Genomic DNA, 115,343 nt, shown 5'->3' with positions numbered 1-115,343 from the left:
GCCAAGGGCTCGATCACCTTGTGGATGCGCGACGACGACCTGCTCAAGGTATTCCGCACGGTCGTGCCGGCGTTCAACAAGGTGTATCCCGACGTCTCGGTGAAGATGGTCGGTCTGGACATCGACACCAAGCTGCCGCCGACCTTGATCAGTGGCACTGCGGTGCCGGACGGTTCCTTCTACGAGGACGTCAACATCGGCGCGCAGGCCGATCACCTCTATGACCTGACGTCCCTGATGAAACCGCATCGTGCTGACACGGTGCAGTTCAAGCTGGACGTCAACACCTTCGACAACAAGTTGGTCGGGATCCCCTGGGACACCGATCCGGGACTGCTGTACTACCGCACCGACATCCTGGACAAGGCCGGTGTCGACCCGGCGACGCTGATCAGCTACGACGCGCTGCTGGACGCCGCGGACAAGATCAAGTCCAAGAACGCCAAGGCCAAGCCCATCCCGCTGGAGCAGGACGCCAACCTCGGCCTGCAGTGGCTGATGATGTTGATCAACCAGCAGCAGGGCAGCGGGCTGATCGACAAGCAGGACAACCTCACCATCGACACACCTGCGTTCCGCAACGCCCTCACCTGGATCCGGCAGGTCGCCGAACAGGGGCTCGGTGCCCGGACGAAGTTCGCCAGCACGAGCAACATCGCGATGCTCGACAACGGCACGATCTCCCTGGTGCCGTGGGCGATCTGGTTCATCTTCCTGCCACAGTCCGGGCTCAAGACCTCCGTCGGCAAGTGGCGGGTCGCCGAGTTGCCGGCCTGGACCGAGGGCGGCGCGCGGTCCGGGGTGATGGGCGGTAGCTCGTTCGTGATCCCGCTGAAGGCGAAGAACCCGGAGCTGGCCTGGTTGTTCTACGAGTTCGCCCTCTACAACAAGAAGGGCTACAGCACCGTGTACGGGCCGAACAAGACCTACCCGAACGGGTTGAACACCTCGCTGCCTTCGGTCAAGGCAGCACTGAACGGACCCGCACTCTTCAAGCCCGTCGAGCAACTGGGCAATCAGGACCTGTGGTCGGTGGACACCAAGGCTGCGCTGGCGATTCCTGCCGGTTACCGCATCCCGCCGTGGTTCAACCAGGCAGCGAACTACCTCGGCGTCAACATGCAGAAGATGATCGACGGATCGATGAGCGTGGACGACGTGATCTCCAAGTCTTCGGACCAGATCCAGAAGAACCTCGTCGATCGGCAACGATGAGCACGATCGAGCAGACCAGGACAGGGTTGCCGGACGGTGATCACGCAAGTGAGCCGCCGCGACGTCGACGATTGCCGCGACAGTGGTGGGTCGGCTATCTGTTGGTGCTTCCCTTCTTCCTCCTGTTCGCCGCCTTCGGCGGCTATCCGTTGATCTTCGCGCTCCAGCTGAGCTTCACCGATTGGCACGGCTCGGGCACGCTGCACTGGATCGGGCTGGACAACTACCGCTACCTGCTCGGCAACGTCGACTTCTGGGGGTCGCTGCTCAACTCAGGCGTGATGTGGTTGCTGGTGGTCCCGGTCCAGACGGTCGTCGCGATCGCGGTCGCCGCAGCGCTGACCCGATCCGGTCGGTGGTATGCGAAGGTGCTGCGGACGGTGACGATCCTGCCGTACGTGACTCCGGTGGCGGCGATGGCGCAGGCCTTCATCCTGCTCTTCGACACCAACTTCGGTGTCACCAACTTCATCCTGTCGGCGATCGGCCTGCCGAAGATCGGCTGGCTGACGACGATCTTCTGGTCCAAACCGACGATCGCTCTGTTCGTGCTCTGGAAGAGCAGCGGCTTCGCGCTGATCGTGATGCTGGCTGCGGTACAACAGATCCCGCGAGAAGTGTACGAGGCGTCGGCGATCGACGGCGCCGGGCCGTTCCGGACCTTCTTCTCCATCACGGTGCCGCTGGTGCGTCGGGCGACGGCGTTCTTCGTCGTGGTATCGACGCTTGGTATCTCGCAGATGTTCGTCGAGCCGTACGTGCTCACCAAGGGTGGCCCGTACACGAGTTCGCAGACCTCAGGTCTCTATCTGTACAACCACATCGGTGCCTCCGATCTCGGCACCGGCGCCGCCAACTCCTTCCTGTTGGTGATCTTGGTGCTGCTGCTGTCGCTGATCTCGGTCCGACTACTCAGAGCGGAGGACTGATCATGGTCGCAACTGTCTCGTCCTTCGCCGGACCGCGCCGACACCCGCTGGGCATCGCGCTCCGCCGGACGGCCGCCGCGCTGGTGATCGTGGCGGTCTGTCTGGCCTTCTGCTTCCCGCTCTGGTGGATGATCGTCAACTCGCTGCGCCCCGGCGCGAGCATTCTGAACGATCCGCTCGGCTTCGACCCGCGCGACTTCACCCTGCGCAACTGGGAGGGGATGCTGTCCAACGTCCCGATCATCAGAGCGCTCGGCAACACCACAGTCGTGGTGGCCATCAAGGGGGCGATCACGATGATCTTCTGCCCGCTCGCCGGGTACGGATTCGCCAAGTTCGACTTCCCGTTCAAGCGACAGCTGTTCGCCTTCGTGATGATGACCCTGATGTTGCCGACTCTGGTGTTGATCATCCCGTTGTTGGTGCAGATGGGGGAGCTCGGCTGGGTGAATTCGTTCAAGGCGCTGATCCTGCCCGGAGCGATCGACGCGTTCAGCGTGTTCTGGATGCGGCAGGTGATCAGCGACGTCCCCGACGAGCTGATCGATGCGGCGAAGATCGACGGTGCCGGTGTACTGCGCACCTTCTACGCGGTGATCGTGCCCGTCATCCGGCCCGGGTTGGCGGCCTTGGCGGTGCTCAGCCTGTTCAACATCTACAACGATCTGGTGTGGCCGATCGTCGCCATCAACTCCGAGCAGAAACAGACGCTCGCCGTGCTGCTCGCCGGCTTGGCCACCAACGTCAGCGGCTCGCAGATGTCGGTCAGCAGCGCCGACCTCTGGGGCCAGCTGATGGCCGCGAGCGCCTTCGCCACCATCCCGACCGTGATCATCTTCATCCTGCTGCAGCGGCACTTCATTGCCGGCCTGCTGGCCGGAAGTGCCCGTTGACCATCCGACCGACGAGGAGTCCTGACGTGCCACCACCCCCTGCTGCCCGGATCCGCTTGTGCACCGAGTTCGACCGCGGCACGATCGACCGGCGACTGTTCGGATCGTTCGTCGAGCACATGGGTCGCTGTGTGTACGGCGGGATCTACCAGCCCGATCATCCGCGGGCCGATCAGTCAGGGTTCCGCGAGGACGTCGCAGAGCTGATCGGCGAACTCGGGATCGGTCTGGTCCGCTACCCGGGCGGCAACTTCGTCTCCGGGTATCGCTGGGAGGACGGCGTCGGGCCGCGCGAGCTCCGCCCGACGACCCTCGACCTGGCGTGGCGGTCGGTGGAGACCAACCAGGTCGGCACCGACGAGTTCCTGCAGTGGGCCGAGGGCCGGCGGCTGACGCCGATGATGGCGGTCAATCTCGGTACCCGTGGGGCGGCCGAGGCGGCCGCCCTGGTGGAGTACTGCAACGCCACGTCGCCGACCCGGTATGCCGACCTGCGCCGCAAACACGGCCGGGCGGACCCGTACGACGTCGGGTTGTGGTGCCTGGGCAACGAGATGGACGGGCCGTGGCAGATCGGACACACCACCGCCGAGGAGTACGGCCGCCGAGCGGCCGCGGCCGGCCGGGCGATGCGAATGGTGGATCCGTCGATCGAGCTGACCGTCTGCGGAAGTTCGAACCGGGAGATGGCGAGCTACGGACAGTGGGAGCAGACGGTCCTGGAACACACCCATGATCTGGTGGACTATCTGTCGATCCACGCCTACTACGACGGTCGCCAGTCCGACGCCGACTACCTGGCTTCGGGAGAGGTGATGAGCCGCTACATCGAGGAACTCACCGCGACCGCCGATGCGGTGGTCGCGCGGCACCGATCGAGCAAGAGGTTGGCGATCGCCTTCGACGAGTGGAACGTCTGGACGACGACGCCGGACGACACGGCGACCCGACGCGACGACGAGATCGCGGTCCGACCGCCGCTCGGCGAGGATCGCTACCAGACGCTGGACGCGGTCGTGGTCGGCGATCTGTTGATCAGCCTGCTGAACCATTCCGACCGGGTACGGGTGGCCTGTCTGTCGCTGCTGGTCAACGTCAGCGCGCCGATCCTGACCCGAGCCGACGGATCGGTGCTCCGGCAGACGATCTTCCATCCGCTGGCGCAGACCGCCCGGCTGGCACGGGGATGTTCTCTGGTGAGTAGCGTCGACGGGCCGACGCTCAGCAGTCCCCAGCATGGTGACGTTCCGGGGTTGGCGGTGGCCGCATGCCGGGAAGGCGATCAGAACGCGATCTTCCTGGTGAACCGGACCGGCGAGCCGCTGCCGGTCGAGATCGGCGTCGTCGACCGACCCGACCAATTGATCATGGAAGCCCGAACGGTCATCGCCACACCTCAGCGGCTCGCCGCCGGCGACCCGGAGACGGCCGGGCCAGGCAGCCTCGACGCCGTCGCTGCCGACGGCGCAGTGATGGCAACTCTGCCCGCCCGCAGCTGGTCGGTGATCGCCACCCGTGATGATCGTGGCTGGGAGGATCGATCGTGACTGACGACTATCCGCGCCCGGACTTCCGTCGCGACACCGAGTGGGGACTGCTCGACGGCAGCTGGGAGTTCGCCCGCAGCGCCGAGACGACGCCGCCGACGTGCTGGCCGGAGATGATCATGGTCCCGTACGGCTGGGACACCGAGGCATCCGGAGTCGCAGCCCGCTGGCTCGAGGTCGGCTGGTACCGGTTGCGCTGGACGGCTCCGACGCCGGCGGACGGGCACCGGCTGATCGTGCACTTCGGTGCCGTCCAGCACGAGACCACGATCTTCGTCGACGGCCTCCGACAGCACCGGCACACCGGCGGCCAGGTCCCGTTCGAAGTCGATCTCACCGAGTTCGCCGGTGACCGGATCGAGCTGTGTGTCCGGGTCCGCAACCCGCGGGACAAGGGCGCCATCCCGCACGGCAAGCAGCGATCGATCCCGCTGGATCCCTACGACAGTTGCTCATTCAGCCCGTGCAGCGGGATCTGGCAGAGCGTCTGGTGGGAGCTCCGTCCGGAACGTCATCTGGCTGCCGTCGAACTGCGTCCGCGCAGCACATTGGACGGTTGGGACGCGACCATCCGGGTGGCGGGACCCGAACCGGATCCCGCGTCGACCATCGCCGTGGACGTGCTCGACGACCCGAGCCCTGAGCTGGTCGAAGGGCTGGAAACCCGCGGCCCACGTAAGGCCGGATCCTCGAAGGAGTTCCGGTCCTTCGACAAGCTCACGACCCTGGCTGTTGCGGTCGATGAGCCGCGCCCGTGGTCGCCGGCCGACCCCCATCTCTACGAGATCGCCGTCGAGGTCCGCGACGGTGACCAGGTGATCGACCGGGTGATCGTGACGACCGGCATCCGGACCATCGAGACCCGCGGGCGACATCTCTTCCTCAACGGAGAAAGGATCTTCCTCCGCGGCGTGCTGGACCAGGGGTATTGGCCCAGGTACGGTTGGACGGCGCCGGACGGTGCCGCGTTGACCGCCGATCTTGATCATGCCAGACGGCTCGGCTTCAACCTGGTCCGCAAACACCTCAAGCTGGAGGACCCGCGCTGGCTGCATCATGCCGACCGGATCGGGATGCTGGTGTGGGAGGAGCCGGCCAGCACGAGCCGCTACAGCTCCCCAGCTACTGTCGCCTTCGCCGATCAGATCGCGCCGATGGTCGCGCGGGACGGTAACCATCCGTGCATTGTGATCTGGGGGCTGTACAACGAGGAGTGGGGTCTGGACTGGGATGTGGTCGACAACCCGGTCAAGCAGCGAGTGCTCGCCGACGGATACCGGTTGATCAAGGAACTGGACGACTCCCGTCCGGTGGTGGATTGCTCCGGCTGGTCACACGTCGCCACCGATCTGGCCGACTGGCACGTCTACTCCGACTCCCCGACGGACTGGCGGAACGCGATCTCTGACCTGTACACCGGAGCCGCGCCTGGCTTCGATGTCGATCTCGGCAGTCACGTGGAACGCAAGTACCTGATGGCCGACCGGGGGGATGCCCGCGGACTGCCCGTGATCAACAGCGAGTACGGCACTGGTCGGACCGCGGTCGATCGCGCCTGGGCGATGCGGTGGCAGACCCAGGAGCTACGCCGGCAGGCCGACAACAACGGCTACGTCTACACCGAGTTGTACGACGTCGAGCACGAGTTCGCCGGGGTGCTGACCTTCGACCGGTCGGTCAAGGACGATCTCGGTCTGACCTCCTCCGACGTCCATGCCGAGACCGTGATCATCACCGATCTCGACCCGATCGCGCCGGGCATCGACGTGATCAGCACCAACGGTGAGGTCACCGTTCCGGTCCGGCTGTCGCACCACGGACGATCGAGGATCCGCGGGACGCTGGCGGCGGCCTGGTCGCAGCCTGGGAACGGAGCTGACACCGCGGCCGAGCAGAAGGTCGACGTCGTCGTCGATCCCTACCGGGTGTCCGATCCGACGATGGTGCGGTCGACGATGCCCACCGGTTCGAGCACCGCACGGCTGCGGCTGTGGCTCGTCGACGAGTCGGATCAGGTCCGCGCGCACACCGTCGTCGACGTCGTCCGGGCCGTCGGCCGAGTCGACCATTAGGCTGCGCTCGGGAGATGACTGACCTGTGACCGACCGTATCCGCAAACCCCGACCGAGATCACCCCAGTCGGTGAGCCTCGACGATGTCGCGCGGCTGGCCGGTGTCTCCACGATGACCGTGTCCCGAGTGCTCAACAGCAGCGGCGCGGTCAGCAAGGAGACCCGGGCGCGGGTGGTGACGGCCGCCACGACGCTGAACTACCGCCCCAACCTGGCGGCCAAGACCCTGAGCAGCGGCCGGGCGCGCAGTATCGGTGTGATCACCATGGAAGGAGCCGTCGACGGGCCGACCTCTGCGCTGGCCGGCATCGAGCAAGACGCGCGCGCCCTCGGGTACGCGGTGACGATGTCGATCCTGCCCGAACTCACACCGGAGTCGATCGCGGATGCCGTGGACTATCTGCAGAGTCAGGCAGTCGCCGGCATCGTGGTCAACGCTCCGCACAGCGGGCTCGACGACTCGATGGTAACGGCCATGGACACGCCGATGGTCGCGATGGAAGGGATCCGTGGTCGGACCCCGGTAGTGGCCGTCGACCAGGTCCGCGGTGCGGAGCTGGCCACCCAGCATCTGATCGACCTCGGACACACCGCGATGCATCACATCGGGGGACCCGAAGACCGGCTGGAGGCCCTGGAACGCCGGCAGGGCTGGGAAGCCACTCTGGCGGCGGCCGGTCTCGAGCCGCTGGGCGTCTCGGTCGGCGACTGGTCGCCGGAGTCGGGTTACGAGCTGGCCCGGGCTGCAGCCGCCGGCGGCGAGGCGACCGCGCTGTTCGTGGCGAACGACCTGATGGCGATCGGTGCGCTGCGGGCGCTGAGCGAGCTCGGGATCGCCGTGCCCGACCAGGTGAGCGTGGTCGGCTTCGACGACATCGCCGAATCGGCGTTCCTGACACCGTCGTTGACCACCGTGCACTACGACTTCTACGAACTCGGCCGCAGAACGCTCACCGAATTGTTGTCCGAGGTGGCCGCCGGTGAGATCGCGGCGTCCGGGACCAAGATCATGTTGGAACCGTCCCTGATCGTTCGGGAGAGTTCGGGTCCCGCGCTCTGAGGCACCCGCCCCCACACATCCGCTGACCCGTCAGTTTCTCCCCGACACGCCGCGCGTGTCGGGGAGAAACTGACGGGTCAGCGGATTGGGGAGGGAGGACTCGGCGGGGCGACCCGCTCCGAGGCACGGCGGAGCCCGGCGCGCATCGTCTCCAGGGTGAGGGTGAAGTGGGCCTGCGCCGCGCGGCCGGCGGCGTCGGCCTCGCCGCGGATGACATGACCGACGAGGTCGGTGTGTTGTTCGAGGGCGGCGGTGAGGAACTCCGGATCGTACGGTTCTGCCCCGAAACCCAGCGTTGCCTCAGCGGTCAGCCTGGCACTCAGTGAGGTCAGATGAGGGTTGCGGGCCGCAGCACAGATCAGTCCGTGCAATCGGCGGTCCGCCGATCGGGCGTCGATCATGCCGGCGGCGTGCCGGAACTCCTCCAACGCACTCCTGATCTTGGTGATGTCGTCGGCGGTACGGCGTTCGGCCGCGGCTCGCGCGATCATGCCCTCCACCAGGCAGCGATAGTCGAACAGGTCGAGCAACCGAGGGATCTCCACCTCCAGGGTGCGGCGAGCAACCTCGGGGGCGACGTCCTCCCAGGCGGTGGTCGCGACGAAGGTGCCGCCACCCCGTCCGCGCCGGCTCTCGATCAGGCCGAGGTCGGCCACCTGCCGCAGCGCCTCGCGCAAGGTCACCCGACTGACGCCCAACGACAGGGCCAGTTCCCGCTCGGGCGGGAGCCGTTCACCGGGGGAGTAGGTCGCGATAGCGATCGCCGTCACGAGCCGGTCGGCTAGCGAGGTCGACTTCGTCCGTGAGACCGTTGCGTGGTGGCCGACGGCAGTTCGGTCGTCGGTCGCGATCTGATCATCAGGGCCGGCGGGCATGGCGGGAGTCTATGAGCCGTAGCAGCGCCGTAACGATCATTCCTGGCGCCCGAAGACGAAAAGGTATTAGAGTGAGACCAATTCGGCTCGGGGTGACCTCCGATCCCTGCGTGCCGGTCGATGGGAGTGGTGTTGCATGGTCCAGACGCGTGACTCGCGGTTCCCGGATGCGACCGAGACCGGGACCGTCGCCTTCCGCGGCGGGCAGACCTGGTACCGCGTCACCGGAGATCGCCGGTCGGCATCGGGCCGAGCGCCGTTGGTGATCCTGCACGGAGGTCCCGGTGCGGCGCACAACTACACGCTGGCGATGGCCAATCTGGCGCGTGCTGGGCGCGTCGTCGTGCACTATGACCAGCTCGGCTGCGGTGAGAGCACCCACCGTCCGGACGCGCCGGCCGACTTCTGGACCGTTGAGCTGTTCGTCGAGGAGTTGCGCACCGTTGTTGATCAGCTGGGTATCGGTGATCGATTCCATCTGCTCGGTCAGTCCTGGGGCGGCATGCTGGCGCCCGAGGTGGTGCTCGACGACGCCTCCGGGATCCAAAGCCTGACGATCTGCGATTCGCCGGCTTCGATGCCGCTGTGGTTGCAGGCGGCCAACGAGCTGCGTGATCAACTTCCCGCTGAGGTGCAGCAGACCCTGCAGCGGCACGAGGCGGCCGGCAGCACCGACGATCCGGACTATGCCGCGGCGATGAAGGTGTTCTACGACCGGCACGTCTGCCGGGTGGTACCCAACCCGCCCGAGGTCACCGACTCCTTCGACCAGATCGAGGCCGAACCGACGGTCTATCACACGATGAACGGTCCGTCGGAGTTCCACGTGATCGGTTCATTGCGGGACTGGGACATCGTCGATCGGGTCGGCGAGATCACGGTGCCGACCCTGGTCGTCGCCGGCGCGCACGATGAGGCGTTGCCGTACGTCTGGCAGCCGTTCCTGGACAACATCCCCGGGTCACGCTCGCATGTCTTCGCCGACTCCAGCCACATGCCCCACGTGGAGCAACCGGAGGAGTTCCTCGACGTGGTCGGTGGCTTCCTGGCCGAACATGACTGACTCGGTTGATCAGGACTGACTCGGCCGAACGACTGACTCCGCCGAACAACTGACTCCGCCGAACAACTGACGGGCGCTCTCACTGCTGCAGAAGGGATCTTCATGGCAGACCAGCAATCCGCGGGCTCGGGTGATCTTGCCGAGTTCGGGTACAAACAGGAGCTCAACCGGAGATTGTCCACCGTCGATCTGCTGATCTACGGCCTGGTCTTCATGGTGCCGATCGCGCCCTGGGCGATCTACGGCACGGTGTTCAACGAGGCCAAGGGCATGGTCCCGTTGGTCTACATCATCGGTCTGGTCGCGATGATCTTCACCGCGCTGTCGTACGCTCAGATGTCGCGGGCGTTCCCGATCGCGGGTTCGGTCTACTCCTACGTCGGCCGCGGTATCCATCCCAAGCTCGGTTTCATTGCCGGTTGGACGATCCTGCTGGACTACCTGTTGGTCCCGACACTGCTCTACGTTTTCGCCGCGGAGTCGATGTCGGGCATTTTCCCGGTGCTGCCGAAGTTCGTCTGGATCGTGGTCTTCCTGGTGATCAACACGCTGATCAACTACATCGGGATCTCGTTCACCGCCGTCGTCAACCGGCTCTTCCTGGCGGCGGAGCTGATCTTCATCGTGATCTTCGTGATCATGGCCGTGGTCGCGATCGCCCACGGGCTGGACGGCGCGACGTTCACCACGAAGCCGGTGTTCAATCCGGACCAGTTCAGCTTGCCGCTGGTCGGCACGGCGCTGTCGATCGCTGTGTTGTCCTTCCTCGGTTTCGACGGCATCGCCACCCTGTCGGAGGAGAGCAAGGGCGGGCACCGCTCCGCCGGCATCGCCATGATCCTCGGACTGTTCCTGGTGGCGACCTTCTTCATCTCCCAGACCTGGCTGGCCGGGATGCTGATCCCTGACACCACCTCGTTTCCCGAGGACAAGGCAGGCAACGCGTTCTTCGACATCGTCGCGAGAGTCTCCAGTCACGGTTGGCAGGTGGCGTTCCTGGCCATGAACGCGCTGGCCGTCGGTATCGCCAACGCCGTCGCCGCGCAGAGCGCGACCTCGCGGCTGCTGTTCTCGATGAGCCGGGACGGACAGTTGCCGCGATTCCTCGCCCACATCAACGCCAAGAACAAGGTGCCGGAGCGGGCGATCCTGCTGGTCGGGGCGATCACCCTGGTGCTGGGGTTGTTCTTCGTCGGTCAGATCGGTCTGATCAGCAGCTTGGTCAACTTCGGCGCGCTCACCTCGTTCCTGCTGTTGCATCTGTCGGTGATCATCTACTTCGGCGTCCGGAGACGGTCGGCGAATGTCGTGCTGCATTGGGTGGTGCCGATCATCGGGTTCTGCATCATCGGCTTCGTGTTGTGGAATGCTGAACCGGCGGCGAAGATCGGCGGAATCGTCTGGTTGATCATCGGGCTCCTGGTGCTGGTCTACTACAGCCGTCGCGGTATCGGCATCCTCCCCGAACACAGCGCAAATGTTGCAGCACAGGATCCAGATGGTGCAGCACAGGACAAGGAGTGACGGACGATGACCCAGTTGATCACCAAGGAGCGGTCCCGAGCCGGCTACGCGCCCGATGCCGAACCGGTCCTGCGGATGCAACCCGGTACGGGTGAGTTGATCACCTTCGAGACCGACGACGCCGCCTACGCCCAGATGGAGGAGTTGCGCGATCTGTCGAAACTCACCGCCACCATCAATCCGGTGACCGGCCCGGTGTACGTGCAGGGTGCCGAGCCGGGTGACGCCTTGGCGGTGACGATCCACGACATCGAGATGGTCGACCAAGGATGGTCGGTCTACATCCCTGGCGCCGGCGCGCTGGCCGACGTCATGGGTGAGGACTGGTACGTCCGGCGGGTACCGGTCCGCGACGGCGTCGTCGAGCTCGCCGAAGGCATCAGTTGCCCGGCCGCTCCGATGATCGGATGCATCGGTGTCGCACCGGCGAGCGGTGAGATGTCGACGGTGATGCCGAGCTATCCGACCGGCGGCAACATGGACCTCACCGACGCCCGGCCGGGATCGACCGTGTATCTGCCGGTCGAGGTGCCCGGGGCGCTGCTGGCGATCGGTGACCTGCATGCGGTGATGAGTCGGGGGGAGTCCTCGTTCGTCGCGATCGAGATCGCCGGCCGCGCAACGGTCAGTGTTGATCTTGTCCCCGGGCTCGGCCTGCGCGCCCCACGGGTCGACACCGGCGATGAACTCGTCTGTGTCGGCCTCGGGGACCCGGTGCAGGACTCGATCATCAACGCCTATGCCGACCTCTTCGCGATCATGACCGAGGAGTACGGGTTCTCCCAGCAGGACGCGTACACGATCATGAGCGCGTTGGCTCATACCGAACTCGGGGGACCGACCGGATCGGTCGCCCCGGATCCGCTGCACCCTTTCCGGGCGAAGGGGCAGGTGACGCTGGCCAGGATCGCCAAGTCGGTGCTCGACGCGCGCGGACCCCACCGTGGCTGAGGTTGTGCCGAGCGGCACGGCGACCGACCGATTATCCGGGTGACAGGCCCCGGTGCTGCCGTCATCATGAGCAGGTGATGAGGACACCGGTCACATCCGAGGTGGCTCTCGTGCTGCCGCGAGAGGGGCGGAGATGACCGAGGACGTTGCCGATCTTGGTCCGGTTCCGACCCGGATCCCGGTCCGCTCCGATCTGGTCCGGCGTTTGATCGACGACCAGTTCCCCCAGTGGCGCGACCTGCCGGTCAGACCGGTGGCCAACGGTGGCTGGGACAACTGGACCTTTCATCTCGGTGACCGGTTGTCGGTGCGGCTGCCGAGCGCCGCTGCCTACGCGCTCGCCGTGGCCAAGGAACATCGGTGGCTCCCGGTGCTCGCCGCGCAGCTGCCGTTGCCGATCTCGACGCCGATCGCGTTGGGGCGTCCCGGGCATGACTATCCGTTCGACTGGTCGGTCTATCGCTGGATCCCGGGCGTGACGGCCGGGAGTGACACGATCGGCGACATGGGCGAGTTCGGGGCTTCGCTGGCCGAATTCCTCCGCGGTCTGCAGCGGATCGACCCGACTGACGGACCGGGACCCGGTGTCCACAACTGGTTCCGTGGTGGCACCCTGGAGACCTATGCGCCGCAGGTCGCCGACGGGCTCGACGTGCTCGGTGATCCGGCAACGGTGGAGATGGTCCGCCGGGTCTGGCAGCGTGCCCTGACGGCCGGCTGGGATCGACGAGAGGTCTGGTTCCACGGCGATGTCGCCGCCGGGAATCTCCTGGTGGACAACGGATCCCTGAGCGCCGTGATCGACTTCGGGACCTGCGGCGTCGGTGACCCGGCCTGCGATCTGGCAATCGCCTGGACGCTGCTGTCGGCAGCGGGTCGGGAACGCTTCCGCGGAGGGCTCGGGGTCGACGACGACACCTGGGCGCGGGGCCGAGGCTGGGCTCTGTGGAAGACGCTGGCGAGCTTGGCAGCGGCGGTCGAGGATGACGAACCGGTGGCACCGTTCGAACGGGTGCTGACCGAGATCATCACCGAGTTCCAGCAGGACGACAACGGCGGCGGACGACGTGTGAAGGACCATGATCAATGAACCGACGCCTGATCGTGCTCTGTGGACGCTCGTTCTCCGGAAAGAGCAGGACGGCGGCATGGCTGGCCGACGCATTGCCGGGAGTGGTCGTGTCCCTGGATGAGATCAATGCCGAGCGCGGGCTGTGGGGCGGCGATGGGATCCCGCTCGAGGAATGGGCACACACCAACGAGATCGCTCGACACAGAGTCGGGGATGCGCTCGACTCCGGCCACACCGTGATCGTCGATGACACCAGTTCGCCGCGGTTCCTGCGCGACGGCTGGCGAGAACTGGCAACGTCGTCACGGTCCAGCCTCGCCCTCGTGTACGTCGACACGCCAATACCGGTGATCATGGAACGGCTGGCGGCCAATCGCGCCACTCCCACCCGCGGCGACCTCACCGATGAGGTGCTGGCCGATCACCTGGGATCCTTCGAGCCGCCGGCTGCCGACGAGGATGCGATCCGGGTCCAGCCGAACACGCCCCGGGCGACCGTTCTGGAGAAGATCAATCGGCGGCTCGTTCGCGACATCGGCCCCGACGACTGATCGGTCCGCTGCCTTCTCGGCTGACAGCTCAGCCTGGATCCACCGATTTGCGGTGTAGCGAGCGGCACCAGGCGGGTGCATCGGCAAGGCGCCGCCGAGAGGGCGGTCTGGTTGACCGTTGAGGCGGCGGCAACGCCGCCGATGTGCCCGGATGGGGTCGCGCAGTAGCCGGAAATCGGCGGATCCAGGCTCAGCCCAGGTAGTTGGCGTCACTGCCGTAGAGCGGTTGGGTGAAGGTCGACAGATAGTCATGGACGTCGGTGTCGGGCAGGTTGTAGGTCAGATAGACGCCGTACCCTTCGTTCAGCGTGCGGCGGGCGAGCGCGGCTGCCGTCGTGGTGTCCGTGTCGGCGATGGCGACCGCTGCCGGGCCGAGTTCGGCCGGCGAGAGCCCGGGCACGTCCGGCACCAGCCAACTGCCGTAGTACGGATTCCAGCTGTAGTCGATCAGGTCACCGACGTTCACGCCGTCGAAGGACAAGCGGGTCGACGACGGCCCGATGTAGTACAAGGTGATGATCTTGTCCGGCAACCTCTCGCGCAGCGCCGAGACCAGGTAGACGAAGGAGAAGTCGTTCGGCTGACCCGTGCCGCCGACGCCGTACTCGGCGTACTCGTCGTCGAAATCGATCCCGTCCAGACCGTACTGCTCGACGATCGCGGCCAACTGGTCGGCGAACGCGGCGGCCGATGCCCGGTCGGGGAAATTGGCGAAGCCGGCGCCCTGATGATTGCCGAGCACCGAGAGCAGCACCTTGATCCCCTTGTCCTGCAGGGGCTTGATCTCGGTTGTTGCGTTGTCCAGCGTCGCCTGCACCTGCGGATTGCAGAACAGGTAGGCCCGCTCGCCGTCGTAGTTGATGTTGGCGGCGAAGATGATTCCCAGGTCGAACACCGGTGCGCCCGTCGTCGCCAACGCATAGTCGGCGACCTGGCGCAGATGATGGTTGTTCACCTCGACATAGGCCACCGAGATCGGCGACGTCGCCCTCGGCTGCCCGTACGCGACGGCGACCGGCAACGTGGAGACTGCGCCGGTGCCGAGGACCGCTCCTCCCGCTGCAGCGAAGCCGGTGTTGATCAACAACCTGCGTCGGTTCAGCAGCTGTTCGGTCATCGATCATCCTCGTCTCGTTCGGCGGCAGGTAGTCCGCACGGGGTCGCTGGTTCGGCGCGGCGGTCGGACCTCGGCGCACGGATCGCGGTCGAGCATCTTCAGCTCCAGGCATCGGGCGATCGGCGGTCTCTCGGTCGACGGCGGGCCGAGACGGACGATAACGGCTCCGACGGTGGGGTGATCGCGTTCGTTATCGGGTCGTTACGAGTCGTCCCGGCGTCCGAGTCGTCTGCTCAGCTCGATCGCCGCCGTCCTGACGGCCGTGATCATCGCGTCCTGTTCACCGACGGTCAGCGCCCCGTACGGATAGGTGACCGCGATCCCGGCAACCGGATGATCGGTGTGGTCCAGCACGGCCGCACCGATCGACGACAACCCGGGAGTCACCCTGCCCTGCTCGGTCGCATGACCGCGGCGGCGGACCTCGGACAGCTCCGAACGCAACGCCGACAGGCTCTGCGGACCCCCACCACGCCGGACGACGAAGTCGTCGGGCGAGCTGTACAGCGCGCGGACCTGTCGGGCGGGCAGTGCTGCCAGCACGGCCAGCCCCGAAGCTGTCAGCTGGGCCGGCAGCCGGACCCCGACGTCGGTCACCAACGACGCCCGGCCGGGTGCCCGTTCCTCGATCACGTAGAGCACGTCGTTGCCGTGCAGGATCACCAGATGGGCGGTGTGCGCGGTGCTGTCGACCAGGCCACGAACGACCGGTCGGGCGATCCGCTGCAGTGGCGCCTGCCGCGAGTAGGCCGAACCCAACTCGTACGCACCGATCCCGAGTCCCCACCGCCTGTCGTCACCGAGATGGCTGACGAAGCCGGCATCGCGCAGCACCCGCAGCAGGTGATAGGTCGACGAGCGGGGCAGTTCGAGCTCGCGGGCGATCATCGCCGCCGGCAGCGGCTCGGCGTGTTGGGCCAACAGGCGCAGCACCGCCAAGGCATGGGCTGCGGCCGCGGCGTTCGTCATCTCGGCATCGTCTCCCGACCCAGGGTTGTCTCGTATTTGAGACAACTATGCCGTGACGCCCCTCCCGCCGGTCGCTCGGGTCGGGCTGTAATACCGCCATGGGACTTCAGCCACGTGACAGCGCCGAGGATCGCAGCGGCGTCGAGGTCGGCGTCGGTCCGGTGACCTTCGCCGAGGTCGTCGCCGTCGCACGGCACGGTGCGGCGATCAGCATCGGCGCCGACGCCCGGCGGGCAATGGAAGAGAGCCGCGCGGTCGTCGAGAACCTCGCCGTCGACACGATCCCGCACTACGGCGTCTCGACCGGATTCGGCGCCCTGGCAACCCGGCACATCCCGACCGAACGGCGGGCGCAACTGCAGCGCAGCCTGATCCGCTCCCATGCAGCCGGCTCGGGTCCCGAGGTGGAACGCGAGGTCGTCCGGGCGATGATGTTGCTCCGGCTGTCCACCCTCACCACCGGGCGCACCGGGGTCCGCCCCGTCGTCGCCGAGACCTATGCAGCGGTGCTCAACGCAGGCATCACCCCCGTCGTCCATGAGTACGGCTCGCTCGGTTGTTCCGGCGATCTGGCGCCGCTGGCGCATTGTGCGCTGGTGATCACCGGGGAGGGGCGGGCCCGTGACGCCGACGGCGAGCTCGTCGACGGGGCGACGGCCCTGCGGCGGCACGGCATCGAGCCGGTCGCGCTGGCCGAGAAGGAAGGGCTGGCGCTGATCAACGGTACCGACGGCATGCTGGGCATGTTGATCTTGGCGATCACCGACCTGCGCCGGCTGTTGACCACGGCCGACATCACCGCGGCGATGAGCGTCGAAGCACTGCTCGGCACCGATGACGTATTTGCCGATGATCTTGCCGCACTGCGACCGCATCCGGGTCAGGCGCTGAGCGCGGCCAACCTGCGTACGGTGATGGCCGGCAGCCCGATCCGTGAGTCGCATCGCGATCCCGAGGCGTGCACCCGGGTCCAGGACGCCTACTCGCTGCGCTGCACCCCGCAGGTCAACGGGGCCGCCCGGGACACTGTCGACCATGCGGCGACCGTCGCGGATCGAGAGTTGGCTTCCGCGATCGACAACCCGGTCGTCACCCTCGACGGCCGAGTCGAGTCCAACGGCAACTTCCACGGCGCGCCGGTCGCTTACGTGTTGGACTTCTTGGCGATCGTGGCCGCCGACGTCGCCAGCATCAGCGAGCGGCGCACCGACCGGTTCCTGGACAAGGCCCGCAACAACGGGCTGCCACCATTCCTGGCCGATGATCCGGGCGTCGATTCCGGCCAGATGATCGCGCAGTACACCCAGGCCGGCATCGTCTCGGAGCTGAAGCGATTGGCGCAACCGGCATCGGTCGACTCGATCCCGAGCAGCGCGATGCAGGAGGACCACGTCTCGATGGGGTGGTCCGGTGCCCGGAAGCTGCGCCGAGCCGTCGACGGGTTGGGCAGGGTGCTGGCGATCGAATTGGTGACGGCCGCCCGAGCACTGGACCTGCGGGCGCCCTTGGACCCCGCGCCGGCCACCGCTGCCGTGGTCGCCGAGTTGCGCCGGACGATCTCCGGTCCCGGACCGGATCGGTTCCTGGCGCCGGAGATCGAGGACGCGGTCGGCCTGGTCGACTCAGGTGCCGTGGTTGCCGCGGCGGAGTCGATCACCGGGCAGCTGAAGTGACGGTCCTTCGGCAGGCTCAGGATCTGGTGAGTCCAGGATCGGTCGGACACGTTGGAATGACGGACGAGAGGAAATGATCATGGAGGGCGCACGGACGGTCCGCGCACCACGCGGGACCCGGCTGACGGCGAAGTCCTGGAGCACCGAGGCTCCGCTGCGAATGCTGCAGAACAACCTCGACCCCGAGGTCGCCGAGCGACCCGAGGACCTGGTGGTCTACGGCGGCACCGGTCGCGCGGCCCGGGACTGGCGATCCTTTGACGCGATGGTCCGGACCCTGACGACCCTGGAACCGGACGAGACCATGCTCGTGCAGTCCGGGCGTCCGGTCGGTGTGATGCGTACCCACGAGTGGGCACCGCGAGTGCTGATCGCCAACTCCAACCTGGTCGGGGACTGGGCCAACTGGCCCGAGTTCCGGCGGCTGGAGAAGCTCGGCCTGACCATGTACGGGCAGATGACGGCCGGATCGTGGATCTACATCGGCACTCAGGGGATCGTGCAGGGCACCTACGAGACCTTCGCCGCCGTTGCAGAGAAGCGATTCGGCGGCACCTTGGCCGGTACTCTGACCTTGACCGGTGGCTGCGGAGGGATGGGCGGCGCGCAGCCGCTGGCGGTCACCCTGAACGATGGTGCCTGCTTGATCATCGACGTCGACGAATCCCGGCTGCGTCGCCGGGTCGAGCACCGCTACCTCGACGAGGTCGCCGATGATCTTGATGACGGCATCGCCAAGGCACTGAAAGCCAAACAGGAGAAGCGCGGCTGGTCGGTCGGCGTCGTCGGGAACGCAGCGACGATCTTCCCCGAGCTGCTGCGCCGTGGCGTTGCGATCGACATCGTCACCGATCAGACCAGCGCGCACGATCCGCTGTCCTACCTGCCCGAGGATGTCGATCTCGACGACTGGCGGGACTACGCCGAGGCCAAGCCGGAGGAGTTCACCGATCGGGCCCGGGCCTCGATGGCCAAGCAGGTGCAGGCAATGGTCGAATTCGGTGACGCGGGTGCTGAAGTGTTCGACTATGGCAACTCGATCCGGGACGAGGCCCGCAAGGGCGGCTACGAACGGGCCTTCGCCTTCCCCGGCTTCGTCCCTGCCTACATCCGGCCACTGTTCTGTGCGGGCAAGGGACCGTTCCGCTGGGCCGCCCTGTCGGGAGATCCGCAGGACATCGCCGCCACCGATCGCGCGGTGCTCGACCTGTTCCCGGACAACAAGCGACTGCACACCTGGATCAAGGGAGCACAGGAACGCATCGCGTTCCAGGGCTTGCCGGCCCGGATCTGCTGGCTCGGACAGGGCGAGCGAGACAAGGCCGGGCTGGCGTTCAACGACCTGGTCCGGTCCGGCGAGATCAGTGCACCGATCGTGATCGGTCGCGATCACCTGGACACCGGTTCGGTCGCCTCACCCTACCGGGAGACCGAAGGCATGATCGACGGCTCGGACGCGATCGCCGACTGGCCACTGCTGAACGCCATGATCAACACCGCCTCCGGTGCCGACTGGGTGTCGATCCATCACGGCGGCGGGGTCGGCATCGGACGCTCGATCCACGCCGGTCAGGTCAGCCTCGCCGACGGCACCGATCTGGCCGCACAGAAGCTGGAACGTGTGTTGACCAACGATCCCGGGATGGGGATCATCCGGCACGTCGACGCCGGCTACGAGATCGCCGAGCGGACCGCCGTCGAGCAGCAGATCCGCATTCCCCTTCAGGAGGGCTGAAACCGATGGGCACCGTCAGCGCCGACAGCGACCCCGGACGAACAGGCCTACCGACCCGGCCGGGGCCGGGTGGCGTCGAACGCCGCAGCATCGACCCGGTCCCCGCCGACGAACGACACGGCCGGCCGTTCAACCAGTTCACGCTCTGGTTCGGCGCCAACATGCAGGTGACGGCCGTGGTGGACGGCGCACTCGCCGTCGTCTTCGGAGCGCACGCCCTGTGGGCGATCATCGGATTGCTGATCGGCAACCTGCTGGGTGGCGCGGTGATGGCGTTGCACTCGGCGCAGGGGCCGCGGCTGGGGCTGCCGCAGATGATCAGCAGCCGCGCCCAGTTCGGCGTGCTCGGCGCCGGCGTCCCGTTGGTGCTGGTGATCATCATGTATCTGGGCTTCGCCGCGACCGGGACGGTGCTGTCCGGGCAGGCGATCAACGCCCTGCTGCATGTCGACGCACCCGCGATCGGGATCGTCATCTTCGGACTGTTGACCTTTGTGGTCGCGGCCTTCGGCTACCGCTGGATCCACGCACTCGGCCGGGTCGCCACAGTGCTCGGCATCGCCGGCTTTGCCTACCTGACGATCAAGGTCCTCCTTGACAACGGGCCGTCGACCCTGCTGGGCAACCCGCACTTCGACGCCGTCAGCTTCCTGCTGGCGATCTCGCTCGGCGCCGGCTGGCAGCTCACCTACGGCCCGTACGTCGCCGACTACTCCCGCTACCTGCCGGCCGACACCCCGGAGCGCACAACCTTCGGTGCCACCTACGCCGGCAGTGTGATCGGCTCGATGTGGTCGATGACACTGGGTGCGCTGATCGCCTCGGTGCCCAAGAGCACCTTCCTGGACAGCCAGGTCGGCTTCATCGGCACCCTGGCCGGACCGGCAGCGATCGCCATGATCATCTATCTGGTGATCCTGGTCGGCAAGCTGACGGTGAACACTCTGAACGCCTACGGTGGCTCGATGACCATCCTGACCACGGTGACCGCCTTCACCGGCCGGGAGCGGGTCCGGCCGGTGATCAGGATGGCCTGTGTCTTCGGGTTCCTGACGGTGTCGGTGATCATCGCGCTGGTGGCCAGCGCCGACTTCCTGGACAACTTCAAGAACTTCGTGCTGTTGCTGTTGATGGTGTTCACACCATGGAGCGCGATCAACCTGGTCGACTACTACCTGGTCAGCAAAGAACGGGTGGACCTCCCGGCGCTCTTCGACCGCTCCGGCCGCTACGGTTCCTGGAACCCGACCGCATTGATCAGCTACGCCATCGGGGTGCTGGCTCAGATCCCGTTCCTGGCACAGACCCTCTACACCGGTCCGATCACCAAGGCGATGGGTGGCGCGGACATCTCCTGGATCGTCGGCCTGCTGCTCACTGCGGTCATCTACTATCCGTGGGCCAGGCGCACCAGCAACCCGCCGTCGGATCAACAGTTCGCTCGGTGATCATGGAGGGATGATCATGAACAACACCTTCGACCCGATGTGGGCCGCGTTGCAGCCGATCGGGAGGGACCGGCACAGCGGTGGCTACCGCCGCTACGCCTGGACCGGTGAGGACGCGACCCTGCGGGAATGGTTCGCCGGCGAGTGCCGGCTCCGAGGTCTGGAGCTGGTCGAGGACCGGATCGGCAACCAGTGGGCCTGGTGGGGTGACCCGGACACGCAGCCGGGCATCGTCACCGGCTCGCATCTGGACTCGGTGCCGGACGGTGGCGCGTACGACGGTCCGCTCGGGGTGATCAGTGCACTGGCCGCGATCGATCAACTCCGGACAGCCGGGTTCGAGCCGGCCCGGCCGATCGGGGTGGTCAACCTCGTCGACGAGGAGGGCGCACGGTTCGGTGTCGCCTGCGCCGGGTCCCGGGTGATCACCGGTGCGATGACCGCTGATCGTGCGCTGGCGCTGACCGACAACGACGGGATCAGCATGGCCGAGGCCCTCCGATCGGCCGGCCGTACACCCGGTGACGTCGGTCGCGACGACGAGACCCTGCGCCGGGTCGCCGGCTTCGTCGAGCTGCACGTCGAGCAGGGCCGCGGGCTGATCGACCTCGACTCTTCCGTTGCGGTCGGCACCGACATCTGGCCGCACGGTCGCTGGCGACTCGACCTGCCGGGGGAGGCCAATCACGCCGGCACCACCCGCCTCGACGACCGGCACGATGCGATGCTCGCGTTGGCAACCGCGGTGCAGTCGGCCCGACAGGTCGCCGAACGACACGGCTGCGTCTCCACCGTCGGCAAGGTCGACGTCGAACCCAACGGCGTCAACGCGATCCCGAGCCGGGTCACCGCCTGGCTGGACGCCCGCGGGCCGGTGGAGGCCGATGTCCGCGCCGCGATCGCCGACCTGACCGGGACCGTCGAAGATCTCGGGGGCACGGTCGGAGAGGAGTCCTGGACCGCGACGACGGTGTTCGACGAGCCGCTGGCGCAGCGGCTCCGTACGACGTTGGGGGAGCAGACTCCGATGCTCGGCACCGGCGCCGGTCACGACGCGGGGATCCTTTCCACTGCAGGGATTCCGGCGGCCATGCTGTTTGTCCGCAATCCCACGGGGATCTCCCACTCGCCGGCCGAGTTCGCTGAGCTGGACGACTGCCACGCCGGCGTCGCGGCGTTGACGACAGTGCTACGGGAGTTGGTCGGATGACGACCTACTGGGCCGAACACGCGATCCTGCCCGACGGTCCGGCCGATTCGGTCCGGCTGGAGGAGCAGGACGGTCGCTGGGCTGCGATCAGTGCGGGGGTGCCGGCCGCAGAGGCTCGGCGGTTGCCCGGGGTAGTGCTGCCCGGCTTCGCCAACTGCCACAGTCACGCCTTCCATCGGGCGCTGCGGGGCCGGACCCATCACCATGATCAACACGGCGGCAGCTTCTGGACCTGGCGGACCGCCATGTATCGGGTCGCCGGACGGCTGGACCCGGACAGCTACCTCGCCCTGGCCCGGGCCACCTACGCGGAGATGGCGCTGTCGGGTATCACCGCCGTGGGGGAGTTCCATTACCTGCATCACGGCCCGGACGGGACACCGTACGACGACCCGAACGCGATGGCCGCGGCGCTGCGGCAGGCCGCAGCCGACGCCGGAGTCCGACTGACCCTGCTGGACACCTGTTATCTCAGCGGTGGGCTGAACGCCGACGGCCATCAGCCCGTGGACGCTGTCCAGCGCCGCTTCAGTGACGGTGACGCCGATCGGTGGGCAGGCCGGGTCGCCGATCTGACCGAGGACGACAACACCCGGATCGGTGCCGCGATCCATTCGGTCCGTGCGGTGCCGGCCGATCAGTTCGGGATCGTCGATGCGGCGGCCGGCCCGGGTCCGCTGCACGTCCATCTGTCCGAGCAGCCTGCCGAGAACGAAGCCAGTCAGGGCCACTACCGTCGGACACCGACCCAGCTGCTCGCCGACGCCGGCATCCTGTCGCCGCGGACGAGCGCGGTGCACGCCACCCATCTGACCGGGGCCGACATCCGCGCGCTGGGGGCGAGCCGCAGCATCGCCTGCATCTGCCCGACCACCGAACGGGACCTGGCCGACGGGATCGGCCCCACCCGGGGACTGGCGGACGCCGGTACGTCCCTGAGCCTCGGCACCGATCAGCACGCCATGATCGACTTCTTCGAGGAACTGCGCGGGCTGGAACTCGACGAACGGTTGCAGACCGGCCGCCGCGGCAACTTCACCCCGACCGAGCTGCTCGACGCGGGCACCGCACACGCCAGCATCGGCTGGTCGGACGCCGGCCAGCTCGCCGTCGGGATGCGGGCCGACCTGGTGGCGGTCGACGACACGTCGCCGCGCACGGCGGGATGCGACCCGGAGCAACTGCTCTTTGCCGCCGGCGGCACCGATGTGCACACCGTGATCAACTCCGGCAGCGTGATCGTCGAAGATCATCGGCATCGGCTCGGTGACATCGGCCGATTGCTGACGGCCGCGATCGAACCGATCTGGAGGAAGCCATGACCAGCGACAACCAGCATCCGGGTAGCACCGTGATCACCGGGATCGGCGAGCTCGTCAGCTGCGAGTCGGAGACACCGGGTGCGACCGGACCGTTGTCGGTGATCACGGACGCCGCGGTGGTCTACGAGTCCGGTTCGGGTCGAGCAGATTCGGGTCAGGCAGATTCGGGTCAGGCAGATTCGGGTCAGGCAGATTCGGGTCAGGCAGGCTCGGAGAGAGCCGACGCGGGACCCAGGATCAGCTGGATCGGCCCGGCGGCCGCCGCACCGGCCGCCGACCGGCAGATCGATCTGGCCGGCCGCTGTCTGCTGCCCGGCTTCGTCGACAGCCATACCCACCTGGTCTACGCCGGCGATCGATCGGCCGAGTTCGCCGCCCGGATGACCGGGGCCGGCTATGACGGCGGAGGCATCGCCAGCACGGTAGCAGCGACCCGCGCGGCCAGCGATGATCAACTCCGGTCCCTGCTCCGGCAGCGGATCGAGGAGTGCCGGCGGCAGGGCACGACCACCGTGGAGATCAAGAGCGGCTACGGGCTGTCGGTCGACGATGAGCGGCGGATGCTCCGGCTGGCGCGCGAGGTCAGCACCGAGACCACCTTCCTCGGCGGGCACGTGGTGCCGCCCGAGGCTCGCGACAACCGCGCCGGCTATGTCGAGCTGGTCCGGGGACCGATGCTGGAGGCCTGTGCGCCGTACGCCCGCTGGATCGACGTCTTCTGCGAACCGCACAGCCCGCATGCGTTCACCGAGGAGGAGAGCCGCGCGATCCTCGGCGCGGGCATCGCCGCCGGGCTGTTGCCCCGGGTGCACGGCAATCAGCTCGGCCCCGGACCGGGAGCCGCCCTGGCGGTCGAGGTGGACGCGGCCAGTGTTGATCACTGCACCTACCTGACCGCCGTCGATATCGACGCGCTGGCCGGGTCGTCCACGGTGGCGACCTTGTTGCCGGGTGTGGAGTTCAGCACCCGGTCGCCGTATCCGGATGCCCGTCGGCTGCTCGATGCCGGCGTCACCGTCGCCCTGGCCACCGACTGCAACCCCGGCACCTGCAATTCCAGCTCGGTACCGCTGATGATCGCGCTGGCGGTACGCGAGATGGGCATGACGGCGGAGGAGGCGGTGTGGGCCGCGACCCGGGGCTCGGCGGCATCGCTGCGCCGGCAGGACATCGGCCGGATCGCGGTCGGCGCCAGGGCGGACTTCGCCGTCCTGGACGCTCCGAGCTATCTGCACCTGCCGTACCGCCCCGGTGTCCCGATCGCACACCACCTGGCGCTCTGATCGCGACCGTGGCGCCGATCGGTGCGGCAGGCGCCGGATCGGGGTGCACGGGGTGCACGCCCGAGCGGTCGAGCGGTGGCGCGACGTGGACGTACCGGATCGAGCGCTGAGAGCGGTAACAATGACTGGTGGGAATCGCCGCGGTCTACCGTGAGACTTCCCAGCTATTAAGCAATTCCAGAGCTTCTGTGCGGCAGAGGGGCCTTGACGACGAGCGATGTGACCGGTCACACTGACTGGACCCGCAACTCGAGGAGGACTTGCAATGGTCGACCCGTTTGTCGTGGTGGCGCTGTCGCCCCGAACGATCACGGTCAACGAGCGCGCAGATGCTCTGCAGAACGTCAAGCGCATCAACGAATTCATGGACACCGGCGCGATGGTCGGGGCCTGGGAGGGTGCCCCGGTCCGGCTCGTGGTGATACCCGAGATGGCGATCCAGGGGATGATCGCCAACACTCCCGGTAATCGCGCCCGGGAGGCGCAGTTCGCTGTGGAGATTCCCGGACCGGAGACCGACGAGTTGGCCAAGAAGGCCCGCGAGCTCAACACCTACATCGCCGCCGAGCTGTACATGGTGCGCGATGACGACTTCCCCGATCGCTACTTCAACGTCGCCTTCATCATCGACCCGCGCGGCGAGATCGTCTACAAGCGGTACAAGGCGACCAGTGACGCCTACGAGGGCGGGATGCTCGGCAATATGAATCCGCACGACGTGTGGGACGACTTCGTCGAGAAGAAGGGGAACGGCGACGTGATGGAGGCGATCTTTCCCGTCGCCCGCACCGAGATCGGCAATATCGGGATCGCGATCTGTCACGAAGGGGTCTACCCGGAGATCGCCCGCGGTCTGGCGATGAACGGCGCGGAGATCATCATCCGGCCGACGCTGATCGAACCGGCTGTGATGTCGGGCATGTGGGAGCTGCAGAACCGGGCTCACGCCCTGTTCAATTCCGCCTACGTGGTGGCCCCGAATCTCGGCCCCGAGGTCCGCGCCGACGGCAGCATGCAGGATCTGTTCGGTGGCCGTTCCATGATCGTCGACAATCGTGGGCAGATCGTCGCCCAGCAGACCGGCTGGACCAGCGGGGACTCCTTCGTCTGTACGACGATCGACATCGAAGCGCTGCGCCGGGCGCGGATCGCCAACGGTCTGTACAACCAGTTCAAGGATCTGCGGACCGAGCAGTATCGAGCGATCTACGACCGTCCGATCTACCCGAAGAACCAGTACCGTGATCAACCGCCCACCGAGGGTTGGCTGGAACGTGAGGCGAACACCCGGGCAACCAACATCGCCACGCTGGTCGACCGCGGGGTCCTGGTGCCGCCGACCGGGTACCCGACCGACGGCAGCGGCGGCGCGGCTGCCGATGCCCGAGCAACCGACGGCGCAGCCGACTGACCGGATGTCCTCAGCAACCACGAGGGGGTGGTCGCGGTGAAGATTCGCAAGATCAGAATGCACGACACCGGAAGCGGTCGGAAGCGGACAGTGTCGACGGTCTCGCTGGTGTTGATCATGATCGTGATCCTCGCCGGCTGCGGCCGCGGGGCCACGGCCGCCATCGATCCGGCCGACAAGGTCACCGGTAAAGGGCTGGTGATCGGCTGGTCGCAGCGCAGCTTGGCCGGCAGCGACTGGTACAAGACGCTGGTGTCCGGCGGTCAGCAGGAGTCGTCGCGGCTGGGGGCTCAGCTGGATGTGCTGGACGCCAACCAGAGCACGATCCAGCAGATCCAGGATGTTCGGACCTTGATCAGCAAGAACGTCGACGTCGTCGTCCTGAACGCCAACGATCCGCTCGGAGTCGCGAGCGCCATCAAGGACCTGAACGCGGCGGGCATTCCCGTCGTCGCGGTCAATTCCAATCTCGACCCGAAACTGATCTCGGGGCTGCACTGCTACGTCGCCGAGGACCAGGTGGCGACCGGCGCTCTCGCCGGGCGGGAGATCGCCAAGAAGGCCATCGCCAAGTACGGGGAGTCCGGGACGATCAAGCTGGTCGGGCTCGGCGGCTTCCCCGGTGATGTTCTCAGCGAGTTGCGCTATCGGGGCTTCCTGAAGGGGTACCGCGCGGTGATGGCCGACTACCCGAAGGTGCACACCGTCGAGCTGCCGTTCCGCTACGGCCATTGGCTGCCCGACCAAGCTTTGGCTCCGATCCGGGACGTGGCAACCGCCAATCCCGATCTGAAGATCGTTTACAACGAGAGCGACGTGATGCAGGCCGGGGTTCGGCGTGGCCTGCAGGAGGCGGGCCTGTGGGGCGACAAGCTCCTCGAGGGCTCCTATGACGGTGGAATGAACGCCGTCGGCGAGATGCGGAGCCAGCCCGACGGCCCGCTGCAGGCAACGGCGTCGAATCAGCCGTACGACCAGGGTGTGGCCGCGATCCGGATGGCGGTTGCCGCGTACAACGGCGATCGGTCAGCCTGCCCGGGCCGGACCAAGTACATCCCCACCACCGTCGTCACGCCGGACAACGCCGACCAGTACTACGACCCCCGTGAAACGCATGTGCGTGCCAAGGAGCAGAGATGATCACTGATCCGACACCGTCGGCCGAGGACGACCACGTCGTAGCTGCCGACGATCTTGACGGTTTGACCTACTTCAGCGACGACCAGGCGTGCACGGTCGAGGCGCTGACCGGCCGCCTGATCCCGGGGAGCCCGGACGATCCGGGCGCCATCGAAGCCGGCGTCGTGTACTACATCGACCGCACCGTCGCAGGCTTCAGTTCCGACCTTCAATTGCTGTACAGGCAGGGGATCGCGGCATTGAACACGTTCTGCGCCCGTGAGTTCGGTTCCCCGTTCGCCGGTCTCGGCGAGCAGCCACAGGACGAGGTGATCGGCCGATTCCTCGATCATCCTCACGAGGCCGCCGCCGGCGTCGACGGCCGTGAAGCCACGGCGATCGTCCGGCTGCTTGCGGTGGTCCGGGAGCACACGATCGAGGGCTTCTTCTGCGACCCCGTCTACGGCGGGAATCGCGGCGCGGTCGGGTGGCGGCTGGTCGGCTTCCCGGGAGCGTACTGGGGCTACAGCGAGGACCAGATGGGTCGCGGATTCGACGGCCATTCCTTGCCGATCAAGACCCTGGCTGATCTGCGTTCTCAACTACGGCAGGAAAAATCGTCGGTCGGTGGCGACCGGCCGGGCAAGGAACGGTGATCACTGTGACTCCCAAGAAGTACGACGTGATTGTCGTCGGCGCCGGCGCATCGGGCGCCATCGTTGCCTCCGAGCTGGCCCAGGACGGGCTTTCGGTGCTCTGCTTGGACAAGGGTGCGCAACACGAGACCCGGGACTTCCGGCTGAAGCAGGACGAGATCCGGTATTACGCTCGTGGTGCGCTGGTCCCGTCGATGAAGACCGACCCGCTCACCTGGCGCCAGGACAGTGCCGGGACCGAGTCCTTGGCACCGTGGGCTGACAGCCCCCTGGGTACGGCGAACCCGCTCCATCTGCCGCCCTCGTTGGGAACCGGCGGCGGATCGGTGCATTGGGGTGGCGCCTGCTGGCGTTTCCGGGAAAGCGAGTTCCGGATGCGCAGCACCATCGAGGAACGGCTCGGCGCCGGTGCGTTGCCGACGAACCATACGCTGGTGGACTGGCCGATCAGCTATGCCGACCTGGAGCCGTACTACGACAAGGCCGAGTGGGAGCTCGGAATCTCCGGCCGGGGCAGCAACGTCGTCGATCGGCCGGAGTTGAACGAGAATCCCTGGGAGCCGCCACGCGCCCGCGACTATCCGATGCCGCCGCTGCGTCGTGGGGCAGCGGACCAGGACTTCGAGGACGCCTGCCGCCGGCTCGGCTTCCATCCGTTCCGGACGGCCGCCGCCATCGCGTCCGAACCCTTCAAGGGACGTCCGGCCTGCACCTACTGCGGTTTCTGCCATGGTTACCCGTGTCACATCGACGCCAAGACCTCAACCCATGTGGCCGCGCTTCCGGCCGGGATCGCCTCCGGAAACCTGGAGATCCGCGACTTCTGCCGGGTCTATCGGGTCAACCGCACATCGGTCGGCGACCGGGTGACCGGGGTGTCCTACTTCGACGACAGTGGGGAGTCGATCGAGGTCGAGGCCGATCGCGTCGTGCTGGCCTGCTATGCGTTGGAGAACGCCCGTCTGCTGCTCGCCTCGGACATCAACCGCAACGGTCAGGTCGGCAAGCACCTGATGACCCATGCCTTCGGGTTCTTCATGGGATTGACCAAGGAGCCGTCCAATCCCTACATGGGAACGCTGGTCGCTTCGACCTCGATCGAGGACTTCAGCGGCGAGTTGGTGCACGACCAGGACCCGTCGGTGTTGTGGGGTGCGCCGATCATCTCCTGGCCCGGTGACTATCAGCCGATCGAGATCGCGCACGCCATTCCCGCCACCGCTCCTCGGTGGGGGCGCGGCTTCAAGGACTGGATGCGGGACAACTACAACCACATCTGGTCGATGTATTCGCAGACGGCGAACATCCCCACCACGGAGACGTATGTCGATCTTGATCCACGACGTACCGATCCTTGGGGGCAACCCGCTCTGCGGATGACGCACGGCTGGGGTGATCATGATGCCCGGGCCGTCGAGTTCCTGCTGACCAAGAAGCGAGCGATCGCCCGCGAGATGGGCCTGACGACCTGGTGGGAGGAGACCACCCGTCCCGATTACCATCTGTCCACGCACGAGGTCGGCACCCATCGGATGGGGGACGATCCGGCGACCTCGGTTGTGGACCGGTTCGGCAGATCACACGAGTGCTCCAACCTGTATGTGATCGGCGGCGGCCAGTTCCCGAGCTACCACGGGTACAACCCGACCGAGACGATCTGGGCGCTGGCCTATCTGACCGTCGATCAGATGCTGGATCGGCCGATGCGAACCAGCACGATCCCTTCCGAACGGTTCGGCATCCGACCCACGGCCGGTGGTCAGCATGTCAATTGATCAACCGCCGCTGGTCAGCCGCGGGGCGGATCCGGGCGAGCAGCGCTCGGATCCGCCCGGGCTGCGGGCAGAACGGATCTCCAAGGCCTATCTCGGCATCCCGGCACTCGAGGATGTCGATCTTGAAGCCGGCCGCGGGACCATCCATGCACTGGCCGGGCAGAACGGTGCCGGCAAGTCGACCCTGGTCAAGATCCTGTCCGGCGCCGAGACTCCGGACAGCGGGAGTATCGCGGTCAACGGTCGGACCGTCTCCCCGGGCAGTCCGCTCGACGCACAGCGGGCCGGCATCCAGACCATCTACCAGGAACTCAGCCTGGTCCCGTCCTTGTCGGTCGCGGAGAACATCCTGATCGACGGCCTGCCTCGGCGGCGCGTCGGCATCGACTGGCGGGAGACCCGCCGGCGGGCGGTCGACGCGCTCGATCGCGTCGGGCTCGATCTTGATGTGCGTGCTCCGGTGGGCACTCTCAGCGTTGCCGAACAGCAGGGTGTGGAGCTGGCCAAGGCGTTGCATCGCAAGGCCGACGTCGTTCTGCTCGACGAGCCGACCTCGGCCTTGCCACCGCCGGATGTCGATCGGTTGTTCTCACTGCTGCGGCGGCTGGCCGCTGACGGCGTGACGATGATCTACATCTCGCACCGGATGGACGAGCTGCTCGGGCTCTGCGATGACGTCACGGTGCTGCGTGACGGGCGGCGGGTCCGATCGTTCCCGATCGCGGGTAGCCGGCCCGAGCAGATCGTCGCAGCGATGGTCGGCGGGGCGGACTCCGGCGGTGACGAAGCAGCGGTCGGGCCGGCTGACCGGCAGCGATCGTCGAGCGCCGCCGCGTCGACGGCCACTCGCTCCTCGACGACCCCCGATCGGCCGCTGCTGGCGGCAGCCGCCGGCGGACGTCCCGCCCGGCTGAGCACCGGTGCGACCGACCGCGTGATCATGACAGCGGACGGCCTGAGCGAAGGCCTCAAGTTCGATGACGTCAGCGTGGAGCTGCGGGCCGGTGAGGTGCTGGGCATCGTCGGCCTGGTCGGCAGCGGACAGTCGGAGGTCGCCGGCTGCCTCGCCGGAGCGCGGCGACGGGACGCCGGCAGCGTACGGATCGACGGCAGGCCGACGAAGCTGCTCACTCCGCGGCATGCCATCGCCGAGGGGATCGGATTCCTGCCGCAGGATCGCAAATCGCAGGGGTTCATTCCTGAGCTGAGCGTCGCGGCCAACATCACTTTGGCGAGCCTGCCCATGTTCAGCCGGGCGGGAGCCCGGGATGATCGCCGGGAACGCCGGGTGGCCGCGCAGTTCGCCGACCGCCTGGGGATGCGGATCTCGGGTGTCGGACAGCCGATGAAGACGTTGTCCGGAGGCACGCAACAGAAGGCGATTCTCGCACGGTGGATGGTCCGCTCGAGCCGGATCCTGATCTGCGACGAACCGACCCGCGGGGTCGATGTCGCTGCCAAGGAAGACATTTACGAACTACTCCGCGAGTTCGCCAAGGACGGTGGCGCGATCGTGCTGGCCACGTCCGAAGTATCCGAAGCACTGATGTGCGACCGGGTGCTCGTCATGGTGCGCGGCCATGTTGTGGCCGATCTCTCCGGTGACGAGATCGACCCGGACGGCCGAGCCATCATTCAGCACTTCGGGTGATCAACGAAGACATCACGAATGCGAGGCAGACATGGCAATCAAGATCAACAAGATGGACCAACCGAACAATGCAGGGAGCTCCGGTGAGCGGCGAGATGCCGAAGCTGCCGGTGGGGTGCGGCCGACCGTACGGCGCCTTCTCCCGCGCAGCTATCTGGTGTTGGTGCTGCTGGCGATGATCATCGTCGGCTTCATCGCCTCTCCGGACTTCCTCACGGCACGCAACGTCGGCAACGTCGTGTCCACCTCGGCCATCGTCGCGGTCCTGGCGGTAGGGCAGTTCTTCGTGATCGTGACCGGCGGCATCGACCTGTCGGTCGGATCGGTGATGGCGCTGTCGACCGTCGTCACAGCGCTGCTGCTGCGAGCCGGCGTTCCGGCGGGCGTCGCGGTGCTGATCACGTTGGGTGGCTGCGCGCTGGTGGGGTTGTGTAACGGGTTGTCCGTCGTCTGGCTCCGGATAGCGCCCTTCATCGCGACCTTGGCGACCATGATCGCCATCGAAGGGCTGAGCTACGTCATCCAGTCGACCAACCTCATCTCGATCGACAATCAGGCGTTTGTCACGGTCTTCCATGACGGTCACCTGCTCGGCGTGCCCAACCCTGTCACGATCTTCGTCCTGGTGACCCTGGTGGCAGCCTATGTCGCGCGGTTCAGCACCTTCGGGCGACGGCTGTACGCGATCGGCGGCAACCGTGAAGCCGCTCGACTGTCCGGTCTGCCGGTCTCCCGCGACCTCTTGATCACCTACACCCTGTCCGGCGCGCTGGCCGGTCTGGCAGGGCTGTTGGCGGCGGCACAGCTGCTGCAGGGAAGTTCACTGATCGGGCAGGGGGAGGAGCTGAGCGCGATCGCCGCCGTGGTCGTCGGGGGCGCGTCCCTGGCCGGCGGCCGAGGCGACCCGATCAGTGCGGTGCTCGGCACCTTCGTGATCACCATCATCACCAACATCATGAATCTGGTCGGCATCTCGTCCCAGCCGCAACTGATGATCCAGGGCGTCGTGATCATTCTCGCGGTCTTCCTGTCCAGCGCCGGTGGAGTCGGACGGATCTCCGCCGCCGTCCGCTCGCTGGGCCGACACCGACGATCAACCGTCCGGGAAGGAGCCGCCGCCTAGTCAGTAACCTGCATGATCAGGTCCAGTCTGATCAGGATGTGACTCGATCAGCACTGTGGATGATCAACAACGCGATGGCCGGCCCGATGCGGCGGGTCCTGCAGACAAGGGAGAAACGTGATGACACCGACCCGCCCCGAGGATGAGCGACGCGCTCCGGTGATGCGCGATGTAGCGCGTCTGGCCGGCGTTTCCCACCAGACGGTGTCGCGAGTCCTGAACGGCAGCCCACTGGTCAGCGACGAGATCCGGCATCGCGTGGAGACCGCGGTCGAGCAGCTCGGATACCGACGAAATGCGTCGGCCCGCGCTCTGGCGTCGCGGCGCACGATGAACCTGGGAGTCATCTCGATCGGTACCTCGCTGTACGGGCCGTCGGTTCTGTTGTTCGCGGCCGCCGAGGCCGCTCGGCAGGCCGGTTACACGACCAGCTTGCTCACTCTTGCCGACGCCAGCCGGGGAAGCATGCGGGTGGCGTTGGACAACTTCACCCGGGACTTCGTCGACGGCATGATCCTGATCGCGCCGGTGACCGCGGCAGCGAATGCTGTCGAGGGGATGAGCGCCGACGTGCCTTTGGTGAGATTCGAGCCTGGCCTCGACAACGGCACCACCATGGTTGCCGTCGACGAGGTCGAAGGTGCACGGTTGGCTACCCGTCATCTGCTCGAGCTCGGGCACCGGACCGTGCACCAGGTCAGCGGTCCGCCCGGCTGGCTCGGTACCGAGGCCCGCCTGCGGGGCTGGCGCGAGGAACTGGCCGCTGCCGGACGGGTGGCGCACGATCCGATCGCCGGCGACTGGAGCTCAGCCTCCGGCTACCGTGCCGGCAAGCACCTGGCACAGGATTCCGACGCGACCGCGGTGTTCGTCGCAAACGACCAGACGGCGTTGGGTGTGCTGCAGGCCCTCGCCGAGTCAGGTGTCTCGGTGCCGGGCGATATCAGTGTCGTCGGGTTCGACGACACCCCGGAGTCGGCCTTCTACCAGCCGCCGTTGACGACCGTACGACTCGACTTCGCCGAGGTCGGGCGGCGGTGCGTCGGTCGGCTCCTGCAGCTGATCAACAACCATGAACTGGAACCCCAACCCATCGTCCCGCCCGAGCTGGTGGTCCGCGCCAGCACCGCAGCTCCCGCTGGGTAGCTGCGTTCCCTTTCGACCCGATGATCAAGGATGAACGACGTATGCAACGAAACACCCTCGGAAAGACCGGCCTCTCCGTCACGCCGCTGTGCATCGGCACCAGCCCGCTGGGCAACTTCCCCGCACAGTACGGCTACGAAGTCGCTGCCGAGCAGGCGATCTCGACGATCAAGCGTTCCCTGGCCGGTCCGCTGAACTTCATCGACACCTCGAACAACTACGGCGAGGGGGAGAGCGAACGGCGGATCGGACGCGCGATCGCCGAGGTCGGCGGACTGCCGGACGACTATCTGCTGGCCACCAAGGTGGATCCGCTGCCGGGCAGCGACGACTTCTCCGGTGACCGGGTGCGGGCGTCGGTGGAGGAGAGCCTGCAGCGCCTCGGGCAAGATCATCTGCAACTGGTCTACCTGCACGATCCCGAACGGATCAGCTTTGCCGAAGCAACGGCACCGGGCGGTTGCGTCGAGGCATTGACCGAGCTGCGCAGCCAGGGTGTGATCGACTTCATCGGGGTGGCCGGAGGGCCGATCGACCTGGAACGACAGTACGTCGCCCTGGACGTGTTCGACGTCGTCCTGAGCCACAATCGCTACACCTTGGTCGATTCCTCGGCAGATCCGCTGATCGACGACGCGGTGGATCGCGGAATGGCGTTCGTCAATGCCGCCCCGTACGGCGGTGGGATGTTGGTGCGCGGGCCGCGCGCCGTACCGAACTATTGCTACCAACCGGCCTCTCCGGAAACCATCGCGCGCGTCGAACGGATCGAAGAGTGCTGTCAGCGGGCCGATGTCCCGCTGGCCGCCGCGGCCGTACAGTTCTCACTCCGCGATCCGCGCGTCACATCCACGGTCGTCGGGATGTCCTCCCCCGAACGGATCGAACAGACGCTGCAGCTGGCGGACTGGCCGATCCCCGACGACGTCTGGGTCGAGCTCGACAAGCTCGCCGCGCCAGGTCGGGACGGCGTCGGACTCGCCTGACCCGGCAACTCGTTCTGCCACCGCGGGCCACTGGCGGCGATCACGATCAGCGGCCCGCGGCGGCCCCGGCCCGCCGTCGCTCGTGCACCGTGCGACCGGACTGCATCGGGAGTCCTCACAACGGCCGAACGGCTCAATCTGCGCTAGGCGGCGTGGCCGACCTCACCGGCGCGGCACGCCGGAACGAACCGTGGGAGGCGGGCCGGATTCAGGTTCGCCATCTCGTCGAAGGTCGCGACCTCGTAGGCCTTGGCCCAGGCCAGATCTGCGTCGGCCAGCTCTCCGGTGGCAAGACCAGAGATCATCCGGGTGCCGTAGTCGGTGTGATCGTGTGCGGTCAGGATGATCAACTCCGGTACCGCTCGCCGGAGCCAATGGATGCGACGGATCGAGTCGACGTACTGCGACTCATCGCCCACTTGGATCGCCCGGACCTGGTCGACGGCAAGGTGCCGGATCGTGTACATCGCGTCACCGGTGAGCAAGAACCGTTGATCCACCAGCACACTGGTGCTGCCCGGGCTGTGGCCGGGGGTCGGCAACGCGATCACGCTCCGGTCGCCGAACAGATCAGCCGAGCCGGCGAATCCGCCGATGCCGGGACCGGTGAAATCGAGTGGTCGCCAATCGCTGACGGCCGCGATCGACGGTGGGTAGGCCAGCGGCACCAGACCGAGGAGGCGATCGTTCCTGGCCGCGTATTCCGCTGCGCCCAGGTAGACCGGAGCATGCGCGAAGAGGTTCAGCTCGCCGATGTGGTCCTCGTGGAAATGGGTGATGATCACGGCGCGGATGTCACCGGGCTGGTAGCCCAACAGACCCAGCTGGGCGGTGATGGTCTGGTCCGCCGGCAGCGCGTACTCGTCGACGTCCATCACATGTTCCATGATCGATCCGGCGTAGTAGTCGACGTGCGCCGTCTGCGCGGCGCTGATTCCGGTGTCGACCAGGACAGGGCCGACGGTCGGGTGATCGATCAGGTAGGCATGGATCGGAACCCAGATGAAGTGGTCCTTGTCGGCGGCGAAATCGGCGAGTGAGAATCCCTGCAGGCCGCCGTAGAACTGACCGTACGGGACCTTGGTGCGGCCGATGCGCAGCGGATAGATCTTCATGACTTCGCTTCCTGATTCTCCCCGAGCGACGATGGAACGATACCGTTCCGTCGTTAGCGATGCTAGACGCGTCAGCAATGGAACGCAACCGTTCCGTCGCGATACCATCGACCGATGACGACCAGGCGGGAACCGGCAGGAGCTGCGGTGCTCCAAGAGTCTGTGACGGTCGCGATCAGCGCCGCCATGTTCGACCAGCTGGCGGAGGGCGGCTACGCCCGGATGTCGATGGAGGCGGTCGCCCGCTCGGCGGGCGTCGGCAAGGCCGCGGTGTATCGTCGCTGGCCGTCCAAACAAGCCATGGTGGTCGACCTGATCGGCGCCGCGACACAGGATTATCTGCCCGAGGTTCCGGACACCGGCTCGCTGGTCGGCGACGCCCGCGGCTTTCTGGAGCTGATCCACGCGCAGGTCGCCGATCCACGGATCCGACGGATCGCCCTCGACGTCCTGGTCGAGACCAGCCGCAACCGCGACCTCGAGGCCGCCCTGCACGACGTGGTCGACCGGCCGCGTCGGATCGCGGCGTCGACGGTTCTGACCCGCGCGATCGATCGGGGTGAACTCGCCGCCGACATCGATCTCGAGCTCGGTCTCGACCTGTTGATCGCGCCGCTGCTGATCCGACTGGTCCGCCGTCGCGAGCCGATGAACGACGCCGAGCTCGGTCGGCTGACCGACGTGATCGTTGCCGGGCTGCGGGCCGTCTGACCTGTGGGCGGTCTGACCTGCGCCCCGTCCGATCGGGTGCGTCCCGACGTCCGGGACCATCGTGGTCGTTCCGCGGGCCCGGGGTCGTGGCTGCGGACTACTCGACCATCAGAGAGGCGGTTGCGGCGTCGAGTTCCTTGATCAGATCGGTGCGTTCCTTCGGGACCGCCTGGAAGTAGTAGCTCATCGGATAGGTCTGTACCAGGATGATTCGCAGACGCGAGCCGGTGGTCTTCAGGTCCGGATGTTCGAAGCGCAGCAGGGCGTCGCGTTGCACGCCGCGCTTCCCGCCGATCGTGATCGACTTCGCACTGTTCTCGGTGATCTTGACGTCGACGCTGGTGTAGAAGTCGCTGGTGGCCACGCATTGCAGCAGCTGGTTGCTGGCCCGATCAAGATCACTGTGCTCGGGATAGGTGCTGGTGCCGACGTAGGCGCTGGCCTCCCAGCTCAACTCCTCCGGCAGCGCTTGATGCTGGTACATCGATCCGCGGCTGAACGGGAACCGGGAGACCGGGTCGGGACCCTGCCAGTCGGCGGGCAGCTTGGCGAAGGACAACCGGCCGCCGGACACCCGATCGTCAGAGGCCTGGTCCGGCGGCGAGCCGGGGACGTACTGATCGCAGGCCTCGGGGTGTGCGGACGGCACCGGCTCGACGGAATTGTCGGCACTCGGACTGGCAGAGTTGGTCGGCGGGGCCGACGGGTACGGGCTCGAATCGTCCCATCCGCTGACCGTCGAGCTGGGGACGTTGGTGGGTTCTCCGACGACGGCCCGGTGCCGGGACACCGCGACGACGGAGATCACCACGACCACCAGAACGACCAGCACGGCCGCGATCACGATCAGCATCCCGCGACGGGAACGAGCCGGTCGCGGTCCGGCGGAGGGTTGCCCGGCACCGGCGGGCGGTTCGAAGGTCGTCCGGTCCGACCACGCCGTACCGGTCCAGAATCGGTAGCGACCGGGGGTCCGGTCCGGATCGGGATACCAACCTGGCTGAGGCACCCGGGCAGCCTAGTGGCGCGTTGCTGAAATTTGTTGACGTTTCGCGGCGCCCAGGCACGCACATCGCTGCGTTGGCGATCGCTCGACATACGCCCGGTATGCCTTCGCGACGCCGCCTTGCGCTGCACGCACCTGGACACCGCCAAACGTCAACCTATTTCAGCAACACACCACTAGCGATCCACCGGACGGAACGTGGCGACATTGCCGGCGACCACGATGCACCGACCCCGGGGACCCGACGGGCACCCTCCTGCAGACAAAACCTGGCTCTAGTGGCAGCATCGGATGCGTGAGCGAAGCACCGACCGTCCAGACCGTTGCCTATCCCGCACCCGGTGCGCATCCGTCGCTGCGGGAGGATCAACCGGTCAGTCCGCATGTGATCGTGTTGTTCGGTGCGACCGGTGATCTTGCCCGACGCAAGTTGCTTCCCGGGCTGGCACATCTGTCGTTGTCCGAGCTCGTCCCCGACATCGAGGTGGTCGGCACCTCACTGGAGGAGATGGACGACGACGGCTTCCGCAAGTTCGCCTCCCAGGCGATCCGCGAGTTCAGTCATCGGCAGCTGGATCGCGAGCAATGGTTCCAGTTCTCCGACAAGCTGACCTACGTGCCGTCCTCGGCCGGGGCCGAGGGGTTGGCTGCTGCGGTCAAGGCGGCCGAGGAGCGGCTCGGCGGCGACACCCAACGGATCCACTACCTCAGCGTCCCGCCCAAGGCAGCGCCGGCCGTGATCGGCACCCTGCGGGACGCCGACCTGGTGGAACGGTCCCGGGTGATCATGGAAAAGCCGTTCGGCACCGACCTGGCCAGCGCGATCACCCTGAACAACCAGGTGCACGAGACCTTCGACGAGGAGCAGATCTTCCGGATCGATCACTTCCTGGGCAAGGAGGCCGCGCTCAACATCCTGGCGTTCCGGTTCGCCAACGGCCTGTTCGAGCCGATCTGGAACCGCAATTTCATCGATCACATCCAGATCGACATCCCCGAGACCCTCGGGCTGGACCGGCGGGCCAACTTCTACGAGGCCACCGGTGCCTACAAGGACATGGTGGTCACCCATCTGTTCCAGGTGCTGGCCTTCGTCGCGATGGAGACGCCGACCGCGCTGGAGCCGCGGGCGATCAGCGAGGAGAAGAACAAGGTCTTCCGTTCGTTGGAGCCGATCGACCCGGCCTGCGTTGTCCGCGGCCAGTACATGGGTTACCGGCAGGAGGAGGGTGTCGCCCGGGATTCGGAGACCGAGACGTTCATCGCGCTCAAGGTCGGGATCGACAACTGGCGGTGGGCCGGGGTGCCGTTCTACCTGCGGACCGGCAAGCGGATGGCCGAGGGGCAACGGATCATCTCGATCGCCTTCAAGGAGGCGCCGAAGTCGATGTTCCCCGGCGGTTCCGGTGTCGGCTCCCAGGGGCCGGATCACCTGACCTTCGACCTGGCCGACGAGTCCAAGGTGTCGCTGTCCTTCTACGGCAAGCGGCCCGGCCCGGGGATGCGGTTGGACAAGCTGTCGATGCAGTTCTCCACCGAGGAGACCGAGAGCGCCGGCGACGTACTGGAGGCCTACGAGCGGCTGCTGCTGGACGCGATGCGCGGCGACCACACCCTGTTCACCACCGCAGAAGGCATCGAGGCGCTGTGGGAACGCTCGGAATATCTGCTGCACATGGAGCCGCCGGTCAAGCCGTACCCGCAGGGCTCCTGGGGGCCGAACGCGATCCATCAACTGATCGCCCCGCACGCCTGGCGGCTGCCCTTCGAGCGGACCTGGCGGGAACACAAGGGCTGACGAATCACCGTCGGTTCAGAGGTCGATCACGATCTTGCCGTGAGCGTGCCTGGTCGATTGGAGCTCGACCGCGGAACGGATCTCGTCGATCGGGAAGGTCGCCGCGATCGGGACGTGCAGCTTGCCCGCAGCTATCAGGCCTGCGATGTGCTGCAGAGCCTCGGGACCGGCGGTGGCGCCGTTCGCAGCCGGGATTCCGTCGACCCGTGCGGCGATGGTGCAGATCCGGCGATCCGGTACTCCGAGTTGACGGGCGACCTGGACGGTGTCGGTCCCGTGCAGGTCCGCCGCCGCGGTGATCGGGCCTGCGTCGAGGGCGCGGATCCTCTCGATCAGCCCGTCCCCGTACGCGATCGGTTCACTACCGAGGCTGCGGAGGAACTCGGCGGTCGACGGTGAACCGGTTCCGATCACCCGAGCTCCCGCGAGCCGTGCCAGTTGGACGGCGAACACGCCGACCCCGCCACCGGCTCCACCCATCAGCACGGTGTCGTCCGGTCCGAGATCCAGGGCCGCGAGTGCTGCCGCCGCGGTGCTGCCCGCGATCGCCAGAGTGGCGGCCGTCCGGTCGTCGACCGCGTCCGGGGTGAGGTGGGCGACGCCGGTCGAGATGTCACCGTCGGATTCGACCAGGACGTAATCGGCGACCGCTCGCGACAGAGCCGCGCCGAAGACCCGGTCGCCGCTCGCGTATCCGGTCACTCCGGCGCCGACCCGGTCGACGACCCCGGCATAGTCGGTCCCGAAGCCCGCGGGCAGCGTCAGCCCGAACCGTGATGCGGTCCGGTCGTCGGCAGTCATGAACCAGTCCATCGGATTCAAGCCCGCTGCGGTGACCCGGACGCGGAGCTGGCCGGGTGCCGGCCGGGGCACCGGCACGTCCTGGACGGTCAACACCTCCGGACCGCCGAAGGCGTCGAGGCGGACCGCCCTGCTCCTGCCGGCCCGAGGTTCATTGCTGCGATTTCGCATCTCCGTGTCTCCTTGTGCATCCAGCCGGATCAACCGGACTATGCTCCGGTTACCGTCACAGTGTATCCGGAGCGTGATCCGTTTTGTCCAGTCCAGAACCGCAGCCGACGCGAGCGGACGCCGTCCGCAATCGCGAGCAACTCCTCACGGTCGCCGCTCGCGCCTTCGCCGGCACCGACGCGGACACCTCGATGCGTGCCATCGCTCGGCAGGCGGGCGTCGGTATCGGCACGCTCTATCGGCACTTTCCGACCCGTGAATCCCTGGTGGAAGCCGTCTACCGGGATCAGGTCGCCGGCCTGGTCAACGGCGCCCAGCAGTTCCTCGCCGAGGTGTCGCCGGCGGAGGCGCTGCGCAGGTGGATGGACCTGTTCGGCGCATGGATCGCCACCAAGGGCGGCATGCTCGACACCATGCTGGCGATGATCGAGTCCGGCGACCTCGCCCATGCCCGGACGAGGGACGACATCCTCACCGCGATCACGGCGATGCTCGACGCCGGCCGGACCAGCGGTGATCTTCGAGCAGACGTCTCCGCCGAGGAAGTCGCGGCCGTCCTGATCGGCATCTTCACCGTCGCGCACCAGTCCGGTCCGGCCGTCAGGACCGATCGACTGCTCGACATCCTGCTGGACGGGCTCCGACCGGCGAGCCGTCGGTAGCTGACGGCGACGGCCGAGTGTTGCTGTCGTCCGCGAAATCTCAGCCGCCGACGGCAGTCACGGTTCGGTTGAAGGGCTTGCTCAACGTCCGGACCGCTTCGACGGCGACACGACCCGAACGATTGGGGCACCCCTGTCATCGGTTCGTTACGAGGAGCAGGCAGACTCACCCTCATGGACAAGCAGACGGAGTTCGTGCTGCGCGCAGTGGAGGAACGGGACGTTCGTTTCGTCCGGCTGTGGTTTGCAGACGTACTGGGGTTTCTCAAGTCGGTGGCGATCGCCCCCGCCGAGCTCGAAGGCGCCTTCGAGGAAGGCATCGGCTTCGACGGTTCGGCGATCGAGGGCTTTGCCCGGGTCTATGAGGCCGACATGGTCGCCCGGCCCGATCCGTCCACGTTCCAGGTGTTGCCGTGGCGAAATCAGAGCCCCGCAACGGCCCGGATGTTCTGCGACATCAAGATGCCGGACGGCTCGCCGGCCTACGCCGATCCGCGCTATGTGCTGAAGCGGGCGATGAACAAGGCCGGCGACCTCGGTTTCACCTTCTACACCCATCCCGAGGTCGAGTTCTTCCTGCTGAAGGATCCGATGGTGCCCGGGCAGCGGCCGACACCGGTGGACAGCAGTGGCTACTTCGATCACACCCCGCAGAGCATCGGCAGCGACTTCCGCCGGGAAGCGATCACGATGCTGGAACAGATGGGGATCTCGGTCGAGTTCTCCCATCACGAGGCGGCGCCCGGTCAACAGGAGATCGACCTGCGGTACGCCGACGCGCTCAGCATGGCCGACAACCTGATGACCTTCCGGGTGGTGGTCAAGGAGGTCGCGCTGAGCCAGGGCCTGCACGCCACCTTCATGCCCAAGCCGTTCACCGAGTACGCCGGTTCGGCGATGCACACCCACGTGTCACTGTTCGAAGGCGACAACAACGCCTTCTACGACGCGACCGCGGAGAACCACCTGTCCAAGGTGGCCGAGCACTTCATCGCCGGTCTGCTCGCCCATGCCGCCGAGATCGCCGCGGTGACCAATCAGTGGGTGAATTCCTACCGGCGGCTGGCCAGTGGTGGGGAGGCGCCGACCTACATCTGCTGGGGCCGCAACAACCGCTCGGCCCTGATCAGGGTGCCGACGGCCAACAAGCCGAACTCGACCCGGGTCGAGCTGCGCTCGCTGGACTCCGGCTGCAACCCGTACCTGACGTTTGCGTTGATGTTGTCGGCGGGCCTGGCCGGGATCAACGGCGAGTACGAGCTGCCGCCGGGCGCCGAGGACGACGTCTGGTCGCTGACCGAACGGGAACGCCGGGCACTCGGCATCAAGCCGCTGCCGCAGAATCTGGACGAGGCGATCCGGGTGATGGAGGATTCCGAACTGGTGGCCGAAACACTCGGCGACCACGTCTTCGACTTCTTCCTGCGCAACAAGAAGGCCGAGGCGCTGGATCATCAACGCCAGGTCACCCCGTACGAGTTGGAGCAGTTGCTGCCGGTGCTCTGAGCCTCGGCCGGCCGGGTCCCGCCGCAGGTCGGTCAGCCGATGATCGGCAGCACCATCGTCAGATCGGCGCGTTGTCCGCTGGCTGCCACCTTGCCGGCGGCCGTCGCCTGAGCCCAGCTGATCCGACCGGTGCCGAGCCGCAGGAAGGTGAGTGGGTCGGTCTCCACCACGTTGGGCGGCGTGCCGCGGGTGTGGGTCGGACCTTCCGGGCCGACCCCGCACTGGACCGCCGCATGCGGCGGCACCCGCACCTCGACCGAACGGCCGGGATGCCGTTCGGCGAGCCAACCGCACAGCGAACGACAGGCGATCGCCATCGGCCGACGCGGTACGACGAACTGGTCACTCTCCGCGGCGGCTTGGTTGGCGACGTCGACGGCATCCACCAACCGCACGATCTGCATCCGCAGCGGGTCGGTCAGTCGCCCTGCCGAGCCTGCCAGCTCCGCCTGCAGCGCGACCGCCGGATCCCGGAACGCCGGCTGCTCCGCCGCGGCAGCGGCGAACTCCGTCAACGCCGCCGCATCCCGCGCGTTCAACCCAGAGCCGCGTGCGCTCGAACCTGCTGCCACGGTGAGCAGATTAGCCGGGTCGGCCACGGCCGACCGCCGCAGTATCAGCGACACGGCAAGAAGTTCACAGGTTCCGGTTCAGCCGGCGCCCTCCTGGGGCACTAAGGTGCCTCCATCGGGCTTTCTGTCCGGATGGATTTCGCTCGGCAGACGGATTTGCGTGCGAGGTGGATTTCGCAGGGTGAACCCGTTTCCGCCAGGGGCTTCGGCCCGCAAGGGCTTCGGGGTGGAGGAATGTCAGTGGAACTGACGGTCTTGGGTGGATCGGGGCTGTGGCCGCGGGCCGGACAAGCTTGCTCGGGCTATCTACTGACCCACGACGACATCCGGTTGCTGATCGACCCTGGTCACGGAGTGCTGGTCGAGCTGCTGCGGCACTGCAACGCTACCGACATCGACGCCGTCCTGATCAGCCAGGGTCGTCCGGACCACTGCGCCGACCTGGGCGCGCTGCTGCGGGCCCGCGTGCTCGGCGACGACGCGCCGTCCGCGCTTCCGGTGGTCGCACCGGAGAATTCCTTGGATGCCCTGCTCGCGCTGGATCCGGCCGTCCCGTCCGATGCCGTCGACCAGATCCGGCCGCCCGGTTCCAAGATCAACTTCGGCCCGTTCGCGGTCGAGGCGGTGGCGCTGTCCGCCGACCGGAGCCGCTTCGGGTTCCGGATCACCGACCCGGCCGGCGCGGTGTTCGTCTACGCCGGCGAATCGGCCGACGACGCCGCCCGGGTGCGGCTCGCCCACGAGGCCGGACTGTTGGTCGTCGAGGCGACCTATCCCGACGCCATCCCCGCGTCGCAAGCACGGGACCACTCCGATGCCCGGCAGATCGGTGACCTGGCACTGGAGGCCGATGTCGATCATTGCGTGATCACCCACCTGCACCCGACGGCCGACCCGATCCTGGCTCTGAGCCTGATCCGGCGGACCGGCTTCGATGCCGTCGAGTACGCCCTGCCCGGCCTGGTCCGGGAGGTGCTGCCGCGACCGGCCGCCACCGGGCTGCCGCGGCGGGCGGCGCCGAAGGTGATCACGATGACCGCCTCGGCTCCACGTCGCGCCGCTTCGCAGTAGCCGCACCGTCGCCGTTCCGGGCAGCCGCATCGTCCGATGTCAGGGCTGCGGGTCGCGGGCGTCGTAGGCCAGGAATCGACGCTGCCACAGGGCGGCCAGGCAGATCAGGGCAACGCAGCTGAAGCCGCCGACGACCGCCGCCCAGTTCTCGCCCCACCAATCGGCCCAGCTGCCGAGCACCAGGTCGCCCAGCCGCGGGCCACCGGCGACGACCACGATGAACACGCCCTGCAACCGGCCGCGCATCCGGTCCGGCGTCGCCGACTGCAACAGGGTGTTGCGGAACACCGAACTGATCGAGTCCGCGCCACCGCAGACCGCCAGGCAGACGGCGGCACCGATCAGCGGAATGATCAAGGTGTGTTCGGGTGTGGTGCCGCCGACCGCGGTCAGCACCAGTCCGAATGACGCGACCGCCAGGCCGTAGCTGATGATCGCGCCGATGATCACCCGACCCTGCATCCGGACCTGGACCAGCCGGCCGGACAGCAGCCCGGCCAGGACGGCCCCGATCGCGAAGGCGGCGTTCAGCATCCCGGTGGTGTTGGCGCCGCCACCGAGGAAGAGCACACCGACGGCCGGATAGAGCACCCGGGGCATCGCGGTGATCATCGCGATCAGATCGACCAGGAAGCTGGTCCGGACGTTCGGCCTGGTCGCCAGATAGCGCAATCCCTCCAGCACCGAGGCGAAGCCGAGCGGCCGCCGACGGGGCCTGCCGGCTGCGTTCGGATCCGCGCCGGCTGGTGCGTCCTCCGCGCTGTTCTCGCCGGTCTCCGGATCCGGCAACGGCGGCAGGTCCGGCAGCCGCCACAGTGCCCACAGCGCGGCGGTGAACAGAACCACGTCGAGGGTGTAGGCGGCGCCGAAGTTCCAGGCCGAAAGGAAGGCACCGAGCAGCGGCCCGACGGTGAGCGCGACGTTCCAGGCGGTGGTCTGCAGCACGTTGGCCGCCGGCAGCAGTTCGGGTCCGACCAGTCGCGGGATGATCGCCGAGCGGGCCGGATTGTTGATCGCGAAGCCGGCCGACTGAGCAGCGACCAGGCCGTAGAGGAGATAGACCGAGCTGGCCCCCGACCAGGCCTGGACGGCGAGGGCGAGGGAGATCAGCCACAGGCCGGAGGAAGCGATCAACGCGACCTTGCGGCGGTCGTACAGATCGGTCAGCGCACCGCCGTACAGACCGAGCGCGACCAACGGCACCAACGCACAGATGCCGAGCACGCCGACGGCGAGGCTGGAACCGGTGAGGGCGTAGACCTGAAGGCCGACCGCGACCTGGGTCAGCTGGGCACCGAGATTGGAGATACCGAGTCCCCACCACAGCCTGCGGAACTCCGGACTCCGGCGCAGCGGGGTGATGTCGAGCAGCAGGGACATGGTGGCTGCAGATTACGCTGCCAGCTGCCGGCTGCCGACGGCAGCGCCGTACGATCACGGATGTGCAGACGCTTCAGATCACTCAGGGCGCGCTGGCCCGTCGCGGGTTCGCCGACTCCGCTGCGGCGCTGTCGCGGTTGGCCGACTGGACCAGTGACTGCGAGTCGCTGCTGGATCTGATCACCGCCTCGGCCGATCCCGATCACGCTCTGCTCGGACTGGACCGGTTGGCCGAGGAGGTACCGGGGCTGCTGACCCGGCTGGTGGCCGAACCCGACCTGGCGCGGCACCTGATCCTGGTGCTGGGTGGCAGTTCGGCGTTGCAGCAACATCTGCTGGCCAACCCCGAACACCTCGAACACCTGACCGACGTCACCCGGAAGTCCGCCGCGGACCTGCGGGCTGAACTGCTGAGGACGATCGGCGCCGATCCCGATGCCGCCCATCCGGTCGCGGATGAGCCGCCGGGGCAGCCCGGTGATCCGCTGCGGATCGCCTACCGTGGCGCGCTGCTGCGGATCGCCGCCCGGGATCTGGCCGCGCCGGAGCCGATCGAGATGATGCCGGAAGTGGCCGCTGAGCTGTCCGACCTGGCCGACGCGACCCTGGACGCGGCGTTGGCCGTCGCCCGCCGTTCGATCGGACCGGATCGAGCCGCCCGCTGCCGGCTCGCGGTGATCGGACTCGGCAAGTGCGGCGCCCAGGAACTCAACTATGTCAGCGATGTCGACGTGTTGTTCGTCGCCGAGCCGGTCGGCGTTCAGGCCGGTGACGATGATCAGGCCGGTGACGATGATCGGACCGGCGGGGATGATCGGGCCGGGGCCGATCAGGTCGGGGTCGACGAGGCGATCACGATCGCCACCCAGCTCGCCGCCGAGCTGACCCGGATCTGTTCGGCGCACACGGCGGCCGGGACGATCTGGGAGGTGGACAGTGCGCTGCGCCCGGAGGGCAAGGCCGGGCCGCTGGTCCGGACCATGACCAGTCACCGCGGCTACTACCAGAAGTGGGCCAAGCCGTGGGAGTTCCAGGCGATGCTGAAGGCTCGACCGGCGGCCGGTGATCTTGACCTGGGTGCGGAGTTCGTCGAGATGATCACGCCGATGGTCTGGCAGGTCGCCGAGCGTGATCATTTCATCCCCGACACCCGCGCGATGCGGACCCGGGTGATCGATCACATCCCGCAACGGGTTGCCGATCGGGAGTTGAAACTCGGTCCCGGCGGTCTGCGAGACGTCGAGTTCGCGGTTCAGTTGCTGCAGTTGGTGCACGGTCGGGCCGATGAACGACTGCGGTCGCGTTCGACCCTGGAGGGGCTGCATGCCTTGATCGACTACGGCTATGTCGGCCGCGAGGACGGCAAGGGCTTCGGTCTGGCGTACCAGTTCCTGCGATCGTTGGAACATCGCATCCAGCTGCAGCGGTTGCGGCGGACCCATGTCCTGCCGACGTCTGAAGATGATCTTCGTGCACTGGGTCGTTCGTTGCACTACAGCGATCCGGTGAAGGGTCTGCAGAACACCTGGCGGTCAACCGCTCATCGGGTCCGGCAGTTGCACCGCCGGTTGTTCTACTCGCCGGTGCTCGACGCGGTGGCAAGCATTCCGTCGGCCGATCTGCGGCTGACCGCCAAAGCGGCCGAAGATCGCTTGAAGGCGCTCGGCTACGACGACCCGCGGGCGGCGTTGCGGCACATCGAGGCACTGTCCAACGGGGTCAGCCGGCGTGCGGAGATCCAGCGGCAGCTGTTGCCGGCGATGCTCACCTGGTTCGCCGACGGGCCCAATCCCGATCATGGACTACTGGCGTTCCGACAGACCTCGGATGCGTTGGGCACGACGCCCTGGTATCTGCGTGCGTTGCGGGACGAGGGCGCGATGGCCGAGCGGTTCGCCCGGATCCTGGCGTCCAGTCGGTACGCGGTCAGCCTGCTGCAGCGGGCGCCGCAGGTGGTCCAGATGCTGGCCGATGATCATGAAATGACCCCGCGATCGTTCGAACACCTGCGCGCCGAGATGTCGGCGGCTGCGGGACGGCAGCGCACCCCGACCGCCGCGGTCGAAGCGATCCGGGCGATCCGGCGACGCGAGCTGTTCCGGATCGCCGCCGGAGACCTGCTCGGGATGAACGACGTCCTGGAGGTCGGTGAAGCGTTGAGCGATCTGGCCTCGGCGACCGTGCACACCGCGCTCGCGGTGGCTCGCGCTGCGGCGAGTCCTGAGTCGAGGACCGGTCCTGGGTCGAAGACCGATCCTGGGACGACCGCTGACCCCGATCCGGTGCCGACGATCGGCGTGATCGCCATGGGGCGCTGGGGAGGCCAGGAGGCGGGGTACGCCTCCGACGCGGACGCGATGTTCGTGATCTCCGGATCCGGTGAGGGGGAGGGGACCAAGATCGGCGCTGCGGTGATCACCGAGCTCCGCCGGTTGCTGTCGCTGCCGGGAGCCGACCCTGCGTTGATCATCGACGCGGATCTGCGGCCCGAGGGCAAGGGCGGGCCGCTGGTCCGATCGGTCGATGCCTACCGGTCCTATTACGACCGTTGGTCGGCGACCTGGGAGCGGCAGGCGCTGATCAGGGCCGCTCCACTGGCCGGAGATCGCGAGCTCGGTGCCGAGCTGATCAAGATCATCGACCCGCTGCGATGGCCGGCCGACGGTCTCGACGCGACCCAACTGACCGAGATCCGCCGGCTGAAGGCGCGGATGGAGGCCGAACGGATGCCGCGTGGGACCGACCCGTCCAAGCATCTCAAGCTCGGTCCGGGTGGGTTGACCGATGTCGAATGGACCGTCCAACTGTTGCAACTGCAGCACGCGCACCGGATCCCCGAACTGCGCACGACCAGGACCATCGAAGCACTCGAGGTCGCCACCCGGCACGGGCTGATCCGCGAGCAGCAGGCGCGGTGGCTCCGGCAGTCCTGGCTGCTGGCCAGCCAGATCCGCAACCAGATCATGCTGGTCCGGGGCCGCGGTTCGGACACCTTCCCGACCGATGCCCGCGAGTTGTCGGCCGTCGCCGAGCTGATGGGCCGGTCGTCCGGTGAGGGCTCCCATCTGGTGGCCAGCTACCAACGAGCTGCCCGCCGCGCCCGTCGCGTCGTCGACGCCATCTTCTGGCAGGAGTGAGTCGTCAGGTCGGTGGCCGGCCGGGTGTCATCCGTCGACACCAGGCGACATGTGCGGTGTTGGTGCGCGCGAGCTAGCTCTGCCGAAACGCGACCACTGCCGGCCCGTACGCCACGTCGTTGGCGCGGACCTGGAAGAGGTACTCCGAGGCCGAGACGAAGCCGACGTGATCGGCCAGATAGTCCGGGTCGGGTTTGGCCAGCGCGTCGCCGCCGCTCAACTCGCCGCTGGACGGATCGACGGTGTAGGTCCGGGCGGCCTCGTGTGGAGGAAATCGGACCAATCCCGGCGTCTTCCCTGCGGTGTCCGGCGCGATCAGCCAGTCGCCGTCGGGCAGGTCGGTGGTCCAGGCCCGTTCACCGGTCGTCAGATCCACCCCGGCCACCTTGGGCGGTCCGGGCGGCTGATTCCGCGGATCGTCGCGCCAGGCCAGGGCGATCAGAGTGTTACCCACCACTTGTAGCGGGAACGGGTGCTGTTTGCTGGACTCGGAGTTCAGGATCTCGGCCGCGATCTCCAGATCCTCCTCGCCGCCGGCGGCAGCCGGGATCGTCCGGCTGACCGACCCCGAACTGTCGAAGACCTGCAACTCGCCCTGACCGCTGGACTCTCCGACGTGGATCACCGTCGGTGAGACGCTGGCGATCATCGCGGGGGACACCGGGGACAGGATCTTCACATTGCTCTTGTAGTTCGTCCTACCGGTGCTGGGGTCGAGTGAGATGAGCTCGTTCGTGCCTTGCAGCAAGCACTCCTGGACCATGATCACCGACTTCTCGTCGGCCGCGATGTCACCGACGGAACAGGTGTGGTCGGCCAGCCGCCGATGCCAGATCCGCTCCTTCTTGTCGATGTCGTAGCCGTTGATTCCGGTGCCGTCGGGGTCCGGCGCGAAGATCTTGCCGTCGGCGGCTGCAACGGCGGCCCTGCTGGCCTGGTCGAAGTCCGGGTCGGCCTTGCTCTCCCACAGCTGCTCGCCGGTCGCCAGGTCGATCGCCGCGACCTGTCCACAGTCGTCGCGGGCGGCTCCGAAGATCACGCCGATCACGCCGTCGGTCGCCGTCGCGGACGACGCGCACACCCGGTCGTAACCGCCGGTCGGCTCGACCTGCCATTCCTCCTCACCCGAGGAGTCGTTGTAGCCGATAACGCCCGCAGAGGTCGCCCGGACGAAGACGCCGTCGGCCTGGTAGGAGTTGATCGTCATCGCCTCCTCCTTCGACCCGGCCTCGGGGATGGTCCAGGCGATCTCCCGCGTCGGTGGCGCAGACGTCGCCGATCCGCCGGATTGGCCGGTGTCGGTCGCGGATTGGCGTGTGCCCGGCTTGATCACCAACACGATGATCAACACGACCGCAAGCACCAGGATCCCGGCCCCGATCGACAGGGCCGCGATCAGTCCGGCACGGGACTTGCGTGGTGGTCGCGGCTGCCCGCCCTGCCAGCCCGGTCCGCCCTGCCAACCCGGTCCGCCCTGCCAGCCCGGACCACCCTGCCAACCCGGACCACCGGGAGGTCCGCCGGGCTGCCCCGGCGGACCATCGGGTCGGGTTCCGTACGGTGCGCCGGTTCCTGCCCCGGGGCCGTATTGCCCGCTCGAGCCGGCCGCGGGGTTCGGCCCCGGAACCTGCCCCCAGCCCATCGGAGGCTGAGACGGGTCGCCCTGCGGCGGGCCGTTCCACCCGGCGGCCTGTGGGTCGGGCGCGTGTCCGCGCTGTTCGGGTGGTCCCTGTTGCCCCGGTGGTCCGTGTTGCCCCGGCGGTCGCTGCCATCCCGGTGGTGGTGCTGCAGGCGGTCCGGGTGGCTGTGACAAGGGGTTTCTCCGTGGTCGTGCGGGCAGAAGTCAACGTGGACCCGACAGGATAGAAGGAGTACGGGTCGTTTTGGTAAACGTATACACGCTGGTGCTGGGGATCACTCGACCACGATCGTCCACGCCGAGAGTCAGGTTGCTCTGCTCTGGGTGTGCAGCTCGTCAGGTGCTCGAATCGGTCGCCGGATGATCATCGGCACCGAACGCTTCGTTGACCAACCGGACCGCCTCGGATGGTGTGACGCCGAGCCGGCGCATTCGTTGCGCGAACCAGGATGCGGTCGCCGCCGCATCGGGATCATCGGGTGTCGCGTCGGCGACCTGGGTGCCGTGTCGGCCGCGGGTGATGATCAACTTCTCCGCCTCCAGCTCCCGATAGGCCCGGGCCACCGTGTTCGGTGCGATCGCCAGATCGGATGCCAGTTTGCGCACCGTCGGGAGCCGGGTGCCCGGGGCGAGCTCACCGGCCCGGATCTGCGCCCTGAGCTGCTCCTTGAGCTGAACGAACGGCGGCACCGGCGACTGAGAATCGATCAGCAGCATCAGTGACGCACCGACTCGTCTGCGGCCCTGGGTGCCGGCGACATCATGGCGCCTGCGGGGCGGCCGGAACGGGCGAGCAGGATGTGTGCCGTGATCACCAGGGTGATGCTTGCGAACATCAGGAGATACTGTGCCGGGACAGGGCGGATGGGCGAATTGGTGCCAGCCATGAGCGCAGTGATGCCGGCAGCTATTACCGCCTTGGTAAAGAGGTCTTGAACGACGGCTCTCTTCAATGCCGCATCCCAGGCGAGTTCCAGTGAGGTACTCGCCGAGCTGGGAAGTCGGATCACCCTCGTCCCAAGGGAATGGGCAACGACGACGAGGAGGACGGTCATCGTCATCAGAGTCCAGATGTCGCCGAACTGTGAGTAGGGATAGTCCACACTCGAACGCCCGTGGGCCGCGATGGTCACCCAGATCACGAGGGCGACCGAGAGGCTGACTGCCAGGTGGCAGATGATCATGGCCGGCAGGCCAACCACCGATCGGACGGTCATTGCCGAGGAATGTGCGACGCGGACGCCTGCATGGTCGCTGAAGGCGTATCCATTTCGGACGAGGTTGGCCACGGTGCCTGCCACCCAGCCGAACAATCCCACCCAGATCAGCGACATCTCCGGTCGCCAACCTGCGTCCGGGATCACCGACTTGCTGCCGACCAGCAGAAGCGCGCCGAGGACGAGACCACACAACGCTCCGACCGACGCCCACCAGACCTGACGCCGACGGGCCAACCCGACCCGCCCCAGGATCTCCGGCGTACTCGGCATGTTCCTCAGCCGCGAGTCGGGAAGGAACGGCGTCTGCGGCACGAAACGGTGCACGATCCCGACGACGGCGAAGATCGCCGCGAGGGTCGTGAACGCGAAGATGGCCATCCGGTCCATCTCCTCAATGTGTCACCTTTGTATCATTGAGTCAATACAGTCTTGATACAAACTTCTCTCTCAGTGGAGAGCCCGCGCATACGCGGCCAGACTTGCTGCCGCGGTGTTGTCCCAGCTGAACCGAGCGGCGTGCAGGGCACCGTTGCGACCAAGATCACGGGACCGGGCAGGGTCATCGATCAATTCCTCCAGGGCATCGGCCCACCGCGACGGGTCGTGCCCGGCCACCAGCAATCCGGTCTCGCCGTCGCGCACAGCGTGCCGCAGCCCACCGACGTCGGTCGCCACAACAGGTCGACCACACGCCTGGGCCTCCAACGCGACCAGCCCGAAGGACTCGTTGTAGGACGGCACTCCCACCACGTCGGCGACGCAGTACCAACGGAACAACTCGGGTCGGGGGGAGTGCGGACGGACGATGATCTGCTCGTCCAGACCATGATCACGGATAGCCTCCGGCAATGCATCGGCCCAGGTGCTCTGCGGTCCGCTCGGACTACCGATGATCACCAACTTCAACGTCTCCCGGAGCTCGGGTCGACGCTTGATCAACTCCGCGACCGCGTCGATCAACACATCCGGCGCCTTCAACGGCTGCAGCCGGCCGACGAACAAGACGATCTTCGCATCCTGGCCGATGCCGTGTCGCTCTCGGGATTGGATCTGGTCACAGGGGTGGAAGATCTCCAGATCGACGCCGGGCGGCACGATCGCGAGTTGATCATCACGGGCGCCGTAGTGGTGGCTCAACTCCTCGCCCTCGTCCGGAGTGTTCGCCGTCAGGATCGCTGCCCGGGCAACGATCTCGGCCTCACCGTGCTCGCGGACACTGGGCTCGGTCAGATGATCATCGGCCCGGTTGCTGTTCTTGACCCGAGCCATCGTGTGCATGGTCTGCACCAGCGGCACCCGGAGCCGTTCGGCCATGATCATCCCGGCCATCCCGGACAGCCAGTAGTGGCCGTGCAGCACGTCCCATTCCCGATCGCCGTAGCCGTCCAGGATGCCGGCTGCGAACTCCGGCACCAGAGTGGGAAGCTCCTCCTTGGCGACCGGCGCGACCGGCCCGGCAGCGACCTGGATCACCCGGTAGCCGTCGCTGACCTCGGTGATCTCGGCGGAGTCGGCGTCCCGTCGTCGGGTGAAGACGTCGACCTCCACACCACGAGCCCCGAGTCGGTGGGCGAGCTCGGCGACGTACACGTTCAGTCCGCCGGCGTCGCCGACACCCGGAGTGTCCAGCGGCGAGGTGTGCATGCTGAGCATCGCGACCCGGGCAGGGCTCGGTCTGCTCGGCAGGTGTCCGGTCATGAGCCCTATCCTGCCCCGGCGGCCATCTGGCCCATTCCGGGGGCCGTGGTCCGAGCGACGGGCTACGGTCGGAGCATGAACGACACGACGGCCGCTTTTGCTGCGGCGCGGGCCGCGCAGCCGGGGTGGGCGGCCCTCGAACCGGCGACGCGGGCGATCCCGTTCCTGCGGTTGCGTGATCTGCTGCTCGACCGGCGGTCCGAGATCCTGGACGTGATCCAGACCGAGACCGGGAAGGCGCGGCTGCATGCCAGTGAGGAGTTCCTGGATGCCGTCTCCTCGATCGGTTACTACGCCAGGTCCGGGCCGCGGTTGCTCCGGCCGCAGCGGCGACCTGGCGCGCTGCCGGGTCTCACCCGGACCCGTGAGTACGCTCGTCCGCGCGGCGTGGTCGCGATGATCACGCCGTGGAACTATCCGTTCGCGCTGGCCGCCGACGTGGTTCCGGCCCTGCTGGCCGGCAACGCTGTCGTTCACAAGCCCGACTCCAAGACGACCCGATCCTCGCTGCTGCTGCGCGATCTCGCGCTGCAGTCGGGGGTCGATCCTCGGTTGTGGCAGCCCGTGCTGGGCGAGCCGGCCGACGTCGGGGACGACCTGATCGACGGTGCGGACTACGTCTCGTTCACCGGCTCCACAGCGGCCGGAGTGCGGATCGCCGAACGCTGCGCGCAGCGGGTGATCGGTTGCAATCTCGAACTCGGCGGGAAGAACCCGATGATCGTGCTCGGCGACGCCGATCTGGATCGCACGGTCCCAGCCGCACTGCGGGCCTGCTTCTCCAATGCCGGCCAACTCTGCATCGGGGTGGAGCGGATCTACGTCGACCGGACCATCCACGACGACTTCCTGCGCCGCTTCGTCACCGCCACCAGGATGCTGCGGCTGGGCAACGGCCTGGACTACACCTCGGACCTGGGAGCGTTGATCTCGACCGAGCATCTGGAACGGGTCAGCGGCCTGGTCGGGCGCGCGATCAGCGCCGGCGCCCGGCCCGAGACCGGCGGTCGGCCACGTCCCGATCTGGGCCCGCGGTTCTACGAGCCGACCGTGCTCACCGCGACCGCACCTGATGCCGAGATCAATCGGTCCGAGGTCTTCGGGCCGGTCGTCACCGTGACCGCCGTCGATAACGACGCCGAGGCGGTCCGGCTGGCCAACGACAGCCCGTACGGGTTGAACGCGGCGGTCTTCGGCCGGGACCGGCGGCGCGCCAGGGCGGTGGCCGAGCAGTTGGAGACCGGGATGGTGAACATCAACGAGGGGTACGCCGCCGGCTACGGCTCCGCAGCGCCGGTCGGCGGCCGCAAGCGGTCCGGCACCGGTCGCCGGCATGGTGCGGCGGGCCTGCTGACCTACACCCAGAGCCAGATCGTCGCCGATCAGCGACTGGTCGGCTTCGACCCGGTGGCCGGTCTGTCGGGCGAGCAGTACAGCCGCCTGTTGGCCAGGAGTTTGCGAGCCATGCACCGGCTCCACATCCGCTGAACATCGTCCAAGGGTGCCGCCGGGCCGGGTCCCGATAGAAGACGTTATAGGGGTCTTCACGTAGTCTCGAACGCATGGTTCACGGCCTCAAGCGATTCGTCACCGTCACCGGTGCCGGCGCGATGTTCCTGGTTGTGAGCGTGCTGTGCGGGCTGCTGGTGGCGGCTCTGGTGATCCCGTTCGCGGCAGCCTCCGGTTTCGGTGCCCGCGCCGCGAACAGCCAGCTGAGTCGGGTTCCCACCAACCTGACGCTGCCTCCACAGGCTCAGCGCAGCAAGGTGTTGGACGTGCACGGCGACGTGCTGGCCTACTTCTACGACGAGAACCGGATCTATGTCTCGCTGGACAAGGTCGCGCCGGTGATGCGCCGGGCGCTGCTGTCGATCGAGGATCACCGCTTCTACGAGCACGGGGCCTTCGACCTGAAGGGCACGCTGCGCGCCTTCGTCAGCAATCAGGCCGCGGGCGGCACGGTCCAGGGCGGGTCCAGCATCACCCAGCAGTACGTCAAGATGGTGCTGGTCAACGAGGCGACCTTGGCCGGTGACGAGCAGGCCGTCAAGGATGCCCAGGCCACCACCTATGACCGCAAGATCACCGAGCTTCGGTATGCGATCGCGCTGGAGAAGAAGCTCTCCAAGGACCAGATCCTGGAGCGCTATCTCAACCTCGCCTACTTCGGTGACGGTGCCTACGGCGTCGAAGCCGCGGCCCGGCACTACTTCAACACCAGCGCGGCGAAGTTGACGCTGCCGCAGGCGGCGATGTTGGCCGGGCTGGTGCAGAGCCCGGACGCCTACAACCCGGTCCAGCACCGACAGGCCGGGCTCGATCGTCGCAACGAGGTGCTCGATCGGATGGCCGCGTTGAAGGAAGTGACACGGTCGGCCGCCGACGCGGCGATCAAGACCGGCTTCCATCCGACCAAGGTCACCCAGGTCCGCACCGGCTGCGTGGACACCGACTATCCGTTCCTGTGTGACTACGTACGGCGGTCGTTGCTGGCAACGCCGAGCCTGGGGGACACCAAGGAAGAACGCGAGAAGGTGATCGACCGCGGCGGTCTCACCGTCCGGACCGCGATCGATCCCAAGACCCAGGACATGGCGCAGCGCTCGGTCAGCAAGATGATCGGGCCGAAGGATCCGTTGATCTCCACCATGGACATGATCCAGCCCGGGACCGGACTGATCGTGGCGATGGCACAGAGCCGTCCGGTGATGGGTGACGATGCCGGCAAGGGCGAGACCTATTTCAACTACTCGGTCCCGCAGTCGATGGGCGGCGGACAGGGGTTCCAGGCCGGATCCACGTTCAAGGCGTTCACCGCGGCTGCGGCGCTGCAGGACGGGATCCCGATCGCCAAGACCTACAACGCCAAGAAGACGATGAACTTCAGCGGCCGCCATTTCGACAGCTGTCAACGCAGGACCAGCGTGAACGGCGACTGGAAGGTGACCAACTCCACCGGCGTGAACGGCAAGATGAACCTGGCCAAGGCGGCCGCCTGGTCGGTGAACACCTACTTCGTCCAGCTCGAGTTGGCCACCGGGATGTGCGACGTCACCCGGATGGCGTCCCGACTCGGTGCACAGAGCAGTGTGGAGAGCGCGCCGATCAACTCCTACGACGACAAGCCGTCCTTCACCCTGGGCACGGTCGAGGTCAGCCCGATGTCGATGTCGGAGGCGTACGCCACGCTCGCCTCGGGCGGAATCCATTGCAATCCGATCATCATTTCCAAGATCACCACGCCCGCCGGCAAGGAGTTGGCCGCCCCGAGCGCCGACTGCAAGCGGGTGATCTCACCCGACGTCGCGCGAGGCGTCAGCAAGGTGCTCTCCGGTGTGGTCAGCACCGGCTCGGCGACCAAGGCCCGGCTCGCCGATCATCGGCCGCAGGCCGGCAAGACCGGCACCATCGACAGCAACGCGGCGGTCTGGTTCGCGGGCTACACCCCGGAGGTATCGGGAGCGGCGATGATCGCCGTCGACAACACCAGAGCCCCGTTCAACAAGACGAAACCGGGCTATCGCAGCAAAGGCCTGAAGGGCTACACGGTGCCGTCGACCGGCGTCTATCTGAGCGGTTCGGGCGGTGGCGACGCGGGACCCGGCATCTGGAAACCGGCGGTCACCGAATACCTGGCGGACAAACCGAAGACCTCGTTCGGTGAACCGAGCGACGCCATCGTGCACGGCAAACCGGTGGAAATGCCGGATGTTGCCGGGCTGTCCTCGACCGTCGCGATCAAGAAGCTGCAGGCAGCCGGACTGACCGTCCGACGTGTCACCCGACCGAGCACGACCGTGCCGCGGGGAAAGTTCGTCCGGTTCTCACCGGCCAGCGGCAAGATCGCCCAGTACGGGACCGTGAAGGCCGTCTACTCCTCAGGCAAGCCGCCGACGAAGAGCCCAGCCAGCATCAAGAGCGACACGCCCAAGTCGAGTGCGTCGGCCAAGCCCGATCGATGATCTTGAACGTCTGCTGAACGAGTCCGCGGAGCGGACACAGGCAGCGCATAGCCAGTCGATTCCTAGTCTTGGCCGACATGGCGACCCGTGAACGCTCTGTGTCCGCTTCGGCGCTGCTCTTCGTCCTGGTGTCGATCGTGGCCGGCTGCCTGGTGGCCGGCTTGGCGCTTCCGGCGCTGGCGCTCGCCGGCGCCGGAACCAAGACCGCTCAGGCCAATCTGGGAGCCCTGCCGAAGGCCCTCGACGCGCCGGCGCAGGCCGAGCGCTCGACGGTGCTGGCCTCCGACGGTGAGGTGATCGGCTACTTCTACGATCAGAATCGCAGCTACGTCCCGCTGGACAAGATCGCTCCGGTGATGCAGCGGGCGGTGGTCGCCATCGAGGACGACAAGTTCTACTCGCACGGCGCGATCGACCTCAAGGGCACCTTGCGGGCGTTCCTGGCCAACCAGACCAGCGGCAGTACGGTGCAGGGTGGATCGACGCTGACCCAGCAGTACGTCAAGCAGGTGCTGGTGAACCAGGCTTCACTGGACGGTGATCAACGAGCGGTCGCCAAGGCGACCGACGACAGCTACCAACGCAAGCTCACCGAGCTGCGCTACGCGATGTCGGTGGAGAAGAAGCTGTCCAAGGACCAGATCCTGGAACGGTATCTGAACATCGCCTACTTCGGCGGCGGAGCGTACGGGATCGAGGCTGCGGCAGAACACTACTTCGACACCACAGCAGCAGAGCTGACTCTGCCGCAGGCGGCAATGCTGGCCGGGCTGGTGCGTAGCCCCGACGCCTACGATCCGGTCGCCCACGAAGAGGCAGGAGTTCAACGACGCAACTACGTCCTGAGCCGGATGTCCCAGCTCGGTGTGATCGACAAGGCCGACGCCAAGAATGCTCAGGCGACGCCCTTCGACCGGGACGCCGTGAAGACGATCAGCAGTGGCTGCGCATCGTCGACGTATCCGTTCGTCTGCGACTATGCAAAACGATCACTGCTGGCCTCGGACCGCCTGGGGGCGACGGCCAAGGAACGGGAACATCGGCTCGACCGCGGCGGGCTGACCATCCGGACCACGATCGATCCGACCGCACAGAAGACTGCGCAGAAGGCCATCGACAAGATCATCGGGCCGACCGATCCGTTGACCGCGGTGACCGACATCGTCGAGCCCGGGACCGGCAAGATCAGGGCGATGGCACAGAACAACTCGGTGATGGGACCCGACAAGGGCGAGACCTACTACAACTACTCGGCGGCGCCGGATCTCGGCGGGTCGACCGGCTTCCAGGCAGGCTCGACCTTCAAGGCGTTCACCGCGGCGGCCGCGTTCGAGCAAGGGATCCCGATGACCAGGCGTTACAACGCGCCGGTCGAGAAATCCTACGACGGCAGGAGTTTTGAGACCTGCGACGGCAGTTCGACGATCAACGGTTGGACGGTCCGCAACTCGACCGGCGTGAACGGACGGATGAACATGATCAAGGCCGCGGAGAACTCGGTCAACAACTACTTCGTCCCGCTCGAACTCGACGCCGGCATGTGCAACGTGGTGCAGATGACCGAAAAGCTGGGCGTGACCAGCAACACCGCCGAGGCGCCGATCAGTTCCTACACCGACAAGCCGTCTTTCACCCTGGGTACGGCCGAGGTGAACCCGTTGTCGATGGCGACTGCGTACGCGACCTTCGCCTCCGGTGGGATCCGGTGCACTCCGGTGATGGTCGACAAGATCAGCACAGCCGACGGCAAGGAGCTGACCCCGCCGGACGCCGACTGCAAACGAGTGATCAGCGCCGACGTCGCCAACGCCGTCAACGATTTGCTGTCGCACGTGATCGCCGACGGCACCGGGAATCCGGCGCAGACTGCCGATCAGCGGCCGCAGGCCGGCAAGACCGGCACCATCGACAGCAACGCGGCGGTCTGGTTCGCGGGCTACACCCCCAATGCCGCAACGGTTTCGATGATCGCCGAGGACACCTCTCGCAAGCCGTTCATCGCGGGCAAGCCCAGCTATCGCAGCGACGGGCTCAAGGGCTACACCGTCCCGTCGACCGGCGTCGAGCTCAGCGGCTCCGGCGGTGGGGATGCCGGTGCGGACCTTTGGCGGCCCACGATGAACAAGTACCTGAAGGACCTACCGCCGGAGGAGTTCGACTCGGCGCCCGACAGGCTGACACAGGGTTCCTGAGCCGGAGGGACGGGGTTCGGTCAGTCGGTCGCCGACGTGATCATGGCACGGCTCCCTGAGCTTGTCCGGGGTGCAGGACACCAGGAGGCGCTGGTCTCGTCGACGAGCGCAACCGGTGCGTCGGCCGGACTCGTCGACCGGACTTGTCGACCGGGCGGGCAATTCGACCCGGCGAACAACCGCGGGTCGACTATCGTGCCGACATGGCGGGCTATCAGGTGATCGTCGTCGGACTCGGCTCGATGGGCGCGGCAGCGGCCAACGCGTTGGCCGCTCGCGGGATCGGCGTGCTGGGGCTGGAGGCGTTCTGGCCCGCTCATGATCAAGGGTCCGGGCACGGTGCGTCGAGGATCATTCGGCAGTCCTATTTCGAGGGCGCGGACTACGTCCCGCTGCTGCGATCGGCCTACCAGGGTTGGGATCGCTTGGAATCCGAATCCGGGGACGACCTGGTCAACCTCTGCGGCGGCCTCTACATCGGCAACGATTCCGGACCGATCTTCACCGGTGCGCTGGCGGCAGCTCGGCAGTGGGGGCTGCCGCACGAGGTGCTGGACGCCGAACAGATCCGGTCGGAGTTCCCGACGTTGAGCCCGGCCACCGATGCACGTGCGGTCTGGGAGCGCAACGCCGGGTATGTCCGTCCGGAAGCGGCGATCGAGGCCAATCTCCGACTAGCTCGTGCCAAGGGTGCCGAGTTGCACTTCGCCGAGCCGGTCACCGCATGGTCCACCGAGCCGGGTGGAGGAGTCCGGGTGGTGACGCCGTCGGGCAGTTATGTCGGCGACCGGCTGGTGATCGCCGGCGGTGCCTGGGCACCGAGCCTGCTCGATGATCTTGGTCTGCCACTGGTCGTGCAGCGGCAGGTGATGTACTGGTTCCGGCCGGAGGCCACCGCCGAGCTGCCGATCCGGCGCTACACCGACGCCGAGCACCCGATCTACGTCGAGGAACGCCACGATCATGATCAGATCTACGGCTTCCCGATCCAGGACGGCACCGACGGCGGGATGAAGATCGGCATCCACCGCTCGGAGGCGATTCGGCCGACAACCGCTGATGATCTTGATCGCACCGTCACCGCTGCCGAGATCCACCGCGTCCAGCAGCGAACCCGCCGGCTGATCCCCGCGACCGGAGAACCGCTGGCGGCGAAGGTCTGCATGTACACGATGACGCCGGACGAGCACTTCGTGATCGGCAGTCATCCCGATCATGACCAGGTGTCGATCGCCTGTGGTTTCTCCGGGCACGGCTTCAAGTTCGTCCCGGTGGTCGGCGAGATCCTTGCCGATCTCGCCGAACACGGTCGGACTGAGCATCCGATCGGACAGTTCGCGCCGGACCGGTTCCGCCGCTCCTGATCGTCCGCTATTCTCAAGTATCTTGATGTCAAGAGATAGGTGTGGATGCGGATGATCACCGGGATCGACCACGTGCAGGTTGCGATGCCTGGTGGCCAAGAGGCGGCGGTTCGAGACTTCTATGCCGGGCTGCTCGGGATGTCGGAGGTTGCCAAGCCGCCGGCACTGGCCGCCAGGGGCGGGTGTTGGTTCAGCTCCGGTGCGGCGGTCCTGCATGTCGGCGTCGAAGAGCCGTTCGCTCCGGCCAAGAAGGCGCATCCGGCCTTCCTGGTCGAGGATCTCGACGACCTGGAGCGGACGCTGCTCGGCGCCGGTCACGAGTGCGTCCGTGCCGACGACGAGATTCCCGGCGTGCGGCGGTTCCACACCTTCGATCCGTTCGGCAATCGGATCGAATTCCAGCAGGCCTGAGGGCGCACGATCCCTGGCGGCATCGAGTCCCCCGGGCGGCATCGACGAGTGTCGAGTGAGGTCCGCGATCAGCCCCTCCCGACGACGGGCTGATCGCGGTCAGCCACAAGTTAGACGACCAGGCTCCGGAATCCGAGACCTGGAGCGATATTCGGGACCTTCGTCCCTAATGTTGCCATTCCCGACCGTCGGATTTCCGAGATGAGCCACCCGTTTCAGATACGGCCCACCGTTCCTGACGCGGCCCGTTCGGGCCTGTCACCGCAGCTCACCGTTGCGCAAACGAGTCGGTTGCCTCGTTCAGTGCACCATTTCGTGGCGGGCGAGCCCATCGTGTTCAGCGAACCATGCGTGCCGGGGTCTTCCAGTGCTGGTCGATCGCGGACGGATCGCAGGCGACGAGGGTGACCTTGGCGCCGACCGCATTGTCGTCGGCCTGTAGGCAGGTCGACGTGGTCGGATTGACGATCGTGCCGTCGTCCTTCGCACGGAATCCCTGTGCCTGGATCGACCGGCAGGTGTCCAGCGAGGTTCCGTACGGGGCCTTGTTGCCGCGCGGGGTCAGGCATCGCCAGTCGGCACGCAGTGTTCCGTCGGCGCCGCGGTTCCACTGCTGAACCATCGAGTTGTCACACCCCTGCAGGGTCAGCGACGTAGCCGACGTTCCGCCGGCCAGGCAGAGTCCGCCGGGGTTGGTGATCCGCCCGGCTGCGCTGTTCCCGATCCCGTCACGCTGGATCGCGCCTGCGTCGTCGAAGCGAACGGTGGCCTGGGTGGCGCAGCCGTCGCTGACCCGCGACTTCGTCCATGTCGCCGTCAGGGGACCGCTGGTGGTCCGGCTGGTCGGCGTGCTCATTGCCAGTCGCGAGGACGGCTCGTCCAGGCAGGTCGCCTGCGGGTCGTTCCAGTCGAAGTATTCGGTCCAGGCGACGAATCGGCTGGTGTCCATCCCGACGCCGGCGCCGACCTTGATCGACCCGAGAGTGAAGCTCGTGCCGGCGGTCTCGTCGGTGATGGTGAAGGTGTACCAGCCGCCGGCATCGGAGCTGACGTCCCAGCGGTAGCTGTGTCCCGCAATCGGGCTGACGTCCAGCCGGCAGCCGCGCCCCGTTCCGTCCTCGGAGAAGGTGATGCAGTAGGTGCCGGGGCTGCCCGTCCTGGAGTCGGTGCTGTTCCAGATCGAGACCAGGAACATGCCGAGACCGTCGCGGTGGGACTGGAAGCCGGTGTAGCCGGTCCAGTCGTTGTCGAAGGTGAACTGGTTGGACCAGAACACATTCGCCTGGCCGGGATCGGTGGTGATCTTCTGTGTCCAGTGCAGGTTGTCCACCGACGGTTGATCGAAGCCGTAGTAGGCGTAGCTGCCCGGCGTCTGGCCCAGGTCGCCATCCGGGACTCCCGCCAACGGGACCCTCGGATCGGGTGCGGCGCTCGCGCCGGTGGTCGACAGCGGGGTCAGGATCGCGACCAGCAGGCAGATCGCGCTCAGCAGGATCGGCAGCCGTCGGTCACGGTGTCGGGGAGCACGCCGGTAACGGCGGGTGGATGGGGCGGGACGATCGGGGGCAGCGGTGGCCACGGCTGATTCCTCTCGAAGATACCGATGCGGGATAATCGATTAACCAACTGTGCTGTTCCGGACGCTTCAGGTCAAGAGCCTCGCCAGTCGGGCCGGTGTGTCGCCGTCCGCGGCAGGTGCGACGGATCTCGCGTTATCAACGGACAGAAACTGTCCGGAAACCTCCATAGGCTGCTGCCCGAAGCGGAAGTCATCAAGCGAAAGAGGTTCCATGTACGCACCCGTTGTCGACCAGGAGATCGCGACGTTGGTCGGATACGCCGATCAGCAGCTGGACGCGATCCGCGCGGCCGCGCTCGGACTGACCGAGGAACAGGCGGTGGCCACACCCTGCCGGAGCGTTCTGTCGGTGGCCGGCATCATCAAGCACGTTGTGTACGGGCTGCGCGGGACCGTACGGGCATTGACGACCGGTGAGGCCGGGCCGGGGGAGTTGGACGCGGCTGCGTTCGCCGCCTACACCGCAAGTTTTGCCCTGGGCGAGGGCGAGACCACAACCGCCCTGCTGGCGGAGTTCGACGAGCTCCGACCGCAATTCCTCGCCGCGATGAAGGCAGCCGATCCGGATGCCGACGCCCTCGCACCGCCGGCTCCGTGGGCTGGTATCACCGAGCCTCGGCCGATCAAGCTGCGCTACAACCTGGTCCATCAGATCGAGGAGCTGGCCCGGCACGCCGGCCATATCGACATCATCCGCGAGGAGTTGGACGGAATGTCGGTCCCGGCACTGGTGCTGACCCGCGCCGGCGCGCCGGCCAACCAGTTCTTCCAGCCCTACGTCGCCCGACCCGGGACGATCGACAGCTGACGGTTGTCGGAGGCGGCGCGTTCAGGACGAGGAACCGCCGCCGTTGCGACCAGTTCGTCGGGTCGTGCTGGTGGGGTTGCTTCGTCGGAAGGCGCTGGTGCGGTCACCCGTCGGGACGCGCTGGGGCGGTGAGGTCGGTCGGGCTGCCGTGGTGCGACCATCTCGACGGGACGCGCTGGTGCGACTATCTCGACGGGACGCGCTGGTGCGACTATCTCGACGGGACGCGCTGGTGCGACTATCTCGACGGGACGCGCTGGTGCGACTATCTCGACGGGACGCGCTGGTGCGACTATCTCGACGGGACGCGCTGGTGCGACTATCTCGACGGGACGCGCTGGTGCGACTATCTCGACGGGACGCGCTGGTGCGATCACCTCGACGAACTGCCGCCCTCGACGTCTGGAAGGACGGTGTCGCCGTGCCGGTGGGCGACCCGCCATTCGCCGCCTTCTCGGCGATAGATCTGGGTGGCGCGCAGCGTGTAGCTGCGCGGGCGGCCGTCGACGGAGACCGAGGTGTGCTCGAGCCCGACGGTGTACGCCGTATCGCCGGACACGTCGTAGCTCAGCAGTTCGAAGGTATAGCAGGTGCAGTCGGAAAAACTCGCAGCGAGCGTGCCGAAGAGCTCGTCGATCTCCTGCCGGCCGAATGCGTTGCGCCAGGCGCCCAGGACGCTGAGCGGCTCGGCACGAGACCACAATGCCCGCCTCGGCGCGGCGTCACCGTTGTGAAGGGCCAACTCGGCTGCGTACAGCGGGCCCTCCACCCAGGCGATGAAACCTTTCCGATCGGACATAGTGTCAGGATGCGACGGCGGATACCGGCGCCGCATCCGCACCAGCACTGACTTCGCGGCAGCCTGCTGCCCGGTGGAGGAACACGGTGTCCGGTGTGGGGGATCGAGGGCCGACCGTTCCCGCTGGAACGCTGGTGTCGGGCAGCCGAGGAGCGCGATGCCATGCTTCTGGTGCCGGCCATGATCATCGGGGTTGTCTCGCGTTCCTGCTGGAACGCGAGGCGCAGACTTCGGATCGGCAACCGGCGTATCCGTGGGCCGGGGTTTGAGTGACCGGGATCGAGGGCTCCGGTTGTGTGCCCAGGTTTGAGTGATCAGGTTTGAGCGATCAGGTTTGAGTGATCAGGTTTGAGTGCCCAGGTTCGAGGGCTCCGGTTGTGTGCCCAGGGTTTGAGTGCCCGTCGTCGTGGTCGCAGTCTTCGGCTGGTTCCCGTCCCGGTCAGCAGAATGCTCTGGCTGTTCACCTGCTGAGCGATGGGAGATCGCACGCTCGTGTCCGAGCGTACGACGGCCCGATCAACTGTATTGGCCAGCCGGCAGCGGGACCATTCCGAACAGGGCGTCGACGCAGGCGGCGAGATTGAATCCGGCGCCACCGCCGACCGGGAAGACACGCTGAGCATCGGGATGGTCCGGGCAGTCGATGTGTCGATACCGATCCTCGAGGGCTTGTTGCTGCTCGGCCAACGCTGTTTGTCGGCCGGTGAAGTCGGCGACCCGATGATCATTGCGGATCCGGGCGGCCTCTCGAGCCGGCTCGGGTAGCGGTCGGCCGAGCGCATCGGACATCGGTCGCCACGGGTTTCGTTCCTCGCGGCCGGCGACGATCGGGGCGATCGTGCTGTTGTCCGGGCGGGTGAACTGCCAGCGGATCGGACAGCCGGGATGTCCGCAACGACTGATCGAGATCTTGTCCTCATGGACTCGGGTGTGATGCCACTGGCACAGCAACAGCAGATTGTCGAGATCCGTTTTGCCCCCGTCGGACCAACGGACCCGATGATGCGCCTGCAGCCGTCGGGTCTGATTGCAGCCGGGGTATTGGCAGCAGCCGTCCCTGATCATCAAGGCTCGACGTTGGGCTCGGGTTGCCAGCCGTTGCTCACGGCTGACCGCGAGCGGCTCCCCGTACTGATCGGTGATGATCGCGACGATGCGGGAGTCGCACAACGCACGCTGCGCCGCGCTGGTCTCGATCGCAGCAGCGCCGCGGACCCGGCAGGTCTGGTCATGCGGATCGGCGAGCGCCGGCCGTGATGTCGTCGGAGGACTGACCGTCCCCGCTGGAACGTCCGCCGCCTGCGTCGGTACGCCGTGCGGAGGCGGCGTTCGTGGCGCGGTGCTGCCGGGTGCGGCGCTGGCCGGTGCGTTGCTATCGGTCGCCCTGCTGTCGGACGCCGTGCTGTCGAGCCGACCCGTTCCCGAGGGAACGCCTGCGCCCTGCAGTGGGCCGGCCGGGGGCCGCGATGACGTGGCGGCCAACGCGCTGCTGCTGACTTCGAGGACGACCAGCGTGCGGTCTTCGCCGGAACGGTCCTCGGGGCGGGATGCGAGGTAATGATTCGCGATCTCGCAGACCGCCTCGACCCTGGTCCGTTCTCGTGCCTCGGCTCTGACCTCATCGGATGACTGGCCGGGTTGGCGATCATCAGCCACCACCGCTCCGGGCTCGGCCTGGTCATCTTGGGTGGAGCTGGCGTCGGTCGCGGACTGGATCGCGGCGACCACGGCGGCGCCCTCCTCGGGCGGCAACACCATGGTGATGTGGATGTTGCCGTCATCGCGCGTCACCCAGGAGACGCGTTGGCGGTCGCGGCGACGTCGGCTGGTCCCTTCGACGGCGCGGTAGCTCGTCACGACGCGTGCCAGCTGTTGAGCCGTGCAACATTGTGCGAATCGGATCAACTTGGCCTCGTCCGGCCGATCCGGTGCGCTCGCAATCGCAGCGGTGGCCGGACAAGGGCTCGGTACGGCGCCGACATCCGACGGGCCGACATCGGCGGAGGAGTCCCCGCTGTGGGCGGAATGTGACGACGCCGGTCCGTCGGCATCGACATCGCCGCGTTCTTGTCCGGCGGCCTCACCCGGATCTACCGGCTGATCGCCGTCGGCGCCGTGGACATCGGCGGACGGACCATTACCGGGCCGCCCTTCGGCCGGCACCTCACGGTGTGGCTGAGCACCAGGGGGAGTAGCGACGTCGCACGAGTCGTCGGCTCCCTCGGACGTGGCGTCGGGGTCGATGAAGTGGTCGACCAGGCGGGTGAGCTCGCGGACCTTGGAAAAGGTCAGGTCGCCGCTGGCAAAGGCTGCTCGGGTGTCTGGCATCCGGAGCAGGGCACGGGCAACGCGGAGGTGTTCGCGGGCCGTCCCCGGCGCGATCGCGCAGGCCCAGGAGAGCCAGTGCGCGGTGGACCGGATGCCGTCCCAGGATCGGTAGCCGTCGATAGCGTCGAACAGGCCGACCAACTCCAAGAACACCGCTTCCTGCCGGGACAGGTCGCCGGCTGCCGCCATCAATCGACCACCCAGCGCGTACGGATCGGCCGGCCCCTCGGGACCGTCGCCACGACCGTCCTGATCGACTACCGTGTCCCGCTCCTGATCGACAACTGTCATGACATTCCCCGAGTCCGTCAGCTACACCGCAAACGTTAGGTGGCGGTACCGACAGTTCTGTCCGTCAGCCGCCACACAGACCGTAGGTGGCGGTACCGACAGTTCTGTCCGTCAGCCGGCAGACAGACCGTAGGTGGCGGTACCGACAGCTCTGTCGATTCCGTTAGCTACAAGGGAAACGCTCGGTGCCGTCTCCGGGAGGCGTGTCGGACCCGCGGGTGGACGGCGTACGACATCGGCGGTTGCCGAGACGCCGGCGGATGCGGTCGGGAGTTGTGCTCCGGCCATGATCATCAGTGGGCGGCCTGGAGGTGGGTACGGCGGAACTCTCGCGGGCTGATGCCATAGCGGAGGACAAAGGCCTGACGCAGGCTCTCGGCCGATCGGAATCCGCAGCGGCGGGCGATCTGCGCCACCGGCAGGTCAGTGGTTGCGGCCAGCCGTGCGGCGATCTCCAGCCGGATCCGGCGGACGGCACTACCGGGCGTCTCGGACTGCCGTTCGGTGAAGAGCCGGTGCAGTTGACGCGGACTGACCCCGGCCATCGCCGCCAGCGATTCGGTGTGCAGATCGGCCTCGGGGTGGGCGATGATGTACTCGATCACCCGACGGACCGTCGCATCATCCGGCTGCGCCGTGGAGGTGAAGATGCTCATCTGGGCCTGGTTGCCGGGCCGTTGCAGGTAGGTGACCATCCCGACGGCTACTCGTCGGGCGAGCTCGACTCCATGATCATCTTCGATGAATGACAGGGTCAGATCCAATGAGGCCGTCACCCCGCCTGAGGTGGACACATTGCCGTCCCGGACATAGATCGGCGACGCATCGACCGTGACCGCCGGGTACCGTGCGGCCAGTCCGGTGGCGTAGAACCAGTGCGTTGTCGCCCTACGTCCGTCCAGCAGACCCGCCTGGGCCAGCACCGTGGTCCCGGTGCAGACCGAGGCGATCCGGCCCGCGGTAGCAGCGAGCCGGACGATCTCGCGCAAGAAGTCCCGATTCGCCGCGGCGTCGACATGCCCGAGCCCACCGGAAACGATCATGGTCTCGGCGGAGTCGACCTCCTCCAGTGAGCGCTGCGGTTCGAGTCGCAGACCGGAGTCGGACGTGATCGATCGGCCGCCCAGGGATGCCAGTTCGACACGGTAGTGGGGTGCTGCGCCCAATCGATTGGCCAAAGCGAAGGCAGACGTCACACACGCGATGTCGACCAGCTCGGCACCGTCGTACCCGATGACCAGCACGCTCTGCGGTGGCACAGGGGCAGCGTAGAGCAGATGGTGCAGAGCGGCCAGGTATCCCAGGAAATCTGCCGTCCGGATGCAGATCTGCTGACTGTGGCGCCGACCGGGGGCAGGCTCATCGGTGAGCCGAAGGAGAGCAGATGATCATGAACGAGATGACCAGCAGCGGATCGGGCGACGGGAATGTCGTCGGTCTGCCGAACACCAGCAGATGGCTCCGTAACGCGTTCTGGGTCGTACTCGGCGTCGTTTCCGGTATCGGCATCGTGTTCGGTCTCGGTGCTATGCACGGGCCGCCGCTGGCGTCGACAACGGCGATGACACCGGCAACGGCGGTCGGGGTGGCCGCGCTCTGCTATCTCACCGCGGCGGTGACCGGTCTGCGGTGGATGAGTTGGGTGGCCGTGCCGATCGCCAGCGGGGTGCCGTTCCTCGGCCTGATCAGCCCCGTCCCCTGGTGGCTGATCATGGCCGGGGTCGGGCTGCTGCTCGCGGTGGTCGGCTTGATCCGGGCGCCGAAGCTGTCACTGCCGCAGGTGTCGGCGATGGCGGCGTACTTCGGTCTGGCGGTGCTGGCGACGGCACTGGCGCCACGGGCCGGGTTGGTGCTGGCCGGTGTTGTTCTTGCCGCGCATGCGGGCTGGGATCTGCTGCATTATCGCAAGAACCGGGTCGTGCTGCGGTCCCTCGCGGTCTGGTGCATCGGGTTGGACCTCACGGTGGGGGCCGTCTGTGTGGTGTTGGCGATCGTCGGCTGAGTCCCGGGCAGGCGATCAGTTCCGAGTCCGAACCGCGGTGGAAGCCAGCCGTCCCGAAGGCCGCATCATCTTCGGACCGCATTCCTCTTTCAAACAAGGGAGAACCATCATGACCGATCGGATCACTTCGGTGCCAGTCGGTGGCCGCAGTGGCATGATCAGCAACGTCCCGTCCCGACGCGACGGACCGAGCGACGGCAACCTCGTCGACAGCAATCCGACCAGGTGGCTGCTTCGGTGCATGGCCGTTGCAGGGCCCTGCTACGTCGTGATCTCGCTGCTGCAGGCGTTCACGCGCACGGGGTTCGATCCGAGGATTCATGAGTGGAGCCTGTTGGCACTCGGCTCCCTCGGCTGGATCCAGACGGCGAATCTGATCCTGACCGGTGCCCTGCTGGTGGCAGGTGCCGTCGGCCTGGCTCGCGCATTCCCCACCCGCGAACGGGGACGGCGGTTCGCTGCCGCACTGTTGGCCGGGTACGGCGTCTCATGCGTTGCCGCCGGCGCCTTCGCGGCCGATCCGGCGTACGGCTTCCCGGTCGGTGCGCCGGACGGCAGACCGCCGACCTCGAGCCTGCACGCTCTGCTTCATCTGACCTTCGGAGGTCTGGGGTTCTTGTGCCTGATCATCTGCTGCTTCGTCGTCGCCCGGATCGCCGCCAGACATCGCCGAATCCGCGATGCCTGGATCTCGTTGATCGTGGGTGTCCTGTTCAGCTGTTCCTTTGCCGGGATCGCCACGGGGGCAGGGAATCCGGTGATCAATCTCGCCTTCACCGGGGCGATCGTGCTGAGCTTCGGATGGCTCACCGCGGTTGCCGCCGTACTGCTCGGTCGACTCGGGCGAGGGCTGCAACCGGCCCCCGGCCCGGGCAGGAGTTGATCATGGTCGAGCTGTCCTGACGGGCAGCGGGCGAGTGAGCGCCGTTGACGTTACGTCGACCTGTTGCGGCGACTGTTGAGCGGTCGATGAAACACCGACGGGCCGTGACCACCCGGAGGTGATCACGGCCCGTTGATGATCTTGGCCATCCTCGATCAGACATTGCCGATCAGATGCTGCCGATCACACGTCGTAGTACATCTCGAACTCGTGCGGGTGCGGGCGCAGCCGCAGGGCGTCGATGTCGGCGCGCTTCAGTTCGATCCAGGTCTCGATCAGATCCGGGGTGAAGACGTCACCGGCGGTGAGGAACTCGTTGTCCGCTTCGAGAGCGTCCAGCACGGCGCCGAGATCGGCCGGCACGGTGGGCACCGATGCGTGCTCCTCCGGCGGCAACTCGTAGAGGTCCTTGTCGACCGGTGCCAGCGGCTCGGTCTTGTTCTGGATGCCGTCGATACCGGCCAGCAGCAGCGCCGCGAAGGCCAGGTACGGGTTCGACGACGGGTCCGGGCAGCGGAACTCGACCCGCTTGGCCTTCGGGTTGGAACCGGTGATCGGGATCCGCATCGCGGCCGAACGGTTGCGCTGGCTGTAGACCAGGTTGACCGGCGCCTCGAAGCCCGGCACCAGTCGGTGGTAGGAGTTCGCGGTCGGGTTGGTGAAGGCGAGCAGCGCCGGAGCGTGCTCCAGGATGCCGCCGATGTACCAACGGGCGAGGTCGGACAGCCCCGCGTAGCCGGCCTCGTCGTAGAACAGCGGGACGCCGTCCTTCCACAGGCTGGAGTGCACGTGCATACCGGAACCGTTGTCACCGAAGATCGGCTTCGGCATGAAGGTCGCAGTCTTGCCGGCCTGCCAGGCGGTGTTCTTGACCAGGTACTTGAACTTCTGGACGTCGTCGGCGCTCTTCAGCAGGGTGTCGTAGACGAAGTTGATCTCCGCCTGACCGGCGGTGCCGACCTCGTGGTGGGCCCGTTCGACGACCAGACCGGTGTTCTCGATGTTGCGGACGATGTCGTCACGCAGATCGGCGAAGTGATCGACCGGCGGGACGGGGAAGTAACCGCCCTTGTAACGGACCTTGTAGCCGCGGTTGCCGCCGTCCTCGATCCGTCCGGTGTTCCAGGCGCCGGCGACGGAGTCGATCGCGTAGTAGCCGGTGTTCTGCTTGGTCTCGAAGCGGACGTCGTCGAAGACGTAGAACTCGGCCTCGGGGGCGAAGTTGGCGACATCACCGATGCCGGTGGAGGCCAGGTAGGCCTCGGCCTTACGCGCGATGTTGCGCGGGTCGCGGCTGTAGGGCTCCTTGGTCAGCGGATCATGCACGAAAAAGTTCAGGCACAGCGTCTTGGACTTGCGGAACGGATCCAGGTACGCCGTTGTCGGGTCGGGCAGCAGAGCCATGTCCGACTCGTGGATCTTCTGGAAACCACGGATCGACGAACCGTCGAAGGCCAAGCCGTCCTCGAACACCTCCGGCCCGAACGAGCTGACCGGCACCGTGAAGTGCTGCATGATGCCGGGAAGGTCACAGAATCGGACGTCGACGGTTTCGACGCCTTCATCCTTGATATAGGCCAGCGCCTCGTCGGCGTCTGCGAACATGGATCCTCCGGTGAATCGAGACTGAGAGGTCGGTCTGGGACGGCCTCGCGTGGTGGACAGGGTATCGGGCCCGAACACCGGCGTTTCGACACACCGACGTTTCTGGAACGGACTCCACACCTGATCGCCGGGTGCGTTTCCATCGCCCCAGTCGATCGCCGCGAGCTTAGAACGCCGGCTTTTCTCGGCCGTTGCGGAGATGTTTCAACGGTGTTACGCGCCGCGGGTTGACTCGTTGTCGGTATCGAGGCAGCGGGGCCGATGTGACCGGAGCCGATGTGACCGGGGCTCGGCGAGGCATGTGTTCGCCGGGGCGGATGGCTCGCCCACTCCGGTCAGACCTGGTGGCTCTGCACGATCTGCTTCAGCCTGTCCAGCCGCAATCGCCACGCCTGCTTGGTCGGTTCGACGGTCTCGGGATCGTCCAGCCCGCTCTCTTCGACCGCGACGGTGACCTTGCCCGGGCCGCTCGCGGCAATCGTGAGATGGAGTCGTCTCGGTCCGCCGTCGATGTCGAAGTGTGCTGAACGCGGTGCGGTGGTCGTCCGCTCGGTCAGGGTCGGCGTCGGCAGCACCCGGCCGTGGACCGAGATCCCGTGCAACCAGCTGTCACGGTCCTGGCTATCACGGTCCTGGCTGGCACGGGTGAGAGGCTCGACGAAGGCGGCGAAGACCTGCTCGGCGTCGGCGGCGATGGTCTTGCTGGCGCCGGCGGTGTAACTGCCGTCCGGGCGGGCGCCGGCCCGGCGGACGCCGCGGGCCTGCTCGTATTCGATGATCAACTTCTGGGCCCACCAGGAGCTCAGCCCCTGGCCGGTCAACCAGTCGGAGATCTCGGCGTACGGCCGTCCCGACGCGCCCCACCGGTCCAGCAGATCGAACCATTCGGGGTAGTCCCGGCCGCTGGCCGCCACCAGGGCCTTGGACCGCTTCGACGCGTTCATCGGTCGGTTCCCTCGGTTGGAACCTCGGTGACCGACAGGCCGTTGCCGTCCGGATCGGTGACGCTGAACATCGGTGGGACGCCGGGCCAGCGCAGCATCGGACCGACCGCGACATCGCGGTCGACGAGTTCGGCGTGCAACGCCGCAGCGTCGGCGGTGGACAGTCGGATCCCGGTCGGAACACCCGCTGGGGCCTCGGAGCCGGCCGGGACGAGGGCCAGCGACGTCGCTGCTCCGGCGGGCGCGACGACGAGCCAGCGCCCGCCGAGTTGTTCGATCGGTGTGTCCATCAGCGTGTCGAAACCGAGGACGCCGCCGTAGAAGTCCAATGCTCGATCCTGGTCGGTGACCGGGATGCCGATGGTGAGGATGCCGGTGATGGGTGTCGTGGTCGGGTTGGTCATGATGAGTTCCTTTCGCTCACCCCTGACACGAACTCGTGTTGGCCGGATCGACTCCGGCCGGGGACGGATTTTGCCGAATCCAGCGATCTCCTCTGCTGTGCGGTCAGGCGATTCTGCTAGGCGGTCAGGCGATCTTCTACCGAACCCGCCGGCTACCGAATCAGTCGATTCACCAGGTCGAAGCTGGGATACGGCTGGTCGTGGTCGCCGAAATGGCCGTCGTTGCGGACGATCTGGGTGCCGCCGAGACGGTCGAACATCAGCCGGCCCTGGGTGGCGTCGCAGCCGTACGGGTCGTCGGCGGAATTGATGAAGTACAGATCGTCGACCGCGGCGCGGATCCGGTCCCAGTCGTAGCTCGGTTGCAGCACCGGCTCCTCCGAACCGTTCACGACGGTCGCGTAGCCGGCGACCAGGATCGCCTGGGCAACCGGGGTCTGCAGGTGTTCCAGCAGGGCGAGTAGCAACGCGGCGCCGCCGGAGTGGCCGACCAGCACGGTGTCGGTGTCGAAGGTGTGGCCCTCGAGCACGGTCGGTAGAAGTTCGGCGATCGGGTCGACGTTGATGCCGGGGTAGTGCGGTCGCTCGACCCGATAGCCGCGTTCGGCCAGCCGATCGGCCAGCCACGGATACCAGATCGCGTCCGGATGGCCGCCGGTACCGTGGAAGATGATCGCGTTTCTGCTCACCGGCCGATCGTAGCGTCGCTGGGTCCGTCCTGTCGGTGCTCCGAGGGCGGCGGCCCCAGGCTGGATCACACCGGCTGGATCACACCGGCTGGATCACACAGCTTCGATCACTGGGGTTCGATCACGGCCTTGATGCAGGATCGGTCATGATCAACGGCGTCCAGTGCCTGCTGGTATTCGTCGAGGCCGAAACGGTGGGTGATCATGCCCTCGGTCCGGATCGCTCCCGAACGAAGCATCGCCAACCCGCGATCGAAGCTGTAGGCCTGGGTGAACGACCCCTTGATCGTCAGTTCGCGGCTGAAGATCTCGTACGGTCTGATCGGCAGTTCCTGCTCCTCGCCGGTCAGCCCGTAGATCAGCAGGGTGCCGCCGTTTCGTACCAGGGCAAGGGATTCCTGCAGGACCGAGAGTGCGCCGGTCGCGTCCACCACAAGATCGAATCCGTCGTCGGTCCGGTCACGCAAGGAGGACACTGCGGCCGCGCTGTCGGTCCGGTCGATCCGTACGGTGTTGTCGATCCCGAAGTCGTGAGCAAGATCGAGTTTGTGCTGGGTCGGGGCCGCGATCGTGACCTGTGCGGCGCCGCTGGCTCGTAGCGCCTGAGCGAGCAACAGGCCCGTGGTGCCGGCACCGAAGATCAGGATGTTGCTGCCCGGCCGCGGCCGAGCGATGTCGACCCCGTGCAGGGCACAGGCGGCGGGTTCGGCGAAGGCCAATTGATCGGCGGTCAAATCACCGGCCGGATGGCACTTGGCTGCCGGCATCACCAGCCGGGTGGCGCAGCCGCCGGGTTCGGTGACACCGTGATCGGCCAGCGCGAGACAGAACGCCGGCATCCCGCGTCGGCAGTTGCGACAGCCACCGCATTCGACCCGGTTGTTCACCGCGACCAGGTCGCCGACCTGCAGCGAGGTCACCGATTCGCCCAGCTGGTCCACGACGCCGACCGACTCGTGGCCGGGGATCAGCGGGTAGCGCGGGGAGAAGTTTCCGTGGTGCAGATGGACATCGGTGCCGCAGACACCGGACCGTACGATCCGCAGCACGACCTCACCGGACTGCGGCCGGAGGTCCGGCGCCTCGATGACTCCGAACTCCTCGGGCCGGTCGTAGCGGACGGCTCGCATCGGTCTCCTTCGTCGTTGCGCCGGCCCCTCGTCGTGCCGCGCGTTCGTCGTTGGGCCCGTCCTCGCCGTTGACTGGCCGGACAAGACCAAGGTAGCAGAACTACTGAATCTCGACGGAAGCGGCCGCTCGCTTGCACAATCCGCGGCGCGACGCCTATGTTTGCGTAGTATCACTACATGGCTGGTTGACGTGTCGAGGGAGTCACAGTGAGCGAGGAAGCGTTCGCCCTGACCGGTGTCTGCAAGAGCTATCCCGGTGTTACGGCGCTCGATGACGTGACGCTGACCGGGTATGCGGGGGAGGTGTTGGCGATCTGCGGTGCCAACGGTGCCGGCAAATCCACCTTGTCCCGGATCCTGGCCGGCCAGGAGCAGCCGACCTCGGGGTCCGTCTCGGTGACCGGCAGCGATCGCCCGATCCGGACTCCGGCCGATGCCGAGGCCGCCGGCATCCTGTTGATGCATCAGGAGCCGATGATCATCGACGACTTCACCGTCCTGGAGAACATCTGGTTGAGCCGGTTGAGTGCTGCCGGCACGAAACTGCCGTGGTCGCTGGTGCCGAGGATCCGGCGGCAGGACTCGATCGATGCGCTCCGGGCGGTCGGATTGCAGAACGTCCCCGGTGACCGACTCGGTCGCGATCTCGGTCCCGGCCTGCGGCAGATGGTCGCGTTGGCCCGGACCCATGTCGTACCGCATCGGGTGCTGCTGTTGGACGAGACGACCGCCTCGACCACCGAGGACCATTTCGAGGACGTGCTGGCGCTGGTCGACCGCGAACGGCGGGCAGGAGTCTCGGTCGTCTTCGTGTCGCACCGGATGGACGAGGTGTTCGCAATGGCGGACCGGATCGCGGTGCTGCGCAACGGGCAGTTGATCGATGTGGTGGCGACCAAGCAGACCACCCCGGACGAGGTGATGACGCTGATGATCGGCGACGCGGTGGAGGCATTGCAACCGCCGGACCCGGTGCCGGTCGATCCGGAGCCGATCCTGCAGGTGCAGGGATTGTCCTCGGGGTCGGCGCAGGACATCGACTTCGAGGTCCGGCACGGTGAGGTGCTCGGCGTCTACGGTCTGGTCGGCAGTGGCCGCAGTTCGATCGTCCGGGCGATCTCAGGAAACCAGTCGCGCCGGTCCGGCTCGGTGATCTTGGATGGCACGGCCGTCGCGCCACGCAGTCCGCGCGACGGTGTCCGTCGCCGGATCGCCTATCTCACCGAGGATCGACGGCGCGAGGGCTTCGTTGCCGACTTCAGCAACGGTCACAATCTCACCCTGGCCACCTTGGATCGGGTGTCCCGGTTCGGAGTGATCGACAAGCGCCGCGAACGCCGGCGGGCCGAAGAGATGATCACCGGCCTGCAGGTCAAGGGCGGCGTGGACGACCTGACCCGTTCGCTCTCCGGCGGCAACCAGCAGAAGGTGATCATCGGCAAGTGGCTGGAGACCGAGCCGCGGCTGGTGTTGCTCGACGAGCCGACCAAGGGGATCGACGTCGGAGCGCGCGCCAACATCTATCGACTGGTCCGGCAGCTGGCGGCGAACGGCACCGGTGTGGTGGTGGTCACCAGCGAGGCCGAGGAGGCGTTGCATCTGTGCAATCGCGTCCTCGTGCTGCGCGAGGGCCGGATCGTCGACGAATGCATTTCACGCGAATCGACCACGGACGACCTGATCCGTGCGTCTCTGGGAGGAACAGCAGCATGACCCGGCAACAGGCCTTGGGATGGGCCAAGGAGCAGTATCCGCTCTACATCCTGATCGTGCTGCTGATCATTGCGGGCGCGACCACCGATTCGTTCTTCACCGTCCGGAACCTGACGAACCTGATCCTGCAGACCTCGGTGATCGGGATCGTCACGCTGGCTCAGTATCTGATCGTGCTGACCGGCGGGATCGACATCAGTGTCGGCTCGGTCGTCGGCCTGGCCGGTGTCCTCGCGGCCGGCGTCTTCGGCGGGCAGAGTCTGCTGACCGCGATCGTCGTGGCGATCATCGTCGGTGCCATCGTGGGGGCATTGAACGGCTACCTGGTCGCGTTTCGCGGTCTGGAGGCGTTCATCGTCACGCTCGGCATGCTGTCGCTGGCACGCGGACTCGTGTACGCCTACACCGAGGGCGTTCCGGTGCAGCCGAAGGCCGCGAACTTCACCCTGATCGCCAGTTCGGGAGTGCTCGGCTTCCCGGTGCTCGGGATCATCTGGATCCTGTTCGCCGTCGGGATGTGGTTCCTGGTCCGGCGGACCGTGTTCGGCCGCCGGGTGTTCGCCGTCGGCAGCAACCGCGACGCCGCCCGTGCGTCCGGCATCCCGGTCCGCGCGACCCTGCTGACGGTCTACATCCTGGCCGGCGCGATGGTCGGCTTCGCCGGCTTCCTGTTGGCCTCCCGGGTCGGCGTCGGCACTCCCACCGCCGGCAACCTCTACGAGCTCAGCGCGATCGCCGGGGTGGTGATCGGCGGGACCAGCCTGCGCGGCGGACGCGGCCGGGTGTTCGGCACCTTCGTCGGCGCGTTGATCTTCGGCGTGATCTCCAATCTGCTCGTCCTGCTCAACATCTCGACCTACCTGCAGGACGCCTTCAGCGGCGCCCTGGTGATCGTCGCGATCTTCCTGACCACGCTACGGATCCGGCGGGACAGGGCAACAGCGCGCGCGACGCCACCGGCCGGCCCCGACCCGGCACCGGTGGCGGCCGGCGGCGACTCCGCCGTGCCGCCGGACACCCAGCACGCATCCAGCTACGCAACCCAACCATCGACCCGACAGTGAGGCCGACGATGTCTCGTCCAGACCGTTCTCCAGCCATGTCCAAGATCAACACCAGACTCAGCAGGAAGACCACCAACGCCAGGTCCAAGATCGGCACTGGGATCGGGGCCGTTGCGGCGGCCGTCGGTCTGCTGGCCGTGTCCGCGTGTACCACCGTCGGCGGCACGGCCGGTGCCGCCGACGACGCTCCGTCCGCTGCCGGTAAGAAGGTCTCCGAGCTCAAGGTCGGGCTGCTGTCCCGGCAGCTCGACGCGCCGTTCTACACCGCGATGACCGCCCGGGCCAAGGAACTGGCGAAGAAGGAGGGCTTCACCTTGGTCAGCCAGAACGCCAACGGCGATCCGGTGGCTCAGGTCAACCAGGCCCAGACGATGATGTCGCAGGGGGTCGATCTGATGATCGTCGATGCGATCAGTCCGTCGACGGAGAAGACCCAGCTGAAGCAGATCGCCGGTGAGATTCCGTTGGTGTTCATGGACACCGGGATCCCGGACGTCGGCGTCACCTCGGTGACCTCGGACAACGCCAAGAGCGGCGAACTCTCCGGTGGGCTGACGGCGAAGCGGTTCGGCAGCGGCAAGTCGATCGACGTGGCGATCCTGAACGGCGGACCGAACGACGAGATCGTCGGACCGGCCCGGCAGAAGGGATTCCTGAAGGGGCTCAAGGACGGCGGCGTGAAGTACAAGATCATCGCCAGCACCTCGGCGGTGTATGCCCAGGACAAGGCGGTGCCGGCCACCGAGTCGTTGCTCGCCGCGCATCCCGACGTGGATCTGATCCTCGGGTTGAACGACTCGATGGCGCTCGGTGCGCTGACCGTGATCCAAGATCAGAAGAATGATCACACTCTGGTCGCGGCCGCCGCCGACGGCCAGAAACAGGCCTTCCAGCAAATGATCAAGGGCTGCGACTCACCGTATGTCTCGACCGGACTGAACTCCCCGGAGCTGGCCGTCGACCGCGCGTTCGAGATCGGTCTGTCGGTCGCCGCCGGGGAGTCGAAGCCGGATGACTACCAGCCCAACGAGTACACCAAGGCGGCGGGCATCGACTGCCACAACGTCAAGGAGTACTACGACCCGAACAGCGTCTTCTGATCATGTTCCTGCCGGTGTCGTTCGCGGTTCAGGATTTGTCGAGACGGTGATCTGAGTGTTCACAAGCTCCGGCTAGTGGGTTGGCTTCCAGCCCACTAGGGTGACGGCCACTGCGCCAGGTGCCGTGGTCGTCGACCCGAGGGGAATCCAGGTCCGTGCAGGGTTTGCGCCGTCGTGCGCTGCTCCGGCCGGGCGGGGCAGTGCCGAGGCCCCGGCGCCGTCGTACCACGAGTTCGCGGCGCCGGCCGAGGCGTTGCGCACCGGGGACAACAAGATCATTTCCACCCCGCCGAGGGCGGCTGGGTCGCGTGGGACGCGGGCCGGCAGGTCCGCCTGTGATGAAGGGTCAGCCGAAGCGGCCGCGGTAGTCGGCCAGCTCGCGCTTCATCTCCGACAGTCGGCCCAGGTGCTCCGAACCGCGCCGCAGGGTGACCATGGTGGCGAGGATGTCGATCACCACCAGGCCGGCCAGCCGGCTGACCGTCGGGGTGAACATGTCGGTGTCCTCGATGGTGCGGACCACCAACGGGATATCGCATTCGGCGAGCAGCGGCGCGTCCTCCTCACCGGAGATGCCGATCACCGTCGAGCCCCGGCCGTGCGCGGTCTCGGCGATCTGGATCATCGACTGAGTCCGGCCGGTGTTCGACACCACCAGGGTGACGATACCGGGACCGGCCGTCGCGGCCGCCATGAACTGCTGGTGCGGATCCGGCGGTGCGGTGCACGGTACGCCGAACAGCGGGGCCTTCTGCTCGGCGTCCTGCGCGATCAACGCCGAGGCACCGACACCGGCGAGGTTGATCGCGGTTGCGGCGACGATGGCGTCGACGGCGCGACCGACCTGATCATGGTCCAGGAACCGGCGGGCCCGGTCCAGACTGGAGATCGTGTGGTCGAAGACCTTGGTCGACACGGTGTCCAGATCGTCGCTGGGCTGGATGCTGGAGATCGTCGCCGGGATGCCGAGCGCGAGGGCTCGCGCCAAGGCCAGCTTGAAGGACTGAAAACCGTCGTAACCGATGCTGGTGCAGAAGCGCATCACCGTCGGTTCGCTGACCCCGGCGGCCTCGGAGACCGCCGCCATCGTGCCGTTGACGACGAACCCCGGGTTTTCCAGGACCAACTGGGCGACCTTGCGTTCGGAATTGCGCAGACCGGTCGGGTCGCCGAGCCGCTCGATCAGCGACGGCTCACCCCGAGGGTGGGAGTTCGGCTGCGGCTGGGAGTCCATGGCCACACCCTACTGATCACCGGCGCCGATCCGTCTCAACCCTTCGGGACGGGACCCTTCGGGACGGGAGCCCCAGGACGGGCGGTTCAGGACGGGAGCCCCAGGACGGGAGGTTCGGGACGGGAGGTTCAGGACAGCACGCTGAGCAGGCCGTCAACGGCGCCGACGGTCGCTCGCCGAACGCTGGCATCGGTGTAGCCGCCGAGGTGTGGAGTCATGATCGTGTGCGGATGGGTCAGCAGCGGTGTCAGCTCCGGCGGCTCGGAGGCGAATGCGTCGACCGCATAGCTGCGCAGCCGGCCGGACTCCAAAGCCTGCAGTGCCGCCGCCTCGTCGATCAGCCCGGCTCGGGCGGTGTTGATCAGGACACTGCCCGGGCGCATCGCGGCGATCAACTCGGCGGTGACCAACGGCGTACCGTCCGCCGGCGGCGGCGTGTGCAGCGTGACGACAGTGCTGCACCGGAACAAGGCCGATAGATCAGGGACGGCCAGCTCCGCCGGGACCGTGGCATAGGCATCATGGGCGAGCACCCTGCCGCCGATCGCAGTCACCAGATCGGCCACGATGCGGCCGATCGAACCGTAGCCGACGATCCCGACGGTGTGATCGGCCACCTCGGTGCCCAGGGTCCGTTCCCAGCGGGCGGCACGCATTGCCGTGACCGCCGCCGGGATGTCCCGGACGGCGGTCAGCAGCAGCCCCAGGGTGAGTTCGGCGACCCCGCGGGCATTGCTGCCGCGGGCCAACAGGATCTGGACGCCGCGCGCCTTCGCGGCGCGTTCGTCGATGGCGTCGGCGCCGACGCCGTTGCGGCTGATCACCCGCAACCGGTCGGCGTTGTCCAGCACGGTGGCGGTGATCGTTTCGACGCCGGCGATCCAACCGTCCACGCCGCGTACCAGGTCGGTCAGTTCGTCTTCGCTCGGCAGTCGTCCGGGTGGCCCGCTGATCAGCTCGAAGCCACGTTCGCGCAGCGGTGCCAATTCCTCCAGATCGTCGAGATCATGCTGGGTCATCGACCGGGGCGTCACCAGGACTCGGGTCATCGGCGGGTTCCGCCGGCGAGCCGGGACAACTCGTCGAAGTCCGGCCCGCTGACCGGGATCTCGACGTCGAACACCTCGGCGATCACCTGGGTCCAGCCATGGATGAAGTAGATCCAGCCGTCCTCGACCTGCAACCGCCGATCCAGTTGTTGTTCGCGAGCTTGATCGAGGAAGAGCAGATCGCCGCGGTAGTTGAGATCCCAGGCGATCGCCCGTTCGGGGAACCGGCGCTCGTCGGTGAGGGGAGAGCCCGGGGCGTCCTTGCCCAGACCGGTGGCGTTGATCACCAGTGATCCGGGACGCGCCGTCGCCAGCACCTCGTCGTTGATCTCGGGGCGGTCGGCGAGCACGGTCCGCACCGGCAGCTCACGCCCGGCAGCGCGGTGCACGGCCTCGAGGGTGTCCAACCGGGGCCGGCTGCGATTGGTGACCGTGATCTGCTCCGGTCGGTTGCCGGCACGCCGCGGATCGGACAGGTACCAGTCGATCGCGACGGCCGATCCGCCGGCGCCGAAGATCACCAGGTCGGTGCCGGCTTGAGTGAAATGATCTTGCGGCAGGAACGCCTCGATCGCCAGCCCCGACGAGATGGGGTCCTTGGCATCGGCCCGGAGACTGCCGTCCCGCTTGGACAACGAACTGACCTCGCTCATCAGCGTCGCCAGTGGGTCGATCTCGTCGAAGAGATCCTTCGCGGCGTTGTACAAGTCGATCTTGTGAGTGGTGACCAGCGCGCCGAGGCTGAGTGGATCGTTCTTGATGAACTCCACCACCGTACGGTAGTGCTCATCCGGGGCATGGATCGCCAGGTCGATGCCGACCAGCTCGACGTCGCCGAGCTCCAGGTGCTCGGCCCACAGCGGAAAGACCCGCCGGATCGAGGACGAGCCGGTGGTCACCCCGATGAAGTAGAAGGTACGCCGGGCCGCAGGGTGCAGGCTCTGCCAGGTGTAGGTCTTGGGTGCTGGGTCGTTCATGATCAGGCCTTTCCGTCCGCGCGGTAGCCGATGTGGTCGGGGTTCGGCACCGCCGCCCAGCTGTCGCCGTCCCGGACGATCAGGCTCCGCATGCCGCCGGCGTCGGCGATGATGCCGTAGTCCTGGCCGGCGTCCGCCGCATAACAGAACAGGGTGACGAACGGCTCGTCGCCGACGTTCACGCTGCGATGGATCCAGTGTCCGGGGACGTTCACCGCCTCGCCCGGGCGCAATTCGACGGTCTCGCTGTGGCCGTCCACCGTCTCCAGCAGCATCACACCGTGGCCGGACAGGCAGTGGTACAGCTCGGCCCGATCGGCGATCGCATGCAGGTGGCCACGGGTCATCGCGTATTCGTCGCCGACGATTCCCGGCTGGAGCGTGCTGGTCCCGACGATCAGAGCACCCGCGTTGTCGGCGGCGAGCTGGTCGCGTCCCGTGCCGCCGGCCTGGTCGGGGTAGCGGTGATCGTCGACGGCGTAGGCGATGCTCTCGGCTCCCTGTTCGGCGACCGCCGCCTGCCAGGCAGTGTTGTCGCGGTAGACGCCGTCGAGGTCCCCGAGCAGCTTGGTGTATCGCCGCGTCGCCCCGCCGAGCGTGCCGTCGGTCGCGACGGTCAGTCTGGTGGGCAGTGCCAGGTCCATCAGCGCTCCTCCTCGATTGGATGTAGTAACACTACAATGAGTTCCGGATTCTGTGCCAGTCTCGCGGGTGATGGGTGTCCATCGGTGGCGAATCGGTACGCATTCGGTAGTATTACTCCGTCGTGGGCAAGGTGTCCCGTCAAGATGCCAGGGTCACGGGTCTAGGTGTCAGGTCAGGCGGAGCGGGAGGAACGGGCAGTGCAGTCCGAGCAGCATTCCGGGGTCGGCGTTGGTCGACCGGTGAACGATCGACGGGTTGCCGTGATCGGCGCGGCCGGTGGCATCGGCGCCGCCATCGTGCGGCGGCTCGCCGATGACGGCGCCGCGGTGGTCGCGCTGGACCGTCGGCTTCCCGACACGGTGCCGGCGGGCACGGCCGCGCACGAGCTCGACCTCACCTCGGCCACGGCGGTCTCCGACCTGGTCACCGCGTTGTATGCCGAGGACGATCGTCCGGTCGACCTGGTGAACAGTGCCGGCATCGTGGAGGACGACGTCCCCGCCGAGGAGATGTCGGTCGAGCAGTGGGATGCGGTGCTCGGCGTCAATCTGCGCGGGGTCTTCCTGACCTGCCAGGCATTCGGCCGGGAGCTGTTGGCCCGCGGCGGTGGCAGCATCGTCAACATCGCCTCGATGTCGGGCAATGCGGTGGTCAACTTCCCACAACGGCAGAGTGCGTACAACACCTCCAAGGCCGCGGTCGTCGCGTTGACGAAGTCGTTGGCGGTGGAATGGAGCCCGCGCGGAGTGCGGCTGAATGCGGTTTCGCCGGGTTACATCGACACCCCGCTCAACCAACTCAAGGCGGGCATGCATGATCAATGGCGCGACGGTGTGCTGAACGGACGGTTCGGCACCGCGGCCGAGGTCGCGGCCGCCGTCGCGTTCCTGCTCCGTGACGAATCGGCGTACTTCGTCGGCGCCGAGCTGTTGATGGACGGCGGCTATTCGCTGCGGTGACGACCTGGCAGCTCAAGATCGACTCGTCACGAACAACTCGGCAAGATCAACCAGGCAAGATCACGATGGAGGTGGACCCACGTGCTGCTCACCCATGATCTCGGGACGACCGGGGACAAGGCGACGCTGGTCGCCGACGACGGCACGCTGATCGCGTCCCGGACGGTTTCCTATCCGGTTCGATTCGCCGGCGACGGCACCGCGGAGCAGGATCCGGGCGACTGGTGGCGGGCGTTCGTCGAGGCCACTCGGGCGCTGCTCGACCGGCAGCGGATCGACCCGACATCGATCGAGGCGGTCAGTTTCTCCGGTCAGATGATGGGCGTCGTCGGCGTCGACGACGTCGGTGAGCCGGTCCGGCCGGCGATCATCTGGGCCGACACCCGCTCCACTGCCCAGTGCGACCGACTGATCGCCGAGGTCGGGATGGAACGCGGCTACGCGATCACCGGCCACCGGCTCAACCCGACCTACTCGCTGACCAAGATCATGTGGCTACGCGACAACGAGCCGGACAGCTACGCCAAGATCAAGACGGTCCTGCAGGCCAAGGACTTCCTGGCGCTCAAACTGACCGGGGTCCGGGCCACCGACCCGTCGGACGCCTCCAGCACGAACGCCTACGATCAGCGGGCTGGGAGCTGGTCGGAGGAGCTGATCGAGGCGGCCGATGTGCAGCGTTCGATCTTCCCCGAGATCGTGGCGTCGACCGACGTCGTCGGTACGGTCACCCGGCAGGCGGCCGAGGAGACCGGGCTGACGGTCGGCACCCGGGTGGTGATGGGTGGCGGTGACGGGCCGATGGCCGCTCTCGGCGCCGGCATCATCGATGCCGCCTCCGGTGCGTACGCCTATCTCGGGTCGTCCTCCTGGGTGTCGGTGAGCGCCGATCAACCGCTGCACGATCCGCAGCTGCGGACGATGACGTTCAACCACGTGCTGCCCGGCCGGTTCGTCCCGACGGCCACCATGCAGACCGGTGGTGCCGCGCTGCAGTGGGTCACCGAGGTGCTGGAACCGAGAGCCGACAATGCCTACAGGCTGCTGCTGGCCGAAGCGGTCGAGGCCTCCGCATCGGAGCACGGATTGTTCTTCCTGCCGCATCTGCTGGGGGAGCGGTCGCCGTACTGGAACCCGCTGGCCCGAGCGGCCTTCGTCGGGCTGCAGATGAACGACGACCGGGCCGCGATGGTGCGCGCGGTCTTGGAGGGTGTCGCGTTCAATCTCTACACCGGTCTGCTGGCCTTCATCGAGAACGGCGTCGCAGTGTCGACGGTCGACGCGATCGGTGGTGCGGCCAATGCCGGGCTGCTGCTGGACGTCTTCGCCGATGTCTGGGGTGTGCCGGTGACCAGCCGCGAACTGGTGTCCGAAGCCGGGGCGATCGGTGCCGCGGTGGTCGCCGGGCTCGGCGTCGGCGTGTTCTCCGATCCCGAGGTGGCCAGGTCGATCTCCGGTGCGCGGCGGGCCGAGGCCAGTCCCGAGCATCGTCCGGATCCGGGCCGGCATCGTCGTTACCAGGGTGAGTACGCCCAGTTCCTGGACGGCTACCGGGCCTTGGAGCCGTGGTTCGAGACGCTGCGCCGATGAGCCGCGTCCGTACGGTGCTGGGCGACGCCGATCCGAGCACGCTCGGTGCGGTCGACTACCACGAGCATCTCTTCCAGGTCTCGCCGCTGCTGCCCGGCGACGAACTCGACGACGAAGCACGGTCCGGCGAGGAAGCGGCGGCGTTGCATGCTGCCGGAATCGCCACGATGGTCGAGGCGACGCCGACCGGGTTGGGGCGTCGGCCGGAGGCCGTGGCGCGGATCAGCGCGGCGACCGGTTTGGCTGTCGTGCAGGTCACCGGTGCCCACCACGGCGGGCACTATGCCGCGGACGATCCGCTGCTCTCCTGGACTGTCGCCGAGCTCGCCGACCGGTTCGGAGCCGAGGTCACCGACGGGTTCCGTGATCGCGCCGGGCGGCCGCTGGTCGGTCCGACCGGCGAGCCGATCCGGGCTGGTGTGGTCAAGGCCGGAATCCGCTACTGGGCGATCGGCCCGTTCGAACGTCGGGTGCTGGCCGCGGCCGCCCGGACCCATCGGCGGACCGGCTGTCCGATCATGGTGCATCTCGACTTCGGCTCTGCCGCCCACGAGGTGCTCGACCTACTCGCTGCCGACGGCGTTCCGGCCTCGGCGGTTGCCTTGGCGCACATCGACCGTAATCTGGATCCGGGCCTGCACGTCTCGCTGATCGAACGCGGCGCCCAGCTCGGCTACGACGGGATGGCCCGGCATCGCGAGGCGCCGGATTCGGCGATCATCGACTGCCTGTGGAAGGTCGCCGAGCAGACCGAAGCCGTCGGCATCCTGCTCGGCGGTGATGTCGCCCGTGCCACCCGCTATCGGTCCTACGGCGGGCTCCCGGGACTGGACTACCTGCCGCGGCGATTCCTGCCCCGGTTGCGTTCCGAGCTGTCGCCGGCGAGCTACTCCGCGATCGTCGGCGGCAACGCGGCGCGCTGGCTCACCTTTGCTTGATCATTCCCACCGTTGACTTCGTGATCACCGACCGAGGATGTCGGCCAGCGCCGCCAAGATCAACAACGCGGCGTCCGGCCGGGCGTTATGTCCCATCAGCCCGATCCGCCAGACCGTACTGGCATAGGCGCCGGCGCCGGCGCCGATCTCGATGTCGTAGCGGTCCAGCAACTCGCGGCGGACCGCTGCCGAGTCGACACCGTCGGGTACCTTGACCGTGGTCAGTTCTGGAAGCCGATAGCCCTGCGCTGCAAAGAGTTCCAGGCCGAGCTTCTGCAGTCCGTCCTGGAGCAGCTCGCCGGCCTCGGCGTGGCGGGCCCAGACCGTGTCCAATCCCTCGGCCAGGATCCGCTGCAGGGCGGCATGCAGGCTGACGACCATGGCCGTCGGGGCGGTGTGGTGGTAGGTCCGGCCGCCGTGCTTCTGGCTGGCCTCGCCGACGTAACCGCCGAGCAGACCAAGATCGAGATACCAGGACTGCGGATGCTCGATCCGACGCTCGAAGGCGCGATCGTTGATGGTGAACGGGGCCAGACCCGGCGCCACCCCGAGGCACTTCTGGGTGCCGGCGTAGCCGACGTCGACACCCCAGTCGTCGGCCCGGAGCTCGATGCCGGCGATCGAGGTGACGGCGTCGGTGATCAACAACGCATCACCCTTCAGGGCGCCGAGAGCGGCGATGTCGGACCGTACGCCGGTCGAGGTCTCGGCATGCACCGCGGCGATCACCTTCGGACTCGGGTGCGCCTCGGCGACCCGCTGCGGGTCGATCGGCTGACCCCACTCATGATCAACCCGGACCACCTGCGCACCGCAGCGGGCGGCGACGTCACACATCCGCTCCCCGAACAGGCCGTTGACCGCGATCACCGCGACGTCGCCGGCGCCGACGGTGTTGACGAAGGCTGCCTCCATCCCGGCCGATCCGGTCGCCGACAGCGGCAGCGTCCGGGCATTGTCGGTGCCCCAGACCGTACGCAGCATGGCGCAGGTCTCGTCCATGATCGCCAGGAACGCCGGATCGAGGTGGCCGAGCAGCGGCAGACCCAGACCCGCCGTGGCCTCCGGGTAGGGATTGGACGGGCCGGGGCCGAACAGCCGCCGGTCGGGGATCATCGCGGGAGTTGCCATGATCCGAAACTATCCGATCGTCAAGCTGCCGAGCTCACTCCCCGTTCCAGAACGGTCGGATCTCGATCCCGTGATGGTGGGCCATCGGATGCTCAGCAGCGATCTGTCGTGCTTCGTCGGCCGATCCGCAGTCGATCACGTCGATGCCGGCGATGTATTCCTTGGACTCGGCGAACGGGCCGTCGGTGACCAGCAGCTTGCCGTCCCGGACCCGCACGGTCTCCACGGCGGTCTGCGACTCCAGCCGCTCGCCGAAGAGTCGGCGGCCGGCCTTGTCGTGGTCGGTGACCCAGTCGTCGACATCACGCTCCGCGGGTGCGGTGGCGACAGCTGTGGTCCGGGTGTCGTCGATCGGCGCGTTGTCGGAGGCGCAGATCAGGAAGAGGAACTTCATCGTGAACTCCTTGGTCGAAGAGGACTGTCGCCATCTACACGGTGCGCCGACGACCGATCGACATTATCCCCGGCCGTGATCTGGGTCACTGTCGTCCGTCGTAGGTCTCTCGGGCGGTGTCGATGTCCGGCAGGTGTCTGATGCTCCAGTCGAGCAGCGGTGCCGTCGCCTCCCGCAAGGTCGTACCCAGCGTGGTCAACTGATAGCTGACGTGCGGCGGCATCACGTTGTGGACGGTGCGGGTCAGCAGCCCATCGCGTTCGAGGTCGCGCAGTGTGACGGTGAGCATCCGCTGGCTGATGCCGTCGACCGACCGCTTGAGTTCGGTGAACCGCAGCGGCCCGTCCTTGAGCATCCGCACGATCAGCAGGGCCCACTTGTCCCCGACGATCCCGAGCACCTCGCGTGCCTGGCACGGATCCTGCGGAGCGCGCCGCGGGCTCGATCCCGCGGGCGCCCCGGGTCCGGATTCCGGCTCAGGTCTCGATGCCGGCAGCGCCATGGTTACCTCCTGAGAACCGAGGCACCCCAAAGTGCCGTATTGCTCCGCCCTCGGAGCGGACTCATCCTGGTCTGGTTACTGAAATATACCGACGCACGATGAGGAACCGATCAAACCATGACCACCTTTCTGCTGATCCACGGCGCCTGGCACACCGGGCGGGCCTGGGATCGCGTCACGCCGCTGCTGGAAGCGGCCGGCCACCGCGTGTTCGCGCCGACTCTCACCGGCTACGGCGACACGGCGCATCTGCTCAGCCCCGAGATCGGGCTCGACACCCACATCGACGACGTCCTCGGTGTGATCGAGGCCAACGATCTGCACGACGTGGTCCTGGTCGGCCACAGCTACGCCGGGATGGTCGTCTCGGGTGTCGTCGACCGGCTGCCGGAACGGATCGCCCGAGTGGTGTTCCTCGATGCGATGGTGCCCGAGGACGGTCAGTCCGCCGTCGACGTGCTACCGGTGACGCAGCAGATGATCGACGCAGCGGTGGACGGCTGGCGCGTCCCACCGATGCCGCAGCAACCGCCGCCGCGGGGGCTCTTCGGTGTCACCGACCCGGTCGACGTGGCCTGGTTGCGATCGATGTTGTCCGACCAGCCGGTGAGGTGTCTCCAGCAACCGGTGCGGCTGAACAATCCGGCCGCGCGGACCGTCCCGCGTAGCCACATCCACTGCACCGCCGGCCGTCCCGACGGTGTCGGTCGCGCTGCAGTCCCGGACGGTGAGCGGGTCTGGGAGCTGCAGACCGGGCACGACTGCATGATCACCCAGCCTGCCGAACTCGCGGCAGTGCTGGTCGAAATTGCGCTGCTCGGATCGGCCGACGGTGCTACCGTCTGCGTCGTGAGTGCACGAAATAGCTAATTCCTCGGGCCGGGTCAGGCCGGCGGACAGCGTCCGGTCGCCTTCCACGAAGGCGGCGGTGGACGCGGTCCGCCCGCCGTGCCGTGTCCGATCTCGCATCCGACACCGGTGCCCGGGGAATGTTTCCACACTTGCATGTGTCCGATTCCGCGCTGGCTCGCCCAGCCCCGTTCGGCGCCGGTTGTATCCAAAATCCGAGCGTGAAGGAATTGACATGCCAACGGCAACATCGCCGTCCCCGAACAGCGCACGCGCACCGGTCATCCAGCTGTCCGGAATCGGCAAGACCTATCGTTTTCATCGCACCCGACCGGGCCTGCGCGGCTCGATCCGGGACCTCTTCGGCCGGCAGCAGAGCGAGCGGGCCGCCGTCGCCGACCTCGACCTGACGATCCGGTCCGGCGAGTTCGTCGGCCTGCTGGGGCGCAACGGCGCCGGCAAGACCACCACCCTGAAGATGCTGTCCGGGCTGCTCCGACCGAGCACCGGAGAGCTCCGGGTACTGGGGCACGAACCGTATCGGCGGGGCTTCGACTATCTGCGGCAGATCGCCATCGTGTTGGGGAACAAGTCGATGCTGTGGTGGGACGTGTCGACCCGTTCCAACCTGGAGTTGTACGAGGCCCTGTACGACCTCGACCACCGCGACTTCGAACGCAGCGTCGCCGAGTTGGCCGAGATGCTCGGGGTCGCCGACCACCTGGACATCCCGGTCCGCAAGCTGTCGCTGGGTGAGCGGATGAAGTGCGAGTTGATGTTGGCCCTGGTGCATCGGCCGCAGGTGCTGTTCCTGGACGAGCCGACCATCGGACTGGACGTGGTGTCCAAGGCCGCGATCCGGCAGTTCCTGGCCGCGACCTGCGCCGAGCAGGGCACGACGATCATCCTGACCAGTCATGACATGGACGACGTCGAACAGCTGTGCCAGCGGGTGGTGCTGATCGATCACGGTCGGCTTCGGTTCGACGGCACCCCGGAGGATCTGGTCCGCTCCACCAGGCCGCGCAAGACGGTGCGGTGCACCTTCGCCGATCCACCGATCGAGTCACCGGCACCGGATCTGTTGCCGACCGGTGTCAGCCTGATCGACGCCGACCCGACCTCCGGGCAGTTGATCTTCGAGACCGAACGGGACACCGTCGCGGAGCTGCTGGCCAGGGCGACGCAGTGGGGCGGCCTGGTCGACCTCGAGGTCCGCGATGCCGAGTTGGACGACGTGATGCAGGCCGTCCTCAGCGACATGCCGACTGTCGCCGGCGAATCCGCAGCGGGGGATCGCCGATGACGACCACCACCAGTACCCGAGGGACCTGGCGCCGGCAGGGACGGTTCTTCTCCCGGCTGATCCGGCTGAACATCGAGGTCACCTTCGCCTACCGCGGCGACTTCATGATCATGCAGTTGGGAAACCTGATCATCCCGATCACCTCGTTGCTGGTCTGGCAGGCGGTGCTGGCCACCGGCGCCGCGCTGCCGGTGACCGGACGCTACCTGCTGGCCTATTTCGTGCTGGTCGCGATCGTGGAGATGCTGGCGTCGTCCTGGACAGCGTTCTTCCTGGCCGAGTCGATCCGCAACGGCGACCTCAACCAATGGCTGATCCGGCCGACCTCGACCCATCTGAACGCGGTGTCCAACAACATCGGCGAGAAGTTGGTCAAGATCATCTTCCTGACACCGTTCGTGCTGATCACGATGATCGTCCTGGACCGGGTCCGGATCGGCGGCAGCGGAATCCACTACCCGCACGATCCGATCCGCTGGATCGCGTTCGCGGTGGCAGTACTCGTCGCAGCCGCGATCCGGTTCACCCTGGACGTACTGATCGGTTCGCTGGCGTTCTGGTTCGAGGATGTCCAGGGATTCCTTCGGGTATCGGCGGTGGTAGTCCCGGTGCTGTCCGGTGCCGTCGTGCCGTTGGCGCTGATGCCGGCCGGCTGGTCGACGGTCACCCAGCTGCAGCCGTTCCGCTTCATGCTGGCCTTTCCGATGGACGTCCTGCTGTCCGATCGGATCTGGGCCCGGCCGCAGCTGGTCACCGGCTTCGGTCTGCAGCTCGGCTGGCTGCTGATCTTCGTCGCGGCGGCGGTCGCGGTCTGGCGCCGCGGCCTGCGTTCCTACAGTGCGGTCGGTGCCTGATGCGAGATCCAGGACGGGGCATCGGGTATCGGGTACGGATCGCGCGGGCGATCGCCGGACAGGCGCTGGAACGCGACATGCAGTTCCGGGCCCAGGCCTGGACCACCCTGGCGGTCGGTCTGCTGGAGGTCGGCGTGGCGATCATCCCGGCGTTGTTGATCTTCAACACGACCACCGAGGTACGGGGCTGGCGGATCGGCGAGGTGTTGATGGTGACCGGCTTCGCGCAGTTGCTGAACGCCTTCCTGGCCGCCGTGATCGCACCGAACCAGACCAAGATGAGTGACTACATCCGCGAAGGTGATCTCGATCTGATCCTGATCCGGCCGGCGCCGGCACAATGGCTGGCGGCGTTCCGCTGGTTCGAGCCGGCCGAACTGCTGGCGGCGATCAGTGGCGCGGCGGTCCTGGTGGTCGGAGCCGTCCGCGCCGGTCTGACGCCGGATCCGTGGCAGATCGGCTTGGCGGTCGTCTGGTTCGTCGTCGGATGCGTGGCGATCAGCCTGGTCTGGATGAACCTCGGCTATCTCGCCTTCTGGCTGACCTCGTCGGACCAGGTCCGCGCCTTCCTGGACACCGTCTTGACCGCGGGCCGCTATCCGCTGGCGTTCTATCCGACCGCGGTCCGTGTCGTGCTGCTGTCGATCGTGCCGATCGGGCTGGCGACGACGGTGCCGGCGCAGGCCCTGCGAGGTGTGACGGACCTGTCCGGGCTCGGCATCGCGGTGCTGATCATCGTCGCTTTGTTGATCATCACCAGGCTGCACTGGTCGGCCGGGCTGCGCAGCTACGGCAGCGCCAGCTCGTAGTGTCCCGCGCCCGAAGTTCGTGTGATCAGTCGGAGGCTGAAATGGTGAGCTGCAAGGCGGAGGAGGTGCGCATACCGGGTGCATGTAAGCCACCTGGCTTCGCAGCAGATCGCCGTTTCAGGCTTCGAATAATCGTGCGAACGTCAGGCGCGGGACACTGGCCGCCGTCAGGACGATGAATGCGATCCGGGGGACAGGTGACGGTCCAGGAAGGCCAGGTAGTGCAGCCAGTCCTCGGCCAGCAGCGCATGATCACCAGGACGGAGATGGAAGCCGACCGGGCCGCTGCCCTCGTTCAGTTCCCGGGCCGCCAACACGGCCTGGAACTGGCCGAGCGGGTCGGCCCAGTCGTCCTCCGAGGCGCTGCCGACGCACACCGGACGGGGCGCGATCGACGCCAACAGTTGATCTTGATCGACCGGCAGCTCGGCGTCCCGGCCGGCGTAGCCGGCGTAGGACGGCGTGAACCAGTACGGGAACTTCCCGGTGATCGCCGCGATGTCCTCCTTCACGCGGTGTCGTGAGCCTGTCGAAGGGCGGTGTCCTGAGCCTGTCGAAAGATGTCGGTGCAGGGCGTCGCCACTGCAACCGGCCTCGTTGCTGACCACCGCGGCGAAGCCGGTGTCCTGCGCGGCTGCCCACAGGGCGGCCTTGCCCATCCGAGAGTGGCCGATGGCGATGATCTTGTCGGCCTGGACGTGGGCGAAGGAGGGCAGCTGGCGGCGGATCAGGCTGAGCGCCCAGGCCCAGACCCCGAGCGTTCCCCAGTCGTCCAGTCCCTCGGGCAGCACCGTCCGGATGCCGTCGGCCGCGCCGCCGAGCCGGTCCGGTTCGATCGCGCTGGCATGGGCGGTGGCGACCCCGTATCCGCGGCGCAGCAGCAGGTCGATCGGCCATTGCTGGAGCGCGGCGTCGTTGCCGTCGAAGTTGAGTCCGAGGAAGACCGGCGACCGGTCGGTGTTCGGCAGGCAGAGCGCCAGTTCGAAGGAGTACGCACCGCGGGGCCCGGTGACGGTCAGCCGGATCCGGTTCTCCGCACCGGTGCCGTACATCACCTGCTGGGCCAGGTCGGTGCTGTCGACGCTGACCTGGAGTGCCGGAGTCACTCCGTAGACGACGCGTCCGAAGTCGGTGATCACCTGATCGCGATCGAACGCGGCCGGAGTGATCGCCCGGTCCGGTGAGCCGGTCGAGCCGCCGGCTGTTCCTCGGGTCACAGGACTGCTCCAGGATTCATGATGCCCTTCGGGTCGAGCGCGTCCTTGATCTTGTGGCTGAGTGCCATCACGTCCGGTCCGAGCTGCTCGGGCAACGCTGACTTCTTCAGCCGGCCGACGCCGTGCTCGCCGGTGATCGTGCCGCCCAGCGAGATGGCCAGTTGCATCACCTGGTCGAAGGCCCGGTGGGCCCGAGCGACCGAGTCGGGATCAGTGGGGTCGTAGACGATGTTGGGGTGGGTGTTGCCGTCCCCGGCGTGGGCGACCACCGGGATCTCGATCGCATTCTCAGCGGCGATCTTGGCCACGCCATCGATCAACTCAGGCAGTTGAGGGATTGCTGCGCCGACGTCCTCCAGTAGCAGCGAGCCACGCTTCTCCATCGCCTGGAATGCGGCTCGGCGGGCGGCGACGAACATCTCACCCTCGTCCGGGTCCTCGGTGACGAAACATTCCTTGGCGCCGAGCTCGGTGCACACCCTCTCCATGATCGACACCTCCAGGCCGCGAGCTGCGCCCGGTGAATCGGACTGGGCGATCAACATCGCGCCCGCCTCCCGGTCCAGTCCCATCCGGAGATGATCCTCGACGAGGTTGATCGACAGGCCGTCCATCAGTTCCAACATCGACGGCCGGATCTCCGCGCACATCCCGACCACCGCCCGGGCCGCCCTGTCGACGTCGGGGAAGGTGGCGACCAGGGTCGCCGTGTCGGGTTGCTTGGGCACCAGTTTGAGGATGCCCCGGGTGATCACGCCGAGCGTGCCTTCACTGCCGACGAAGAGCTTCATCAACGACAGTCCGGCGACGTCCTTGACCCGGATGCCGCCGAGCTTCAGGAGCTTTGCGTCGGCGGTCACCACATCGAGCCCGACCACATAGTCGGTGGTCACGCCGTACTTGACGCAGCACAGCCCACCGGCATTGGTGGCGAGGTTGCCGCCGATCGAGCACATCTCGAACGACGACGGGTCCGGCGGATACCAGAGCCCGTGTTCGGCGGCGGCCGCCTTGACCTCGGCGTTCAGCGCCCCGGGCTCGACGATCGCCACCCGTGCACCGGGGTCGATGGTGATCGCACGCATCCGCTCGGTGCTGATCATCAGGCACTGCTCGACGGCGGTCGAGCCGCCGGACAGTCCGCTGCCGGCGCCGCGGGGCACCACCGGCACCGCAGAGCGGTCCGCCCAGCGCACAGCCGCCTGGACGTGTTCGGCGGTCTCGGCCCGGACGACCGCGAGCGGCATTCCGGCTCGATCGTCGCGTGCCCAGTCGAAGCGATAGCGGTCCATCACGGCGGGATCGCTGGTGACGATGTCGGATCCGAGTTCGGCGATGAGCGCGGACAGCGGCGGTTGGCTCATGGTGTTCAACCCTATGCCGTCGGCACCCGTACGCGGTCGGGCCCCGTACCCTGTCGGAGTGGTACATCTGCTGGGCGCCCAGGACATCGGTCTCGAGTTCCCGACCCGTCACCTGTTCACCGACCTGACCATCGGGATCAACAGCGGTGACCGGATCGGGGTCGTCGGTCGCAACGGCGACGGCAAATCCACCCTGCTGCGGATCCTGGCCGGCCGTTTGCAGCCCGACACCGGCTCGGTCGTGCGGCGGCGCGACGTCACGGTCGGAATGCTGGACCAGGCCGACACCCTGGACCCGGAACAGTCGGTCGCGGCAGTCGTGGTCGGCGACCGGCCGGAGCACGAGTGGGCCGGTGACCCGCGGATCCGGGACGTGCTGGACGGGTTGCTCGGCGACCTCGACCGACGGTCCCCGGTCGGCGAACTCAGCGGTGGGCAACGCCGACGGGTCGCGCTGGCGGCGTTGCTGGCCGGCGACTTCGACATCGTGATCCTGGACGAACCGACCAACCACCTCGACATCGAAGGGGTGTCCTGGCTGGCCGATCATCTCAACCGCCGCTGGCGTCCCGGGGACGGTGCGTTGGTGGTCGTCACCCACGACCGCTGGTTCCTGGACGCGGTCTGCACCCTGACCTGGGAGGTGCACGACGCGGTCGTCGACGTCTTCGAGGGCGGGTATGCGGCCTACGTGTTGCAACGCGTCGAACGCGACCGGATGGCTGCGGCGACCGAGGCCAAACGGCAGAACCTGATGCGCAAGGAGTTGGCCTGGCTGCGCCGCGGAGCACCGGCCCGGACGGCCAAGCCCCGGTTCCGGATCGAGGCCGCCAACGCGTTGATCGAGGACGTACCGCCGATCCGCGACACGGTGCAGCTGCAACAGCTGGCCACGGCCCGACTCGGCAAGGACGTCGTCGATCTGCTGGACGTCTCGGTCGGCTACTCCGGTGACAGCGGAGAACCGGTGCTGGAACACGTCGAATGGCGGATCGCGCCGGGGGAGCGGACCGGGATCCTCGGGGCCAACGGTGCCGGCAAGACCACGCTGCTGAAGTTGATCACCGGTGCAGTGCAGCCCGACAGTGGTCGGGTCAAGACCGGCAAGACGGTCAAGATCACCACGCTGAGTCAGCAGCTCGACGAACTCGCGGCCGTTGATCATCTCCGGGTCCGTGAACTGTTGCAGACCAAACGGACCGAGTACGTTGCCGGCGGCAAGGAACAGACTCCGGCGCAGCTGCTGGAGCAGCTCGGCTTCGGCGCTGCCCTGTTGTCCACGCCGATCAAGGATCTGTCCGGTGGGCAGCGACGACGGCTGCAGCTGTTGATGATCTTGCTCGACGAGCCCAACGTGCTGGTGCTGGACGAGCCGACCAACGACATGGACACCGACATGCTGGCCGCGATGGAGGATCTGCTGGACAGCTGGCCGGGCACGCTGCTGGTGGCCACCCATGACCGGTACCTGCTGGAGCGGGTCACCGATCAGCAGTACGCAATCTTCGACCATCGGCTGCGGCATCTGCCCGGCGGTGTCGATCAATACCTTCAGCTGTCCGCCGAGTCCGATTCCCGAGCTGGTGGCGGGGACGGGCCGGTGACCGGGGGCGAGAAAGGGGCAGCGGAGGACGGGCGCCGTGCTGCCGGCGCGTCCCGGCCCGAGCCGAAGATCTCCGCGGCGCAGGCGCGGCTGATCAACAAGGAGCTGTCGGCCATCGAACGCCGGCTGGACCGGCTGCAGACCCAGGTCGCGACGATCGAGGCGGCGATGCTGGCCGACAGCACCGACTACACCAAACTCGGCGAACACAACGCCCGCTTGGAGCAGGTGCGCGGTGAGCAGGCCGAGTTGGAGGAGAAGTGGCTGGAACTGTCGGTCCAAGTAGAATGAGCCGGCAATCGCCCCGGATCGATCAGGTGGCGGCCCGTAAGAGTGAGTGGCCCCGTAAGAATGAGTGGCCCTGTAAGAATGAGCGGCAAGGAGTCAGCAGCACGTGACGGCACCGGAAGACCGACCAGTACCGGCGTTGCCGGTGGGCACCCCGCTGTTGCATATCGGCATTCCGAAGACCGGGACCACGACACTGCAACGGACCGCGGCCTATCACCGGGAGAAGCTGCTGGAGAACGGCGTCTGCTACCCCGGCAGCACTCTGAACCACCGCGAGGCGGTGTCGGCGTTGATGAGCCGGTCGCTGGGTTGGAAGAACAGTGAATCCACCCCGGCCAAGGCGATTTGGAAGCGGATCGAGCGGGAGGTCAAGCAGACTCCCGCCGAACGTTCGCTGATCAGCCACGAGTTCGCCTGCGAATCCACCGATGAGCAGGCTCGCCGGTTCATCCGGGCCCTCGGTCCGAAGACCCACGTGGTGATCACCCTGCGCGGCTTCGCCGACCTGCTCGGTTCGAGCTGGCAGCAGTATGTGAAGGCCGGTTTCCAGAAGCCGTACGGCGTCTGGCTGAAGCAGATCCTCGGGCCGCGGTCCAAGCTGAGGACCACACCGACCTTCTACCTGCGCAATGATCAGGCCGCGATCGTCGAACGCTGGGTCCGGGTCGCCGGCGTCGACCGGGTGACCGTGGTGATCGCCGACAAGACCAAGCCCGATCAGCTGATGAACGCCTTCGAGGACCTGCTCGACCTGCCGCGCGGGATGCTGACCGCATTGCCGATCGGCGGCTATGGCGGCAACCGTGGGCTGTCCGCGGCTGAGGCCGAGTTGGTGCTCCGGGTGAACAAGGTGTTCCGCGAACAGGGCATGACCTGGGACCGGTACTCCAGTCTGATGCGGCACGGTTTCATCGCCAGGATGCAGGAGAATCGGCGGCCCGGCCCCGACGAGCCGTCGCTGGCGCTGCCGGCCTGGGCGGCGAAGAAGGCACTGGCGCAGGCCCGTCGCTACGCCGACGCGATCGACGCAACCGGTTGCCGGGTGATCGGCGACCTGTCCGCGCTGACCGCGCCGGTGCGCACGGTGCCGCGGGTCGAGCGGCCGACCCAGGTCCCGATCGACGCCGCCTTCGAAGCGATCTCGGGTCTGCTGTCGGCCGCCGACGGCCGGGGTGGATTCTTCGACGAGCCACCGGAAGGTGTCCAGGGATCGGTGAACTTCAAGAAGCCCTACATGCAGCGGCTGTATGACTCCGAGAGCGGCCGCGACGTCGCCAACGCGATCCGCGCCACCCGGCATCTGGATGACAGGACGATGGCCGCGGTCGCCGCCTACCGCGGGCTGATGAGCGCCGACGACCGGTCCAAGCCCTACCGGAACCGGGCTCGGAAGCTGGTGAACAAGGCGCGCCGTCGGGTCGGCAAAGCATTCAAGTGACCGGCGCCGACGCGATAGGACACGACGTGACCGGGTCGGATCCTGAGCTTGTCGAAGGACTGGGGCCTGGCACCGGCAGGAATGGGGCGCCGCTGGTCGGTGCGTTGCCGCCCGGTTCGCGGTTGCTGCACATCGGGTTGCCGAAGACCGGCACCACCGTCGTCCAGCGCGGTGCCGCGCTGAATCGCGACACGCTGGCTGCCCACGGGGTCTGCTACCCGGGCAGCGGCTTCAACCACCGCGACCAGACCGCCGCGCTGATGCAGCGGCCATTGGGCTGGCGGGGACGGGGCGCCAAGCTGCACGCCCGACCGGTCTGGGACGCGTTGATGCGCGAGGCCGTCTCGAAAGCGTCCTGGCGGGACGGCCGGACCTTCATCAGCCACGAGTTCGTCTGCGAGTCCACCGACGAGCAGGCTCGCCGATTCGTCGACGAACTGGACCCGGAGCACCTGCACGTCGCCATCACGCTGCGGGGCTACGCCGATCTGTTGCCGTCCAATTGGCAGCAGTTCGTCAAGTCCGGGCACACCGGCCACTTCGAGGACTGGTTGGCCGACGCACTCGACGGCCGGACGCGGCGGCCGACGATCCGCACCTTTGTTCGGCGCAACGATCAGACCGCGATCCTGCGACGCTGGATCCGACTGCTGGGCGCCGATCGGGTGAGCGTGGTGATCGCCGACAAGGGGCGGCCGACGCAGCTGACCGATGCCTTCGAGGACCTGCTCGGACTGCCTCGGGCGGCGACCGCGGCGCGGCCGGCCGGTGGCTACGTCGCCAACCGCAGCCTGTCGGCGGCGGAGGTCGAACTGGTCCGACGGATCAATCTGATCATCGCCGAGCGGGGTTATGACTGGCGCCGCTACACCAGCCTGATCCGGCACGGCGTGATCGCCCGGATGCAGGAGTGTCGGCAACCGGGGCCGGACGAGGCACCGCTGTTGCTGCCGGAGTGGGCGGCCGACCGGGCGCTGCAGATCGCCGGCCGACATGCCGAGGCGATCGCCGCATCGGGTTGCCGAGTGGTCGGCGACCTGTCCGCGCTCACCGCGCCGGTGCGTACGGTGACCTCGGCGGCTGCACCGACCGAACTGCCGGTCGATGCGGCACGGGAGGCCGTCGCCGGGTTGATCTCGGCGACCGAAGGCCGCGGACCGTTCTTCGATCAGGCGGCCGACGGCGTCGAGGGCCGGCGGATCAGCGATCCGCGACTGGAACGGTTCGTCGGTGCTGACGGTGCACGCCAGGTGCTGAACGCCTACCGCGCCACACGGCACCTGGACGGCAGCACAATGGCCGGCGTCCTCGCGCACCGGGTGACCGACGCGGCCGGCCGATTGCGGCAGCGGCTCAGCGGCCGCGCATCGCCTGCTTCGCGCCCCTGATCTGGCGCGGGTTGGTCGGCATCGGGCCCTTCGGCACCGGCATCTGCGGCCGGATCGCGTCCAGCGCGTTCAGCCGGCTCTTGATCTCGGTGATCTGGTTGGCCTCCAGCTGCTTGGGCAGCTTGCGGATGTGGTCGGCGAGCTTCTCCAACGGCACCTGGCCGGGTTTGGTGCCCATCACGATGGTCGTCACCTTGACGCCGTAGGCGACCTTCTCGTGTTTGCGGGCCTCACTGGCCAGCAGATTCTTCAACCGGCCGGGCTCGCCCTCGCCGATCAGGATCAGCCCGCCCGGGCCGATCGTCCGGTGCACCGCGTCCAGCTGCCGATTGGCGGCGATCGCGGGGGAGGAGATCCACTTCTTCGGCAGCATCGACAGCGCCACCTCGGCCGAACCGGCCTGGCCGGCGTACCGCTTGTACGTAGCCTGCTTGGTCCGGCGGACCAGCATCAGCATCGCCAGCAGCAGGCCGATCATCACACCGAGCAGGATGGTGGACACGATGAACTGCGTGAACAGCAGACCGAGCACGATGCCCAACGCGATCGGCAGCACGAAGCAACCGATCAGCAGGAACGGCAGCGCCTTGTCGTACTCGTGGGTCCGTTGGTAGGCGAAGATGATCTGCCGGATCCGGCCCATCTTCGCCGGGTCGGTGGTCTTCTCGGCCTTGTCGGCCCGGTCCTTCTTAGCCATGGTGGGCGTTCACTTTCATTCTCTTCTCGACCGCCCCACGATAGAGCCTTCCGGCTCGGTAGGACGAACGGACCAGCGGGCCGCTCATCACGCCCGCGTAGCCGATCTCGTTGGCCTCGGTCTCCAGCTCGGAGAATTCCTCCGGGGTGACCCAGCGGTCGATCGGGTGGTGCAGCGCGCTGGGGCGCAGGTACTGGGTGATGGTGAGGATCTCCGCACCCGCCTCGTGCAGGTCGCGCATCGCCGCGGAGACCTCCTCGCGGGTCTCGCCCATCCCCAGGATCAGGTTGGTCTTGGTGACCAGGCCGGCCTCCCGGGACCAGCGCAGGACGTCCAGCGACCGCTCGTAGCGGAAGCCTGGACGGATCCGCTTGAAGATCCGCGGAACGGTCTCGACGTTGTGCGCGAAGACCTCCGGACGGGTGCCGAAGATCTCTTCCAGGTAGTCGCGGTTGCCGGTGAAGTCCGGAGCCAGCATCTCCACCCCGACGCCGGGGTTGAGCTCGTGGATCTTGCGGATCGTCTCCGCATACAGCCAGGTGCCCTCGTCCGGCAGGTCGTCGCGGCAGACACCGGTGACGGTGGCGTACTTCAGGCCCATCTTCTGCACCGACTCGGCCACCCGCAGCGGCTCTCCGGCGTCGAAGTCGGCCGGCTTGCCGGTGGCGATCTGACAGAAGTCGCAGCGCCGGGTGCACTGCTCACCGCCGATCAGGAACGTCGCCTCCCGATCCTCCCAACACTCGAAGATGTTGGGGCAGCCCGCCTCCTGGCAGACCGTGTGCAGGCCTTCGTCCTTCACCAGCCGCTTGAGATCGCGGTACTCGGGGCCCATCTTGGCGGTGGTCTTGATCCAGGACGGCTTCCGCTCGATCGGTACGCCGGCATTGCGGACCTCGAGCCGGAGCAGCTTGCGTCCTTCGGGTGCGATCGTCACCCGTCCACCATACTTCCTGTGAATGTGACGACTGCGGCCCGGATCGGCCCCACCGACGCGACCCGAGCCAGCTCCCGGGCAGCCGGCCCCGCCCGCGATCGTCCGCCCGCGATCGTCCGCCCGCGATCACCCGACCGCGATCACCGGACGTCGACGCGGACCGTGCCATCAGCCACCGACGCTGCGTGACACGCTCCTACGGAAGGATGACCGCATGAAGATGCGTCTGATCGCTGCCGCGCTGCTGTCGGTGAGCATCGTGCTTGCCGGCTGCACCGTGCCCGGCTCGTCCGACAAGTCGGCGGCGAAGGCAGGCACGATCGTTGCCGACGAGTCGTCCGATCCGGGCCACATCTGGGCGATGACGCCGATCGGCCGGATCGACTTCACTCTCACCGAGCCGACCGAGAAGCTGCCGCCCTACGACGAGGCCTACGACCGCGCCGCGGAAGGTGCGAAGTTCATCGGCGTCTCCTGGAACTGGCAGTCCTTCACCCGGCCGGCGCCGATGACCATCAAACGCCAGGCGCCGTCGGTAACGTTCGTCATCGACAAGTTGCGCTACAACCTCGATGAGGTGATGCGTCGGAAAGCCAGCGGCGACCTGCCGATCGACCTTTCCGGCACCGCGTGGGTGGCGGTGGCTGACGCCCCCGAGCGACTGGTCGAGGCAGACCTCAGTATCGAGGTGACCTACGACGGTCTCACCCAGATCGTCGAGCCTCGGCAACCGGCCGGCACCACCGACACCGCGGCAGATGCGCTCTATCTCCCACCCGAGACGCTCGCCAAGCACGGGCAGACCTGCGGCGCTGCCCGCCCGGCGAAGGGCTGGACGCTCGGCACCGACAACTGCAGGGTGGAGGTGATGAACGTGCCCTATTACGAGCCGGTCGGCTGGGCGTCGCAGGGGGAGAGCTGGACCGTCGTCACCGTCCGCGCCAACCCCGGCGAGCTGGCCCACACCCGCGGATATCGCCAGTCCATCACCTTCGCCGACGAGGCGCCGACCGCGACCTACCGCCTCGACGACGCCAAACCGGTGAAGGTGATCCCGGCCGCCGACGACCCGCAGCGCAAGGGGATCGTCGGCGACACTGTGGTCTTCGAAGCCGACGGCACCGTCTACCAGGACTTCACGATCGACGCCGAGTTCCGCGGCGAGCCCGGCGACGACCCGGCAGCGCTCCGTGTGACCTGGTCGACCACCCTCGGCTGAGCGACGTGTCCGCGGTTCCGGCCCGATCCGTGCCCGTGGCTCCCGGGTCGCGTCAGTCGACCTTCCGGTCGGCCAGGTCGATCTTGAAGCCGACGTGCGAATCGCTGAAACCGAGTTTGCTGTAGAAGCGGTGGGCGTCGGGACGGGCGGAATCGGACGTCAGTTGCGCCATCGTCGCGCCGCGCCGGCGGCCCTCGTCCAGGGACCAGTTGATCATGGCGCTGCCGAGTCCGCTGCCGCGCTGGCTGCGGCCGACCCGAACGGCCTCGATCTGCAGCCGCAGGGCGCCGCGGCGGGAGAGCCCCGGCAGGAACGACAGTTGCAGGGTGCCGACGATCTCCGCACCCTTGCGGGCGACGATCAGCAACTCGCTGGGATCGTTGTCGATCATGGTGAAGGCCGCGCGATAGTGATCAAGGTCGGCGGGGTCGGCGGAGTCGCCGCGGCCCGCTGCGATCTTGTCGTCGGCCAGCAGCGCGACGATCGCAGGGAGGTCGGCCGCGGACGCCCGGTCCAGCTCGATCGCTTCGTCCTGCAGGTGCAGGGTCTGCAACGGCATTCGGGAAGCTCCGATCGTTCGGTCGGTGGTGGGATCTCATTCTGCCGGGTCCGGGGCCGAGCGGGCGCGGGCTGGGCGAGGCGTGTCGATCAGCCGGCCAGCCCGGGTGGCGGTCTGCGCTGCGGCCACCGGGTCCGCCGATGGTAGGCGTGGGCAAGCTGCAGCACGGCCAGGTCCTGTCCGGCCCGGCCGACGATCTGGATTCCGGTCGGCAGCCCGCTGTCGCCGAAACCGGCCGGTACGCCGGCGACCGGGCAACCCGACAGTGACCACGGCGCGACGGTCTCCATCCAGCGGTGATAGGTGTCCATCGGGCGGCCGTCGATCATCGTCGGCCAGTGCACGGTCTTGTCGAACGGGAACACCTGAGCGCTCGGGGCGATGATGTAGTCGTAGTTGCGCTGCAGGTCGACCACGGCGGCGTACCAGGCCTGCCGCTCGGCGACGGCCTCGGTGATGTCCCGCGCCGTCAGCCGAAGTCCGTGCTCGATCTCCCAGCGCAGCTCGGGCTTGAGCAGGTCGCGGGTGGCCGGATCGTCGTACAACTCGGCGTTGCCGGTCTGGGCCCACCAGCGCCAGCGCAGGAAGAGCTGGAAGAGCCGAGCCGGATCGAAAGCCGGGAGCACCCGGTCGACGCGCGCGCCCAGCGCTTCGAACTCGCCCAGCGCGGTCTCGACGACCTCCAGCACGCCGGGTTCGAAGGCCAGGTAGCCGTCCCAGTCGCCGACGTAGGCGATCTTGGTGCCGCGGAAGTCCCGGTCGAGCCGGCCCGCCGACCGTGCGGGATCGGAATCCAGGCCGAGCGGGGTGTGCGGGCCGAGCGGCGTGTACGGATCCGGACCGGCCTGAGTGGACAACAGCAGGGCGAGGTCGGTGACGCTGCGGGCCATCGGTCCGATCGCCGACAACTGAGCCACGAAGCCTGCCCGATTCGGCACCCGGCCGATGCTCGGACGGAGGCCGTAGACGTTGCAGAAGGCGGCCGGGTTGCGCAGTGACCCCATGTAATCGCTGCCGTCGGCGACCGGCAGCATCCGCAGGGCCACGGCTGCCGCCGCGCCACCGCTGCTGCCGCCGGCGGTCCGGTCGGTGTCGTACGGCGTCGCGGTCGTGCCGAACACCGGGTTGTAGGTCTGCGAGCCGAGCCCGAACTCCGGGGTGTTGGTCTTGCCGATGATGATCGCGCCGGCCGCCCTGATCCGCTGCACGAACAGGTCGTCGGTGTCGGCGACCCGGTCCCGGTGGATCACCGATCCTGCCGTGTGCCGGATGCCCCGCGCAGCAGCCAGATCCTTGACTGCATGCGGAAAACCGTGCATCCAGCCGCGGCGGTCACCGTCGCGGAGCTGACGGTCCCGCTCACCGGCTTCGGCGAGCAGCTCGTCCCGGGGACGGATGCTGACGATGGCGTTCACTCTCGGGTTGTGCCGATCGATGTGCTCCAGGTAGCTCTCCATCACCTCGACGCAGCTGATCCGCCGGTCGCGGATCAGAGCCGACAGTTGACGCGCCTCCAGGTGGACCAGGTCGCCCAGGTCCTGCGGGCGTTCCGCGTCGCCGTCCGCGGCGGGTTCGAGGTCGGGCATAGTCGGCAGCGTACGACCTGCTGGTGGTCGGCCGAGTGATGAACCGGGGCGGACTCGGTGATCAGCCGAGCTCCGGCTGTCGGCGGAACTGGCCGGTGATGATCAACACCGCGACGATGACGGCGATCAGGATCCAGCCAGGGAAGCCGAGCGCGGCGACGAAGGCGCCGTCCGGCGCCTGCCCCGGCGGTGTCGTCATCATGATCAAGGTCGGGGTGGCGGCATTGAGCATGCCGTGGGCGGCGACCGCGGGCCACACCGAGCCGGTCCGGATCCTGGTCCAGCCGAAGAGCGCGCCGATCGCGACGCAGCCGCCGACCATCAGCGCCAGACCACCGAGGTCGGGACGGGCGAAGTTGTAGCCGAGCAGGATCAGCGGTGCGTGCCACAGGCCCCAGATCGCGCCGGTGATCAGCAGGGCCGGCCAGGTGCCCAACGGGCGAAGGGTGGTCAGCAGCCAGCCCCGCCAGCCGACCTCCTCGCCGAAGGCGAAGATCGCGGTGAACAGAGCATTCGGAACGATCGCCGACAGGGATATCGCCGCCAGTGCAGCATTGCTCAGACTGCCCATCGACGGTGACGCGGACCGCAGGCTGTCCAGGCCGGCACCACTGAGATCGAGATCGGCCCAGCCGACGACGCCGGCGAGCACGAGAGTGCCGACGGCGAGCAGGAACGTGCCGACGAAGGCGACCACGATCATCCAGATCACCCGGCGTGCCGGTTTCAGCGGCCAGATCCCCAGATAGCGGGGGATCGACGGCCCGGTCGTGTGCCGGTTCCGGCGCTGGATGATCAAGGCTGCGACGGTGGCCAGCAGTGGGGTGAACATCATCCCCATCGCGCACAGCTGCAGCCGTACCGGATCAGTCAGGCCGGGGCCGAGCCAGAGTGGGAGGCAGGCCACCCAGGCCAGTGCTGCGGCGATCACGACGAAGCCGACGACGGCCGGCCAGGGCACCCGGGCCGGCACGACAGCGAGTTGATCTTGCTCGGACTGCGTATCGGCGATCATGACCTCGACGATACGGCGAACGCGACCCGCCGGCATCCGCCGCCGGACGGAGATCGCATCGCCGGAGCTCGCATCGGTATCCGCCTGACGGTGGACGCGTGTCAGACCCCGTCGATGAGTTCGGCGCAGAGACTTGGGTTAGGCTTACCTTATGAACATTCGGGAAGTCCGCGGCGGCGTCAGACGGACGGCGTCGTTGGTCGCATCGATGCTGCTGGTGATCATGGTCGTCGGCTGTCAGTCCGACGGTACGGCCCCGGCCGACCGGGGGAAGCTGTCGGGCGCGGCGAGCGCGGTGTTCCCGGTCACGATCAAGCACCAGTTCGGCACGACGACCATCGAGTCGGAGCCGAAGCGGGTGCTGACCGCCGGCTTCAACGAACAGGACTTCGTGCTGGCGTTCGGCATCGAGCCGGTCGGTGTCCGCCAGTTCCTCGGCTACGACGCGCCGAATCGGCCGTGGACACCGCAAGCGGTGCGGGGCAAGAAGCTCCCGACCGTCGGATCGCAGGAGATCGACTTCGAGAAGATCGCCGAGCTGAAGCCGGATCTGATCATGGCGGTGAGCTCGTACATCGACAAGGCCGGCTACGCCAAGCTGTCGGCGATTGCGCCGACGGTTGCGCAGTCCGGTGATGTCGCCACCGGTGCGACGAGCTGGCAGGACCAGACCAAGATCACCGGCAGAGCGCTCGGCCGGCCGGACAAGGCCGAGCAGATCGTCCGGCGGACCGAAGATCGCTTCGCCGAGGCCAAGAAGGAGCACCCGGAGTTTGCCGGCAAGTCGGCGTCGTTCGCCCTCGGGGTGACCACCGACGGTGCCTACAGCGTCGGAGCCGACGACTATCGGACCGGGTGGCTGACCGAGCTCGGCTTCACCGTGCCGAAGAAGGGTGGCGAGGTCAGCATGGAGAAGCTGGACGTCTTCGACACCGACGTGATGGTCGCCGAGGGCGTGCAGAAGTCGGTGCAGAAGAATCGGTTGTTCGCTCAGTTGGCACCGGTCAAGGAGGGCAGATTCGTCGATCTCGGTGCCTTCGACCAGGACTTCGCCGGCGCGCTCGGCTTCAACTCGCCGCTCAGCATCCCTTACCTGCTTGACATCGCGGTGCCGCGACTGGCCGCGGCCGCCGACGACGACCCACAGACCAAGCCCGAGCCGTACCGGGGTTGATCAGAACGGGGGCTGATCAGAACCGGTTGATCACAACAGGCTGATCTCCAGGTCGGCCAGCTGGTCGAGGTCGGCGATCACTTCGACCCGGACGATCCGGCCGTCGCGGATCTGCATCGCGAACACCGTCCGCGGCGTGCCACCCGGCGCCCAGGCTGCACCCGGCACGCCGTCGATGATCGCCACCTGGGCTGCCTTCGCCCGGCCGGCGAAGACCCGGGCGACGGCGTCGGCGCCGACCACCTGCTCGCCGAGCAACGGCGCCCCGCTGTTTGCGTGGGCGGTTGTGGCGGCGACGGTGCGAGGGTCGGCTCGCAACTCGACCTCGGGGTCGAGCACCTGCAACAGCCGGCCGAAGTCGCCCTCCCGGGAAGCGGCCAGGAAGGCCTCGACGACCTCGCGCTGCCGGTCCTGTTCTGCCGACGGCTCGACGCCACGGATCCGACGTCGGGCCCGGGAAGCCAGCTGTCGGGCTGCGGAGGGGGACTTGTCGACGATGGGTGCGATCTCCTCGAACGGCAGACCGAAAAGATCATGGAGCACATAGGCGAGCCGCTCGACCGGGTTCAGGGTGTCCAGGATGATCAACAGCGCCGCGCCCAGACTGTCGGCCTGCACCGAGAAGTCCTCCGGGGTCGGCTCGCTGTCGGCGCCACGGACCTCGGCGGCGAGGGGCATCTCATCGACCGGGTCCTCCCGTCGGCTGCCGCGTGATCGCAGTTGATCAAGACAGACCCGGGAGACCACGACCGTCAGCCAGCCGGCCAGGTTGTCGACCGCGTCGGTGTCACTGCGCTGCAGCCGAAGCCAGGCTTCCTGGACAGCGTCGTCGGCATCGTTGTGCGAGCCGAGCATCCGGAACGCGATCGCTCGCAGTCGCGGTCGTTGTTCTTCGAACGTTGCCGCCAGCTGATCCTGCGGTTGCGCCATTGTCGCCAACTCCCCGTCTGGTCTCTTCGGCCGTCGGTGTCACATCCGCCGGCCCTGCTCCGTCACCCCTGATGACGCGGGCACACGTCCTCGCGTGACAGTACCGAATCTGACGATCGAACAAGAAGGGCATGATCATGACCGCACGGATGAAGAACCCGGCCACCTTCCTGCCGCAGGCCGCCGAGCTACTGATGGCGCTGGGCAAGATCGGCGCCGACTTCGGAGTCGACGAGGCCACCCTTGAGCTCACCCACCTGCGGGTCAGCCAGATCAACGGTTGTGCCTGGTGCCTGGAGTTCGGCCGGCACAACGCTCGCACGTCCGGGCTGACCGATTCGCAGCTGATCCAGCTGGCCGGCTGGGCGGACGCCACGATCTTTTCCGACGCCCAGCGTGCCGCGCTGGCGCTGGCCGAGCACATGACCCGGATGGCCGATCGGTCGAATGCGGTCCCGGACGCGATCTGGGACGAGGCGGCCCGGCATTACGGCGAGAAGGAACTGGCCGGTCTGGTGGTCTGGATCGCCACCACCAACCTGTACAACCGGATCAACGTCACCACCCGGCAGATCCCCGGTACCTGGTGATCGGTACCTGGTGACCGGTACCTGGTGATCGGTACCTGGTGATCAACTTCGGAAGATCAGGAGGCCCGGCGGTCCAGCCGCTGCAGTTCGTCCAAGGCGGCGGCGATCGTGTCGGAGTCCGAACTCCGCAGCATCGTCGCCAACCGCCGGATCCGGTCCGGATCGATCCCGTGTCGGTCGGCCCGCTCCAGGTTGGCCGCCGAGTCGAGATCGAAGGAGAGCACGATGTCGGCCTGCTGGTGCAACCGTTGGCTGTCGGACAGCTGCGGCAGCCGGTCCGCCTCCGGGCGAACGGCCGTCGGGAACGGTCTCCCGGTCAGCACCGGCCCGACCAGTTCGGCGTAGCCGACGTTGCCGTCCCGATTCGGATGGTAGGACTCCTCGATCGGTTCGCTCAGACCGTTGACCCACTCCTGATCGTCACAGACCGCGTGGCCGTCGAACGCCGATCGCGGGTCGACATAGTCGAATCCGTTCGCGCCGGCCTTGCCGGAGATCAACGCATCCATCTCGTCGACGGCGGCGTTCAGGTCGCTCTCCTCCTCGGGGCTGAAGAAGGTCGCTGCGTTGCAGTCCTCGCCGTTGAAGATCCTCGGATAGCCGGCCACCGCGACGGTCGCATGCGGCGCTCGATCCGCGATGCTGCCGAGCAGCGAGTCGTAGCGACCCGGGAGTTGCTCGGTCAGGATCGTGCGGCCGTCGGCGATCGCGCCGGCACAGTCGCTCAGCCAGCCCGGCTGGGCGCACTCGGTGAGGACGTCGGCGAAGCCGACGTCGTTGCCGCCGACGGTCAGCGACACGGCGCCGGTGTCGGCGGACAGGGCGGCAAGCTGGTCGGCGACGACGTCGGCTGTGTCGGCTCCGTTGCAGGCCTGGTAGTTCAGGCTCAGGCCGTAGCCGCCGGCCAGCAGCGCCGGATAGCCGGACGGCGACCGATAGCAGTCGTCGGCCTTGTCGTGGGTGCCGACGCCGGCGGAGTAGGAGTCGCCGAGGGCGACGTAGCCGGTCGCAGCGGCCCGGGCCGGGCTGATCGCGGTCAGGCCGACGAGGGTGGCGGCGGCGGTGGTGAGCAGGATCCGGCGAAGCGTGAGGTGCGTCACGTCAGGTGATACTTGCAGCTTTTCTCCGTGAACGGAACCGCGTCGGCAAAGAGTTTGCCGCAGCGCCGACCCCGCCGAGGAGGCACCTGTTCGGGGTCAGAGCCTGGTCAGCTGCGGGAAGTCGGCGCTCTGCTCCGCGCGGACGATGTCGGGGGAGCGGTCATAGGGCTGCCAGCTCAGCAGTTCGATCAGCTGGGGCTGCAGCAGGTCGGCCACCGTCCGCAGATCGGGGGTCGCCCGGTCGGTGCCGAACTCCTGGGCCAGGCTGGTCACGCCGGCGTCGCTGATCCCGCAGGGCACGATCTTGTCGAAGCTGGACATCGCGTTGCTGATGTTCATCGCCAGCCCGTGCATGGTCACGTTCTGGGTGACCCGGATGCCGATCTGGGCGATCTTGCGTTCCGGTCGGTTCCTGAGCTTGTCGGCGGCCAGCCAGACGCCGGACCGGCCGTCCACCCGACCGGACTCCAGACCGAGGTCGGCGAAGGTCCTGATCATCGCTTCCTCGACCCGCCGGACGTAGTCGACCACCCGGACCGGTTCGGGCAGGGTGACGATCGGGTAGGCGACCAGCTGGCCGGGGCCGTGCCAGGTGATGTTGCCGCCGCGGTCGACGTCGACCACCGGCGCGCCGTCGGTCGGGCGTTCCTCCGGCTGGGTCCGCTTGCCGGCGGTGTAGACCGCCTCGTGTTCGAGCAGCAGAACGGTGTCCGGCCGGCTGCCGGCCACCACCTCGGCGTGGATCTCACGTTGCAGATCCCACGCCGCGCGGTAGTCGATCAGCTGCCGGCCCAAACCGAGGTCGTCGAAGATCACAATCACCGATCGTACGCTCCCGGTCGCCGCCGATACGCTGGCCTCCGTGAGTCGACGACGCAGGCGTGCCTGGGCCGAGGGATTGAGTCCCGATCAGCTGACCGAGGTGGTCAAGGAACGCCTGTACGCGACCATCACCGGTCTGGCGATCCTGCTGGCGATCCGTGGCCACGGCGAGATCCATGAACCGCTGTCGGTGCTCGGCACCCTGGTGATCGGTGTCCTGGCGATCACCCTGGCGGGCTTCGTCGCCGATGTGGTTTCGCATCTGTCGGTGCATCGGACGTTTCCCGATCGGCACGAACTCGGCCATCTGGTGCTGATCGGACGGCATGCCATCGGTGTCGTCGTGGTGCCCGCGGTGCTGCTGTTGATCTCCACGGCCGGCGGGATGCGACCGGAGGCGGCGGTCACCGCGTCGGTCTGGACGCTGGTGATCACCCTGATCGTTGTCGGCTACCTCGCGGTCCGCCGGGCGCAGGTGATCTGGTGGCAGAAGCTCGTCGCAGTGGCGATGTTGGGTGGACTCGGTGTGCTGGTCGTCTTCCTGCAGGTGCTCGCCCACGGCTGATCCGCCGACCCGAGCTGTCGATGCAGCTCAGCGGCTGGTCACCGGGCGCGGTCCAGCGCCAACTGCAGGGTGCTGGTGACGTCGGGTCCGTCGAAGGCGAAGCCGGCAGCCAGCAACGCCTTCGGGGCGACGTACTGATCACCGGTGAGCTGTTCGGCGAGCTCACCCAGAGCCGTACGCAGTAGAGCGCTCGGCGCAGCGAGCCGAGCCTTGCGACCGAGCAGATCGGCCAGCGCCGCGGTGAATTCGGCGTTCGTCGGCGGATCGGGGATGGTGATGTTGTAGGGCCCGGGGGCGGGGCGTTCGGTGATCATGAACTGCACCGCCCGGAGCCAGTCGTGCAGGCTGATCATCGGCATGTGTTGATCACCGCTGCCGATCCGGCCTCCGAAGCCGAGCTGGAACACCGGCTTGATCAACTTCAGTGTGCTGCCGGATTGATCAAGGACCATCCCGTTGCGCAGGAAGATCACCGGCACACCGGCGGAGGCGGCCTGCTCGGTCGCGGCCTCCCAGTCCTTGGCCAGCTGACCGAGGAAGTCCCCGGCCGGTGGCGCGCTTTCGTCGTACGGTTCGGATCCGGAGCGAGTGCCGTACCAGCCGGTCGCGCTGGACTGCAGCCACAGCGGCTTACTCGGATTGTCGGCATACCGCTCGACGACGGTCTCGGCCAGCAGCCGGGTGGATTCGATCCGTGCCGTCCGGAGCAGCTCCCGGCGGGCGTTGCTCCATGGCCGGGTGAAGACCGGCGGTCCGGCCAGATTGATGATCACGTCGACGTCGTTGACAGCGTCGGCATTGATCCGTCCGATCGACGGATCCCAGTGGAACTCCGTGCTGGACGTGACCGGCGTCCGCCGGACCAGCCGACGCACCTGATGGCCGAGTTCGGCGAACCGCACCTTGAGGGGGGTGCCGAGGAAGCCCGATGCGCCGGCGATGAGGATCCGCAGACCCGATCCGGTCGGATCGGGCTGCGGACCGGAGTCCCGGGAGTCGGGGCCGGTCGACTCCGCTGAGCCGGGTGCAGACTCCTCTGAGCCAGCCGTGGGGGTCATCGGATCAGAGCCCGAACTCCGAGCCGAAGTCGCCCTCCTCGAGGCGTTCCTTCAGCGTGCCGAGGTAGCGGGCCGCATCGGCGCCGTCGACCAACCGGTGGTCGTAGGACAGTGACAGGTACATCATGTCCCGGATCGCGATCGTCTCGCCGAGCACCTTGTCGGTGATCACCACCGGCCGCTTCACCAAGGTGCCGGTGCCGAGGATGGCGACCTGGGGCTGGTTCACGATCGGGGTGTCGATCAGGGCTCCGCGGCTGCCGGTGTTGGTGACGGTGAAGGTGCCGCCGCTCATGTCGTCCGGGGTCAGCTTGTTGGTACGGGTCCGGTCGGCGAGATCGGCGATCTTCTTGGCCAGCCCGGCGATGCTCAGATCGCCGGCGCCCTTGATCACCGGGACCATCAGGCCCTTCTCGGTGTCGACCGCGATCGACACGTTCTCCGTTGCCGGGTAGTGGATCTCCTCGGCCTCGGAGTCGATGGTCGCGTTCAGCTTCGGGTGCACCTTCAGCCCGTCCACCGCGGCCTTGATCAGGAACGGCAGGTAGGACAGCTTGACGCCCTCGCGGCGCAGGAAGTCGTCCTTCACCTTGGCCCGCAGCCGGGAGATGACGGTCAGGTCGACCTCGACCACGGTGGTCAGCTGGGCCGAGGTCTGCAGCGACTCCACCATCCGGGTGGCGATGATCTTGCGCAACCGGGTCATCTTCTCGGTGGTGCCACGCAGCGAGCTCGGTTGCACCGACTCGGTCGCGGTTGCGGCCGGCGCCGCCGGAGCGGTCTCGGCTGCCGGGGCCGCTGCCGCGGCCTTGGCGGCTTCGGCTGCTGCCAGCACGTCCTGCTTGCGGATCCGACCGCCGACGCCGGTGCCCTTCAGGCTGGCCAGGTCGACGTCGTGCTCGGCTGCCAGCTTGCGGACCAGCGGGGTGACGTAATTCGGGCCGTCGCCATCGGTCGATGCGGCCGTCGATGCCGCTGGTGCCGGAGCTGCCGGTGCCGGAGCCGCCGGAGCGGGGGCGGGCGCGGCCGGTGCGGGTGCCGCCGGAGTCGGTGCGGCCGGTGCCGGTGCCTCGGGTTCGGGAGCAGCTGGCGTGCTCTGCTGGGCCGGCGCCGATTCCTGGGCCGGCGCTGACTCCTGGGTCGGGGCTGCTTCCTGGGCCGGGGCTGCTTCCTGGGCCGGGGCTGCTTCTTCGGCCGGGGCGGCGGGCGCCGAGTCCTGCGCGGGTGCGGCGGCCGCGGCATCGCCGATCACGGCCAGCACGGCGCCGACCTCGACGGTCTCGTCCTCGCCGGCGCGGATCTCCAACAGGGTGCCGGCCGCCGGCGACGGGATCTCGGTATCCACCTTGTCGGTGGAGATCTCCAGCAGCGGCTCGTCGGAGGCGACCGTGTCGCCGACCTGCTTGAGCCAGCGGCTGACGGTGCCCTCGGTGACGCTCTCACCCAACTCCGGGAGGGTGACCTCAGTGCCCTCGGCGGAGCCTGCTGGCTGCTCGGCGGCCGGCTGCTGCGCCGGTTGCTCGGCCGGTGCTTCCTGCTGTTGGGGTGCGGAGTCCTCGGCCGGCTGCGGCTCGGCGGGCTGCTCGGCCTCGGCCTGCGCTGCCTGCTCCGGTGCCGGCTGCTCCGGTGCGGCCTGCTCCTGCTCGGGAGCCGGTGCCGCGGGCTCTGCCTCGTCGCCGCCCTCGCTGGCCTCACCGATCACCGCCAGGATCGCGCCGACCTCGACGGTGTCGTCCTCGCTGGCACGGATCTCCAGCAGGGTGCCCGAGGCAGGCGACGGGATCTCGGTGTCCACCTTGTCGGTGGAGATCTCCAGTAGCGGCTCGTCGGTGCTGACCGTGTCGCCGACCTGCTTGAGCCAGCGGCTGACGGTGCCTTCGGTGACGCTCTCGCCCAATTCAGGAAGTGTGACCTCGGTGGACATGATTCGGCTTCGACTCCTCGATGATGCGTTGCTCAGGTCAACGATGCTGTGTCACGCACGCACAGCAAAGTCCGCGGCCAGCCTATCCGCCGTCGGTGCCCGGTGTCGCCCGGGCTCGGTCGACGCCCGCGGCAGTGCTCCGGGGTGGATCGGCGGCCCGCTCAACCGTGCAGGTGCAGCGGCTTGCCGGCCAGCGCCAGGTGCGCCTCCCCGAGCGCTTCGCCCTGGGTCGGGTGGGCGTGGATCAGCTGGGCCACCTCGCCGGGATGGGCCTCCCAGTTGGTGATCAGCTGCGCCTCGCCGATCAGTTCGCCGACCCGGGCGCCGATCATCGTCACGCCGACCACCGGACCGTCCGCCGCCCGGACCACCTTGACGAAGCCCTGGGTCTTCAGGATCTGGGAGCGCCCGTTGCCGGCCAGGTCGTAGCGCTGGGTCTCGATCTCGCCGTACCGCTGCCGGGCAGCCTCCTCGCTCAGCCCGACCGACGCGATCTCCGGATCGCTGTAGGTGATCCGCGGGATCTGCTCGTCGAGCACCGCGACGGGCGCCCGCAGGGCGGTCGCATCCCGCCGGGCGGCGATCTCCTCGGCGACGAAGATGCCGTGCGCAAAGCCGCGATGGGCCAGCTGCAGCCCGGCCACCAGATCGCCGACGGCGTACACGTGATCGACGGCGGTGGCCAGTCGGTCGTCGGTGGTCACCCAGCCGCGGTCGCTGTCGACCTCGGTCTGCTCCAGCCCGATCCCGGCCGAGTTGGGTCCGCGGCCGACGGCGACCAGAGCCACCTCGGCGGTGACGGTCCGGCCGTCCTCGACGGTCAGCGTCACCGCGTCCGAGCCGACCTCGAGCGACCGCATCGGGGCACCGGTGAGGAGCTTGATGCCGCGTTTGCCGAACGCCCGTTCCAGGGCCTTGGAGATGTCCGGATCCTCGCCCGGTACCAGGCGGGGGAGCGCCTCGACCACGGTCACCTCGACCCCGAAGGAACGCCAGGCCGACGCGAACTCGACGCCGATCACGCCGCCGCCGAGCACGATCGCCGAGGACGGCAGCTCAGTCAGCTCGAGGGCGTGCTCACTGGTCAGCACCCGGCTGCCGTCGATCTCGACACCAGGCAGCGACTTCGACACCGAACCGGTGGCCAGCACGATGTCGGTCGCGGTCAGCACCCGGTCACCGACCTGCACCGCGTACGGGGCGCCGTCGCCCTCGTCCGACTGCCCGGTCTGTCCGTCCGGGCGCGGGATCAGGGTGCCGCGACCGGCGATGACGTCGATCGTGCGAGATGCGATCAGCCCGGTCAGCCCCTTGTGCAGCCGGGAGACGACCGATTCTGCGTAGCTGCGGACCTGCTGCAGATCCACCCGCTGCAGGGTGCTGTGCACACCGAAGCGGGCGCCGTCCCGGGCCGCGTCGGCCACCTCGGCGGCATGCAGCACGGCTTTGGTCGGGATGCAGCCGCGATGCAGGCAGGTGCCACCGACCGAGCCCTCCTCGACCAACGCCACGCGCAGGCCGAGCTCGGCCGCGCGCAGCGCGCAGGCGTATCCGCCGCTACCGGCGCCGATGATCACCAGGTCGTAACTCATGGCGCCATCAAATCATCTGCGGCAGCACACGTTCCGGTGTGTCGTCATACTTGGTGCATGGGATGGCTACGCGAGCGTGCCCGACGGCTGCGTCGGACCCCGACCGGGCGAGGCGCCACGGTCGATGACGCGATCGTGGCCCATCTGACCGAATTCGTCCGGACCCGGCGTGGGGTGGAGGCGCTGGTCGAGCCACCGACCGCGGTCACCCAGACCACGATGCTGCTGATCGCCTACGACGGCGAATGGACCCGCCGGCGGGTGCCGTCGGCGCGCTGGGCGCACGCCTTCGCCGAGCACCTGCAGATCCCCGCCTACGACGCGGCCGTCGTGGGCTACCCACAACGGATGCGGGACTACAACCACCGGCAGAAGTTGCGCCAACAGACCGACCGTCGGTGACGCGGGGCGAGCAAGAGCACGCCCTTCGACAAACTCAGGGATCCTTCGGCCGGCCGGCGGTCAGCTCGCGTGCCGGCGGGCGACCTCGATCAGGGTACGGACCCCGATGCCGGTGCCGCCGGGCGCGATGTAGCCCGTGGCGCTGCCGCTGTTGAACGAGGGGCCGGCGATGTCCAGGTGTGCCCACGGGATGTCGGCGACGAATTCGCGGAGGAACGCGGCGGCGGTCAGCGCGCCGCCGGAGCCGGTCCGACCCGACTTGAGATCGGCCACCTCGGAGTCGAGATACCCCCGGGATTCCTCGACGATCGGCAACTGCCAGAACCGTTCACCGGCGTCGGACGCCGCGGCGAGGACCTCGGTCGCGGTCTCGTCGTCGTTGCTGAGGACGCCGCCGGTGTGCTCGCCGAGTGCGACCACGCAGGCGCCGGTCAGGGTGGCGACGTCGATGATCAGATCCGGGTTGTCCTCGGAGCTGAGCCGGGCCAACGCGTCGGCCATCAC

99 protein-coding genes (2 of these 99 running past the window's edge) are annotated in these 115,343 nt (G+C 67.4%); 57 read left to right on the top strand and 42 right to left on the bottom strand.

Translation table 11 applies throughout. The features are described 5' to 3' along the window. The 6 genes from BLU38_RS05580 to BLU38_RS05555 all read left to right on the top strand — a co-directional run. Positions 1-1,215: the 3' portion of an ABC transporter substrate-binding protein gene (locus tag BLU38_RS05580; protein WP_197680006.1), read on the top strand. It extends 171 nt beyond the left edge of the window; only the last 1,215 of its 1,386 coding nucleotides appear in the window; its start codon lies off the left edge, out of view; the stop codon is at positions 1,213-1,215. Beyond that, positions 1,212-2,144, top strand: a complete 933-nt coding sequence (locus tag BLU38_RS05575; protein WP_091521135.1) for a carbohydrate ABC transporter permease — start codon at positions 1,212-1,214, stop codon at positions 2,142-2,144. The genes BLU38_RS05580 and BLU38_RS05575 overlap by 4 nt, the downstream gene beginning before the upstream one ends. Positions 2,145-2,146: 2 nt before the next feature. Continuing rightward, positions 2,147-3,037 carry a carbohydrate ABC transporter permease gene (locus BLU38_RS05570; protein WP_091521132.1) on the top strand — a complete coding sequence of 297 codons (891 nt, stop codon included), beginning with the start codon at positions 2,147-2,149 and terminating at the stop codon, positions 3,035-3,037. Positions 3,038-3,063: 26 nt separating this feature from the next. Further along, a complete protein-coding gene (locus tag BLU38_RS05565) occupies positions 3,064-4,584 on the top strand; it encodes an alpha-N-arabinofuranosidase (RefSeq protein WP_231920189.1) in 1,521 nt (506 codons plus the stop codon). Beyond that, positions 4,581-6,656, top strand: a complete 2,076-nt coding sequence (locus BLU38_RS05560) for a glycoside hydrolase family 2 protein (protein ID WP_231920188.1) — start codon at positions 4,581-4,583, stop codon at positions 6,654-6,656. Before BLU38_RS05565 ends, BLU38_RS05560 begins: the two co-directional genes overlap by 4 nt. Before the next feature lie 70 nt (positions 6,657-6,726). Further along, positions 6,727-7,716, top strand: a complete 990-nt coding sequence (locus tag BLU38_RS05555; protein WP_231920187.1) for a LacI family DNA-binding transcriptional regulator — start codon at positions 6,727-6,729, stop codon at positions 7,714-7,716. Between the two features lie 77 nt (positions 7,717-7,793). On the opposite strand, the gene BLU38_RS05550 is transcribed toward BLU38_RS05555, so the two are convergent. Then, positions 7,794-8,591: a FadR/GntR family transcriptional regulator gene (locus BLU38_RS05550; RefSeq protein ID WP_091521125.1), complete on the bottom strand. Its 798-nt coding sequence runs from the start codon at positions 8,589-8,591 to the stop codon at positions 7,794-7,796. Between the two features lie 136 nt (positions 8,592-8,727). Between BLU38_RS05550 and BLU38_RS05545 the strand changes: the two genes are divergently transcribed. The 5 genes from BLU38_RS05545 to BLU38_RS05525 all read left to right on the top strand — a co-directional run bounded on the left by BLU38_RS05545 (position 8,728) and on the right by BLU38_RS05525 (position 13,752). Then, on the top strand, positions 8,728-9,654 hold the full coding sequence (locus BLU38_RS05545) for a proline iminopeptidase-family hydrolase (RefSeq protein ID WP_091521122.1): 927 nt from the start codon (positions 8,728-8,730) through the stop codon (positions 9,652-9,654). A 102-nt stretch (positions 9,655-9,756) separates the two neighbouring features. Continuing rightward, entirely contained in the window at positions 9,757-11,178 is a 1,422-nt protein-coding gene (locus BLU38_RS05540) for an APC family permease (RefSeq protein WP_091521119.1), read from the top strand. A 6-nt stretch (positions 11,179-11,184) separates the two neighbouring features. Next, positions 11,185-12,129, top strand: coding sequence for an acetamidase/formamidase family protein (locus tag BLU38_RS05535; protein ID WP_091521115.1), 945 nt, complete (start codon positions 11,185-11,187; stop codon positions 12,127-12,129). Positions 12,130-12,262: 133 nt separating this feature from the next. Further along, positions 12,263-13,219 carry an aminoglycoside phosphotransferase family protein gene (locus tag BLU38_RS05530; protein ID WP_091521112.1) on the top strand — a complete coding sequence of 319 codons (957 nt, stop codon included), beginning with the start codon at positions 12,263-12,265 and terminating at the stop codon, positions 13,217-13,219. Next, on the top strand, positions 13,216-13,752 hold the full coding sequence (locus BLU38_RS05525) for an AAA family ATPase (RefSeq protein ID WP_091521109.1): 537 nt from the start codon (positions 13,216-13,218) through the stop codon (positions 13,750-13,752). Before BLU38_RS05530 ends, BLU38_RS05525 begins: the two co-directional genes overlap by 4 nt. A 190-nt stretch (positions 13,753-13,942) precedes the next feature. Here BLU38_RS05525 and BLU38_RS05520 read toward each other — a convergent pair whose 3' ends face one another. Both BLU38_RS05520 and BLU38_RS05515 read right to left on the bottom strand, forming a co-directional pair. Further along, positions 13,943-14,869 carry an endo-beta-N-acetylglucosaminidase H gene (locus BLU38_RS05520; RefSeq protein ID WP_091521105.1) on the bottom strand — a complete coding sequence of 309 codons (927 nt, stop codon included), beginning with the start codon at positions 14,867-14,869 and terminating at the stop codon, positions 13,943-13,945. A 201-nt stretch (positions 14,870-15,070) separates the two neighbouring features. Then, complete coding sequence (locus BLU38_RS05515) at positions 15,071-15,838, bottom strand: IclR family transcriptional regulator (protein ID WP_091521102.1); 768 nt, start codon at positions 15,836-15,838, stop codon at positions 15,071-15,073. A 98-nt stretch (positions 15,839-15,936) separates the two neighbouring features. Here BLU38_RS05515 and hutH point away from each other — a divergent pair, with 98 nt between their 5' ends. The 14 genes from hutH (at position 15,937) to BLU38_RS05445 (ending at position 34,376) form a co-directional block, all read left to right on the top strand. Beyond that, positions 15,937-17,511 (top strand): histidine ammonia-lyase, encoded by a 1,575-nt coding sequence (hutH, locus tag BLU38_RS05510; protein ID WP_091521099.1) that lies wholly within the window; start codon positions 15,937-15,939, stop codon positions 17,509-17,511. Positions 17,512-17,590: 79 nt separating this feature from the next. Beyond that, a complete protein-coding gene (hutU, locus tag BLU38_RS05505) occupies positions 17,591-19,246 on the top strand; it encodes a urocanate hydratase (RefSeq protein WP_091531983.1) in 1,656 nt (551 codons plus the stop codon). A 5-nt stretch (positions 19,247-19,251) separates the two neighbouring features. Next, a complete protein-coding gene (locus BLU38_RS05500) occupies positions 19,252-20,694 on the top strand; it encodes a purine-cytosine permease family protein (protein ID WP_091521096.1) in 1,443 nt (480 codons plus the stop codon). Positions 20,695-20,710: 16 nt separating this feature from the next. Next, positions 20,711-21,904, top strand: coding sequence for an allantoate amidohydrolase (locus tag BLU38_RS05495; protein WP_197680169.1), 1,194 nt, complete (start codon positions 20,711-20,713; stop codon positions 21,902-21,904). Further along, the gene (locus BLU38_RS05490) at positions 21,901-23,226 is read left to right on the top strand and encodes a formimidoylglutamate deiminase (protein ID WP_091521093.1); all 1,326 of its coding nucleotides are present in this window, start codon (positions 21,901-21,903) and stop codon (positions 23,224-23,226) included. Before BLU38_RS05495 ends, BLU38_RS05490 begins: the two co-directional genes overlap by 4 nt. Continuing rightward, positions 23,223-24,509, top strand: coding sequence for an imidazolonepropionase (gene hutI / locus BLU38_RS05485; RefSeq protein ID WP_091521090.1), 1,287 nt, complete (start codon positions 23,223-23,225; stop codon positions 24,507-24,509). The genes BLU38_RS05490 and hutI overlap by 4 nt, the downstream gene beginning before the upstream one ends. A 265-nt stretch (positions 24,510-24,774) precedes the next feature. Beyond that, positions 24,775-25,920, top strand: a complete 1,146-nt coding sequence (locus BLU38_RS05480) for a nitrilase-related carbon-nitrogen hydrolase (RefSeq protein WP_091521088.1) — start codon at positions 24,775-24,777, stop codon at positions 25,918-25,920. Between the two features lie 36 nt (positions 25,921-25,956). After that, on the top strand, positions 25,957-27,060 hold the full coding sequence (locus tag BLU38_RS05475; RefSeq protein WP_197680005.1) for a sugar ABC transporter substrate-binding protein: 1,104 nt from the start codon (positions 25,957-25,959) through the stop codon (positions 27,058-27,060). Continuing rightward, entirely contained in the window at positions 27,057-27,695 is a 639-nt protein-coding gene (locus BLU38_RS05470; protein WP_091521085.1) for a gluconate 2-dehydrogenase subunit 3 family protein, read from the top strand. The genes BLU38_RS05475 and BLU38_RS05470 overlap by 4 nt, the downstream gene beginning before the upstream one ends. Next, positions 27,692-29,470 carry a GMC family oxidoreductase gene (locus BLU38_RS05465; protein WP_197680004.1) on the top strand — a complete coding sequence of 593 codons (1,779 nt, stop codon included), beginning with the start codon at positions 27,692-27,694 and terminating at the stop codon, positions 29,468-29,470. Before BLU38_RS05470 ends, BLU38_RS05465 begins: the two co-directional genes overlap by 4 nt. Continuing rightward, positions 29,460-31,121 carry a sugar ABC transporter ATP-binding protein gene (locus tag BLU38_RS05460; RefSeq protein ID WP_091521081.1) on the top strand — a complete coding sequence of 554 codons (1,662 nt, stop codon included), beginning with the start codon at positions 29,460-29,462 and terminating at the stop codon, positions 31,119-31,121. The genes BLU38_RS05465 and BLU38_RS05460 overlap by 11 nt, the downstream gene beginning before the upstream one ends. 31 nt (positions 31,122-31,152) lie before the next feature. After that, positions 31,153-32,244: an ABC transporter permease gene (locus BLU38_RS05455; protein WP_197680003.1), complete on the top strand. Its 1,092-nt coding sequence runs from the start codon at positions 31,153-31,155 to the stop codon at positions 32,242-32,244. A 120-nt stretch (positions 32,245-32,364) separates the two neighbouring features. Then, complete coding sequence (locus BLU38_RS05450; protein ID WP_231920186.1) at positions 32,365-33,390, top strand: LacI family DNA-binding transcriptional regulator; 1,026 nt, start codon at positions 32,365-32,367, stop codon at positions 33,388-33,390. 41 nt (positions 33,391-33,431) lie between these two features. Then, complete coding sequence (locus BLU38_RS05445; protein WP_091531972.1) at positions 33,432-34,376, top strand: aldo/keto reductase; 945 nt, start codon at positions 33,432-33,434, stop codon at positions 34,374-34,376. A 143-nt stretch (positions 34,377-34,519) separates the two neighbouring features. Here the strand turns inward: BLU38_RS05445 and BLU38_RS05440 are convergent, their stop codons facing one another. Beyond that, positions 34,520-35,491 (bottom strand): N-acyl homoserine lactonase family protein, encoded by a 972-nt coding sequence (locus BLU38_RS05440; RefSeq protein WP_157683227.1) that lies wholly within the window; start codon positions 35,489-35,491, stop codon positions 34,520-34,522. A 114-nt stretch (positions 35,492-35,605) separates the two neighbouring features. Between BLU38_RS05440 and BLU38_RS05435 the strand changes: the two genes are divergently transcribed. After that, positions 35,606-36,202 carry a TetR/AcrR family transcriptional regulator gene (locus BLU38_RS05435; protein ID WP_091521073.1) on the top strand — a complete coding sequence of 199 codons (597 nt, stop codon included), beginning with the start codon at positions 35,606-35,608 and terminating at the stop codon, positions 36,200-36,202. Between the two features lie 97 nt (positions 36,203-36,299). On the opposite strand, the gene BLU38_RS05430 is transcribed toward BLU38_RS05435, so the two are convergent. Further along, on the bottom strand, positions 36,300-37,211 hold the full coding sequence (locus BLU38_RS05430) for a DUF2510 domain-containing protein (RefSeq protein ID WP_091521069.1): 912 nt from the start codon (positions 37,209-37,211) through the stop codon (positions 36,300-36,302). Between the two features lie 292 nt (positions 37,212-37,503). Between BLU38_RS05430 and zwf the strand changes: the two genes are divergently transcribed. Beyond that, the gene (gene zwf / locus BLU38_RS05425) at positions 37,504-39,006 is read left to right on the top strand and encodes a glucose-6-phosphate dehydrogenase (RefSeq protein WP_091521066.1); all 1,503 of its coding nucleotides are present in this window, start codon (positions 37,504-37,506) and stop codon (positions 39,004-39,006) included. 15 nt (positions 39,007-39,021) lie between these two features. Here zwf and BLU38_RS05420 read toward each other — a convergent pair whose 3' ends face one another. Further along, positions 39,022-39,978, bottom strand: coding sequence for an NADP-dependent oxidoreductase (locus BLU38_RS05420; protein ID WP_091521062.1), 957 nt, complete (start codon positions 39,976-39,978; stop codon positions 39,022-39,024). Between the two features lie 83 nt (positions 39,979-40,061). Here BLU38_RS05420 and BLU38_RS05415 point away from each other — a divergent pair, with 83 nt between their 5' ends. Then, positions 40,062-40,640 carry a TetR/AcrR family transcriptional regulator gene (locus tag BLU38_RS05415; RefSeq protein ID WP_091521059.1) on the top strand — a complete coding sequence of 193 codons (579 nt, stop codon included), beginning with the start codon at positions 40,062-40,064 and terminating at the stop codon, positions 40,638-40,640. A 174-nt stretch (positions 40,641-40,814) separates the two neighbouring features. Continuing rightward, positions 40,815-42,146 carry a glutamine synthetase family protein gene (locus BLU38_RS05410; RefSeq protein ID WP_091521055.1) on the top strand — a complete coding sequence of 444 codons (1,332 nt, stop codon included), beginning with the start codon at positions 40,815-40,817 and terminating at the stop codon, positions 42,144-42,146. A 32-nt stretch (positions 42,147-42,178) separates the two neighbouring features. On the opposite strand, the gene BLU38_RS05405 is transcribed toward BLU38_RS05410, so the two are convergent. Next, positions 42,179-42,718, bottom strand: a complete 540-nt coding sequence (locus BLU38_RS05405; protein ID WP_231920185.1) for a sterol carrier family protein — start codon at positions 42,716-42,718, stop codon at positions 42,179-42,181. Positions 42,719-42,958: 240 nt separating this feature from the next. On the opposite strand from BLU38_RS05405, the gene BLU38_RS05400 reads away from it, so the two are divergent. Beyond that, entirely contained in the window at positions 42,959-43,789 is an 831-nt protein-coding gene (locus BLU38_RS05400) for an MBL fold metallo-hydrolase (protein WP_091521051.1), read from the top strand. Between the two features lie 39 nt (positions 43,790-43,828). Here BLU38_RS05400 and BLU38_RS05395 read toward each other — a convergent pair whose 3' ends face one another. Beyond that, a complete protein-coding gene (locus tag BLU38_RS05395; protein WP_091521048.1) occupies positions 43,829-45,169 on the bottom strand; it encodes an MFS transporter in 1,341 nt (446 codons plus the stop codon). A gap of 62 nt (positions 45,170-45,231) precedes the next feature. Here BLU38_RS05395 and BLU38_RS05390 point away from each other — a divergent pair, with 62 nt between their 5' ends. Continuing rightward, positions 45,232-48,306, top strand: coding sequence for a bifunctional [glutamine synthetase] adenylyltransferase/[glutamine synthetase]-adenylyl-L-tyrosine phosphorylase (locus tag BLU38_RS05390; protein ID WP_091521044.1), 3,075 nt, complete (start codon positions 45,232-45,234; stop codon positions 48,304-48,306). Positions 48,307-48,379: 73 nt separating this feature from the next. On the opposite strand, the gene BLU38_RS05385 is transcribed toward BLU38_RS05390, so the two are convergent. The 4 genes from BLU38_RS05385 to mshA all read right to left on the bottom strand — a co-directional run bounded on the left by BLU38_RS05385 (position 48,380) and on the right by mshA (position 52,863). Beyond that, a complete protein-coding gene (locus BLU38_RS05385) occupies positions 48,380-49,948 on the bottom strand; it encodes an outer membrane protein assembly factor BamB family protein (protein WP_091521041.1) in 1,569 nt (522 codons plus the stop codon). Positions 49,949-50,281: 333 nt separating this feature from the next. Further along, positions 50,282-50,662, bottom strand: a complete 381-nt coding sequence (locus tag BLU38_RS05380; RefSeq protein WP_091521038.1) for a GntR family transcriptional regulator — start codon at positions 50,660-50,662, stop codon at positions 50,282-50,284. Then, the gene (locus BLU38_RS05375; protein ID WP_157683226.1) at positions 50,662-51,543 is read right to left on the bottom strand and encodes a hypothetical protein; all 882 of its coding nucleotides are present in this window, start codon (positions 51,541-51,543) and stop codon (positions 50,662-50,664) included. Before BLU38_RS05375 ends, BLU38_RS05380 begins: the two co-directional genes overlap by 1 nt. A gap of 69 nt (positions 51,544-51,612) precedes the next feature. Next, positions 51,613-52,863, bottom strand: a complete 1,251-nt coding sequence (gene mshA / locus BLU38_RS05370) for a D-inositol-3-phosphate glycosyltransferase (protein ID WP_091521032.1) — start codon at positions 52,861-52,863, stop codon at positions 51,613-51,615. Positions 52,864-52,938: 75 nt separating this feature from the next. On the opposite strand from mshA, the gene BLU38_RS05365 reads away from it, so the two are divergent. The 5 genes from BLU38_RS05365 (at position 52,939) to BLU38_RS05345 (ending at position 60,792) form a co-directional block, all read left to right on the top strand. Beyond that, a complete protein-coding gene (locus BLU38_RS05365; protein ID WP_091521031.1) occupies positions 52,939-54,351 on the top strand; it encodes a succinic semialdehyde dehydrogenase in 1,413 nt (470 codons plus the stop codon). Between the two features lie 74 nt (positions 54,352-54,425). Continuing rightward, a complete protein-coding gene (locus BLU38_RS05360; protein WP_091521030.1) occupies positions 54,426-56,825 on the top strand; it encodes a transglycosylase domain-containing protein in 2,400 nt (799 codons plus the stop codon). Positions 56,826-56,902: 77 nt separating this feature from the next. After that, positions 56,903-59,017: a transglycosylase domain-containing protein gene (locus tag BLU38_RS05355; protein WP_091521027.1), complete on the top strand. Its 2,115-nt coding sequence runs from the start codon at positions 56,903-56,905 to the stop codon at positions 59,015-59,017. Positions 59,018-59,220: 203 nt separating this feature from the next. After that, entirely contained in the window at positions 59,221-60,381 is a 1,161-nt protein-coding gene (gene solA / locus BLU38_RS05350) for an N-methyl-L-tryptophan oxidase (protein WP_091521023.1), read from the top strand. A 51-nt stretch (positions 60,382-60,432) separates the two neighbouring features. Further along, positions 60,433-60,792: a VOC family protein gene (locus BLU38_RS05345; RefSeq protein WP_091531970.1), complete on the top strand. Its 360-nt coding sequence runs from the start codon at positions 60,433-60,435 to the stop codon at positions 60,790-60,792. A gap of 337 nt (positions 60,793-61,129) precedes the next feature. Here BLU38_RS05345 and BLU38_RS05340 read toward each other — a convergent pair whose 3' ends face one another. Further along, the gene (locus BLU38_RS05340; RefSeq protein ID WP_091521020.1) at positions 61,130-62,371 is read right to left on the bottom strand and encodes a ricin-type beta-trefoil lectin domain protein; all 1,242 of its coding nucleotides are present in this window, start codon (positions 62,369-62,371) and stop codon (positions 61,130-61,132) included. Between the two features lie 211 nt (positions 62,372-62,582). On the opposite strand from BLU38_RS05340, the gene BLU38_RS05335 reads away from it, so the two are divergent. Further along, the gene (locus BLU38_RS05335; protein WP_091521017.1) at positions 62,583-63,179 is read left to right on the top strand and encodes a mycothiol transferase; all 597 of its coding nucleotides are present in this window, start codon (positions 62,583-62,585) and stop codon (positions 63,177-63,179) included. A gap of 373 nt (positions 63,180-63,552) precedes the next feature. On the opposite strand, the gene BLU38_RS05330 is transcribed toward BLU38_RS05335, so the two are convergent. The 3 genes from BLU38_RS05330 to BLU38_RS05320 form a co-directional block, all read right to left on the bottom strand. After that, entirely contained in the window at positions 63,553-63,978 is a 426-nt protein-coding gene (locus BLU38_RS05330; RefSeq protein ID WP_091521014.1) for a nuclear transport factor 2 family protein, read from the bottom strand. Between the two features lie 516 nt (positions 63,979-64,494). Beyond that, the gene (locus BLU38_RS31335) at positions 64,495-66,597 is read right to left on the bottom strand and encodes an HNH endonuclease signature motif containing protein (protein ID WP_157683225.1); all 2,103 of its coding nucleotides are present in this window, start codon (positions 66,595-66,597) and stop codon (positions 64,495-64,497) included. A gap of 293 nt (positions 66,598-66,890) precedes the next feature. Further along, a complete protein-coding gene (locus BLU38_RS05320; protein ID WP_091521009.1) occupies positions 66,891-67,856 on the bottom strand; it encodes a GlxA family transcriptional regulator in 966 nt (321 codons plus the stop codon). Between the two features lie 125 nt (positions 67,857-67,981). Between BLU38_RS05320 and BLU38_RS05315 the strand changes: the two genes are divergently transcribed. Both BLU38_RS05315 and BLU38_RS05310 read left to right on the top strand, forming a co-directional pair. Beyond that, positions 67,982-68,599: a hypothetical protein gene (locus BLU38_RS05315; RefSeq protein ID WP_091521005.1), complete on the top strand. Its 618-nt coding sequence runs from the start codon at positions 67,982-67,984 to the stop codon at positions 68,597-68,599. A 109-nt stretch (positions 68,600-68,708) separates the two neighbouring features. Then, on the top strand, positions 68,709-69,482 hold the full coding sequence (locus tag BLU38_RS05310) for a DUF998 domain-containing protein (protein WP_197680000.1): 774 nt from the start codon (positions 68,709-68,711) through the stop codon (positions 69,480-69,482). 183 nt (positions 69,483-69,665) lie between these two features. On the opposite strand, the gene glnA is transcribed toward BLU38_RS05310, so the two are convergent. The 5 genes from glnA to BLU38_RS05285 all read right to left on the bottom strand — a co-directional run bounded on the left by glnA (position 69,666) and on the right by BLU38_RS05285 (position 74,254). Next, the gene (gene glnA / locus BLU38_RS05305) at positions 69,666-71,087 is read right to left on the bottom strand and encodes a type I glutamate--ammonia ligase (protein ID WP_091521001.1); all 1,422 of its coding nucleotides are present in this window, start codon (positions 71,085-71,087) and stop codon (positions 69,666-69,668) included. A gap of 335 nt (positions 71,088-71,422) precedes the next feature. Next, a complete protein-coding gene (locus tag BLU38_RS05300) occupies positions 71,423-72,031 on the bottom strand; it encodes a hypothetical protein (protein ID WP_091520997.1) in 609 nt (202 codons plus the stop codon). After that, the gene (locus BLU38_RS05295; RefSeq protein ID WP_091520993.1) at positions 72,028-72,435 is read right to left on the bottom strand and encodes a VOC family protein; all 408 of its coding nucleotides are present in this window, start codon (positions 72,433-72,435) and stop codon (positions 72,028-72,030) included. Before BLU38_RS05295 ends, BLU38_RS05300 begins: the two co-directional genes overlap by 4 nt. A gap of 152 nt (positions 72,436-72,587) precedes the next feature. Beyond that, positions 72,588-73,124, bottom strand: a complete 537-nt coding sequence (locus BLU38_RS05290) for an RBBP9/YdeN family alpha/beta hydrolase (protein WP_091531964.1) — start codon at positions 73,122-73,124, stop codon at positions 72,588-72,590. A gap of 107 nt (positions 73,125-73,231) precedes the next feature. Next, a complete protein-coding gene (locus BLU38_RS05285; protein WP_091520990.1) occupies positions 73,232-74,254 on the bottom strand; it encodes a zinc-dependent alcohol dehydrogenase family protein in 1,023 nt (340 codons plus the stop codon). 207 nt (positions 74,255-74,461) lie between these two features. Here BLU38_RS05285 and BLU38_RS05280 point away from each other — a divergent pair, with 207 nt between their 5' ends. The 3 genes from BLU38_RS05280 to BLU38_RS05270 are packed head-to-tail and all read left to right on the top strand — an operon-like array spanning position 74,462 to position 78,131. Beyond that, positions 74,462-75,967: a sugar ABC transporter ATP-binding protein gene (locus BLU38_RS05280; RefSeq protein WP_091520986.1), complete on the top strand. Its 1,506-nt coding sequence runs from the start codon at positions 74,462-74,464 to the stop codon at positions 75,965-75,967. Next, the gene (locus BLU38_RS05275; RefSeq protein ID WP_231920184.1) at positions 75,964-77,031 is read left to right on the top strand and encodes an ABC transporter permease; all 1,068 of its coding nucleotides are present in this window, start codon (positions 75,964-75,966) and stop codon (positions 77,029-77,031) included. The genes BLU38_RS05280 and BLU38_RS05275 overlap by 4 nt, the downstream gene beginning before the upstream one ends. Before the next feature lie 35 nt (positions 77,032-77,066). Next, complete coding sequence (locus tag BLU38_RS05270) at positions 77,067-78,131, top strand: substrate-binding domain-containing protein (protein WP_157683224.1); 1,065 nt, start codon at positions 77,067-77,069, stop codon at positions 78,129-78,131. A gap of 346 nt (positions 78,132-78,477) precedes the next feature. On the opposite strand, the gene BLU38_RS05265 is transcribed toward BLU38_RS05270, so the two are convergent. The 4 genes from BLU38_RS05265 to BLU38_RS05250 form a co-directional block, all read right to left on the bottom strand. Further along, positions 78,478-79,365, bottom strand: coding sequence for an SIS domain-containing protein (locus tag BLU38_RS05265; protein WP_091520977.1), 888 nt, complete (start codon positions 79,363-79,365; stop codon positions 78,478-78,480). A gap of 128 nt (positions 79,366-79,493) precedes the next feature. Continuing rightward, a complete protein-coding gene (locus BLU38_RS05260) occupies positions 79,494-80,414 on the bottom strand; it encodes an NAD(P)-dependent oxidoreductase (protein ID WP_091520973.1) in 921 nt (306 codons plus the stop codon). Beyond that, positions 80,411-81,391: a shikimate dehydrogenase family protein gene (locus BLU38_RS05255; protein WP_091520970.1), complete on the bottom strand. Its 981-nt coding sequence runs from the start codon at positions 81,389-81,391 to the stop codon at positions 80,411-80,413. Before BLU38_RS05255 ends, BLU38_RS05260 begins: the two co-directional genes overlap by 4 nt. Before the next feature lie 2 nt (positions 81,392-81,393). After that, positions 81,394-82,035, bottom strand: a complete 642-nt coding sequence (locus BLU38_RS05250) for a glucose-6-phosphate isomerase family protein (protein ID WP_091520966.1) — start codon at positions 82,033-82,035, stop codon at positions 81,394-81,396. A gap of 198 nt (positions 82,036-82,233) precedes the next feature. Here BLU38_RS05250 and BLU38_RS05245 point away from each other — a divergent pair, with 198 nt between their 5' ends. The 3 genes from BLU38_RS05245 to BLU38_RS05235 all read left to right on the top strand — a co-directional run bounded on the left by BLU38_RS05245 (position 82,234) and on the right by BLU38_RS05235 (position 85,523). Further along, positions 82,234-82,995, top strand: a complete 762-nt coding sequence (locus BLU38_RS05245) for an SDR family NAD(P)-dependent oxidoreductase (RefSeq protein WP_091520963.1) — start codon at positions 82,234-82,236, stop codon at positions 82,993-82,995. 81 nt (positions 82,996-83,076) lie between these two features. After that, entirely contained in the window at positions 83,077-84,585 is a 1,509-nt protein-coding gene (gene xylB / locus BLU38_RS05240; protein ID WP_091520960.1) for a xylulokinase, read from the top strand. After that, the gene (locus tag BLU38_RS05235; RefSeq protein WP_091520956.1) at positions 84,582-85,523 is read left to right on the top strand and encodes a phosphotriesterase family protein; all 942 of its coding nucleotides are present in this window, start codon (positions 84,582-84,584) and stop codon (positions 85,521-85,523) included. The genes xylB and BLU38_RS05235 overlap by 4 nt, the downstream gene beginning before the upstream one ends. Before the next feature lie 24 nt (positions 85,524-85,547). On the opposite strand, the gene BLU38_RS05230 is transcribed toward BLU38_RS05235, so the two are convergent. From BLU38_RS05230 to BLU38_RS05220, 3 genes are all read right to left on the bottom strand, one after another. After that, entirely contained in the window at positions 85,548-86,654 is a 1,107-nt protein-coding gene (locus BLU38_RS05230) for a pyridoxal-phosphate-dependent aminotransferase family protein (protein WP_091520953.1), read from the bottom strand. 34 nt (positions 86,655-86,688) lie between these two features. After that, a complete protein-coding gene (locus BLU38_RS05225) occupies positions 86,689-87,048 on the bottom strand; it encodes a YciI family protein (protein WP_091520949.1) in 360 nt (119 codons plus the stop codon). Between the two features lie 85 nt (positions 87,049-87,133). After that, entirely contained in the window at positions 87,134-87,550 is a 417-nt protein-coding gene (locus BLU38_RS05220; protein ID WP_091520945.1) for a winged helix-turn-helix transcriptional regulator, read from the bottom strand. Positions 87,551-87,667: 117 nt separating this feature from the next. Here BLU38_RS05220 and BLU38_RS05215 point away from each other — a divergent pair, with 117 nt between their 5' ends. The 4 genes from BLU38_RS05215 (at position 87,668) to BLU38_RS05200 (ending at position 91,368) form a co-directional block, all read left to right on the top strand. Continuing rightward, on the top strand, positions 87,668-88,420 hold the full coding sequence (locus tag BLU38_RS05215) for an alpha/beta fold hydrolase (protein WP_091520942.1): 753 nt from the start codon (positions 87,668-87,670) through the stop codon (positions 88,418-88,420). Between the two features lie 214 nt (positions 88,421-88,634). Further along, positions 88,635-89,705 carry an ABC transporter ATP-binding protein gene (locus BLU38_RS05210; protein WP_091520939.1) on the top strand — a complete coding sequence of 357 codons (1,071 nt, stop codon included), beginning with the start codon at positions 88,635-88,637 and terminating at the stop codon, positions 89,703-89,705. Continuing rightward, entirely contained in the window at positions 89,702-90,559 is an 858-nt protein-coding gene (locus BLU38_RS05205) for an ABC transporter permease (protein ID WP_091520935.1), read from the top strand. The genes BLU38_RS05210 and BLU38_RS05205 overlap by 4 nt, the downstream gene beginning before the upstream one ends. Beyond that, the gene (locus tag BLU38_RS05200; RefSeq protein ID WP_091520930.1) at positions 90,559-91,368 is read left to right on the top strand and encodes an ABC transporter permease; all 810 of its coding nucleotides are present in this window, start codon (positions 90,559-90,561) and stop codon (positions 91,366-91,368) included. The genes BLU38_RS05205 and BLU38_RS05200 overlap by 1 nt, the downstream gene beginning before the upstream one ends. A 167-nt stretch (positions 91,369-91,535) precedes the next feature. Here BLU38_RS05200 and BLU38_RS05195 read toward each other — a convergent pair whose 3' ends face one another. Next, positions 91,536-92,585, bottom strand: coding sequence for a glucuronyl esterase domain-containing protein (locus BLU38_RS05195; protein WP_091520927.1), 1,050 nt, complete (start codon positions 92,583-92,585; stop codon positions 91,536-91,538). Further along, entirely contained in the window at positions 92,582-93,949 is a 1,368-nt protein-coding gene (locus BLU38_RS05190) for an FAD-binding oxidoreductase (RefSeq protein WP_091520923.1), read from the bottom strand. The genes BLU38_RS05195 and BLU38_RS05190 overlap by 4 nt, the downstream gene beginning before the upstream one ends. Before the next feature lie 58 nt (positions 93,950-94,007). On the opposite strand from BLU38_RS05190, the gene BLU38_RS05185 reads away from it, so the two are divergent. From BLU38_RS05185 to BLU38_RS05175, 3 genes are all read left to right on the top strand, one after another. After that, positions 94,008-95,843, top strand: coding sequence for an ABC-F family ATP-binding cassette domain-containing protein (locus BLU38_RS05185; RefSeq protein WP_091520918.1), 1,836 nt, complete (start codon positions 94,008-94,010; stop codon positions 95,841-95,843). 103 nt (positions 95,844-95,946) lie between these two features. After that, positions 95,947-97,281, top strand: a complete 1,335-nt coding sequence (locus tag BLU38_RS05180; RefSeq protein WP_157683223.1) for a hypothetical protein — start codon at positions 95,947-95,949, stop codon at positions 97,279-97,281. A gap of 26 nt (positions 97,282-97,307) precedes the next feature. Beyond that, entirely contained in the window at positions 97,308-98,669 is a 1,362-nt protein-coding gene (locus BLU38_RS05175; RefSeq protein WP_157683222.1) for a hypothetical protein, read from the top strand. On the opposite strand, the gene BLU38_RS05170 is transcribed toward BLU38_RS05175, so the two are convergent. Together BLU38_RS05170 and lipA are read right to left on the bottom strand one after the other, a co-directional pair. Next, entirely contained in the window at positions 98,635-99,366 is a 732-nt protein-coding gene (locus BLU38_RS05170; protein ID WP_091520907.1) for a DUF4191 domain-containing protein, read from the bottom strand. The two genes, BLU38_RS05175 and BLU38_RS05170, sit on opposite strands and share 35 nt — an antisense overlap. Next, positions 99,359-100,303, bottom strand: a complete 945-nt coding sequence (lipA, locus tag BLU38_RS05165) for a lipoyl synthase (protein WP_091520903.1) — start codon at positions 100,301-100,303, stop codon at positions 99,359-99,361. Before lipA ends, BLU38_RS05170 begins: the two co-directional genes overlap by 8 nt. A gap of 214 nt (positions 100,304-100,517) precedes the next feature. Here lipA and BLU38_RS05160 point away from each other — a divergent pair, with 214 nt between their 5' ends. After that, positions 100,518-101,522: a hypothetical protein gene (locus BLU38_RS05160; protein ID WP_091520899.1), complete on the top strand. Its 1,005-nt coding sequence runs from the start codon at positions 100,518-100,520 to the stop codon at positions 101,520-101,522. A 52-nt stretch (positions 101,523-101,574) separates the two neighbouring features. On the opposite strand, the gene BLU38_RS05155 is transcribed toward BLU38_RS05160, so the two are convergent. The 3 genes from BLU38_RS05155 to BLU38_RS05145 form a co-directional block, all read right to left on the bottom strand. Beyond that, positions 101,575-102,081: a GNAT family N-acetyltransferase gene (locus tag BLU38_RS05155; protein ID WP_091520895.1), complete on the bottom strand. Its 507-nt coding sequence runs from the start codon at positions 102,079-102,081 to the stop codon at positions 101,575-101,577. Between the two features lie 89 nt (positions 102,082-102,170). Next, on the bottom strand, positions 102,171-103,667 hold the full coding sequence (locus BLU38_RS05150; RefSeq protein WP_091520892.1) for an amidase: 1,497 nt from the start codon (positions 103,665-103,667) through the stop codon (positions 102,171-102,173). 61 nt (positions 103,668-103,728) lie between these two features. Beyond that, positions 103,729-104,682, bottom strand: coding sequence for a CPBP family intramembrane glutamic endopeptidase (locus BLU38_RS05145; protein WP_091520888.1), 954 nt, complete (start codon positions 104,680-104,682; stop codon positions 103,729-103,731). Positions 104,683-104,833: 151 nt separating this feature from the next. Between BLU38_RS05145 and BLU38_RS05140 the strand changes: the two genes are divergently transcribed. Next, positions 104,834-105,856: an iron-siderophore ABC transporter substrate-binding protein gene (locus BLU38_RS05140; protein ID WP_091520885.1), complete on the top strand. Its 1,023-nt coding sequence runs from the start codon at positions 104,834-104,836 to the stop codon at positions 105,854-105,856. Positions 105,857-105,886: 30 nt separating this feature from the next. On the opposite strand, the gene BLU38_RS05135 is transcribed toward BLU38_RS05140, so the two are convergent. Continuing rightward, positions 105,887-106,786 (bottom strand): sigma-70 family RNA polymerase sigma factor, encoded by a 900-nt coding sequence (locus tag BLU38_RS05135; RefSeq protein WP_091520881.1) that lies wholly within the window; start codon positions 106,784-106,786, stop codon positions 105,887-105,889. Between the two features lie 131 nt (positions 106,787-106,917). Between BLU38_RS05135 and BLU38_RS05130 the strand changes: the two genes are divergently transcribed. Next, complete coding sequence (locus BLU38_RS05130) at positions 106,918-107,376, top strand: carboxymuconolactone decarboxylase family protein (RefSeq protein WP_197679999.1); 459 nt, start codon at positions 106,918-106,920, stop codon at positions 107,374-107,376. 56 nt (positions 107,377-107,432) lie between these two features. On the opposite strand, the gene BLU38_RS05125 is transcribed toward BLU38_RS05130, so the two are convergent. After that, positions 107,433-108,476, bottom strand: coding sequence for an SGNH/GDSL hydrolase family protein (locus BLU38_RS05125; RefSeq protein WP_231920183.1), 1,044 nt, complete (start codon positions 108,474-108,476; stop codon positions 107,433-107,435). 96 nt (positions 108,477-108,572) lie between these two features. Then, on the bottom strand, positions 108,573-109,298 hold the full coding sequence (gene lipB / locus BLU38_RS05120) for a lipoyl(octanoyl) transferase LipB (protein ID WP_197679998.1): 726 nt from the start codon (positions 109,296-109,298) through the stop codon (positions 108,573-108,575). Positions 109,299-109,338: 40 nt separating this feature from the next. Here lipB and BLU38_RS05115 point away from each other — a divergent pair, with 40 nt between their 5' ends. Beyond that, positions 109,339-109,863, top strand: a complete 525-nt coding sequence (locus tag BLU38_RS05115) for a hypothetical protein (RefSeq protein WP_157683221.1) — start codon at positions 109,339-109,341, stop codon at positions 109,861-109,863. 38 nt (positions 109,864-109,901) lie between these two features. On the opposite strand, the gene BLU38_RS05110 is transcribed toward BLU38_RS05115, so the two are convergent. The 3 genes from BLU38_RS05110 to lpdA form a co-directional block, all read right to left on the bottom strand. Beyond that, a complete protein-coding gene (locus tag BLU38_RS05110) occupies positions 109,902-110,921 on the bottom strand; it encodes a TIGR01777 family oxidoreductase (protein WP_091520873.1) in 1,020 nt (339 codons plus the stop codon). A 4-nt stretch (positions 110,922-110,925) separates the two neighbouring features. Then, on the bottom strand, positions 110,926-112,845 hold the full coding sequence (gene sucB, locus BLU38_RS05105; RefSeq protein ID WP_091520869.1) for a 2-oxoglutarate dehydrogenase, E2 component, dihydrolipoamide succinyltransferase: 1,920 nt from the start codon (positions 112,843-112,845) through the stop codon (positions 110,926-110,928). Positions 112,846-113,006: 161 nt separating this feature from the next. Next, a complete protein-coding gene (gene lpdA / locus BLU38_RS05100) occupies positions 113,007-114,437 on the bottom strand; it encodes a dihydrolipoyl dehydrogenase (protein WP_091520866.1) in 1,431 nt (476 codons plus the stop codon). Between the two features lie 57 nt (positions 114,438-114,494). Here lpdA and BLU38_RS05095 point away from each other — a divergent pair, with 57 nt between their 5' ends. Then, on the top strand, positions 114,495-114,839 hold the full coding sequence (locus tag BLU38_RS05095; RefSeq protein WP_091520863.1) for a hypothetical protein: 345 nt from the start codon (positions 114,495-114,497) through the stop codon (positions 114,837-114,839). A gap of 60 nt (positions 114,840-114,899) precedes the next feature. On the opposite strand, the gene BLU38_RS05090 is transcribed toward BLU38_RS05095, so the two are convergent. Further along, positions 114,900-115,343: the 3' portion of a leucyl aminopeptidase gene (locus BLU38_RS05090; protein WP_407939649.1), read on the bottom strand. It continues 1,077 nt past the right edge of the window; only the last 444 of its 1,521 coding nucleotides appear in the window; the start codon falls outside the window, past its right edge; its stop codon occupies positions 114,900-114,902.

This window comes from Microlunatus soli (genome assembly GCF_900105385.1).
Lineage (GTDB): Bacteria > Actinomycetota > Actinomycetes > Propionibacteriales > Propionibacteriaceae > Microlunatus > Microlunatus soli.
The sequence above is the reverse complement of the archived record's forward strand: the minus strand, read 5'-3'. Positions and strand labels throughout refer to the sequence as shown.

Bases quoted from the DNA above. Each gene is read 5' to 3' on its own strand.
- BLU38_RS05575 (WP_091521135.1), top strand. From the start codon at position 1,212: ATGAGCACGATCGAGCAGACCAGGACAGGGTTGCCGGACGGTGATCAC.
- BLU38_RS05570 (WP_091521132.1), top strand. From the start codon at position 2,147: ATGGTCGCAACTGTCTCGTCCTTCGCCGGACCGCGCCGACACCCGCTG.
- BLU38_RS05550 (WP_091521125.1), bottom strand. From the start codon at position 8,591: ATGCCCGCCGGCCCTGATGATCAGATCGCGACCGACGACCGAACTGCC.
- BLU38_RS05545 (WP_091521122.1), top strand. From the start codon at position 8,728: ATGGTCCAGACGCGTGACTCGCGGTTCCCGGATGCGACCGAGACCGGG.
- BLU38_RS05540 (WP_091521119.1), top strand. From the start codon at position 9,757: ATGGCAGACCAGCAATCCGCGGGCTCGGGTGATCTTGCCGAGTTCGGG.
- BLU38_RS05535 (WP_091521115.1), top strand. From the start codon at position 11,185: ATGACCCAGTTGATCACCAAGGAGCGGTCCCGAGCCGGCTACGCGCCC.
- BLU38_RS05530 (WP_091521112.1), top strand. From the start codon at position 12,263: ATGACCGAGGACGTTGCCGATCTTGGTCCGGTTCCGACCCGGATCCCG.
- BLU38_RS05525 (WP_091521109.1), top strand. From the start codon at position 13,216: ATGAACCGACGCCTGATCGTGCTCTGTGGACGCTCGTTCTCCGGAAAG.
- BLU38_RS05520 (WP_091521105.1), bottom strand. From the start codon at position 14,869: ATGACCGAACAGCTGCTGAACCGACGCAGGTTGTTGATCAACACCGGC.
- BLU38_RS05515 (WP_091521102.1), bottom strand. From the start codon at position 15,838: ATGACGAACGCCGCGGCCGCAGCCCATGCCTTGGCGGTGCTGCGCCTG.
- hutH (WP_091521099.1), top strand. From the start codon at position 15,937: ATGGGACTTCAGCCACGTGACAGCGCCGAGGATCGCAGCGGCGTCGAG.
- hutU (WP_091531983.1), top strand. From the start codon at position 17,591: ATGGAGGGCGCACGGACGGTCCGCGCACCACGCGGGACCCGGCTGACG.
- BLU38_RS05500 (WP_091521096.1), top strand. From the start codon at position 19,252: ATGGGCACCGTCAGCGCCGACAGCGACCCCGGACGAACAGGCCTACCG.
- BLU38_RS05495 (WP_197680169.1), top strand. From the start codon at position 20,711: ATGAACAACACCTTCGACCCGATGTGGGCCGCGTTGCAGCCGATCGGG.
- BLU38_RS05490 (WP_091521093.1), top strand. From the start codon at position 21,901: ATGACGACCTACTGGGCCGAACACGCGATCCTGCCCGACGGTCCGGCC.
- hutI (WP_091521090.1), top strand. From the start codon at position 23,223: ATGACCAGCGACAACCAGCATCCGGGTAGCACCGTGATCACCGGGATC.
- BLU38_RS05480 (WP_091521088.1), top strand. From the start codon at position 24,775: ATGGTCGACCCGTTTGTCGTGGTGGCGCTGTCGCCCCGAACGATCACG.
- BLU38_RS05470 (WP_091521085.1), top strand. From the start codon at position 27,057: ATGATCACTGATCCGACACCGTCGGCCGAGGACGACCACGTCGTAGCT.
- BLU38_RS05460 (WP_091521081.1), top strand. From the start codon at position 29,460: ATGTCAATTGATCAACCGCCGCTGGTCAGCCGCGGGGCGGATCCGGGC.
- BLU38_RS05455 (WP_197680003.1), top strand. From the start codon at position 31,153: ATGGCAATCAAGATCAACAAGATGGACCAACCGAACAATGCAGGGAGC.
- BLU38_RS05450 (WP_231920186.1), top strand. From the start codon at position 32,365: ATGACACCGACCCGCCCCGAGGATGAGCGACGCGCTCCGGTGATGCGC.
- BLU38_RS05445 (WP_091531972.1), top strand. From the start codon at position 33,432: ATGCAACGAAACACCCTCGGAAAGACCGGCCTCTCCGTCACGCCGCTG.
- BLU38_RS05440 (WP_157683227.1), bottom strand. From the start codon at position 35,491: ATGAAGATCTATCCGCTGCGCATCGGCCGCACCAAGGTCCCGTACGGT.
- BLU38_RS05435 (WP_091521073.1), top strand. From the start codon at position 35,606: ATGACGACCAGGCGGGAACCGGCAGGAGCTGCGGTGCTCCAAGAGTCT.
- BLU38_RS05420 (WP_091521062.1), bottom strand. From the start codon at position 39,978: ATGCGAAATCGCAGCAATGAACCTCGGGCCGGCAGGAGCAGGGCGGTC.
- BLU38_RS05410 (WP_091521055.1), top strand. From the start codon at position 40,815: ATGGACAAGCAGACGGAGTTCGTGCTGCGCGCAGTGGAGGAACGGGAC.
- BLU38_RS05395 (WP_091521048.1), bottom strand. From the start codon at position 45,169: ATGTCCCTGCTGCTCGACATCACCCCGCTGCGCCGGAGTCCGGAGTTC.
- BLU38_RS05385 (WP_091521041.1), bottom strand. From the start codon at position 49,948: ATGGGCTGGGGGCAGGTTCCGGGGCCGAACCCCGCGGCCGGCTCGAGC.
- BLU38_RS05380 (WP_091521038.1), bottom strand. From the start codon at position 50,662: ATGCTGCTGATCGATTCTCAGTCGCCGGTGCCGCCGTTCGTTCAGCTC.
- BLU38_RS05375 (WP_157683226.1), bottom strand. From the start codon at position 51,543: ATGGCCATCTTCGCGTTCACGACCCTCGCGGCGATCTTCGCCGTCGTC.
- mshA (WP_091521032.1), bottom strand. From the start codon at position 52,863: ATGACCGGACACCTGCCGAGCAGACCGAGCCCTGCCCGGGTCGCGATG.
- BLU38_RS05365 (WP_091521031.1), top strand. From the start codon at position 52,939: ATGAACGACACGACGGCCGCTTTTGCTGCGGCGCGGGCCGCGCAGCCG.
- BLU38_RS05360 (WP_091521030.1), top strand. From the start codon at position 54,426: ATGGTTCACGGCCTCAAGCGATTCGTCACCGTCACCGGTGCCGGCGCG.
- BLU38_RS05355 (WP_091521027.1), top strand. From the start codon at position 56,903: ATGGCGACCCGTGAACGCTCTGTGTCCGCTTCGGCGCTGCTCTTCGTC.
- solA (WP_091521023.1), top strand. From the start codon at position 59,221: ATGGCGGGCTATCAGGTGATCGTCGTCGGACTCGGCTCGATGGGCGCG.
- BLU38_RS05345 (WP_091531970.1), top strand. From the start codon at position 60,433: ATGATCACCGGGATCGACCACGTGCAGGTTGCGATGCCTGGTGGCCAA.
- BLU38_RS05335 (WP_091521017.1), top strand. From the start codon at position 62,583: ATGTACGCACCCGTTGTCGACCAGGAGATCGCGACGTTGGTCGGATAC.
- BLU38_RS05330 (WP_091521014.1), bottom strand. From the start codon at position 63,978: ATGTCCGATCGGAAAGGTTTCATCGCCTGGGTGGAGGGCCCGCTGTAC.
- BLU38_RS31335 (WP_157683225.1), bottom strand. From the start codon at position 66,597: ATGACAGTTGTCGATCAGGAGCGGGACACGGTAGTCGATCAGGACGGT.
- BLU38_RS05315 (WP_091521005.1), top strand. From the start codon at position 67,982: ATGATCATGAACGAGATGACCAGCAGCGGATCGGGCGACGGGAATGTC.
- BLU38_RS05310 (WP_197680000.1), top strand. From the start codon at position 68,709: ATGACCGATCGGATCACTTCGGTGCCAGTCGGTGGCCGCAGTGGCATG.
- glnA (WP_091521001.1), bottom strand. From the start codon at position 71,087: ATGTTCGCAGACGCCGACGAGGCGCTGGCCTATATCAAGGATGAAGGC.
- BLU38_RS05300 (WP_091520997.1), bottom strand. From the start codon at position 72,031: ATGAACGCGTCGAAGCGGTCCAAGGCCCTGGTGGCGGCCAGCGGCCGG.
- BLU38_RS05295 (WP_091520993.1), bottom strand. From the start codon at position 72,435: ATGACCAACCCGACCACGACACCCATCACCGGCATCCTCACCATCGGC.
- BLU38_RS05285 (WP_091520990.1), bottom strand. From the start codon at position 74,254: ATGCGAGCCGTCCGCTACGACCGGCCCGAGGAGTTCGGAGTCATCGAG.
- BLU38_RS05275 (WP_231920184.1), top strand. From the start codon at position 75,964: ATGACCCGGCAACAGGCCTTGGGATGGGCCAAGGAGCAGTATCCGCTC.
- BLU38_RS05270 (WP_157683224.1), top strand. From the start codon at position 77,067: ATGTCCAAGATCAACACCAGACTCAGCAGGAAGACCACCAACGCCAGG.
- BLU38_RS05265 (WP_091520977.1), bottom strand. From the start codon at position 79,365: ATGGACTCCCAGCCGCAGCCGAACTCCCACCCTCGGGGTGAGCCGTCG.
- BLU38_RS05260 (WP_091520973.1), bottom strand. From the start codon at position 80,414: ATGACCCGAGTCCTGGTGACGCCCCGGTCGATGACCCAGCATGATCTC.
- BLU38_RS05255 (WP_091520970.1), bottom strand. From the start codon at position 81,391: ATGAACGACCCAGCACCCAAGACCTACACCTGGCAGAGCCTGCACCCT.
- BLU38_RS05250 (WP_091520966.1), bottom strand. From the start codon at position 82,035: ATGGACCTGGCACTGCCCACCAGACTGACCGTCGCGACCGACGGCACG.
- BLU38_RS05235 (WP_091520956.1), top strand. From the start codon at position 84,582: ATGAGCCGCGTCCGTACGGTGCTGGGCGACGCCGATCCGAGCACGCTC.
- BLU38_RS05230 (WP_091520953.1), bottom strand. From the start codon at position 86,654: ATGGCAACTCCCGCGATGATCCCCGACCGGCGGCTGTTCGGCCCCGGC.
- BLU38_RS05225 (WP_091520949.1), bottom strand. From the start codon at position 87,048: ATGAAGTTCCTCTTCCTGATCTGCGCCTCCGACAACGCGCCGATCGAC.
- BLU38_RS05220 (WP_091520945.1), bottom strand. From the start codon at position 87,550: ATGGCGCTGCCGGCATCGAGACCTGAGCCGGAATCCGGACCCGGGGCG.
- BLU38_RS05215 (WP_091520942.1), top strand. From the start codon at position 87,668: ATGACCACCTTTCTGCTGATCCACGGCGCCTGGCACACCGGGCGGGCC.
- BLU38_RS05210 (WP_091520939.1), top strand. From the start codon at position 88,635: ATGCCAACGGCAACATCGCCGTCCCCGAACAGCGCACGCGCACCGGTC.
- BLU38_RS05205 (WP_091520935.1), top strand. From the start codon at position 89,702: ATGACGACCACCACCAGTACCCGAGGGACCTGGCGCCGGCAGGGACGG.
- BLU38_RS05200 (WP_091520930.1), top strand. From the start codon at position 90,559: ATGCGAGATCCAGGACGGGGCATCGGGTATCGGGTACGGATCGCGCGG.
- BLU38_RS05190 (WP_091520923.1), bottom strand. From the start codon at position 93,949: ATGAGCCAACCGCCGCTGTCCGCGCTCATCGCCGAACTCGGATCCGAC.
- BLU38_RS05170 (WP_091520907.1), bottom strand. From the start codon at position 99,366: ATGGCTAAGAAGGACCGGGCCGACAAGGCCGAGAAGACCACCGACCCG.
- BLU38_RS05160 (WP_091520899.1), top strand. From the start codon at position 100,518: ATGAAGATGCGTCTGATCGCTGCCGCGCTGCTGTCGGTGAGCATCGTG.
- BLU38_RS05155 (WP_091520895.1), bottom strand. From the start codon at position 102,081: ATGCCGTTGCAGACCCTGCACCTGCAGGACGAAGCGATCGAGCTGGAC.
- BLU38_RS05150 (WP_091520892.1), bottom strand. From the start codon at position 103,667: ATGCCCGACCTCGAACCCGCCGCGGACGGCGACGCGGAACGCCCGCAG.
- BLU38_RS05145 (WP_091520888.1), bottom strand. From the start codon at position 104,682: ATGATCGCCGATACGCAGTCCGAGCAAGATCAACTCGCTGTCGTGCCG.
- BLU38_RS05140 (WP_091520885.1), top strand. From the start codon at position 104,834: ATGAACATTCGGGAAGTCCGCGGCGGCGTCAGACGGACGGCGTCGTTG.
- BLU38_RS05135 (WP_091520881.1), bottom strand. From the start codon at position 106,786: ATGGCGCAACCGCAGGATCAGCTGGCGGCAACGTTCGAAGAACAACGA.
- BLU38_RS05130 (WP_197679999.1), top strand. From the start codon at position 106,918: ATGATCATGACCGCACGGATGAAGAACCCGGCCACCTTCCTGCCGCAG.
- BLU38_RS05110 (WP_091520873.1), bottom strand. From the start codon at position 110,921: ATGACCCCCACGGCTGGCTCAGAGGAGTCTGCACCCGGCTCAGCGGAG.
- sucB (WP_091520869.1), bottom strand. From the start codon at position 112,845: ATGTCCACCGAGGTCACACTTCCTGAATTGGGCGAGAGCGTCACCGAA.
- lpdA (WP_091520866.1), bottom strand. From the start codon at position 114,437: ATGAGTTACGACCTGGTGATCATCGGCGCCGGTAGCGGCGGATACGCC.
- BLU38_RS05095 (WP_091520863.1), top strand. From the start codon at position 114,495: ATGGGATGGCTACGCGAGCGTGCCCGACGGCTGCGTCGGACCCCGACC.